This window comes from Prevotella mikamonis, from assembly GCF_055381405.1.
This window is the reverse complement of the sequence record NZ_AP035785.1, coordinates 2,662,747-2,770,000: the sequence shown is the minus strand read 5'-3', so window position 1 is coordinate 2,770,000 and position 107,254 is coordinate 2,662,747. Positions and strand designations below refer to the sequence as shown.

Here is a 107,254-nt window from a genome sequence, read left to right as displayed (position 1 = left end):
GGTCCGTGAGCATTCGGAGTTCGTCAGGTCGCGATAGGCGGTGAAGCCCTCTTGACCTATCGGTCGCTCTACCTCTCACGGAGAACACTGTACGCGGCACCTAAATGCCTTTCGGGGAGTACGAGCTATCTCCAAGTTTGATTGGCCTTTCACTCCTACACTCAACTCATCCAGAAGCTTTTCAACGCTTATTGGTGCGGTCCTCCATCCCGTGTTACCGGGACTTCAACCTGGTCAAGTGTAGATCACTTGGTTTCGCGTCTACCACCACCGACTATACGCCCTGTTCAGGCTCGCTTTCACTGCGGCTCGGGTGCTGAACACCTTAACCTTGCCGGTGACGGTAACTCGTAGGTTCATTATGCAAAAGGCACGCCGTCACTCATTACTGAGCTCCGACCGCTTGTAGGCGTATGGTTTCAGGAACTGTTTCACTCTTCTCATCGAAGTGCTTTTCACCTTTCCCTCACGGTACTGGTTCACTATCGGTCTCATGGGAGTATTTAGCCTTACCGGATGGTCCCGGCGGATTCGCGCAGAATTCCTCGTGTTCCGCGTTACTCAGGATACCACTATGCCCCATTGTGCTTCGAGTACGGGACTGTCACCCGCTACGGTCCGGCTTTCCAGACGGTTCCTCTCACACGCAAGGTACAACGGCGTGGTCCTACAACCCCCCGGATGCGTTGCCACAACCGGGGTTTGGGCTGTTCCCCGTTCGCTCGCCACTACTGGGGGAATCATTCATTTATTTTCTTTTCCTCGAGGTACTAAGATGTTTCAGTTCCCTCGGTTAGCCTCCCCGCACAGCGGGGATGACCGTCCTTCAGACGGCCGGGTTGTCCCATTCGGAAATCCGCGGATCAAAGATTATTTGCATCTACCCGCAGCTTATCGCAGCTTATCACGTCCTTCATCGCCTCCATGAGCCTAGGCATCCGCCATACGCCCTTACTTACTTTCACGGCACCAAAATAAATTTGGATGCTCATACTTTGTACTGTTGTTATATTCTACAGTCTTGCTTGTGTCAATATGTCAAAGATCGGATGTGAGTCTGTAAGTACGTAAGTCTGTAAGTTCATGAGTTGTTGACCCATGGATTCATCACTTACTACCTATACCCACTGTTGTGGAGAATAACGGATTCGAACCGTTGACCCCCTGCTTGCAAAGCAGGTGCTCTAGCCAGCTGAGCTAATCCCCCGCAAGGGTTTACACTACAGAGTAGTCCCAGGCAGACTTGAACTGCCGACCTCCACATTATCAGTGTGGCGCTCTGACCAACTGAGCTATAGGACTCTGTCCGGCGGTGTTCAGGCCTCTGGGCTGGACCGCCCGGCTTCCCTTTTCTCTTATTTTTAAACAGATCAAGAAGTACAAGAAAAAAAACGAACCATACAGGTATCCAACATACCATGCTAAAACCCACGGCTCCAGAAAGGAGGTGTTCCAGCCGCACCTTCCGGTACGGCTACCTTGTTACGACTTAGCCCCAATCACCGGTTTCGCCCTAGGCCGGTCCTCGCGGTCGCGGACTTCAGGCGCCCCCGGCTTTCATGGCTTGACGGGCGGTGTGTACAAGGCCCGGGAACGTATTCACCGCGCCATGGCTGATGCGCGATTACTAGCGAATCCAGCTTCGTGGGGTCGGGTTGCAGACCCCAGTCCGAACTGAGACCGGTTTTAAGGATTGGATCGCATTTGCATACGACCGACGCTCTGTACCGGCCATTGTAACACGTGTGTAGCCCCGGACGTAAGGGCCGTGCTGATTTGACGTCATCCCCACCTTCCTCACACCTTGCGGCGGCAGTATCCCCGGAGTGCCCGGCATTACCCGATGGCAACTGGGAAAAGGGGTTGCGCTCGTTATGGCACTTAAGCCGACACCTCACGGCACGAGCTGACGACAACCATGCAGCACCTTCACAGAGGCCCCGAAGGGCATCACCATCTCTGGATCTTTCCTCTGCAATTCAAGCCCGGGTAAGGTTCCTCGCGTATCATCGAATTAAACCACATGTTCCTCCGCTTGTGCGGGCCCCCGTCAATTCCTTTGAGTTTCACCGTTGCCGGCGTACTCCCCAGGTGGGATGCTTAATGCTTTCGCTTGGTCACATGGTCCGAAGACCATACAACGGGCATCCATCGTTTACCGTGCGGACTACCAGGGTATCTAATCCTGTTCGATACCCGCACTTTCGAGCTTCAGCGTCAGTAATGCTCCCGTAAGCTGCCTTCGCAATCGGAGTTCTTCGTCATATCTAAGCATTTCACCGCTACACGACGAATTCCGCCTACGTTGTGCATACTCAAGCTCGCCAGTTCGCGCTGCAATTCAGATGTTGAGCATCTACATTTCACAACACGCTTGACAAGCGGCCTACGCTCCCTTTAAACCCAATAAATCCGGATAACGCCCGGACCTTCCGTATTACCGCGGCTGCTGGCACGGAATTAGCCGGTCCTTATTCATACGGTACCTGCAAAAGGCCACACGTGGCCCACTTTATCCCCGTATAAAAGCAGTTTACAACCCATAGGGCCGTCATCCTGCACGCTACTTGGCTGGTTCAGGCTTCCGCCCATTGACCAATATTCCTCACTGCTGCCTCCCGTAGGAGTTTGGACCGTGTCTCAGTTCCAATGTGGGGGACCTTCCTCTCAGAACCCCTACTGATCGTCGGTTTGGTGGGCCGTTACCCCGCCAACTGCCTAATCAGACGCATCCCCATTCCTTACCGCTGAACCTTTAATCCGAGTTAGATGCCTGCGTCGGATGCTATACGGTATTAGTCCGACTTTCGCCGGGTTATCCCGTTGTAAGGAGAAGGTTGGATACGTGTTACTCACCCGTGCGCCGGTCGCCATCAGGAATTGCAAGCAACTCCCATGCTGCCCCGCGACTTGCATGTGTTAAGCCTGTAGCTAGCGTTCATCCTGAGCCAGGATCAAACTCTACATTGTAAAATCTGTCTGTGTTCCATAATAAGGAACTTATATACCTTTGCTCGTAGGATTAGCATTCATGGTCTAAAGAATACCTGTCTCAATATCATATTGACGGTTCGTTTCTTTTACCCGACTCTCACCGTATCAAAAATACGGCAGAGTCGCTTCTTGTACTACTTCTCTGTCTATGTAAATCTTTTCAAAGAACTCTTTCTTCAGTGCTACGACGAACGCGCTGTAGGCGTTGTTCTCGTAAGCGGATGCAAAAGTAATAAGAAATAAAACAACCACCAAACGTTTTCAAAAGAAAATTCAAATTTCAGCTTCACATTTTCAACAAACATTACAAACAAACATCCCTTTCCTCCTTTACACCATAATATATTATATATAGCAGTTGCAGGAAATCCCCAGATTTTAATTTTTGTAGAGTTAACGCAAAATAAAATAAATATGAGTTTTTTTAATTTGAAAATTGATTTCATCAGAAAATATATTTGTTTCTTTACCGGCAGTTTTTAATCAAAGACAAGGGAAACGCCCTAAACTCGTATGACAGTCTATCGCCAATTACCTTGCTTTATATGTTTAACCAAAAAACTCGAGATTTATGAAAAAGTTCTTATTTATGGCATTAGCCATCTTTGCAACACTGACTGCCTGCAACAACCAACAGGCTAACATGGCCAGCAACGAACGCATCGACTCCCTGCAAGCCATCATCGCAGAGCGGGACACCGAAATCAACGGCATGATGGAAAATTTCAACGACATTCAAGAGGGATTCCAAGCCATCAACGCAGCCCAGAACCGCGTAACGGTGGCCAGACTAGGAGAAAGAGCTAATCGCACGCAGGTAATCAGGGAAAACATCAAGCTCATTTCCGAGACCATGCAGCAAAACCGCGAACGCATCAAAGAGTTGCAAGCCCAGCTGGCTAAAAGTTCGTTCAAAGGCACTGCCCTGCAAAAGACCATTGAAAACCTACAAGGTCAATTAGAAGAGAAGAACAAGGAACTGGAATCTTTGAGAGCCGAGCTAGCTCAGAAGAACATCCACATTGCCCAACTGGACTCTACAATTACCGACTTGCACACCAACGTAAACAACCTCACTACCGAAACTCAACAAAAGAGCGAGACCATCAGTCAGCAAGACAAGCAGCTGCATACCGGTTACGTGCTCTTCGGAACAAAGCAAGAATTGAAGCAGAAGCGCATCTGGGTTGATGGCAAGATTCTCAGAAACACCTTCAACCACAGCTACTTCGAGAGAATCGACATTCGCGAAAGATTGGAATTCAAACTGTCTTCTACTTACGCCAAATTGCTGACCACGCATCCTTCCAGCAGCTACACTCTTGTACGCGATGCCAACAAGCAATACACTCTGCGCATCACCAATCCGGATGAATTCTGGAGTACAAGCAAATTCCTCGTTGTGAGAACGAAGAATTGAGGTTGGTGAGTTTGTGAGTTTGTGAGTTGTAGGGACGCGGCATGCCGCGTCCGCATGCGAGAAAGCCTATTGCCGTCTGTAGGGGCGAATTGCATTCGCCCTTATAGGCAGGGATGTCCACCGTTTCCGGACGCGGCATGCCGCGTCCCTACAAGCTTTCCAACTTTTATCTAATAATCATCAAATTTCAACTCGTCTACTTGTCTCTTATCTACTCGTCAACTTCAAAAAACTGCAAGGTCGCGGCAGCATCGCTGCAAAGGCCTAACAGCAACACTGCCAAGTCCTTGCAGTTTTTTGAGTTCAATTGTTATCCCTGACCAAACGATACGTCCCGCTGCCAGGCGGAGAAAAAAATCTCCTGAAAGTCATTCAAAACTTTCAGGAGACTTTTTTTGTTTAGCTTTCGCCTCACAATAACGAGCAACGATTACTTCTCGCTTTCAACTTCCGATTTTCTTGTCAAGAAGGCAGAAAGCATCCAGACCAACTTCTCTTGACCGCGCAAGAAGTCACCTATCAAAGCCACCGTCACTTCATCATTTGCCTCGGCAGCCTTAGCCGACACCTCACGCTCCTCGCCTATCAGCACCGAAAGCATGTCAAGCACCTTCTGGATTCCGGCACGTCCCAATGGTTCAAAACCATCTTCCTGCAAGCGCGATACCTTCAGATATTCGCTGTAACGGTTCTCAGGTCTGCTACCTAGCTGCAAGATACGCTCCGCAACCTCATCCACCTGATTGGCTACACTGTTATAAAGCTCTTCATATTTAGCATGCAAAGCGAAGAATCCACGTCCTCTTACATTCCAGTGCAATCCGCGCAAGTTGCTATAAAATATCTGCAAGTCGGCCAACAGACCATTCAAAGATTCTACTACTACGTTTACTTTGTTCTCGTTCAACTGTAAATAATCTAAAGTTCTCATATCGTTTTCCTTTCTTTAATTAATCATTTTGTTTTTTGTTTACGATGCAAAGATAGCCCTTCTATCACGACACCACAACAGATAAAAACTATACGCATATTGATGCTATCTATAAAGCTCCGCAAAAGCCCATTACAACAGGGCCTCAACACCTGTCAAACCGACTGTCACTGACGAAAAAAAACATACGACCGCAACAGATGGTCCAAGACATTTACTCCCCCAAAAACTAGAGACCAGCTTACCATACGAAATAATTTCACACTTTACACAATATCTGTGTTTTCTTCAACAGAGAGAAAACATTTACCGGCTGGATGAATGCCTCTTACTCTTCTCCACAGAATTTGGCCACGACAGACACAAAAGCCACCTACAATTTCAACTTGGGAGCGCAATATGCCTTGCTTGACAGGAAGCTGAAAATTGCTTTAAGCCTGAACAGCATCCTGTCTTCCCATATAAGAGGAAACGTCAACTCGCCCGACTTTAAGATGTCATTCGACAACACATACAGCTACCCTACCCTCAATCTTTCCATCACCTATATCCTCGGAGCTAAACTGTCTGGGAAGAGATATTCCAATACCGAGATTCAGGAGCGTATGTAAAGAGAAATCAGTTCCGTCCCCAACAAAAAACTGCAAAGCCTCGGCAGCATCGCTGCAAGGGCCAAACAGCATTGTTGCAAAGGCCGAACAGCAATGCTGCCGAGACCTTGCAGTTTTTCCAAGTAGATGAGTTCGTCTGTTTCAAAGATATTGAGGGGATGAATAAACAGAACTGCCTGACACGACATTGTACCACAGAGGGCGGACAGGCCACCCCCTGCCCGAAGCGTGAAGTGGGCAAAAAGGCAAAAACATTTTGGCACTATCTTTGTATATTCATACTTATATTGTATTTTTGCAATCACATGATTATCAACCATTATAAATAGAAAGAATATGGACGTAAAAGAACTTGAAAGAATGATCAGACAGCAAGAGAGTGGTATGGATATGGCCGTATCGGCAGCATTCCCTGCTCTCATGCGCAAAGTATATGTATGGATGACGCTGGCTCTGGTGCTCAGTGGCGTTACGGCCTACGGTGTTGCCACCTCGCCCAACCTGCTTGCGCTCATCGCCAACAACAGTTTCATCATGTGGGGCTTGCTCCTGGGCGAGCTGGGACTGGTGCTGGCCATCAATGCCGGCATCAATAAGATGTCGCTCACCACGGCAACTCTGCTCTTTGCCCTGTTCTCGGTGCTCAATGGTGCCACTTTGTCATTCATCTTCCTGGCCTACACCATGACCATCATCGCAAAGGTATTTTTCATCACGGCCGGTACTTTCGCCGCCACGGCCCTCTATGGCTACTCTACCAAACGCGACCTGAGCAAACTGGGTAGTCTGCTGACAATGGGCCTCATCGGTCTCATCATCGCTTCACTGGTGAATGTATTTCTGGTGAAGAGCAGCGGTTTCGACCTCATCGTGAGCTATATCGGTGTACTCATCTTCGTGGGACTGACAGCGTGGGACAGCCAGCGCATCAAGGTAATGATGGCACAAGCCGAAGACCTGAGCGAGAGTTCGCAGAAGTTGGCCGTACTGGGTGCGATGTCGCTGTATCTGGATTTCATCAACCTGTTCCTCTATCTGCTCAGGATATTCGGCAACAGAGACTAAAGTTCCATCCCTGTCCCACCCCAAGGGGGGCTGGGACAAGCAGCACAAGACAAGAACATAACACATAAGAACCAAACACAAGAAACTGAACATGCAACATATAACGACATTACCCTCGGAATGTACGACGATACTCGTGGGTAAGAAGATGACGACCGACGGCAGCATGATCGTGGCGCGGTCGGAAGACTGGGACGGCATGGTGGCCAAGAACCTACAGATATTCGAAGATACCGACAACGGCCCGGAAGAGTTTGTGGCGCGAGACAGCAAGTTCCGCTGCCCTCTGCCGAAGAAGGCGTTCGGCTATTCGGCTCTGTCGCCCTACCATCTGCACGGCCACTGGGGCAGCGCCGGATTCAATACGGTGGGCGTAGGCATGAGTGCCACGGAGACGATATTCACCAACGACAAGGCATTGGCCGCCGACCCACTGGTAGAGACGGGCGTGGCCGAGAACTGTATATATAATATTGTATTGCCATACGTAAGTACTGCACGCGAAGGCGTGGCACGCATCGGACGGCTGATAGAGGAATATGGCTCGGCCGAAGGGTTTGCCATCGGACTCGTAGACAGCCGGGAATCATGGTATCTAGAGAATGCCGGCGGCCATCGCTGGCTGGCTACACGCATTCCAGACGACCGATATTTCGTGACGGGAAACCAGAGTCGCTTCCGTACCTACGATCCACAGGACACAGACAACTACATGGCATCGGCCGACTTGATAGAGCATGCGGCGGCCAACGGGCTATACGACCCAGCCAAGGGTGCAGCGTTCGACTTCCACGAAGCATACGCCCGCGACGCAGAACTGGACACTACCTACAACTATCCGCGTGTATGGGGATTGCAAGGTATGCTGAGTCCCGATATCAAGAACGATGTAACCCGGAACACATTCCCCGTCTTTGCCAAGGCCGACCATCCGCTATCGCTCGACGACATGCGCCGCGCATTCCGTTTCCACTACAATGGGACGGAACACGATCCTTACCTGAACAATAATCCCAAGGAGCGTTTCCGTCCCGTATCTATCTTCCGCACCACGCAGACCCACATTCTGCACGTGCGTCCGGAGTTGCCTACAGCCATCGGTCGCGTAGACTACATGGCCGAAGGAATGGCCGCACTCGGCGTATTCGTTCCCCTGTATCAGGGTGTGAAGAGCTATCCGAAGGCATATACCATAGGTGACGGACGGGCAGACAAGGACTCGGCCTACTGGAAATTCCGCAAGGTGATGACATTGGGCATGGTAAACTACAACCGCTATGCACCCATCATACAAGAGCGGTATGCACGGTTCGAGGCAGAAACTGCACAATACCAGCACGAGATGGAAGAGCAGTATCTGGCCATCTACAAGACTCAGCCCATGCACGCACAGGAACTATTACAGGCTTTCTCGGACAAAGTGCTGACCGAGGCGCTGGCCGTAGCCGACGAATTGCAGGACGAACTCTTCACGAGATTGACCCAAGACATACAGGCAGAATATCTGTTCCACGGTGCATAAGGCTGAAACAGCTACACACCGAAGTAAATTACAATAACATAAATGAAGAAAATTACGATTTTAAGCATGGCTCTTGCAGCCATGACACTGACAGCATCGGCTGCCACCCCACAGTTCGACAAGATTTTAAGCAAGGTAAAGAGCGCTGCCGGAAGCAGTACGACCGGCGATGCGGCCGGCAACATCCTGTCGAGCGTGTTGGGTACTGACAAGCCCAGCGAGAACGATTTGGCTGGTACATGGAAGTACAATCAGCCCGGAGTGGCATTCACCAGCAAGAACGTATTGGCCAAGGCCGGTGGTCAGGTGGCTGCCAGCACGGTCAAGACAAAACTGAAGAGCAGTTTCAGCAAGGTAGGTCTTCAGGGCAGCAACACCCAGTTTACCTTTAATCAGGACAAAACTTTCAGTGGAAAGCTGCGCGGTAAAAGTCTCAAAGGTACCTATACCTACGACCCGTCTACAGCAAAACTGACGCTGAAAACAGCACTGGTAAGCATTCCCTGCTACGTACAGAAGTCGACATCGGGCCTGAGTCTGCTTTTCGAGTCGACCAAATTGCTGAAATTATTCCAGACAGGCGCACAGCTTAGCGGTAACAGCAGCCTGAAGACCATCAGCGCATTGAGCAAGAACTACGACGGCATGCGCATGGGATTCGACCTGAAGAAATAATGCAGACTGCATCTTAATAATACCAACTTATTATGATTATTGATTTCGACAAGCTCAAAGAAGAGCATATAGAAGGTTTCAAGGGCGGAGAGGGCAAGCTGGATATGCGTGCAGTCGTAGACGACAAAGCACGTATTATGTATTCCACGCTGCGCCCTGGTGCCCGCAGTGGCGAACACGAACACAGCGGGTCGTTCGAAGTGATGTACGTGGTCAGTGGCGAACTGACGGTACACTACGACGGACATATGGAGGTAGCCCGTGTCGGACAGGTACACTATTGCCAGGAAGGCCACAAGCACTGGTTTGAGAACTGCACCGACCACGATGTCGTTTATCTGGCCGTCGTGCCTAACTTGGGCTGACCGTGCAAGATAGATAAGACTGCAAACCAAACAAGAATTCCCATTCAGTAGCTCACGCACTGAATGGGAATTTTTATATCAAAACCATGCTAACGGACCAAACATGAAGAGAGATAGGCATGGAAATATATTTCTGGCGATATTTATCTGCTTTTAAATTGCGATGTATCGTATTTTTACTAACTTTGCGACATACAGGAATCAACCACTTGTATGTAGTAGAACAAACAACCAAAAACCTAAAAATGAAAATCAAAAAAACTATCGTCATGGCACTGGCCTTGCTCGCAACGCTGGGCAGCCATGCCCAAATCCCGGTTTACCTGAACGAGACAAAGCCCATCGAACAGCGCGTAGAAGACGCACTGAGCAGAATGACGCTGCGAGAAAAAATCAGAGTGCTGCATGCACAGAGCAAGTTCTCGTCGGCCGGAGTACCCCGACTGGGATTCCCCGACTTCTGGACCGACGACGGTCCTCACGGTATTCGTGCCGAAACTTTATGGGACCAGTGGGACCAGGCAGGACAGTCCAACGACTCTTGCACGGCATTCCCAGCCCTCACCTGTCTTGCTGCATCGTGGAATCCGCAGATGGCCATGCTCTACGGAAAGAATCTTGGCGAGGAAGCACTATACAGACGCAAGGACATGGTGCTCGGTCCGGGCGTGAATATATACCGCACACCGCTCAATGGACGTAACTTCGAATACATGGGCGAAGACCCTTATCTGGCCTCAAGAATGGTAGTACCCTACGTTCAAGGCCTGCAAAGCAATGGCGTGGCAGCATGTGTGAAGCACTATGCCATGAACAACGACGAAGAAAATCGCAGTGAGGACAATGTCATTATCAGCGACCGAGCCATGCGCGAAATCTATCTGCCGGCATTCGAAGCAGCTGTGAAGAAAGGACATGCGTGGGGTATCATGGGAGCATACAACCTCTACAAGAACCAGCACAGCAGTCACAACGACATCCTTATCAACAAGATTTTGAAAGGTGAATGGGGATTTGACGGTGTCGTGGTATCTGACTGGGGAGCTGCCCACAACACAGACGAAGCCGTCAAGAACGGCCTTGACCTGGAGTTTGGTACTTGGACAGACGGTTTACACAGCGGAAAAGGCAACGCTTACGACCAGTATTATCTGGCAGGGCCCTACCTGAAAGGCATCCAAGAAGGGAAATATACTACCAAGGAATTAGATGACAAAGTGCGCCGAATACTCCGGCTATATTACCGCACGACCATGACCGACAGGAAGAAAGGCAGCATGTGCTCGGAAGCCCACTACGATGCTGCTCGCCAGATAGCGACCGAAGGTATCGTGCTGTTGCAGAACCAACGCAACATACTGCCTCTCGACCTTGGCAAGGCACGCCGGATATTGGTTGTAGGAGAGAATGCCATCAAGATGATGACAGTGGGTGGAGGCAGCTCTTCGCTGAAAGCACAGCGCGAGACATTACCTTTCGACGGTCTGAAGAGCCTGCTAAAGCAACGCGCTCCCGGCATCAGTGTGGAGTTTGAGCGTGGCTATGTAGGCGACACCACAGGTGCTTACAATGGTGTTACCACCGGACAAAATCTGACAGAAAAGCGCAGCCAGGCCCAGCTCATAGCCGACGCCGTGGAGAAAGCACGCAAGGCCGACTATGTAATCTTCTTCGGTGGACTCAACAAGAGCAGCTATCAAGATGCCGAGGGGCACGACCGCAAGAGCTATGAACTGCCCTATCAGCAGGATAAGGTGGTAGAAGCATTGGCCAAGGCCAACCCGAATCTTGTATATGTCAACATATCCGGCAACGCAGTAGCCATGCCTTGGAAAAACAAGGTGCCTGCCATCGTACAGGGATGGTACATCGGAAGCGTGGCCGGAGAGGCGTTGGCAGCGGTACTCACTGGCGACACCAATCCATCGGGCAAGCTGCCATTTACATGGCATGCAAGCCTGAAAGATGTCGGCGCACATGCACTTGATGCTTATCCCGGCACATGGAGACCCAAGAAAGACATCATCGATATAGAATATAAAGAGGGCATCTACGTGGGTTATCGGTGGACAGACCTTAAAAAAATTAAACCTACCTTCGCCTTCGGACACGGACTCAGCTATACGACGTTCGCGATTTCCGACCTCAGAACTTCGGCCAAAAGTATGCAATCTGACGGTACTTTGACCTTCACCGTAAATGTCAAGAACACAGGAAAACGCGAAGGCAGCGAGGTAGTACAGCTCTATATCCACGACGTGAAGTCATCGGTAGACCGTCCTTACAAAGAGCTGAAGGGATTTGCAAAAGTAAATCTGAAGCCGGGCGAGAGTCGCGATGTGGAAATTACCATCGACAAACGGGCATTATCTTTCTACGATGAACTGTCGCACGACTGGAAAGCTGAACCAGGTAAGTTTGAGGCACTCGTAGGAAATGCCTCCGACAACCTGTCACTGAAAGCAGCATTCGAACTGAAATAACCACATCGACAGATACAAAAAAAAGCCAAGACAGCTTGCTACTGTCTTGGCTTTTTATCTTGATAGCTATAAGTTATACGGCATTGAAACCCTTTGTGCTGTTGTGGGCCAACAGGTCTTTCAGGTTCAACTCCCTGAAGTTACGGTCTTCCAAAATTTTATGAAGCATCTCAGCTTCTTCACGTTCTTCTTCAGAATGTGTATAGGTACAACTCTTATTTTTCAGTTCGGCAAGGCCCCAGCCTACCAAAGCCACGGCTACGAACAATATAAATGCAATGAGTGCTGACATATAAATGATGTATTTGATTCTGAATGCAAAAGTAATGGAATTAGCGGACAATAGCAAACATTATCTTGTTTTTCGTTAAAAACAAGGCTGCTGCATACCATACACACAAACCTACTTACGCACTTTCTTCTTGCTCAAATCCAGAATTCTCAAGTTTCTGAACTTCACACCCTCACCATGCCCGCAGAAGCTGATGTGTCCTTCCTTGTTGAACAAGCCCGGATGGTTGTTGTGATCAATGGTATAGGGATTGCTCTTGCCACCGTCGGGTGCAATATTGTGCCCTTGACAAGCCTCGCGGATATTGCCATCGAGGATAACTTCGCCATTCACAGTGACGGTGATGCGGTCGCCTACGGCCCTGATTTCTTCGGTATTCCAAGTTCCAAGTTTACCAAACTTCACATGTTTGGGTACGATGATGCCATAGACAGAGCCATGCTGCTGATAGTCGCGAAGCCCTTTGTAGATAGGATCGTCGTGGTCTAGCACCTGAATCTCCATACCCTCGTAAGCTGCATTGGTATTGAGCTTGGTACGAATACCAATGCCATTGTTCACACCCGGACTTACAAAGCAGAACTCAAAACGGTAAACGAAATCGCTATAGGTCTTCTTCGAGTAGAGATTGCCACCTACGCCGAAGTGAGCTTTCACATAGATGCTGCCATCTTCGGGAACATAGTTGTCGAAGTTGCCTTGCCATTTATCAAGTGACCGACCGTCGAACAGCACTTCAAAGCCCTGCGCTTTCTCTTCCTTGGAAAGCGTAAATACAGGCGTCGAAGGCAACTCGTTCACATAGCAGTTACACACATCGATTCCATCCCCATCACTGATAAACTTAATCAGGCCACTGATATTGGCTGCATTCTTACCACCCTTGGGGGCAAAAATTGCATTGTCATTGATGACTACGCCGTTGGAAACCACCATCAAGCGGTCGTTGACCAACTTGACATAAAGCACATTCCACTCAGCAGGAACTACTCCCTGCTTTCCGCTAATAGCTTTCGAGCCAGATGTAAGGATTTCAACCTCACCACTCGGAGCCAATCTGATGGCCGGCATAGACCGCAACCACAACTCAGAAACCTCATTGGCCCGCCACTCGGCATACAATTCGAAGTTCTCATAGCCCTTCTTGGTATTCAGGCTCAGTCCCCGTCTTGCCTTGCCATCATTCATGGCAGGAGCAAAACCATCTGTACCGAATTTGGCCAAAATACCTTTTATCTCATCGACGGCATACCCTGCATCCGCATCATGGGTCTTTGCAGCAAACACCTGCTGCGCTTTTTCCAGCCATCCACGTGTCATAGCACCCTTTTGAAGCCCCTTATTCTTAGCGATAATATTCTTCACCGCCGTGGCAGCAGCAAAAGAAGTGGCCTTATCCGAAAGATAATTGGCTGCCCAAGACAATGCCGGTAACTCGTAGATAGTACCTATAGCGCCGATAAATGAATTTTTGACCGCAGCAGACGGATTCAAAGAGAGCGCCTTTGTGTAGTCAAGAAATCTGCTCATGGCATTCTTCGGCGACGCTTTGAGCAGTGACAACATGCTCATCAAAGCTGCATCTTTACGTTTGTCATCCGTAGCTGCTATGGTATAAAGGGTAGAAACGGCTTCCGGATTCTTCACTTTCAACAAAGCGGCAAAAGCATCGGCCTGTTTTGAAGGCTTGGCATATTCACTCTGTAACAGCTGAAGTGCCTCCTTATTACCTGCTTGTGACAGCAGAGGATAATAAAGCTGAGGGCGCTTACTGCCTGCCATACGCCCACTCACCTGGGCAAACTGCTGTTCAGGAGACAGCGTATGCAAAGCAAAGAGAAGGGCTTTCTGGAGTTTAGGTGCCGCAGCTGCATCGGCTTTCTCAAGCATATCGCACAACTGGGTAAACTCACTAGGCCTTGTAATACCCGCCAACGCGCCATAGGCAGCTTGCTTCACCTCGTCGTTCTGACTGTCCAGCAGGCGCAGTACAGCATCGTAGGCTGAATAGAGATGGCGGTTGGAAACGATACGAAGCGCATGTGTCAACGTAGAAGGATTCGTGTCTGCCAACAAACCTACGACAGCAGCATCTACTTTTCCATTAAATGCGAGTAGAGCATCCATAGTCTCCTTGGCATATTTACCACCCAACAGACCGCAGAGAGAAGCCAATGCACGCTCGCCACCTATCTTTCCAGCAGCCTGGATAGCTGCCTTTGCCAAGGTTTCATCGGCACTGTTCATCGCATTTGCCACTGTTTCGACAGCCGATGACACATGGTTGTTACCCAACCAGCGCACTACATCGCACTGGGCAGCAGGAGACAGTTTACCAAAGTTGCGCAACACAGAGGCATAAATATCGTCGCCGGCACAGCTTTGGGCCAGCTTCAACGCCGTATTACGGTATTGAATATCGTTGTCTTTCAGTGCTTTCAATACTTCAGCAGCTCCTTTTGTACCGGCCGATTGCAGCAACAACTCCAGTCCACCACACCTTACGGCCCTGTCACCCTGGGCAATAAGCTGCTTCGAAGCCTTCATCACAGCCTTAGAATTGCTCGCTACAAGCCGATTCAACAATCTCAGATAAGCATCTGTAGCATGGGTTTCCTCATACTTAAAACCCGCTTTCTGCGCTGCGACAGCCAATACTTTCATCGACTTTTCCGTTCCACAATAGGTCAAAGCATCATAGATACCCTTCAATGTAGCTGCATCTGCGCCTGGAATCCACGCCAACAACATCTCTTCCAAACTATTGTCTGCCATCTTGCGCATGGATATAAGATGGGCTATCCCTACTTTTGATACCCTCATGCCACCCATTTTCAGAATCTGTTGGGCATCGACACCCGGTATCAAAGCAAGCCCTTCCAACGCATACGACTGCAAATAACTGTCGTCCAGATACCCCATAAAGAGCTTGATGTCTGCCGCTGTGGCCACTTTCTGAATCTGTGCCAGCAAGAAAGCCTTGTTCGCATTATCCTTACAAGACGCCAATCCCTTGACAAGTCCTTGCTTTACACCATCACGCAAAGCTACCTTATCGGGATGTGTCACATAATCTGTCACACTACTGATGGCGTATTCGAATGGCGCATTGTTTCCTTTTCCCGATGGAGACAGCATTCCTACTAAAGACGCTATACCCTCCTCACCGGTGCGGGCCATCTCGTCCATCACCTCATTATACACAGCACTGCTCTGTGCAGGTAATTGCGCCAAACCGTCTGCTATGATTGTTGACGTTACGCGATTACGTGCATCCTGCCCACGCATGCTTGTGTGGAAACACAGACAGCACAACAACAATATAATATATGAATATCTCAATGTTTTCATCTGGTATAGTATATTTATATGAAACATTACAATGTCCAACCACCACGCATGGGTTGATTCACCAAAGCATTGGCAGCATCGTCACCAATAAACTGTTCTTTCTCAGGGTCATAATTGAGAATGTCGCGATGCAAGCGCAAGGCAACCGTTGCCATATTCACCAACGTACAACTACGATGCCCATTCTCTTCGTTCAGCGCAAACTTCTGACGGGTGCGAATACAGTCGTAGAAGTCGGTACGCTGCGGTTCTGGGTCGGGGAATTCGGCCAGTCGGTTCATGACATCGGGGATAGTACACTCGAAACCCTTATACACTTTACCTTCCGGTCCTTCGATATAAGGCACATGTCCCTTGCTCTCAAAGCCCTCGCCTTCAAGAATTATCTGGCAACCGTCGGCATATGTATACGTAATCTTACGCCAGATACCCACAGCATCCCAATGCTGCTGCGGAGCATCTACCTCCACCTTCACGGGCGACTCATTGTCCTTGCCCAACAAATACTGCACAGGGTCAAGATAATGCTGCCCCATATCGGTAAGTCCACCGCCATCATAATCCCAATATCCGCGGAAAGTCTGATGTACGCGATGCGCACTGTAGGGTTTGAATGGAGCTGGACCGAGCCACATATCATAATCAAGCTCACGCGGAACAGGCTGCACTTCCAGATGATCTTTGCCCACCCAATAGAATTTCCAAGTAAAACCGGTAGCACCAGACACCCTCACTTTGAGTGGCCAACCCAGCAATTTGCTATCGACCAGTTTCTTCAAAGGTGTCACCGTCGTACCCAAACCGTAGAATGTATCGGTAAACCTGAACCAGGTATTCAGTCTGAACACGCGATTATAGCGCTGCACAGCCTCTACTACTTTCCGCCCTTCACCGATAGTACGTGTCATCGGCTTCTCACACCAAATGTCCTTTCCGGCCTTGGCAGCCTCAACGGCCATCAACGCATGCCAATGGGGAGGCGTTGCGATGTGCACAATGTCTACGTTCGACTGGTGAATCAGTTCACGGAAATCGTGATAAGTCTTCAGGTCTTCACCAAACTTGCTTTTCCCCAGATTCACTGCTTGCTGTAGATGCTTGGCATCTACGTCGCACACAGCTGTCAGCCTGCAAGTCTGATCGCTTGTAAAATGATAAGAGGTCTTACCGATGCCTCCCACTCCGATAATACCCTTGGTGAGTTGATCACTAGGTGCAATGAACCCATTGCCGCCCAAAACCCTACGCGGAACGATGGAAAACAGTCCCAAAGCACCTGCTGTTTTGATAAAATTACGTCTGTCTGTTTTCATGATAATAATAGTTGATGCAGATGATGCAAATATACAAAAGAAATTGGAATGCCCACCCATTATTATGATAATTTATATTTACACACATAAAAATGTAGACAACGAATGATAATGAAGTATTACAACGCCCAGACACAACATATCCTACACCTGCCGACAGCTAAAAAATCATGACCCATCGGCCAGCAAACACGCTCCCATGAAGGGCAGAAACGAATAAAGGTGGAACGCTTCTTACGAAGCGTTCCACCTTTATTTATATATGCCAATGTCGAATTAGTCGAGCTGAGCAAGCTTGTTGTCAGAACCCAACACTTCCTTAATCTTGTGTGAGTAAAGCTCTGTCATCAAGTCACGAGCAGGTCCACAATACTTACGTGGGTCGAATTCACCCGGCTTTTCAGCAAATACCTTGCGAACAGCGGCAGTGAATGCCAAACGAGAGTCAGAGTCGATGTTAATCTTACATACTGCGCTCTTAGAAGCCTTACGGAGCTGTTCTTCAGGAATACCCACTGCATCGGGCAACTTGCCACCGTATTCGTTGATCATGTCAACATACTCCTGTGGTACAGAAGAAGAACCGTGGAGTACGATTGGGAATCCAGGGAGCTTCTCCATGATTGCATCGAGCACGTCGAATGCCAATGGAGGAGGCACGAGCTTACCTGTCTTCGGGTCGCGTGTGCACTGCTCAGGAGTGAACTTGTAAGCACCGTGAGAAGTACCGATAGAGATAGCCAGTGAGTCAACACCGGTCTTTGTAACGAAGTCGATAACTTCTTCAGGCTTTGTATAGTGAGATTCTGTTGCAACAACATCATCCTCTACACCTGCCAATACACCCAGCTCACCTTCTACGGTTACGTCGAACTGATGTGCATATTCTACAACCTTCTTGGTCAAAGCTACGTTCTCATCGTAAGGAAGAGAAGAACCATCAATCATTACAGAAGAGAAACCAGAGTCTACACAGCTCTTACAGGTCTCGAAAGAATCTCCGTGGTCCAGGTGAACAGCAATTTCAGGATGGTTACAACCCAATTCCTTTGCATATTCTACAGCGCCCTGAGACATATAACGAAGCAAAGTAGCGTTAGCATAGTTGCGAGCGCCCTTAGAAACCTGAAGGATTACAGGTGACTTCAAGTCAGAAGAAGCCTTGATGATAGCCTGCAACTGCTCCATGTTGTTAAAGTTGAATGCCGGAATAGCATAACCTCCGTTGATGGCTTTCTTAAACATCTCGCGAGTGTTTACCAAGCCTAGTTTTTTGTAATCTACTGCCATAATTTATTTATGTTTTAATATGATTTGCCTATAACGAGATAGGTGTCAGTCGGCAGCGCCCGCATGGACACGCCTACTGCATGCAAAATTACCATTTTCTTTTGGAATAAGAAAAACATGTACTGCTTTTTTCAAACTCCCACAGGGTTAATTTAGTCTAAATACCCCAATACCGTGGAAGCCTGGCGTAGCAGGAAGCACCAAGCACCCACTAAGCTGCACATTCCCGATGATGTTTCAACAATTTGTAGGCATAGAGCAATACGATAATGAAACCATCGAGCGGAACCAAAAACGGAGCCACTACGCTCACATTGTCAGCTATCAAGCCCATCAACAGGAAGCCGCACCCGCCTATCGGAGTCATCATCAATAACGCCGACGCACTCTTGGTAAGCCGTCCCAAACCCATCAGGGCGAGCGAGAATATCGTCGGGAACATGATGGCTTCGAAGAGGTAGTTGGCTATCAATGCCACCAACGAGACGATACGAATATCGAGCAACACAAGCGACAGACACGACACACTGCCCACCGCACAGATAAACAGCAGGCATTCGGGACGCACATATCGCATAATCCAGCTGCCCAAGAAACGGCCTATCATGAAAAAAGCCAGCGCACAGGTGAGCACCACGGCAGCCACATTGTCGTCCATCCAGCCTTGCCCGGTTACGAAATTGATGAAATAGCTGTTGATGGAAATCTCGGATACCTCATAGGCCAGCAGGGCTATCAAACCGAAGACAAAGACCTTATGCTGCCCCAGTTCGCGTATATCGCTCCACAATCCGCCACCCGACGCAGGCCCTTCGCCATGACTGATTTCGGGCAGTCGCACCTTGGCAAAGACCACCGCTATCATCAGCACCAACACGCCGAGTATGGCATAAGGCACAGCCACGTCGCCACCCTCGATGGAATCACCGAACAGGAACTGCCCTACAACGAATGTAGCGAACAGGCTTCCCAGTCCATTAAACGACTGCGAGAGGTTCAGACGGCTCGTAGCCGTAGACTTGTCGCCCAGTTCCGTGACGTAGGGATTGGCCGAAGTCTCCAGAAAAACGAGTCCACAGCCTATCACAAACAGCGCCCCCAGAAAGGCATTGAACGTGCCCCAAGCCGAGCCGGGGATGAACAGCAACGCGCCGATGCCGAACAGCAACAGCCCGAAGACCACACCTTTGCGATATCCATACTTGTTGATGAAGATACCAGCCGGTATCGCCATCAGGAAATAGCCCAGATAGGTGGTAACCTGAATGAGCGACGACTGGGTAATGGAAATACTGAATTCGTTCTGGAAATGCTTGTTCAGCACATCCAGTATAGCACGGGCAAAGCCCCACAAGAAGAATAGGGTCGTTATCAGAATAAACGGAACGACATACTTCCTGTCTGTCAGCGAGGCACGGGCTGTCGACAACTGCCGGGGCGTTTCCCCACGCTGCTCTTCTAATCGCGGAGTTTTCACAACTTCATAAGATTATTGAATGACACACTATAGAGACGCCACACACAACTTTTTTCGCCTCTGTTCACAGCCTACTTGCCTGCATGGTCGCGGTCGGCAAGCTGATAAAAGGAAATATGGGGTACAGAATACAGATAATAATCATCGCTCTCTGCAATGAATCAGAAAACCATACCCCTGTAGGACACCAACCTCTACACAAGCCGTAGGTCCGAACGAAGTGGAAACCTACGGAAAGGTTGGCTGTAGATAAGCGAGTCTGACACACTCTCCCCGGCAAACAGCTGCCTATATCGGGACAGCCCTGTCAGACTGGCTCATTGGGCCGAATCCAGACCGGAGACAATCGTCGCATACGCCCGGCTGTCTCCGGCTATGAACAGGTAGCCCTCCGGGCTGTCAATCAACTCTTCTGACACGCCCACTAGATTTCATGCCTGCTGCAATTACTTGGTTGCAGGGTCAATCATCTTCCAGATGCCTGCTGCACAAGCTGCACCTACAAACGGACCAACGATGAAAATCCAAAGGTTAGCAAGCGCTGTACCACCCTGGAACAAAGCCGGACCGATAGAGCGTGCAGGGTTCACCGATGTACCGGTATAGCGGATACAAACGAGGTGAACGAGAATGAGTGACAAACCGATAGCCAGACCTGCGAAGTTGTTGGTAGCACCATTGGTCTTAGATGTAGCACCCAATACGACGAGTACGAATACACAGGTGAAGAAAATCTCTGCCAGTACACCGCCCAAGACAGTAACGGTCTGTCCGGCTTCGTTGATAACCTGTAGGTCGTTCGCACCTGTACCTACCAGCCCGGCATTCATGGTCAACACATAGAGGATGGCAGAACCGATGATTGCACCAATGACCTGGAACAGCATATACATACCGCAATCCTTGGCATTCATTCTTCCGCTGAGGTACACACCGAGCGTGATGGCCGGATTGATATGGCAACCGGAAATACCGCCGATGGTGTAAGCCATAGCCACTACAGACAAACCGAATGCCATAGCAGTACCGATAACAGTACCCGCATTAGCTACATCTGCACAGTTTGAAGAACAATTCAGGCTGACAGCAACGCCGCAACCCATCAAGACCAGCACCATCGTGCCAATCATTTCTGCTAAATACTTTTTCATATAACTCTTTTTAAAAATTGGTGATTCTCTTTTTTAGACAACGCAAATATAGGCAAATTATTCTTAGGTCGCAACAAATATTTACACTTTTTGTACATTTTTCCTTAAACATCTCTGTTTTTTCGGTATTTGTTTCACTTCGCCGAAGCCCAAAAGGGCAATGATACGCCAAGCGGTGTTTCGCCTTCCACACTGCGCCTGCCCCCGATTCTTTCCCGATTGTCCACCACCTTAGACGCTCAACTCATCACCTGTATCTTGCCTACCCGCCAACTTGAAAAAACTGCAAGGCCTCCGCAGCAACGCTGCCAAGCCCTTGCAGCATTGCTGTTTGGCCTCTTCAGTTTTGCTGCAAAGGTTTTGCAGGAATTTGAGTTTGAGTTGGTGAGTTTTTGAGTCTATGAGTTTTTAATTAATCAATTGATGATTGACAATTGAGAATGGAGAATGGATGATTGGTAGGCAAGAGTTTATAGGATTGTAGGGACGTGGCATGCTGCGTCCGCAAGAAGGAAGAATAAGTCCCAGCCTTGCGTGTAGGAGCGAATTGCATTTGCCCTTACGACTCCAAAACTTACAAGCTCAAAAATCCACTTATCATGTGGAGTACCTATCGGCACTCATACTTTATTTTCCTCTTTATCCGACAGTTGCCGCTGCGCGACAACACATCGGCTAGTATAAACTGTAGCGGTTTCACCGCTATAATAGTGTTGTCTTTTGTAAACAGCGAGTAGTCCAATCGCAAATAGGGGAGATTGTAGGGACGCGGCATGCCGCGTCCGCAGGGATGAGTTTGCGTTTGTTTAATATAGGAGGATTAAGGTAGAGACGGAGTGTACTCCGTCTCCATGTTTACCTAGGCTGGCAGTTGTCATTTCTTGCTGATAAGATGGTGTACACACCGTCTCTACCCTATCCGCATGTTCGTCTCGCAATGTGCAAGCATGAATAGGATGGTATGTGACTATCTTGCCTACGGACGCGGCATGCCGCGTCCCTACAAATCACAAACTAAATACGTCTCTTATGCTTTTTTGTCTAAAAACATCAGACAGAGCTGGAAATTCTCCCTTACTGGGTCTCCAGGATGCGCCGGAGCAGATAGGTGGCATTCTGATTACGGGCCACACCGGGCGTAATCTTGTACGAATACGTGACGTCAGCACCCAGTTCTATCTCGAAACAATAGTTGTGGAATCGCTCACTCTGCATCTTCGAAAGTTCCAAATCGTGGGTAGCAATGATGCCTGTCACGTCGAGCCGGCTGATGGCTTCCAGGAACATACGCGAGCCATTGAGCTTGTCGAGCGAGTTAGTACCCTTCAGTATCTCGTCGAGGATGATGAGCGTAGGACGGTGGTCGTGACAGAATTGCAGCAACTGTTGCAACCGCAAAAGTTCGGCATTGAAGTAGGAAATGCCGTGAGCAAGGTCATCGGTGGTACGCATGCTGCTGAACAAATGGAATATTGATACGCGATAACCGTCGGCAAACACCGGTATGCCGTTCATGGCCAAGATATAATTGATGCCCACCGCACGCAGGAAGGTACTCTTGCCAGCCATATTGGCTCCCGTGATGATATAATAATGGTGGTCGACGATGCTGAAATCATTGCGCACGGCCTTAGCCCCCAGAAACGGATGGAACAGTCCACGAGCTTCGCAGACCACCTCTCTGCTATCTGTCAACACCTCTGCCGGCCGTGCTTCGGGATGGTTATAGCTGAACGTAGCCATCGAAACACGGACATCCACACGGCTCACCGCATCCAGCCAATCGCCCATCTTGCCGGCATAATCGCGCTGCCACAGGGCGAAACGGCGCAAGAGGAAAAAATCGCTCCACGCCAGTCCGTCGGCAAAGAAAAGACCCAGGATGTTGCCACGACGGTCGAGTCCGCCCAATATCTGTTCCAACTGGGCAAACGAGTCGATGGCTTCGCGTAACGTCCTGCTGTCGTCTGCATTGAGCGCAGAAACGAATGTCTCGTCTGCAATGTGCCTCACCACTTTAATATAGGTAGCCATCTGCTCGTGCAAGCGGTCTACCACGCCCCCTACTCTCTTCAGCGTACCCGAAGTAAAGAGGAATACCAGACCAAATTGCAGAATGACCCACCATATCGGTAGATTCCAATCGGCCATGCCCAATGAGGCTGCGACAAAAGCGCCCAGACATCCCACGATGGCCACCCAAGCCAAGATACGCATGCCACCATTGAGTGCAAAGCCCGGAATACGAGTCTCGCGCATCAGCATCACTGCTCGCATCACCTCCTCGGTGTCCAACCGCCGCTGCTGTCCGAGCGCTATGAAATCGGCTCGCCAAGCATCCTTGGCAGCCAGTTCGGCAAGAGCTTCAGCCCTTCCGACTACATAATCCAACCGAGACAGGCGGTCGGCCAGGCAGTCACTACCACCCGATGTAATCGTTCGATTCATGCGTTGGAACAACGATTCCGCCCCAAAGACATCCAAATCGAAGGTGTATTCGTGGCGCGCATCTGCATAGTGACCACCGGCATCGAATGCGGAGAAGTCGCCGGCAAGAGATGCCAACTCGTGCAAATAGACTTGGCGTAAGTCGGTTTTCCGTTGCAGACGGTCAGAATTCAGTCCGTCTATACGTCTCACGACAGCGTAACCCACCAACGGGAGTGCCGAACAGGCCAGCAAAGGCCAACCCCACGACACCACTGTATATAAAACAATAAAAGCCACAAACAGCACGAAGAGTGCTATTTGGGCTATTACCAATGCGTTTCCTTTCCTTTTCAGTTGTGCTATCTCTAGCGTCAATGCCTCGGCATGGCCACTATAGTATGCTTCTAAATTCATTCGGTCGTATATATATTTCGACTGCAAATATGCGAAAAATATTCAAGACCTAGCCCGATTGAAAGACTTTTTCCGCAATCATCACAACTTTTAGGAGTGTACAGGATAAAACGGGAGAGAAATGAGGATTACCTTATCATGCTATCACGGCATCGTCGACTGTGTATCCTTCCAACGAACCGGCTTTGGTTTGGATACAGACAAAAGTGACAGGGCCGCCTGTCGCTGCACGCAGCTGGCGCTTTACGTCGGGGGAAACGCGCAGCCAATCGCCCTTCTTCAATACAACATCTTCGCCATCGAGCGTCATGACAGCTTCACCGGCAAGCACGCCATAAACTTCTTCATTCTGCTTGTGACTATGCACAAAAGGCACTTGTGCGCCGGCCGGCATGCTGTTTACACTTATTTCGCTGCCTGTCAATCCCAGTTGCTCGTGCAGTTCGGTACGTGGTTCACTCTCGTTTACGCTCAATTTACTAAACTTTTCCATTGTTCTTTGTATTAATATGTATTGTTATGAATTTACAATGCAAAGATAGACATAACAAAATAACCGCACAAGAAGGCACGCCAAGGGGAAATAGTTACCAAAAAGTAGGAATTAAGCAAACAGGTTCTTCAAGGCAATTACACTTAACTTATATTAACCTGGTAACTAATATATACTATCCTGGTAATCACTATTTTTGCATATATGATAACAACTAATGAGACATCGGCAGCCTATCTGAACTGCCCTATACGCAACGTCATCAGCCACTTCGGCGACAAATGGTCGTTGCTCGTGCTATACCATCTGCATGTAGAAGAGTCCGGCGTCATGAGATTCAACGAACTGCGCCGGCGAATGAGCGACTGTTCGCAGAAAATGTTGTCGCAGACATTGAAGAATCTGGAACGCTACCATCTGGTCAATCGCCAGATTTATCCGGAAGTACCGCCTCGCGTGGAATACTCGCTCACCGATATGGGTAAGTCGCTCATGCCCAGTATCGAAGGACTCATAGCCTGGGCGAAGGACAACTTCGACCGGATAGTGACCGACTGACACTACACCTATAATATATATAGGTGGAAATACTGAAATAGGAATTTCCCTATCCCCTTGTAGGGAAACTATCCTGAAAGGATGGACGAAATGCTGTATCTTTGCCACAGAAACAAGAAGAAAAAGCAAAAACCGTCATGAAGAGAGTTACGATATTAGCAATGAGTGCCATCCTATTGGCCAGTAGCTGCGGTACATTTATGGGTACGGGCGCTTATGCGGGTGCCAGCATGGGGTCAATACTGGGTTCGGCCGTCGGCGGAATAAGCAGTGGACCACGCGGTGCAGATTTAGGCACCATCGTAGGTATGGTGGGTGGCGCGGTGATTGGCGGTGCTATAGGCAACGCAGCCGACCAGCGTGCGCAAGAACGTGTCTATCAGGACGAGCCGATGCGCCACGACCGTTACGAGAGAGTGCGCGACAAGATACGCCATCGTGACCGGCAAGGCAACGACGAATACACCTATTCGGACACAATGGACGACAGCGGATTTGACCAGACCAACAGCGGCGACGACCGTATCTACGACTTTGACGGTACAGACTACACAGGAAACTACAGCGCACAGCAGCCTACTACCAACATGCCCCTGTCGTCTAGCGTGGAAGAATTGGCCAACGGCTACAAGTACAGTCCTACGATAGAAATCAGGAATGCCCGATTTGTAGATGCCAACCAAGACAACAAGATAAGCCGTGGAGAGATTTGCAAGGTCATCTTTGAGGTCTACAACCGTGGCAAGGAGACCATCAGCGACGTGCAGCCTATGGTGGTGGAAGCCGAAGGAAACAAGCATCTCTACATTTCGCCAGGCATCCATATCGAGAAGATACTGCCGGAAAAGGGCATCAGATATACGGCTGTGGTGAAAGCAGACAACAAACTGAAAAACGGAACTGCCAAAATCTGTATCTCGGTGGTACAGGGAAACAAGGCCATATCGAAGGTGAGCGAGTTTAATATTCCTACACGGAAATAGTGGCAGCATTGCCTTCAAAACTCCAGAAAGACTACACGAAAGTAGATACCACATATTTGTCGACAGAGACTCAGCTGATTCTTACTGAAGAATCGTAGCCATAAAGGTGAAGGCGGGGGCTCTGTCGACATCTTTTATAGATGTTCCTCACTCTCCGGAAGATTCTTACGGACACAAAAAAGTAGAGCATAGTGGCTCTACTCTAATATTTTATCGAATATATTTTTCCAGCTATTGGTCTTGGGAGTCTGTTTTGCAGGCGGTCGAGCAGTCTTCGACTTCCGCATCATGGGCTTACGTGCAGTAGCTTTCTGCGGCAGTTTCTTGGCTGCACGATCTACGTCTTCAGCCCAGTCTGTCACAAAGCTGGAACTCTGTTCGGCAATACCGAAGTCCAGACTCGGTACAGAGATTTCCTCATCGGGCTTGAAAGGGATGGCAGGAGCTTCAGCATAGACCTCTACCACGACACTGGTTACCCCTTGAGCCAGCATGCCCAATTCTTTAGCTGCCCCCCATGAGAGGTCGATGATACGCCCCCGACCAAACGGTCCGCGGTCGGTGACTCGCACGATGACCGACTTGTCATTGCTAAGGTTTCTCACCTTCAGCAACGTACCGAACGGATAGGTACGGTGGGCGCATGTGAGGCTGTCGTGATGCAACCTCTCCCCACTACTCGTACGCGCTCCCGTAGCTTTCTTGGAGTAGTAGGATGCCTTTCCGGTTTGCTGTGCAAACATCATGGTAAAGGCACATAACCAAATCAATAGTATTACGCTTCTTCGATATTTCACTCGTTATATTGTTAGTTAATAATAAGGAGGTAGCAGGAATCCGTACGCTTGCCGGTAGTCAGACGGACCGAAGTCTCATCAATACCTGCTATCTCCACGTTATATCACACGACACCTTGTGCCATCATTGCCTTGGCCACTTTCATGAATCCTGCAATGTTTGCCCCTTTCACATAGTTCAAATAGTCGTCGGGCTGCTTACCATAGAGCGTACATTGCTCGTGGATGGAGTGCATGATGCGGTGTAGCTGGGCATCGACCTCGTTTTCCGACCACGACAGACGCATGCTGTTCTGTGTCATTTCAAGCCCCGACGTAGCCACACCACCGGCATTCACGGCCTTTCCGGGAGCAAAGAGTTGCCGAGCCTGGATAAACTTTTCTACCGCCTCGGCAGTACATCCCATGTTAGAAACCTCTGCCACACAAAGCGGTCGATGGGCCAATATGCGGTCGGCATCGCCACCATTGAGTTCGTTCTGGGTGGCACAAGGCAGATAGATATCGGCTTTCTGTTCCCAAGGCTTGCGCCCGGCGAAGAACTGTCCGCTTTCAAACTCGTCGGCATAGGGCTGGCACACGTCATTGCCGCTGGCCCTGAGTTCGAGCATGTAGTCTATCTTCTCGTCGCAGATACCATCCGGATCGTAGATATATCCATCCGGTCCGCTAATCGTAATGACCTTTGCGCCGAGCTGGGTAGCCTTCTTGGCAGCTCCCCAAGCCACATTGCCGAAACCCGAAATAGCCACGGTCTTGCCCTTGATATCTATATCGTGGGTCTGTAACATCTGATTGACAAAGTATAAAGCACCAAATCCCGTGGCTTCAGGACGAATACGCGAGCCGCCCCACTCTATGCCTTTGCCTGTCAGCATGCCCTCCCAACGATGCGTCAACTTCTTGTATGTGCCGAAGAGATAGCCTATCTCGCGCGCTCCGACACCTATATCGCCGGCAGGAACATCCTCATCCGGACCTATATAATGGTAGAGTTCCTGCATGAAAGACTGGCAGAACCGCATCACTTCGGCATCGCTCTTACCACGTATGGAAAAGTCGCTTCCACCCTTACCACCACCCATAGGCAGCGTAGTGAGTGCATTCTTGAATGTCTGTTCGAAGCCTAAAAACTTCAATATCGAGAGATTCACCGACGGGTGGAAACGCAGTCCACCCTTGTAAGGACCTATCGCGCTGTTGAATTGTACGCGATATCCAAGATTCACATGCACTTCCCCACGGTCGTCGACCCACGGTACACGGAACGTAATGACGCGTTCCGGCTCTACCAAACGTTCCACAATCTTCACTCTGTCAAACTCCGGATGCTTGTTATACACGTCTTCTATAGACATAAGAACTTCGCTCACGGCCTGCAAGTATTCCTTTTCGCCTGGATGCCTGCGCTCCAAATCATTCAAGATTCCAGTTACTTCCATAGATATTTCCGATTAAAGGGCTGGCGCACCTAATGCCCTGGTTATGTTGCAAATATAGAGTTTTTATGCAGAAGAGCCAAATCATTCTGTCAAAAAAGATTTTAAACAAGAATAAAGTTTATTGCAATTTCTCTTATTTTTTTCTAAATCCTCTTAGTGGTTTTTTACTTTCGACGTGTTATGATAGCAAAACTTGTAAGAAAATGCCTATGACGAAATGACCCGAAAAACATTCCATGCACACCTTAATAATAAAGGCTATGCAACAACTCTCTATTCATGAATTCATTAATTATAAACATAAAACCTATGAATCGTTATCCAGTTAAATGTCGGAAGAGTTCACCTTCATCCTATTTCCATCCGGTGAAACTCCTACTCTTCCTTTTCTTATTATTATCAACGCCACAAGCTTTTGCTCAGAACAAGAGTCTTGAGATTCCTGCCAAAACCCTCCCGGTAAGCAAAGTGTTTGCCGAAATCGAGCGTTCTACAGGTTATCTGCTCGTTTACAGCGACAAAGACATCGACGTGAACACGAAGATTACGTTTGCACAGACCAAGGGTAATCTGAAATACTTCCTCTCCCAGCTGGCTTCAGAGCTTCGCCTCAGCTACGACATTACACAGAACAAGTATGTCGTATTCAGAAAGAAAGCTGCCGAAACACATCCCCAAGCCTACAAGGGTGGTAAACTTTCCGGACACATCACTGACGAAAGCGGAGAACCACTCATCGGTGCTACCATCGTACAGAAGGGTACACAGAACAAAGTCATCACCGATATGGATGGCAACTTCGAGATAGATGCACCTCAGGGAAGCACACTACTCGTATCGTACATCGGTGCAAAGGACAAGGAAATCAAAGCTGCCGAGGGCATGCAGATAACTATGGCCGACGACATCGAGGCTCTCGACGAAGTCGTTGTCATCGGTTACGGTAGCGTGAAGAAAGCCGATTTAGCCGGTTCTATATCCGTTCTCGACAACAAGTCGTACAGAAACCAACCCATTGTCAACGCTACCGATGCCTTGCAAGGTCGCGTGGCCGGTGTTTCCGTCACCAACAGCGGTGCTCCCGGTGGTACTATCAAGGTCAGAGTGCGCGGTGCCAGCTCCATCAACCGCAGCAACGACCCGCTCTATGTAGTCGATGGTATCGTGCGCGAAAGCGGTGTTACCGGTCTCGACCCGGAGGACATACAGTCTATGCAGGTGCTTAAAGATGCTTCAGCCACGGCCATTTACGGTTCAAGAGGTTCTAACGGCGTCATCCTGATTACCACGAAGACCGGTAAAGCCAACCAGCAACTCATCACATTCGATGCCAAACTGGGTATCAGCAGTGTGGCAAAGCGCTACGACACCCTTAGTCCTTACGAGTTTGCCACAGCTTACAACGAAGCTCATCCCAACACGTTTGACAGCAGTCAGCTAACCGCTTTCCAGAACGGAACAGCAGGAACTGACTGGCAGGATGCAGTCTTCAAGACCGGTATCACGCAAGATTACAAGGTGGCACTGTCTAATGGCAACGACAAGACTCAATATTACGTATCTGCCAACTACGTGGGCCAGACCGGTACGGTCATCGAGAACAACTACAACCGTTACCAGTTCAGGGCCAACATGACTTCTGACGTGTCGAAATGGTTGAGCCTTACAACCGACATCAACTTCTCTCACAGTGCCGACAAGAGCCATAACTTCAGCGCATCCAAAAACAATGTGCTTTGGGCCATGCTCAACTATTCGCCCGTGACAGACATCTACGATGCCAACGGAGGCTACAATCCCGACCGTTATTGCGCCATCACAGAGTACAACCCTGTTGCTACACTGAAAGAAAGCCGCTCACAAAACCGTCACGACATCCTCAATGCGCGAGTAGACTTGAAGTTCAACATCTTGCCGAACCTCACCTTCACCTCTACCAATGGTGTGGACTACAGCGACTACAAGTACTACTATTTCAACTCGAAGAAGATTTCCGTCAACATCAACAATGGTATGTCGAACGCCGACACACAGCGTATGGCACTGCAAACTACCAACAACCTGACCTATCAGGGACAGTGGGGACTGCACTCGCTCACCGTTACCGGCGTATTCGAATCTTCATTCTCCAAGACCAGATACATGAAGATTTCGGGCGACAACCTCTTGACCGAGAGCGTGGGCTGGTGGAATTCCACACTCGCCAGAAGCCGCCAAGACAACAACAGCTACTCTTCGTGGTCGCTCCTGTCTTATGTCAGCCGCTTGATGTATAACTACAACGACCGCTATCTCGTCACCGGAACATTCCGTGCCGACGGTTCTTCCAAGTTCGCTAACCAGAAATGGGGCTACTTCCCGTCTCTTGCACTGGCTTGGCAGCTCGGCAATGAGAGCTTCATGCAGCATCAGAATGCCATCCAGAACGCCAAACTGCGTCTCAGCTACGGTATCGTGGGTAGCCAGGCCATCGAGCCTTACGAGACGTTGGGATTGATGTCGCAGACTACCATCGCCTTCGGTGGCGACTCCAAGTACACCGGCTACTGGACAGGAACAAATGTTCCGACACCTGAACTCACTTGGGAGAAGACCCACCAGTTCAACGTAGGTCTCGACTTCGGTATCCTCGACAGCCGCATAAGATTCACATTCGATTACTTCGTGAAGTTTACCAAGGACGGATTGTTGCGCAAGAACATGCCCAACTACGACGGTGGCGGCTCTTACTGGGTCAATGCCTGCGAAGTAACCAACCGCGGTCTGGACTTCACCATTGATGCCGATGTCCTCAAATCGAAGGATTTTTCTTGGAACTCGGCCTTTACGGGCACTTTCCTGAAGAATAAAGTCACTTCGTTAGACAACATTCCATTCATCGCCGGATACTCTCCTGCCAACGGATTGGTAGAAGCTGTATCGCGCGTCAAGGTGGGTTATCCCATCGGTTCGTTCTTCCTCTACGACTGGACAGGTATCGACGCCAAGGGACACGACACCTATGCCGACTACGACAATAGCGGAACACTCTCCGAAGGCGACAAGATTATGACCGGAAAGGCTTCTCCCGACTTCAGTTTCGGCTGGAACAACACCGTCACATGGCGCAACTGGACTCTCAGTGCATTCTTTACCGGTGCTTTGGGTGTACAGCGCCTCAACCTCATTCGCTACACAGCAGCCTCTTTCAACGGCAACTCCAAGTTCATCACACTGCGCGATGCCTACTACAACTCTTTCGGCAAGGTCAGCAATCCGATGTATCCGTCTGTCACCGTAACCGACAACGACTACGAGGCCGCATCTACCAAGTGGCTCGAAGATGCCGACTACTTCAGGCTCGACAACCTGTCGCTGGCATACACCCTGCCCAAGCGTGTGCTCCGCTTTGCCGATGCCACTCTCTCGCTCAGCGTGCAAAACCTCTTCACCATTACCAAATACAAGGGTATGGACCCTGCCGGTATCTCGTTCATGAGTACCGAACTAGGCAGTACCGACCTCAACGACGGTATCGACATGGGTGCTTACCCACTCTCAAGAACCGTAACATTTGGATTGAAAGTTAACTTCTAACAAACACAGACAATATGAAAAAGACTTATATTATAGCCGGATTGACCGCCTGTCTGGCACTGACGACCTCATGCCAGAACTTCCTCGACGAAGACCCCAAGGGCAGACTGACAGCCGATACATTCTTCTCTACCCAGGAAGAACTGGACATGGGCACTTACGCCCTGTACCGACAAGTGATGAATTCGCAGAACAACACCAACCCATTGATTATAGCCTGGCAAGGCGACGACATCACTACACACCCCGGAAGCAACAAGCAGGCGTATGCCGACGTAGACGCCTTCCACCCCACAGACGGCAACAAGGGTGCTGCCGCTGTATGGAATTCGGGGTACAAGGTAATCAAGGCAGCCAACTATCTGATTAACAGTGCCGGGAAAACCCCGACTACCAAGGAAGAGGTGAACATCGCTATCGGACAGGCAAAGTTCTGGCGTGCGGTCAATTATCTCAAACTGGTAAGAGTCTTCGGACCTATCCCCATGAACCTCAACGGCGAAGTAGACTACTCACGCCCGCTGGCATCGGTAGAAGAAGTGTACAATCAGATTGTAGCCGATCTCAAAGACTGCGTCGAGATATTGCCCACCTCGTACTCGAAAGAACCCCGAAAGATGAACGGAGCTAACATCTACATCACCAAGCAGGCAGCACAGTCGGTACTCGCAGCTGCCTATATGGGAATGGCAGGATGGCCTCTCAACAAGACCGAATACTACAAGCAGGCTGCTGCCAGTGCCAAGGCCGTCATCGACGGAGTGAAAGCCGGCAAATACGAATACATGCTTGAACCTAGCTACAACCTGGTTTACGCCCCCAGCCGCAACTATACCAACGAGACGGTCGTAGGCATCAACTACAACGGCGCATACGTTTGGGACGAAGACTCCGAGATGTCTATCAGCGATTTGTTTGAATCTCTCGGCGGATGGGGAGACGGATGGAGCGAATACAAGTTCTGGAAAGACTTCCCCGCAGGCGCTCGCAAAGACGCCACCATCAGCCCCAAGATTGTCAAGAACAACGGACGCAACGGCGAAACCGAACTGATAGACTGGTGGCAGGTGGAAGAGAAGCACCCCATGTACTGCAATCTGCTCACCGGACCGGGCTTCACCGACTATGATTATACCAAGCCGGCAGGCACCAAGAATACCAACAGCCACCGCCATCGTCTGGTGCGTTACTCCGAAGTATTGCTGTGGTATGCCGAATCGCAAGCCCGTTCAGAGGGTACTCCCAACGCCCTGGCCTACGAGTGTATCAACCAGGTAAGACAGAGAGCCGGCCTGACTGCCCTCCCAACAGGCATGTCGGGAGCTGCCTTTGCCGAAGCCTGTGTACAGGAACACGGCTGGGAAGTGGCCGGCTACTGGCCCGCTCTGGTCTGCCGCCGTCAAGATTTGTTCCGCCTCAATCGTCTGGAAGCACTCTTCAACTACCGCAAGAAGAATGCCCCGATTGAGATTACTGCGGGGGTAACGGAGAAAGAAAACGTCCTCATTCCCGACAATGTGACGTGGAATGGAGAAAAGAGTATCTATCTGCCTTACCCAGCTGCCGATGCCTCTTTAAATTCAAACATAAAGCATTAAGGTTGTATTAAGTAGGAGAGACGGCGTGGTGACACGCTGTCTCTTTTTTTTCGGTTTACTGCAAAGGCTCGGCAACATCGCTGCCTAGGCTCGGCAGCATTACTGTCCGGCCTTTGCAGCATCGCTGCGGAGGCCTTGCAGTTTTTTAAAGTTGACGAGTAGACAAGACACAAGTAAACAAGCCGGGGATAAAGAGTTGACGAGTAGACAAGATACAAGTAGACAAGTCGGGGATAAGGAATATGAAGATGCGAAACCACAGGCAGGGATTGGGAGAAAGCTTCTGCCCCAGAGACTTCAGCTTTGCTACGAAATATCCCTGCAAAATATCAAATGTTACAAATTTGTTTCACTTTCTGCCCCCTATGTTTAGTGGTTTTCTTATATTTGCTTGTCTATATCATAAAAACTAGAACAAATGGACGAACGCGTCAATCGATATTTAGAAGGAAGCCTCAACAGCCAAGAAACCGAGCAACTGCTGCTCGATGCACAAGCATCGGCAGAACTAAAGGCCGACCTTATCCGTGCCATCAATATGAAAGCATTGATGACTCTCCACCCACAAGTGGCCAACGAGGCTGAAGGTAGAGAGCGTCTGCAGCAGAGACAGAAATCACAGAAGCGAGTCGCTACGCAGAGACTCATGCGCCAGATGCTCCGCTATGCAGCCATCTTGATACTGGGCATTGTGGGCACTGTGGCCGTATTCAAATACCACACGGCCCACCAGCAACCCACAGCTTACCAAAAGCTGAGCGTACCGGAGGGGCAGCGCGCACAGATAACCCTGCCCGACGGCACATCGGCATGGGTCAACTCCGGGTCTACCATCAGTTTTCCGTCTAGCTTTGGCAACGAGCGCACCGTCCAACTCCACGGCGAGGCCTATTTCGACGTGGCCAAAGATGCAGACCATCCCTTCGTCGTACAGGCCGGAGGGCGGCGGGTGAAGGCACTTGGCACGGAGTTCAATGTACGCAGCTACGCTCCCGATGCCATCGACGTGTCGCTCTACGATGGCTCGGTCAGGGTCTATGAACCTAGCAAAGAGGAACAGGGAACGGTACTCACGCCTCGCCAGCAGCTCGTCATCGTGGGCAATCAACAGCGAATGCTGGCTGTAGACCAGGACGACATATTGTGGCGCGACGGCATCATCTCGTTTAAATCGGCCACCATGCAGGAAGTGGCCGAACGGCTGCACCAGTATTACCATGTCGACATCATCATCAAGAATGCCGATATAGTCAATCAGGAATACACCGGAAAATTCCGCTTGCACGATGGCGTCACATCCATCCTGCAACTCATCTCGAAGGTGCATCCGTTCAATATCAATCACAATACCGAAAAAGACGAAATCATATTATACTGATACACGCACATGAAAAAGATTCTATCAATCCTCCTGACTGCCCTGTTCGTCACGACTCCAGCCCTTGCCACAGACATTCTGGTAGAGGCCGAGAGCTTCGAAACGAAAGGCGGATGGGCTGTTGACCAGCAGTTTATGGACCAGATGGGTTCACCCTATCTCATCGCTCATGGTATGGGCGTGCCTGTGGCCGACGCCACGACGACCATAGCCGTGCCCCACGAGGGGACGTATCGCGTATTCGTGAGAACCTATAACTGGACCTCGCCGTGGCACAAAGGCCGTGGTGCAGGGGCTTTCTCGCTTCTAATCAACGGCCGGAAGCTATCACCCACACTTGGAGATACCGGCACACAGTGGATGTGGCAGGACGCCGGAAAGATAGCTCTGAAAAAGGGAAAGGCCGCTATCAGACTGAAAGACCTGACCGGATTTGACGGCAGATGCGACGCCATCTACCTCACTACGGGCGACAACATGCCGCCCACCGACTTGTCGGCACTGACTGAAATGCGCCAACGGCTGCTCCGACTTCCGGCCGTTGCACCGTCGGCAGGAGTGTTCGATCTCGTCGTTGTGGGCGGCGGCGTGGCGGGTATCAGTGCAGCCGTGACGGCAGCCCGACTCGGCATGCGCGTAGCTCTGGTGCAAGACCGTCCCATCCTGGGCGGCAATAACAGTTCGGAAGTAAGGGTTCATCTGGGCGGAAGAATCGAGACCGGCAAATATCCGCGCCTGGGCGGACTCCAGAAAGAGTTCGCCCCTACGGAAGAAGGCAATGCCATGCCGGCCGAAAACTATGCCGACCACAAGAAGATGGAGATAGTGCAGCGCGAGCCAAACATCTCGCTCTTCACCAATTATCATGTGAACAAGGTACAGACAGAGGGTAAGAAGATTGTCGGTGTCATAGCTCAGAACACACTGACAGCACAACCCCTGCTCTTCAAAGCTCCCCTGTTTGCCGACTGCACAGGCGATGCCACCGTGGGATATCTGGCAGGAGCAGACTACAAAACGGGGCGTGAAGCCTACGACGAATTCGAAGAACAGCTAGCACCCAAGCAGGCCGACAAGATGACTATGGGGGCGTCGGTACAGTGGTATGCCGTGCCTACGAAAAAAGCTACTGCGTTCGGACCTTTCAACTACGGTATCGAGTTTACCGATGAGAGCTGCGAACCTATCAAGAAAGGCGAATGGACATGGGAGACAGGCCTCAACAGAGACCAGATAGGCGACTTCGAACGAATCAGGGACTACGGGCTGATGGTGGTATATTCCAACTGGAGCTACCTGAAAAACCAATATCTCGACAAAAAAGACTTCAGGAACGAGCGGCTGGGATGGGTGGCCTACGTAGCCGGCAAGCGTGAGTCGCGCCGCCTGCTGGGCGACTATGTGCTGAGCGAACAAGACCTCGTGAAGCATGTTTCGCACGAAGACGCGTCGTTTACCACCACGTGGAGCATCGACCTGCACTACCCCGACTCCATCAACGGCATCCACTTTCCCGACAACGAGTTCAAGGCCATCTCGAAGCAGAAGGTAATCTATCCCTACGGCGTGCCTTACCGCTGCCTCTATTCCAGAAATATAGACAACCTGTTTATGGCCGGTCGCGACATCAGCGTGACGCATATAGCCCTTGGCTCGGTCCGCGTGATGCGCACCACGGGCATGATGGGCGAGGTAGTGGGCATGGCTGCATCGCTCTGCAAACAGCATCGGGCAAGTCCACGCGACATCTATACGCGCTATCTGAGCAACCTGAAGCAGCTTATGAAGCAGGGAGTGGGCGGCCAGGGACTTCCCAACAATCAGCAATACAACGAGGGCGGCATCTTGTCGAAGCCACCCACAGTACAATAAATACACTGACATGAAACACTTTTTATTCTATCTAAGCCTGTTCTGCAGCCTTGGCATCCAGGCACAAACGCTACTGCCACTACCCGTACAGCAACAGGCGGGCAACGGAACTTTCGCGCTCGACAGGCGTTACAAGATCATAAGCAATCTCAAAGGCGAGGACTCGAAGTATATCAAGGAACAAGTGGCCATGCTCATGGGCAGTCCCCAATCGACAGCACAGGCACAGCCCAGGGGAGTCATCATGCTTCGGCTAAATCCGGAGGCCTCTGCGGCAGAAGGATACAAGTTGAACGTGACGACCGACACTATCAGAATAGAGGCCTCTACGGCTGCCGGTATCTTCTATGGAATACAGACCTTGCGCCAGTTGGAGCAGCAACAGCGCATTCCCTGTACCAAGATTGCCGACAGCCCACGCTTCGTCCACCGAGGATTCATGCTTGATACATCGCGCCACTTCTGGTCGAAAGAGTTCATCAAAAAACAAATAGATGCCCTCGCCTACTTCAAACTGAACAGCCTGCATCTGCATCTTACCGACAGCGAGGGATGGCGAATGCAAATCAAGAAATACCCACAGCTGACCGACGAGACTGCCTATCGCCCATTGATTAACCACTCCCAATGGATAGACGGTGGACGCAAATACTGCAAGAAAGGTACGCCAGGGGCCTACGGAGGCTATTATACACAGAAAGACCTGAAAGAAATCGTGGCCTATGCACGCAGCCGGTATATCAATGTGATTCCCGAAATCGAGATACCCGGCCATAGCCACGAGGTGATGCAGGTGTTCAAAGACCTATCCTGCACCGGACAGGGCGACGGCTTCGACCTCTGTGTGGGCAACGAGCGCACGTTCAAGTTTCTTACCGACGTACTGAAAGAGGTGATAAGCGTGTTCCCTTCAAAGGTAATCCATATCGGCGGCGACGAAGCCACCATGCTCTATTGGAAAAAATGTCCCAAATGTATAGGTCTGTACAACCGTATGAACATGACCGACACAACACAGATACAGGGCTACATCATCAGCAGAATCGACAGTTTTCTCACTGCCAACGGTCGCAGGATGATAGGCTGGGACGAAATTCTCGACGGAACGACACTCTCGCCACAGGCTCTTGTCATGTCGTGGCGCGGCGAACAGGGAGGTATCAAGGCTTCGCAGATGAAACATCATGTAGTGATGTCGCCGTCCAAATTCTACTATCTGGACCATTATCAGGACAAGCCTGAGACACAGCCGAAGGCTTTCGGTGGTTACTCTCCGTTGGAAAAGGTGTACACCTACGACCCAGTTCCGGCCGAACTGAAGGGTACTGACGCCGAGAAATATATCGACGGAATACAAGGCAACCTATGGACAGAATGCGTAGAGACCTCTTCTCACGCTGAATACATGATGTATCCGCGCCTTCTGGCCATTGCCGAAACGGCCTGGGGAACAAAATCTTCGTATGCCGACTTTAGGAAACGAGTGCTCAGTATGGAGTCGTACTTGAGGAGCAAGGGATATAATTGCTTCGACCTGAACCGCGAAACAGATACTTATAAAACGGAAACTGCAAAATGAGAAAAGCTATATTCACGCTGATGCTGGTGCTGACAAGCCTCTATTGTCAGGCCCGCAAACCCATCGACATCACCGTATTACAATGGAATATATGGCAGGAAGGCACGTTGATACCAGGTGGTTACGAGGCCATCGTCAGCGAACTATGCCGCCTGAAACCCGACTTTGTGACACTAAGCGAAGTCCGCAACTATCATAACGTGGACTTCACGCGACGACTTGTCAACGACTTGAAGTCCAAGGGACTGACCTACTACTCATTCCGTACAGACGATTCGGGACTGCTGAGCCGCTATCCTATCATCGACTCGGTCTATGTATCGACTCTCAACAAGGATCATGGGAGTGTCTACAAGCTCACCGCCGAAGTGCAGGGACATAAAATCAGCGTCTATACGGGCCATCTGGACTACCTGGACTGCGCCTACTACAATGTCTACGGATACGACGGAAACACGTGGAAAGAGTGTGAACGACCGCAGTCGGTAGCCGAACTGCTGAGACTGAACGATCTCTCCTGGCGCGACAACGAGGTACAGGCATTCATCAACGAGGCCCGTCACGACATCGAAGCCGGCCACTGTGTCATCTTCGGAGGCGATTTCAATGAGCCATCCCATTTGGACTGGACCGCCCAGACCAAAGACCTCTACGACCATCAAGGTATGATTGTGCCGTGGACGGTGTCTACCATGCTCTACAAACACGGCTTCAAGGATAGCTATCGTGAACTTTATCCCAACCCAGTGACGCATCCCGGATTCACCTATCCGAGCTACAATCCGGCCGCAAAGATGGATAAACTGACGTGGGCACCAAAGGCCGACGAGCGCGAACGTATCGACTTCATCTATTATAAAGGTAAGAACGTGACGCCCGTAACGGCCCGGATATTCGGTCCGACCATGTCTGTCTGTCGCTCGACAGCCATCAAGGAAAATACAAAAGACCTCTTCACGCTTCCTTTGGGCGTGTGGCCCACCGACCACAAAGGTGTATGGGTGAAACTGAGAATCACGCCGTAACACCATCAAAACAAGAAATGGGGTAAAGAGTCTAAGGAACTATATACAGGAACGCCAATAAAGGAATGCAGTTTTTGAGTCTTTCTCGCAACTTCTTATACGCAATACCCATCTGCACTTCCACCGTATTGACCGACACTCCCAGCTCTCGTGCGATGTCTTTCTGCTTCGTGCCTTTGAGCTTGCTCATGATAAATATCTGCCTGCACTTCTCAGGCAACCGGTTAATGGCATCCTCCAACAATTCTTCTATAGACGCATCAGGGAAGGCCATATCCAGTTGTTCCAACGAATCATACATGAGTTGCATCTCCAATCGCTGGCTTTCGTAATATTTGGAATAGGCCATCGACACCGTCAGGCTTTCGCGTAAATGGTTCAGGCAAGCATGCTTGACCGACGTAAACAAATAACTGGTGATGTTGATGTCTTTACCAAACAAGTCTTCGCGTTCGTATATTTTTGCGAAGACATCCTGCACTACGTCCTCTGCATCGGCTTCCCGCTTCACATAAACCAGCGCGAAGCTCTTCATACGAGCATACCACGTGATATAAAGTCTTTCAAATTCTGTCATTATACCAATGTAGCTGAGAGGTTAAGCACATAGTAATCCGGTCATAATCCGTATCGCATTATTGACAACAAAAGTAAGTAAAAAAACTGAATACCACAAAACTAAACGTGCCTATCATGCACAAAAAAATCATGATACAAACGTAAGGGCATAAAAAAAGGGGCTCCGCTGAGTCCCAACCTTTATTAACCTTAAATCTAATACCATGAAAAACACGATGCAAAGGTAACAGGAAAAGTAATTACTTCCAAATATTTTGTAGCAGAAATGTAATTTATTTAGATTTTTATTTTCTTTAAAAGGCTTATTAACAATTACTTACCTCAACACCACACCTTCTTGTTTCTTACCGTCCATGAGGATGCGAAGCGGATGGTCAAACCGTACATGGCGCACATACGGCGTCTCTTCTACAGCCGGCAGACTATCCAACAACTCTTTCCGAATGAGTCCGCCATCTGCCGTATTCATGTCTATGGTAAAATACCCCACACCGAAACTCGTCAGATTCTGGAAGAAATGAGTGCCCTGGCTTGGGTCTACGCGGTAATCCTTGAGTGCTACTTCCACGATGACACGGGCTGCACTGATATGCGGCCACTTCACCGGTACACCCAGATAGTGGTCGCTCGAACCCCACCGACCAGGCCCTACGAGAATATAGTTATTGCCATCGACCAGGAATTTACGGTTGATGCGCTCTATATCGTCGGCTACATAGTAATTGTTCATGGCCGAGAATGAGTCGTCGTACTTCACATATACCACATCGGTCACGTCTTCCGAGATACCATGCCCCAGCGAATGATGAGAGCGCAACAGGCAGTCGGTATCGGCTATACCGCGTACATCCTCATCCAACATCTGCTTGGCGTCTACTATCGGTCGCACCTGCAACAGATTGAATTCGGCCGTATTGTCTTCCGATATATTGCAGGCAAACTCTATTTCTACCGGTCTTCGCATGGCCTCAGAGCCATACTTCATCGACATCTGCATCACTTCGGCAAACGGAACTACCCCTTGCTGCAACACGCCGGCAAACGAAATAATTTTCCGTCCACCCTCATACAGCCCATCGCGTATCACCTGATCGTAAGGGTCGAAGGTCGATGCTACCAGGTAGAGCGAACCATCTTTGTCGGCATCCTTCACCTTCCGCTTGCTGATATTGAACCCATCGTCCACATTGAAGTTATCGCTCACGTTGGCCACATCGAGCGCATAGAATTGCGTTTGGGTTTCCCGTAGGGCTATTTCCAGCTCACTCATCTGCAACACCTGGTCAGGATGATAGGGCGAGACACGCAATGTCTGTCCGCCATCCACAATGTATTTACCCAGTCCGAGAGCCAACGAGGCTATTCCTTCTTCTGCCGTTTCGTTGCCGATGGGGTAATAGTTGAGCGAACGCAACACTCCACTGATATTCGGATAATAATGTGTACCATATTGTTTTCCCACCACTTCCTGCAATATCACGGCCATCTTCTCCTGGTCTATCACGTTGCTCGTAGCCGTCATGTAAGCCTTCGAATCGCGATAGTACACAGACGCATACACGCTCTTGATAGCTGCGGCCAGCATATGCAACATGGTATATTTGTCGTCCAGATAAGGTATCATGTAAGTGCTGTAGATTCCGGCAAACGGCTGATAGTGGCTGTCTTCCAACAACGAGCTAGACCGAATGGCGATAGGACGCTTCGTGGCCTCAAAGAACGTGAAGAAATCGGCTATCAACGAGTCGGGCAGCTGCGCCCGCAAGAAGTATTGGAGTATCACTTCGTCCGTGGCATCGCTCAAGGCTATCTGGTACAGGTTGTTCTGTTCCATGAACTGATCGAAGATATCGGTACACAGCACCACGGTTTTGGGTATCTGCACCTTCATATTATCATAGGCATTGAACTCCGGATGCAGCTTCACCACATTGTCAAGGAATGCCAGACCACGCCCCTTACCGCCCAACGAACCTTCGCCAATACGTGCGAAATGGGCATAGCGGTCGAACTTCATGCGGTCGAACACGGCCACCACACCGATATTCTTCATGTGCCTGTACTGCACGATGGCGTCGAATATTATCTGTCGGTGGGCAGCTACATCCTGCAACTTGTGCCAGGTGATATGTTTCAGGAACGCCGATACGGGGAAAATGGCACGGGCCGAGAGCCAACGGCTCATGTGGTTGCGGCTCACATGATAGAGCATGGAGTCGTCGGGAATCTTGAAGATGTTGTCTTGCAGCTCCTTGAGCGAGCCTACCCTCATCACTTCCTCGTGTGTCTTGGGATTGCGGAAGATGAAATCGCCGAATCCCATGTGCTCTTCCATCAGATGACGGAGGTCGATACTCATCTTCTTCGAGTTCTTGTCTACGAAATGGAATCCTGCCGCCTCGGCCATCTGCCGATTCTCAGACTCCGCGCTCTCCATGATAAGCGGTACATATTCGTCGCGACTTCTGATTTCGCGCAAGAGCGCAAGACCCGCTTCGGCATCCTTCACTCCCCCACGTGGAAAGCGGACATCGCTGATTACCCCCAGCGTATTGTCCTTATACTTCTCGTACATGGCCAGTGCTTCCTCGTAAGTGCGTGCCAGTACCACTTTCGGACGGCCTCGCATACGCAGCGTGGCGGTATGCCTGTTCAGTGCTTCGGTAGAGAATCGCTGACTCTGTAGCAATATATAATTGTATAGATTGGGCAAGATGGACGAGTAGAACCGGATGCTGTCTTCCACCAGCAGAATCATCTGCACCCCACCCTCGCGTATATCGTGCTCTATATTCATCTTATCTTCTATCAGTTTGATGATAGACAAGATGAGATTGGTGTTGCCCAACCAGCAGAATACATAGTCGAAGATGCTCAAATCTTCGTTCTGCATGCGACGCGTAATACCATGGGAGAAAGGCGTCAATACGATACAATGGATACTCGGAAACTCATCTTTGATGGCATGGGCCACGGTGAAGGCATCGTTGTCGGCATTGCCCGGCATACAGATAACAAGGTCTATGTTCGTCGTATGCAGCACCTTCGACGCCTCTTCTATCGTGCTCACCTGCGTAAACGTGGGCGGATAGCGCAACCCCAACTGCATATACTCGTTGTATATCTTCTCTTCCACTCGCCCGTCATCTTCCAACATGAACGCATCGTAGGGATTAGCCACGATAAGCACATTGTAGATACGACGCATCATCAGATTGACAAACGTCACATCCTTGAGGTAAAACTTATTCAGAAACTTCTGTTGTCCGGTATCGTCGCCCATCATTCTTGATTTTGTTACGGACAAAGATAATGCAAATAGAAGATAATAACGAAACTTACACGGTTTTTATCTATATGCCGGCAGTCTTATGCCATTTGCCCACAAGATAAGGCTACGAACGTTTTGCAGACTTCTCTTTTTATCGTAGCTTTGCACTTCACACTTCAAAACAGTTTCAACATGCAGCGCATCTTATCCCTTATCGTCTGTCTGATGACAGTATGTAGCTTTCCTACTTTCGCACAACAACACGACATCATCACTCAATATGATTTCAAGCAAGAAGCCGACTGGTTCTTACACCAAATGCCCAGTGACTTGCAAGAGAGACAGACGGCGGCCATCCTGAAAGCCATCGAAGGCGATACCATTCCACTGGCGGCCATCAGAAAATCGCGCAATCGGTCTCCGGAAGCATGCCATGAGGTCGTAACATCTTATATCGCCCCTGCACTTTGCCTATATACTCCCCGTCACAAGCACCGAAAGACACTGCCACTCCTTATCTATCTGCACGGTGGCGGATGGACATTCGGCAGTATCAACAGCTGTGCCCGCTTCTGTCAGCAGTTGGCTGCCCAAGGCGAGGTGATGGTTTTGGCACTCAACTACCGACTCGCGCCCGAACATCCTTTCCCTGCCGCACTGCAAGACTGCATCCATGCTGTACGTATGGCCAAAGAAAAAGCTACTGACTGGGGCGCAGACAGTAGCCGAATATCTATAGGGGGCGATAGTGCCGGGGGAAATCTTGCCCTGACCACTACGCTATCTTTCTTGCAAAACGGAACTTCTCCTCTCCATTCCCTGCTGCTGTTCTATCCCGTGGTATCGGCATGGAACGACCATTCCGCTTCGTGGCAGGCCTATCAGCAGGGAACTGCCTTAGACGGGAGCATCATGGAAGCATTCAATCGGGCCTATGCCCAAGGACAGGAACGCCACCCTCTCGTTTCTCCCTCAATGGCTTCAGATACCTTGTTGGCACAACTTCCCAAGCTACTGTTGGTGGCTGCCGAGCGCGACATCCTATGCACGCAGGGCGAAACCTTCATCGGCAGAATCCGACAATTAGGCGTCGATGCCCGTCGCAGGGTGTTACAAGGCAGCGTCCATCTGTTTATTACCGTCAGAGGTCAGGAGTCTGCCTTCCAGGAATCCATCAGATTGGCCAACGATTTTCTACGATAAACATCCAGCGCATACACTTACAACTCGCCACGAAGTATTTTCCCAGCCCATTCCACCTGCTCTTTCGTAGGCGCAGGCACATCTTTCAAGGTGTAAGGTATTCCCAGATTCTCCCACTTATACATGCCCAAGGCATGATAAGGCAGCACCTCTATGCGCTGCACATTGGCCAATGTCTGAATGAAATCGGCCAATCGGCGCAGCGCATCTTCATCATCGGTCAGGCCCGGCACCAGTACATGGCGAATCCATACGGGCTTCCCCATATCCGAGAGACAGCGGGCAGCATCCAGAATATTCTCATTGGGATGGCCCGTAAGCCTATGATGGGCCTCACTGTCTATATGCTTGATATCGAGCAACACCAAATCCGTGTGCTGCATCAGTTGCACGAATTTATCGTAAAAGGGCGCTTGGCGTGAGAAAGGCTGTGCAGAGGTGTCGAGACATGTATTGATTCCGCGCTCATGAGCTTTGGCAAACAGCTCTATCAAGAAATCTATCTGGAGCAGCGCTTCGCCCCCACTCACGGTAATCCCTCCGGTCTTTCCCCAATAACTGCGGTAGCGTTCGGCACGGTCGAGCAACTCGTCTGCCGTGGTCTTCTGTAGCTCTTCCCTTTTCCACGAATCGGGATTATGACAATAACGGCAACGCATGGGACAGCCTTGCAGGAAAATAACGAAACGAATACCCGGTCCGTCGACCGACCCAAACGACTCGGTAGAATGCAGGAAAGCCATCTTAGGACTTTCCATATCAGTCGCTAAATCAGGCAACCCGTCCTCTGCCAGCACATCATATTTCCGTTTCTGCACACTCAACTTATCTGTTTCCATTTTCAGCCCTCACTCTTTTTTAATTGGAAACGGAGCGCCACACCAGCACTCCGTTTCTTTTCTATATCCGAAAATAAGTCTGCTGCCTGCCCCATTCATGCCGAGCAAGCAAGGACCATTTCCACTTCCTACATCTTATTATGTGCCTGACGTGCTATCACATCTTCCTGCTGCTCGCGCGTCAGGTCGATGAATTTCACGGCATAGCCACTCACACGGATGGTGAAATTGGCATATTCCGGCTTCTCAGGATGCTCCATAGCGTCTTTCAACTTGTCTACACCAAACACATTGACATTAAGATGGTGTGCACCACGACTGAAATAGCCATCCATCACACCCACAAGCGTGTTCGCACGCTCCTCATCATCGTGTCCCAATGTGTCGGGGCTGATGGTCTGTGTATTGCTGATTCCGTCGAGTGCATACTCATAAGGCAGCTTAGCCACAGAATTGAGCGATGCCAACAGGCCGTTCTTCTCTGCACCGTACGAGGGGTTAGCACCTGGCGCAAGAGGTGTTCCGGCAGGACGGCCATCGGGCATATTACTGGTAAACTTACCATAGACCACATTCGAGGTAATGGTGAGAATACTCGTGGTAGGCTCGGAATCACGATAAGTATGGTGTTTCTTAATCATGCCGATGAATGTCTTGAGCAGCCACACGGCAATATCGTCAGCACGGTCGTCGTCGTTTCCGTAACGGGGGAACTCGCCTTCGGTCTTGAATTCGAGCGGGAATCCTGTCTCATCACGCAGGATATTGACCTTGGCATACTTGATGGCACTGATGGAATCGACCACATGGCTGAAGCCGGCAATACCGGTTGCGAAAGTACGGCGCACGTCGGTATCAATGAGAGCCATCTCGGCAGCCTCATAGAAGTACTTGTCGTGCATATAGTGAATGAGGTTGAGGGTGTTCACATAGACACCTGCCAACCACTCCATCATATCCATGAAACGGGGCATGAACTCATCGTAAGTCACCACGTCGCCCTCTATCGGGCGCAAGGCCGGACCGCACTGCTCGCGCGTACGGGCATCCACACCACCGCTAATGGCATAAGTGAGACACTTGGCCAAATTGGCACGAGCACCGAAGAACTGCATCTCCTTACCCGTCTGCGTAGCAGATACGCAGCAGCAGATACTGTAATCGTCGCCCCATACCACACGCATCACGTCGTCGTTCTCATACTGTATAGAACTGGTCTTCACCGAAATGGCAGCAGTATATTTCTTGAATCCTTCGGGCAATCGTGGACTATACAGCACAGTGAGGTTAGGTTCGGGCGACGGACCCATATTCTCAAGCGTGTGGAGGAAGCGGAAATCGGTCTTCGTCACCATCGAGCGACCGTCCATTCCCATACCAGCCACTTCCAAGGTGGCCCATACAGGGTCGCCACTGAACAGCTGATTGTATGAAGGAATACGCGCAAACTTCACCATGCGGAACTTCATCACCAGATGGTCTATCAGTTCCTGTGCTTCCTCTTCGGTAAGCGTACCCTCGCGGAAGTCGCGCTCTATATAGATATCGAGGAAAGTAGAGATACGACCCACCGACATGGCAGCACCGTTCTGCGTCTTGATGGCAGCCAGATAGCCGAAGTAAAGCCACTGCACAGCCTCACGGGCATTCCGTGCCGGTTGCGAAATATCGTAGCCATACAGCTCGGCCATAGCCTTCATCTCTTTGAGAGCCTTGATTTGCATAGATATCTCTTCACGCAGACGAATCACATGGTCGGTCATCGTACCGTCCCCACAAAGACGCAAATCTTTCTTCTTGGCTTCTATCAGGAAGTCGACACCGTACAGAGCCACACGTCGGTAGTCGCCCACGATGCGCCCACGACCGTACGTATCGGGCAGTCCTGTCAGAATATGATTATGGCGCACCAGCTTCATCTCGTCGGTATAGGCATCGAACACTCCGTCGTTGTGTGTCTTGCAATACTTCGTAAAGATTTCGTGCAGCTTCTCAGACGGTGTATAGCCATAAGTGGTACATGCCTGCTCGGCCATCTTGATACCGCCATAGGGCATGAAGGCACGCTTCAGGGGCTTGTCGGTCTGGAGTCCCACCACCTTTTCAAGGTCCTTCAACTGCCCGTCTATATAAGCCGCCCCATAGGCCGTCATACTCGAAACCACCTCGGTCTCCATATCAAGTACACCACCCTTGGCACGTTCTTCCTTCTGCAACTGTTGCAATACATCCCAAAGTTTCTCCGTGGCAGCCGTTGGAGCAGCCAAGAAATCTTCGTTACCATCAAAGCCCGTGTAATTGTTCTGAATAAAATCCCGTACATTGACCTCGCTTGTCCACTGGTTTCCTACGAAACTTCTCCATTCATTCTTCATGTTCCTAAATATTTTGAGTAAAAAAAAATAAATCTGGACGCCACTGTTGTTACGTCATGTTATCCGTTCAAAAATCACCTTATATGTAATATAAAGACTTTTATCGGTCAGAATTTTCCGCGTACAAAGGTACTACCATTTCTCCATATCGGGAAGGATATGGCACACATATTGACAGAAATACCCAGTAATGAGGATAAGAAAAACCATTTCTTTGCACATACCAGATAATATGTGCAACAGATTACAAGCAACCTCTTGCCTTGCTCATATCTTACCTTATTAACTCTTACCTCAATAACTCATAAACTTAAAAACTTAAAAACTTAGAAACTTAGAAACTTAAAAAACTGCAAAGGCTCGGCAGCGTTACTGACTGGGCTTTGCAGCACTGCTGTTTGGCCTTTGCAGCGATGCTGCGGAAGCCTTGCAGTTTTTTAAGTTTCTAAGTTTGTGAGTTTTTAAGTTATTAGCCAGCCACCCCATCCCGGCCTATCCATGTCGAGATACGGTTTCAGACACCTTTCCGGTAATACTTTCTCGTGAAACATATTTATCTACATGAAATTTATTATTTTTTCATCCAATTTTGTTTGCATATTGTTTTTTTTCTTATCTTTGTGCCATTATATTAACCTTAGTAATAACGTTCTTTAAATCCATTCCAATGAAAAGAATCCTAAGCTTCATGTTACTGTTGCTGACGGCCACTCTTGCGATGGCCCAACAAGCAGTAAAAGGTGTCGTAACCGACGATACCGGTGAGCCTCTAATCGGTGTAAGTATTCTCGAAGTGGGTACTTCCAACGGCGTCACAACCAATGTCAACGGCGAGTTTACAGTAAATGCCAGCCCCACAGGCTCGCTGCAATTCTCGTATGTAGGCTATGCCACGCAGACTATCAAGGTGGCCCGACAGTCTTATCTGAAAGTAGTCATGAAAAACGAGAGTGCAGCGCTCGACGAAGTAGTGGTGGTAGCGTTCGGTAAGATGAAACGCGAAGCCTTCACAGGTTCGGCCGGTGTGATGAAAGACGAGGACCTGCAGAAGATGCAAGTAACCAATCCGGCACAGGCTCTGGCCGGTCATGTGGCCGGTGTTCAGCTCTCGAACACCTCGTCGCAGATGGGTTCGTCTCCCTCTATCACCATCCGCGGTTTCGGTTCTATCTCTTCCGACACCGAACCTCTGATTGTTGTAGACGGCATGCCCTTCGACGGCAACCTGAATACACTCAATACCAACGACATCGAGTCGATGACCGTATTAAAGGATGCGGCTTCCAATGCCCTGTATGGTGCGCGCGGTGCCAACGGTGTCATCATGATTACCACCCGCAAGGGTGCTTACGGCAAGTCGCGTATCACGCTCGATGCCAAATGGGGTGTCAACTCCAACGGCCTGCAAAACTACAAGGTAATGAACTCCAAGCAGTTCTATGAGACCTACTACCAGATGCTCTACAACCACTATGTGAGCCAGGAAGGCGGCAGCATGAGCGCACAGGCAGCTCACGAACTGGCCAACAAGAACCTGGTCAACGCTTCGGCCGGTGTAGGTCCGGGCTATATGGTCTACGACGTACCGCAAGGCCAAGACTTCATCCAGGCCGGCGGCACGATGAATCCCGCAGCCAAGATGGGTACGAAGTATTCGGCCAACGGACAGGATTTGTGGCTACAGGCCGACGACTGGCAGAAGGAAGGCTTGCAGAACGGTTTCCGCCAGGAATACAATGCCACCATCTCAGGCGCTACAGACCGCGTAAACTACTACACATCGCTGGGCTATCTGAGCCAGGAGGGTATTCAGGAGCGTTCCAACGAAGACCGTATCACCAGCCGTGTGAAGCTCGACTATCAGGCCAACAAATGGCTGAAGGTGGGTACAAACTTCAGCTACACCCGCTATAAATATGCCCAAACCGACGAAGGTACTATCGGAACGGGAACTATCTGGAGCGTCATCAAGACACAGGCGCCCGTCTATCCTATCTATTACCGAAATCCCGACGGCAGCATCATGATTGACCAGTGGGGCGAAAAGATGTTCGACTTTGCCCGTGCATACGACCTGAGCCGTGCCGGAGGAGTCGGTGGCAACCCCATCTTCGAAAACAAGTACAGGGATTCGCGCACTACCTCCAACGTGCTAAGTGCCAGTGGCTATGCCGATGTCAAGCTCACATCTGACCTGACATTCACCATCAATGCCAACATCTACAACAACAATAGCAGATATACCTACATCAGCAGTCCGTTTGCCGACCACTACACGGGGTCTTCCAACAACGGTAACCTGGAGAAAAACTCTACCACGAGCTTCACCTACAACACCCAGCAGTTGCTGAACTACAACAAGGATTTGGGCAAACATACCATCAGTGCATTGCTGGGACACGAATACTACAACGACAAGTACGAGTATCTCTATGCCTCAGGACATAACTTCGGTATTGACGGCACACACGAACTGGCTACCGTACTCAACAAGAACAACAACCCCACATCGTATTCCACACGCTACAACAACGAAGGTTTCTTCTTCCGCGGCATGTACGATTACGACGACAAATACTACGGCTCACTGTCTTTCCGCCGCGATGCTTCATCGCGTTTCGACAAAGCACACAGATGGGGTAACTTCTGGTCGGTCGGCGGTGCATGGGTTATCTCTAAAGAGAAGTTCTTCCATGCCGAGGCTGTCAACTCTCTGAAACTGAAGGTTTCGGTAGGTTCACAGGGTAACGACAATATCGGAAACTACCTCTATACAGACACCTACAACGTAGTGAACAGCGACAATAAGGTGGCTTACCAGTGGAGACAGAAAGGTACTGACAACATCACCTGGGAGACAAACTCCAACTGGAACGTGGGCGTGGAATTCGATTTGTTCAACCATCGACTCAGCGGTAGTCTGGATTACTTCTACCGTAAGACCAGCGACATGCTGTTCGCGCTCACCTCTCCGCCCTCTATTGGCTACACGAGCTACTACGTGAACCTCGGCGACATGCGCAATGCCGGTGTGGAATTGGTATTGAATGCCGTGCCGATGATGAAGAAAAACTTCAGATGGGACGTAAGTTTCAACATCTCCCACATCAAGAACAAGGTGTTGAGCCTGCCCGATGAAATCAAGACCACGATGGTGGAAGGCCATAACGGCTATGTGAACCTGGACCATTCGTTCGTTTCCAAATACCAGTATTTCGTAGCCGAAGGCTTACCACTGTACACATGGTATCTGCCTAAATATGCCGGTGTAGACGCTCAGACGGGCGAGGCACTCTATTACAAGGATGTGGTCGACGGCAACGGAAACGTTACCGGACGCGAGACCACCAAGGATGCAGCCGTCGCAACCGACTATCTGTGCGGCGACGCCCTGCCTTCGTTCTCAGGCGGTTTCGGCACGACGTTCACTTTCTATGGCTTCGACTTGTCTGTCAACTTCAACTATCAGCTCGGCGGCAAGGCCTACGACTACACCTATCAGACCCTGATGCACACTGGCGGCACAACAGCTACCAACTGGCACGAAGACATGCTCAAGGCATGGACCGCCGAAAATACAGGCAGCGACATTCCCCGTCTGCGCTTCTCGGAGAAGTATTCACAGAGCGCACGCAGCGACCGTTTCCTCAAAAGTGCAAGCTATCTGAACCTCCAGAACCTGAACTTGGGCTACAATCTGCCTCAGTCTCTCGTCAGCAAATGGCAGCTACAGAACGTAAGAGTATATTTCTCTGCCGAAAATCTGTTCTACGTTTCGGCCCGCCAAGGTCTGGATCCTCGCTATACCCTGAAGGGTTACACCAATCCGGAATTGTACTCGCCCATGCGAACGCTGTCTGCCGGAGTCTCAGTTACATTCTAATCTTGAAATGAAATTCGCACTATGAAAAAGAATTTAAAATTATATTTGGCAATAGCCGCAGCTGCCCTATGCCTTGGAAGCTGCATAGATGAGACCACATCTACCGAATTCGTGCATGCCGAACAGATTCAGAAATCTACCAGCGCACTGGAAGGAATGGTCAATTCTATCTATACCACGATGGTAGGATACAAGAACGACGACGGCGGTATAGAACTTATATCATACGGATGTCTCGTCTCCATGCTCGAACACGGTACTACCCAACTGGTCTGTACAGGTACGAACGGTTATAATACCATGGGAGCTTACTGCATGGGGTCGGTGAGTGCCAACGGTTCTAATCGTGGTACATACCCCTCGTACACCTATTACGGCTACATCAAGACTGCCAACAACGTCATCGGACTCATCGACTCTACGGAGACAGATGCCACCAAACGTGCCTATCTGGGCATTGCCCATGCCTACCGCGCACTCTTCTATATGGACTTGGTGCAAATCATGGAGTACAAGAAACCGACCGACAGCCGGTACACCTTCACCGCTCCTGAGAACGACCTGACCAATCTCGGCATCCCCATCGTTACCGAGAAAACAACCTCGGAAGAGGCTATCAACAACCCGCGCGCTACAGTCGACGCCGTGTACGACCTGATATTGGGCGACCTAGCCAAGGCCGATAAATACCTGCAAGGATTCACCAGAAGCGACAAGGTACAGCCCGACCAGAGCGTAGTGTATGGTCTCTATGCACGCGCATACACCAACTTGGCATCGAGAGTCAAGACAGCAGCTAAATACAAGGACGAAGCTGCCTACTGGAAGAAAGCAAGCGACTATGCCGACAAGGCTATCACGACTTCCAAATGCACACCGCTGACCGAAGACCAGTGGACTGATCCTGTCAACGGATTCAACAATCGTAACTCTCAGAACTCATGGTTGCTCGCTACATCTATCTCCGAGGGCAACACGTTTGCCGCTACCGGAGGCGACTGGCAGTCGTTCTCTTACTCCATGATATTCTGCACAGAGACCAACTTCAGCGAATATGGCTGGCGTGTAGGGCGTTCGCTCGACCGCAAATGGTACGAACAACTGTCTGACAAAGACTTCCGCAAGAAGTCTTGGCTAGCTCCTAACTTCTTCTACGAGTCAAAGAATCAGGTGCCGGGACAGCCCTATCTGATTGAGAGAGACGCCAAAGGCAACTTCATCAACAACAAATACCAGAAAGGAAATGCCGAATTTACCAGTACCGAGCAGAGCGACTGGACCGACCTCTATACTGGTTACGGCAGCGACAAGTATCAATACAGGCTGAACAGCTCGCCCTCATGGATTCGCTCACGCATCAACAAATCGTATGGTTACCAGTCGTGGCCGTGGCTCTATGTCAACATCAAGTTCCGCCCACACAATGGCAATTACACCAACTTTGAAGTGGGTGGAGCTACCGACTTCCCCGTTATGCGCGTGGAAGAGATGTACTTCCTGAAGGCTGAAGCAGCCCTTCATACATCGGGGTTGGCAGCAGCCAAGAAAGAATTGGAGAACATCGTGAAGACCAGAAACAGCGACTACACCTGCAAGGCTGCCAACGAGAAGGAGTTTATGGATGAATACGTATTCCAAAAAGGTGTGGAGTTCTGGGGCGAAGGCATCAACTATTTCGATGCTAAGCGTCTGGAAGTGGGTATACATCGTGCTTATAAGGGTACTAACTGTGAGCGTTATCAGCACTGTATCAATATCGACGGTGTCTTCCCTGGATGGACGCCGGGATGGAATCAGGCCGAACGCAATGCCAACAACGCGGTATATCACTACAACAACCCATATACCAATCCGTCTACCTATTACTATTATAAGTCGAATGATGAGTTGCGCCCCTACTACGGCACACCTCTGAATTAAGACTGAATCACTAAAAAATGCCACCATGTATCAGGGTTAGTCCCGTTACATGGTGGCATTTCCACTTGTATATGGCCAGGCCTTACCCGTGTAAGAGCTTGGTGGAGTATGAATTTTTCAAGTTTGTGAGTAAAAAAGAAAGGTGTACCCTGCTCGAACACACCTTTCTGCATATGGAATATTAAATCTTATCAAGTGCCTGCTTGATGTCGTCGAGCAGGTCGTCGGCATCTTCTATACCCACAGAGAGACGAATGAGGTCGGGCGCAATGCCTGCCTCGCGCAACTGTTCGTCGGATAATTGGCGGTGGGTGTGGCTGGCCGGATGGAGCACACAGGTGCGGGCGTCGGCCACGTGGGTCACGATGGCGATGAGTTGCAACGAGTCCATGAACTTGATAGCAGTCTCACGGTCGCCTTTCAGGCCGAAGGCCAGAACACCACATGTACCGTTAGGCAGATATTTCTGAGCCTTGGCATGATTGGGGTCGGTGGACAATCCGGCATAGTGTACCCATGCCACGCGGTCGTCGGCAGCCAGAAACTCTGCGATACGCTGCGCGTTGCGACAGTGTTGGGGCATGCGGAGGTGGAGCGTTTCGAGTCCCAGATTGAGCAGGAACGAATTTTGCGGGCCTGGAATAGCACCAAGGTCGCGCATCAGCTGTGCCACGAGCTTGGTGATATAGGCCATCTTGCCGAATGCTTTGGTATAAGTAAGTCCGTGGTATGAATCGTCGGGTGTGCACAGTCCGGGGAACTTATCGGCATGAGCTTCCCAATCGAAGTTGCCGCTGTCGACCACTACGCCGCCCACTTGGGTGGCATGGCCGTCCATGTATTTGGTCGTAGAGTGGGTGACGATGTCGCATCCCCATTCGAATGGACGGCAGTTGACGGGTGTGGCAAAGGTGTTGTCGATGACGAGAGGTACACCATGAGCGTGCGCAACCTTGGCAAATTTCTCAATGTCAAGCACACTACAGCCGGGATTGGAGATGGTTTCACCGAACACGAGCTTGGTATTGGGGCGGAAAGCTGCACTCAATTCCTCTTCGCTGGCGTCTTGATTGACAAACGTGCAGTCTATCCCCAGCTTCTTCAGCGTTACGCCGAAGAGGTTGTAAGTGCCTCCATAGATTTCATTGGAGACCACAATATGACCGCCGGCCTCACAGATATTGAAGATGGCGAAGAAATTGGCAGCCTGTCCGCTCGATGTGAGTACAGCGCCGATACCGCCCTCAAGTGTAGCAATCTTCTTGGCTACGGCGTCGTTGGTGGGGTTCTGTAGTCGGCTATAGAAATATCCCTCTTTCTTCAGGTCGAAAAGCTGGGCCATTTCCTCGGTGTTATCGTACTTGAAAGTGGTGCTCTGTACAATCGGCAACACACGTGGTTCGCCGTTCTTAGGTTCCCATCCTGCCTGTACGCAGAGGGTGGATGTCTTCAAATTTTTCTTCATAAATATAATGGTTTATAATCGTCTCTACCTATGTATGCTGCAAAGTTACAAAACATATTTACTCGCGCAACTAAATAGCTGTGAATTGTTTGGTGTTGCGACGGACTTATATTATTTTTGCAAACACAATCTATATCAATCTAAAACAATGAGAATCATGGCTCAACCCATCCGGAACTTGATATTAACCTCTATTTTCTTACTGGGGGCAGTCAGCCTACAGGCCGGCGATGTGTTACTGACAGAGAACTTCGACGGTGTGAACCGGCAGCCCGACACGACCGTGTGGATGCCTTGCCGGTATTCCAATACGGTGTGGGGGCGCTATTTCGACGCTTCGCCTAACTATGATAATGTGAGCGTGGAGGGCGGTTATCTGAAGCTGCGAGCCGATAAGCGCAATGGCATTTACCGCACTGGGGGCATCCGTACCATCAAAGGATTTCCGTGTAACACACGTGTGGAGGTGAAAGCGCGGTTCACCCATCGGGTCGGGGGTGGTTTTCCAGCCATCTGGCAGATGCCTGTCGGGGGGAAGAGCTGGCCTCAAAGCGGCGAGATAGACATCATGGAATGGGTGCAGAGTACGCCCGGTGAAATCTATCAGACGGTACACACATCGTACAATGAAGCACAGCTGGGGTGTACCGGAGAGAGCAATGCCCAGCCCAATCGGACTGTAGACATTACACAAGACCATGTATATGCCGTGGACAGGACTGCAAACGCACTCGTCTTCTATATCGACGGGCACGAGACATGGCGCTATGAAAACCAGCAAAAGACCGACGACAAGGGTAACATACAGTATCCGTTTGCCGACTACGACTTTGATATTATCCTGAATTTCTCGCTCGGCGGAGAGTTCAAGGGAGGGAAAACGTGGGCCGGCAGCATCAATGATGCCGACCTGCCGGGCGAAATGTGGATAGACTGGGTGAAGGTTTCGAAACTCTGATGAGGTTTCGTACCGATTTTAAAGACAGATTCTGAAGACTGTAAGGCCGTTGCTTTCGGTCTTCAGCGAGAAGGTGAAGCCGTGGCGCGTGAGCACCTCGCGCACGAAGATGAGGCCGATGCCCTGGCCATTGGGCTTCGACGAGTAGAAAGGCGTAAAGAGATGCGACTCGGTCTCGGCGCTGATGGGGTCGCCGTCGTCGCTGATTTCGATGCTGTGGGGAGTGGTAGTGAGGGTGACAGTACCCTCGCCGTGTATGCTCTCGATGGCATTTTTGATGATATTCACGAACACCTGTTCCATCAAGACGGGGTCGGCCTGGATGGTGAGCGGTTCGTATTGTCGGCGTATGGTAATGCCTTGGCAGAGATTTTCCATCGACCTGAGACAGGTATCCAGATGCTCGCACACATCCATAGGCTGTAGTGTGGGGTCGGGAATCTTCACCACGTCGGCAAAACGGGTGATGAAGCGACTCATGGCATAGCTGCGGTCAATGCACACCCGCATCAGTTCGGCCATGTCGGCATCTTCCTTTAATTCCTCAGAAATGCTCTCAAGGCTTGACGTGATGCCTGCCACAGTGTTATTGACTTCGTGGGCTATCATGCGTACCACCTGTTTGTAGGCCTTGTTCTCGGCTTTTCTTACTTCTTCGGTCATGGATTCTATGAGTACGAAGGGGTGTTGGAAACCGTGGTCGATGAACGAGAGACGGGCCAGACGGTAGATGTGGCTGTCGCTGAGATGGAGGGTTACGGTCTCCCCCTCTTGCAGTGTAGAGACGTGTTGGGCCAGTTCTTGATTGGCAAGAAAACGCTGTGCAGCGGGGTTCAGCGACGTGGGACGGCCCTCGAAGTCCATCCGTACCACACCCATAGGAGAAGCCTCGACGAGCAAATCGAGAAAATGATTCTGCTCGCGGACGCGTAATCGGTTCTCTTTCAGTTGGCTCATCATGCGGTTGAAGATGTCTATGATGCGGTCGGCATCCTTTTGTCCCACATGTCGGAGGCGCGAGTTGAAGTCCTGAGCCGACAGTAGGTCCATGCCACTCTCGATGATTCGTCGTGGCTTGACGACATAACGGTAGTAGAGACCGGTCAGTATAAGAAAGGCTATAAGGGCTGCTACGACGTATATCATGGCTTGCTGTATTTCTCTAACCTACGGTATAGGGCCTGGCGTGTGATGCCCAGATGGGCTGCCGCACGTGTGATGTTGCCACCGAATAGTTGCATGGCCTGTTCGATGCGTGCACGCTCGGCATCGGCCAACGTACCAGTAGAGGGCGATGAGGTTATTCTGTCGCCGTGTTTCAGGGCCAGCAGGAAGTCGTCGGCGTCTAAATGGTCCTTTCCACTGATGAGGATGGTGCGCTCCACGAGGTTTTTCAGTTCTCGGATGTTGCCAGAATAATCTTGCTCGGACAGCATGTTCATGGCCTCCGGGGCTATGTCTACAGGGCGTAGTCGGGCTGCGAAGTGGGCTACCAACAACGGTATGTCTTCGCGACGCTCGCTGAGTGAGGGCAGATGAATGGTGATAAGATTGATGCGATAGAACAGGTCTTCGCGGAATCTACGCTCACTGATGCGACTGGGCAGGTCGGCATTGGTAGCCGATACCACACGGATGTCGACCTTACGGGGACGACTGTCGCCCAACGGTTCGAAGGTCTGGTCTTGCAACACACGCAACAGCTTCACCTGCGAAGCTATGTCCAAATCGCCTATCTCGTCGAGAAAGATAGTGCCCTTGTCTGCCATTTCGAATCGACCGATGCGATCTGACTGTGCATCAGTGAACGCTCCTTTGCGATGACCGAACATCTCACTCTCGAAAAGCGACTGCGATATGCCACCCAAATTGACCTTGACAAACGGCTTCCCGGCACGGGTGCTGTTACTGTGAATGGCTTCGGCGATGAGTTCCTTGCCTGTTCCGCTCTCGCCGGTAATCAAGACGGAAGCCTGCGTGCGGGCCACTCGTGCCACGATGTCGAGACATTCCCTGAGCGCACGGCTCTTTCCGATGATTTGTGGAAAGCTGTTTGGTGCTTCCGGCTGTGGCGGCTCACTCATCTGGAGAGCTGTCTCGATGCGCTGTAATAGGGTCGCATTGTTCCAAGGTTTGGTGATGAAGTCGAATGCTCCGGCCCTCATGCCCTTCACCGCAAGGTCTATGCTGCCCCACGCTGTCATGAGTATGACCGGAACATGGGGCAGAAAGAGCTTCACCTGTCGCAATAATGTGAGTCCTTCTTCGCCCGATGTGGAGAGCGAGAAGTTCATATCCATGAGTATCAGTTGCACTTCTGCGGTCTGGGTACGCACTGTATTCATGGCTTCCGTGGCATTGCTGACGGCCAGCGGAATCTGTCCGGCCCGCTTCAGCATGAAGGTCAGCGATGAACGTATGGTGATGTCGTCGTCGATAATGAGTATCATAACACAAAGCTATATATTTTCATGGCTTCTCGCAAATTATTGCTTCGAAATCAGCATCAATGCCGTTGTTTGTTGAGAAATCCCATAACGTGAGGCTGCGAAGTTGATAATAATAGTGCCAAAAGAGGTAGGTCTCGTTGATAAGTTTCTGCCGTGCCTCGTCTTTTCTGACTTGCGCGTCGTTCAGGTCGAGTGTGTTGATTTTTCCCATGACAAATGTTTCGATGCTTGTATGGTAGCGTCGTCGGGCTATGCTGTCGGCTTCGGTGGCAATGGAGAGCTGACGTCGCTGGTTGTTGAAGTTCTCTACGAGCAGGAATATGTTCTGGTTGAAGGCCTGTTGCTGCTGTCGTAGTCGGCTCTCAGTCACCTTTCTGTTGCTCTCGGCCATCCGTAGCGTACCGCGACGTTTCCCCCAATCCACCAAGGGAATGGCTACCCCGACCCTTATGATGGCATTGTCGCGCAGCTGTTGATAGGCATGCTGCATCCTGTCGTTGGCCGTTCCGCTCCATCCCATCGTCACGTTGAGCGATATATCCCGCAGCTTTCCCTTGGCTTGAGCCACTGCATAGTCGGCTTCCAGTTGGCTTCTTCGGATGCTCTGCACGAAAGAATTGCGAGTAAGAGCTTTATCCAAGACATCTGTATAATGCAGTTGTGGGGTGTCATCGGCCACTTGTTGGGTGGGTGGAACTACTTGTAAATCAGTGGAATCGGCTATATCAAGGAAGGCTCGCAGTTGGAACAAACTGCTGTTACGGCTGCTCTCGGCACGCGCCAGTGCAGCTTCGGCATTGAGCAGGGATAGCCGTAGCTGCATGACATCGCTCTCGCTGACATGTCCCATACGCCTTCTTTCGCGGGCAATGTCGTATAGGCGCTGCGCATTCTTCATATTCTGTTGGGCTATATTCACGTTTTCGCCAGCCAGAAGAAGGTCGAAGAAATACTGAATCGTCTTCATCGTCACCTCTTCGGTGGCCGATATGAAGGCGGCTTTTGCCTCATTGTACTTCACGGGTTCGATGCGTCGACGCCATTTGTGGTGGTTCACGCCGAAGAGCGGTTGCTCCAGTGTAAGGCTCAAAGGTACTGCCATGAAGTTTTTGTTGTCTGTGTCGCGGATGTAGTCGAGCGACGACGTGAGCGACAATCGTCCACCGGTGAGCCATATATTCTGCCTGACGTTGAGCGCACCGGATAGGGATGTGACCTCATTTCTCACATATTTATATGTCCCGTCGACCTGTTGATAGGCACTGTAGCTTTGGTTGAACTGCGGCAGTGTGCCTACAAGCGACAGCTCCGGAAGCATATCGGCCTGATAGGCACGGTACTCCCAATAGGCAGCGAGCAGAGAGTTGCGTGCCACGGCGGCGTCCAGACTCTGCCGACGGGCCATGACGATGGCATCGGTGAGCGATAGTTGCAGAGGTTCGGCCACTGCAAAACAGGGAAAGAGGGCTGCCATGAGCAGCAGGGATAGTCGTCTCATAGTTCTCGTAGGGCTTCGGATGGCAGCTCACTGGCGGCCTGTTTCGCCGGAATCAGGGTGGCCAGACAGCTGATAAGTATCAAAACGGCGTAGGTAATGAGGGCCGATAGGCAGAACAGTCGCACGGGATGATACATCAAGTATGAGTAGTGAGCGCCTAAACTCTCTTGGTTTGGGCTTATATGGAACATGCCCATCGGTTGCAAGATGCTGGCAGCTAACACCAAAGCCATGAGGAACGAGAGTGTAGTGAGCATGCCCGACTCCAGCAGGTATTGCTTAATGATGCTGCGTGTGTCGGCTCCCATTGCCTTTTGTACGCCTATCTGGTCTCGTCGATCGGCCATTCTCAGCCAGAAAGTACCCAATGTTCCAAGGAATATACAGGCCAACAGGAAGAGTGTAAAGATGCCCGCTATGCGCACAGCCCCCATCAGTCCGTAGGTCTCCAACTGCTCTTTCTGCAGGTCGACGATGCTCTTGAGCGAGACGGCATAGATGTTGCCGGTGCGTAACTGGGGCACTACGGTCGTATCAAACCACTGTCGGAACGCGCCCACATCGGCATCTTCGCGTAATCGCAGCATGATTCTGACACCCTCCCATCGCTCTTTCATGTCGAGATTGGGATTGTGAAACACCATCAGACTGCCATCATTGACAGACATGGTCTGGAAATGGACATCGTCGAACACGCCTGCCACGGTGAAGGTCGACCCTCTTTCGTCGTCAAAGCGTATCTGCCTGCCGATGGGATTCTGGCCGGGGAATGTCGTCTCGGCTATGTATTTGGATATATAGACGGTGTGTGGAGCGGTGATGCCTCGCTCTCCCGGTCGCAGCAAATGGATGGGCTGTCCCGTATACGCATCGCGAAAACGATAGAGATGGAGCAGGTCTCCGCCTACCATCGGGAGGAGTTCGAAAAACTGTGCCGATATTTTTCTCGCCGAATCGGCGTGTACTGCAAACCGGGTAGCGGTAATATTGTTGCCATACAGGCCCGATTCGGCTGTGCCGGCCACGCATTCTTCTACCGCCTCATGGCCTCGGACGAGCTGCAAGGCATGGCGCACTTCCTGCTCGTAGACAGAATCATTGGCACTTGCCGGCTTCCATCCTTCATCCTGATTGGTATGCCGACTGAACTCCACCATGTATAAATGGTGATTGTCATAGCCCTTTCCGCTTTGGAACATGGGCCACTGAAACAAGGCAAAATAGACAATAAAGAACAGGAAGAAGCCCACGAGTGTCAGCTCTACTGCCAGCCAACCATTCTTGCTGCGCTCGTTCCAAAGGGTCTTGAAGATTATTTTGAGCATGTGGTTTTATTTTTTTAGGTTCAACGAATCTACGATGTTGCGACGCAGAGATAGATAGCCTGGCACTACGGCAGCCAATACGTTGACCGCCAGACACACCAGAACGGTGCATAAGATAATCCAGGGACTGAACAGCATCTCGCCTGTAATGATGGGGTCGTCGCCCGTCTGGGTAAGCATAGATTTCAAAGCCGATGCGTTGAGTACCACAACTGCATAGGCCAGCAAGAGTCCCACGGCCGACCCTATGGCCGTGAGCAGGATGTTCTCTACCATTACCTGCCACAGCAGTGTGGAACGGCGGGCGCCGAAAGCCTTGCGTATGCCCATTTCGGGAAGTCGTTTTTCCATGCGGCTGGAGATGAGACTGCTCAAGTTGAGCGATGGGACTACGAGCAGCCCCACTACCAGTATGGCCAGCAGAATGAGCGTCGTATAGTTGAAATCGCCGTTGCCCAGGTCGAATCCTCCCGTGTTTGGCTGCGTACCCAAGTCGATGTGGTACTCTTTCTGCGAGGCATTCACCCGTTTGAAATAGCCGATGATTGCCCGTCGGGCTTCCTGCCTGTCGGCTGTCGAGAGGTATATATGCCACGAACCCAGCCATTTTTCGCCGTCCGTGGTGGCACTGCTCTGCCGCATCTGGGGCGAGGCCGGAATCCATACCTCTGCATACGGCTCGCTCACGACGGACGACACGTCGGCCACCACTCCTGCCACACGGCGCAGAGTGCCGTTGAAGAGTATCTCTCGGCCGGCAGCTTGGCTTGTGTCGAACATGCGTTTGGCCAGCGATTCGCTGATGACGATATCGCCCGCACCGCGAAGTATTTCAGCCTCTCCATAGCCTTTGCCTTTCAGAAATCTGAAGTTGAACACTTTCCAGAAGTCAGCATTGGTATAGCTATAGCTGGCCGTGGTGGCTTGCAGATTGTTGGGGAGGCTCATCTGGGCCTTCGCCGATGGTGTCTTGGCAGCCACATGGCGTATGCCCTTGAGGCCTTTCAGTTCGTCGGCCAGTCGATAGTTGAGTCTTCCCATCCTGACATCCTGGTCGGCATCTTTCGCTTTGCCAGGTTTCACTATGCGCAGTGTCGTTATTTCCAGCATCTGCCTGCGCTCATTGTAAGGATAGAGAGAGGCCGATTTGATGTAGGCCAGGATAATGACCGACATGGTCAACATCACCGAAAGAGCCGTTCCGACGATATAGATAGTGGAAAACAGCCTGTGTTGCCTGATCATTGTATAGGCTTGACGGAGGTAGATATTCATTGTCTTTTGATTTTTAATACATTGTTCTTATATTGGCTCAGGTCGCTCGTCACCACGCTTTCGCCCAGTTGCAGCCCACTTTTTACTTCAACAAAGTCAAAGTTTCCATCGCCCAGTCTTACCTGCCGGGCCACGAGCCTGTCTTCGTCTTCTTTTACATATAATATATACTCGCCGGCGCCATGATAGTAGTTGCCGTTGGGCAGCCGCAGTGTGGCGGGGTGAGTGGCCGTCATCACGAACACGTCGGCCACCAGTCCGGGACGCAGTCTGAGTTTTCTCGGCGGCGTGTTGAGTTCAATGGTAAACTGTACGATGCCGTTCTGTGCCTGTGGCGCGATACTGCTGATAATCCCCGTACATACACTTGAACCTATCTTGATGTTGGCCTTGCCGCCTATAGTCAGCTGGTCGGCATAGTCGGCTGCTATCTCTGCATTGATTTTAAAGTGGTCCATGTCGGCAATGACGGCCACTTGCTGCCCTTGGCCTATCTGCGTTCCCACCTGTGTCTGTATGTAGGTGAGCGTGGCCCGACGCGGCGAGTGGATACGGGCATCCTCCAGTGTGCGCCTGTTTTCGGCCATCGACCTGTGCTGCATGGCCACGTCGAGTTGCTGGGCACGCATCTCTGCTCGCTGTATGCGATGGGTATTGGCCAGTTGGCGTTCCTGCTGTTGCAGTTGCAGTCGGGCCACATGGTATTCCATGCGTTTGCGCTCTACGTTGTCGCGTGTACTCGACCCTATGCTGTCAAGATGTTGCTCGGCCCGCAGTTCAGCCTCCAGTCGGTTCATCTTCATGCGTGCCACGCGTATTTCCATCTCCTGATTGGAGAGTGCGGTCTGCTGGTTCACCCGTAACTGGCTAAGCCTTGCCTGGCGCATCTGGGCGTCGTCTTGTGCACGCTGATATTCGGTTTCGGCCACATGCAGGTCGAGCAGCATCAAGGGTGTGCCTGCCTCCACCTGGTCGCCTGCGCGCTTGTAGACCTTCAGGATGCGCGACGAGATGGGCGAATTGATGATTTCTTCGAACATCGGTACTACTTTGCCACTGGCACTGACGCTCGCTGCGACGTCGCCACGGTCTACGCGGGCCAATACGAGTGTGTGCCCAGCCACGTGAGGTGTGAGTCTGGAGCGCACGATGAGCAGTGCGACGACGAGGCATCCTACCGCTCCGCCCACCTTGGCAAGCCTCATGAGCAGCCGGCGGCGTTTCTGCTGTGTGGTAATTTCTCTGTCCATGCGCTATAGTCTTATTCCACTTGCCGACCGTCGAAGAAGCGAATGGTGCGCGATGTGTCGCGGGCTTGTTGCTCGTTGTGCGTCACCATGACGATGGTTGTGCCGTCTTCGCGGTTCAGACGGTGGAGCAGTTCCATGATGTCGGCCCCCATCTTTGAATCAAGGTTACCGGTAGGCTCGTCGGCCAGTATGATTTCGGGGTGTCCGATGATGGCACGGGCTATGGCCACGCGCTGGCACTGACCGCCGGAGAGCTGTGCCGGCAGATGGTGCATGCGGTGGGTCAGCCCTACTTTGGCCAGCACTTCCTCGGCACGGCGCTTGCGCTCCTTGGCACTCACGCCGCGGTAGAGCAACGGCATGGATACATTGTCGAGTACGTCGAGCGAATTGATGAGGTGGAACGACTGGAAGACGAAGCCCAATTTGCGGTTGCGGAAATCGGCCATCGCACTGTCTCGCATGCCCTCGGTGGCCGTCCTGTCGATGACGACGCTGCCCGTGGTGGGCGTGTCGAGCAGCCCCATGATGTTGAGCAGGGTCGACTTGCCACATCCAGAGGGTCCCATGATGCTGAGAAACTCTCCTTTCTCTACTTCAATATTGACGTTTTCCAGTGCCACGGTCTCTATGTCGCCTGCACTGTACACTTTACTGATGTTGGATAGTGATATCATATAGCTTACATTGTTTTTGCTCTTAACAAGACAGACAAGGTGCGTGCCAAAATCATAAATCGCTGATAATCAGCACAGAATGATTTTCATAACTGTCCGAAAACGGACAATGCGTACACTACAAGGGCATTCCCAGAGAGGAATTACACTCGCTCCTACGAATGAACACCTATCCCCAACCCTTGCCCTAGGAGAGGGAGTCGTTCGGAATGTAGGCTATCATTCCCTGCAATCTCCTAAACTCTCACCTACCCTATCATCAATTCTCAACTATCAAAATTATCAATGAAATTCCTGCAAGGCCGCGGCACAATCGCTGCAAAGCCCAAACAGCAATGCTGCAAAGGCCGGACAGCAACGCTGCTAAGCCCTTGCAGTTTTTTGAAGTAGACGAGTAGACGAGATACAAGTAAACGAGTTGAGTTTTTAAGTAGGCGGGTAAGTGATAAGAGGCAGGTTACACCCAAGGGGCAATAGCCACAACAACCAGAAAAAGGGCAGGAAGTTTCTGTAGCGTTATAGAAACTTCCTGCCCTTAACAGATATCAGCCACGGAGGCTGAGAAATATGTTCTAGCTTACAATCCGAAGCCTGTCTTCAGCGCATTCACGATACGCTGCTCGTACCACTCTTTCGTATCGCGCTTGTAGAGTCCCATCCACCAGAGTCCGGTGGTGTTGTACGACTTCATCTTCTGAGCCACATAGGTAGCGTATTTCACGCGCTCGTCCATGTTCTTGTTCTCATCGATAGCACCGAACTCACCATAGATATAAGGTATACCCAGGTCGGCAAAACGTGCATTCACCTGTGCAAAGATTCTGTCTATCTCGGCCTTGCAATCGTCGTTGAACGTAGTAATGTTGTAATCGAACGTAGAACCATCTGCATTCTTTCCGGCATTGTTGTTACAGAAATTGTAGGGGTCGTAGCTGTGGATAGTACCATAGATGTGGTTGGCATGCTTGTCGGTCGGTACTTTCAGTGCGTTGAGCGCATTGGCACTGTTGCCCGTAGCGGCATAAGTGGTCACTGCCAGATTGCGGTATTCATTGTTGCCGCCCGTAGCACGCACGGTATTTACGAAATCCTGCTGTAGCTTGTTGATGGCTTCATAGGCTGCTGACCCGGCTGCGGGTGTCGTCCAACTGGAGTTCTTATCCAGAATCTCGTTGAAAGACTCGAAGATGAGACGCTGGTCGTATTTCTTGAAACGCTCGGCTATCTGCTTCCAGATGGCCTGATACTTCTTCGTCTGTTCGGGATAGGCGTCCAGGTCGGCATACAGCCAACTATTTGTACCGGTATCGTGCATCACATTGATGATGCAGTAGACATCCTTGCGGTTCATGACATAGTTCACGACTTCTTCCACACGCTTCATCCAAGCCTCATCTATCTTGTTGTCGGCACTCATGTGGTTGCCCCATGTCACCGGCACACGAATGATATTGAAGCCCTGGTCGCAGATGGCATCAATGATAGCCTGCGTAGTGACGGGCTGTCCCCACGATGTTTCGAAGTCGGCAGGGGTCTTCCCTACAGGATTCCACCAGTCGCCCGACGGTTCAGACTCCAATGTGTTACCCAGGTTATAGCCCATCTTGAGCTTGGCTATCATGTCCCATGCACTCTCTATAGGCTCGTTGCCAGCAGAGCCTCGACCCGACTGTGTCACGGTAATGACCTTGGAGAAAGCTCCGGCCGTGATAGTGATGGTCGATTTGCGTTCAGCCCCACTGTTCGTCATGGCGTCTACGCGGATATAGGCATTGGTGTTGACAGCGCCGGAGTCGGCATAGTTCCAGCCATAACCGGCATGGGGAGTAATCTTCAGCCATGTGGTATCGGCATCGGGTACACTCGCTGTCCAGTTGCCATCGGTTGCAATACCCAGCATCTGATAGGCTGCCGTGGTATTGAAGTTTAGGGTTTCGATTGCCACACCATTGCGCAGCACGCTCAGTCCGGTTGCCTCCTTACCCTGACCATCGGCATCGTCTCCACAGCTCTGCACGAACAGAGCTGTAAAGAGGATAACCATTAAACCAAATATATTTCTTAATTTCATTGTCATCTAGTTTTTCGGTTTACTTACTGGGAATATAAATCACACGTACATTGTCAATCTTGACATCGACATGTCCCTTGTTTGCTCCACCATTGAACTCCATGAAACGGAACTGGTTGATACCCGTCTTCACGATATTGGCATAGTCCATGCCCTTGAAGCAAGCAAAGTTGTCGAGTGGAATCACCACGCGATACCACTTGCCCTTATGGGCTTCACCATTGACATCGGCCAAGACAGGAGGTGTGAACTCCCAACTTTCGTTGTAAACTATCCACTTGAAGCCGCCGTCTTCAGGTCCGCCCCAATAGCTTTCGCCACCACCTATCTTCTCAATCATATAACGTATCATACCGGAGAACGTAGTGCTGTTGAACGCAGAGTTGTTGTCGAAGACGTTATAAGCCAGATATACATCCTTGGCACTGGCCGTACTGGGGATATTGGTAGACAATGTGAACGGTCCGCTCCAGTCTTTGCGGAAGAAGACCATCGTTCCCCAGAAGTTGCTGCCGTTGTCGTCGACATTGATATGGGCAAACTTACCGTCCTCATTGCCTGCATCGGGATACAAGGCATTGGGTCCCCAGCCGTTATCGGTGGCGTCGCCGTCGAATGTAGTGAGGATGGTAGAGTAGTCGTAGAAACGTTCTACAGAGGTCGCACCGCCCGGAGTCTTCACCGTCAGCTTCATTTCGCTGCCCTTAGCAGGCTTCTTCTTGAACGGAACGATGATGGAATCTTCCGACGCAGACACGCGGAAATCACTCGAAGTGAGCTTCACATCGCCGTAGCTGACACTCTCTACCTGTACGAAGTCGCGTCCCAGGATGACCAAATCCTCCCCTATCTGCGGCATGTCTGACGACACGCTGGTGATGACGGGCTTGCTTGGAATCACCGAGAAACCTACGTAAGCGATTCCACCGGCACACTCTATGACTACAGAACCGGAATCGGGGAACTGCGCCGGGAGCGTAGCTGCCAATACAGATGTCGTCTCGTAGCCCTGTGTAGACTCGTTGAGGTGGTGGTCCTGGGTGATGCTCTTATACGTAGAAATAGCATAATGCTTACCGGGCACTTCTTCCCAAGTGGTCGTATCGAGTACACCTGACATGGTATCGGTGATATACATTTTCTGAATATCGACCAGATTGAGACCGTAGAGTTTCACTACATTGCCTGCCTTACGCGGATAAGCAGCCTCCAAACGCTGAAGCTGCGGACCGGGAGCTGTGATTTTGAAACTGTAGGTAGCCGTTCCGTGACTGGTCTCCACGCGTATCTCGTCGGGGATAGAGCTGTCGAAAGCCGACAACTTGAATCCATCGGCCTCCGACGGAACTGTAATGATGATGCTGTGGTCGGTGTTCATCGTCGGGTTGAAGTACACTTCCTGATTGTTGACGTACACTTTTCTCGCATCGTTCAGACTCACACCCATCAGCGCAAGCATCGTTCCAGGGCTTGCCTTGGTGTAGGTTTGCTCGTAACTATAGTTCAGGGTGTCTGAACTCAGTATCTTGACCGAGGTTATCTCCGGCTGTCCGCCCCCCGACTTGTCGTCGCCACAGGCTGCCAGCACGAACGAGAACATCGCCATGAGCATCACAATTAAAAAGCTCGTATGTTGCTTTATCTTTTTCATCTCTGTTCTGCTTTTGATTATTGTTTATTCTCCGAAATTATAAGGCTGCGGTGCCTCGTTGAGATAATGATTCTGAATGACATCGCTTTCGGGATAAGGCATGAAGATATTGGCCTCGCTCAAGACGATAGGCTGGTATCCTGTTACATGCTTGCTCACCAAGTCGGCATAGTCATATTTATAAGGCACCTTCGTTCCCCTGCCTGCTACAGGCGTGTTGTCGGTCTCAGAGGTAGCCACAAAGTCATTCCAATACACATGGCCTGTCTCTGCATCGCTGATGTACCAAGTGTTTACTCCGGGGGGAACACAGCGATAGCTCAGTGTTCCATCAGCATTCTGAATCACGTCGCCTTCCCTGTATTCGTTGGCACGATGCTGCTTGGTATTGAAGAATTCAAGCATAGTCTGCGGTTTCCAACGGTAGTAGGTGACCATATCCCACCAGTTGAAGTATTCCATACAGAACTCTATACGGCGCTCACGAATGATTTTGGCCAAGGTAAGTTCAGCATACGGCTTCACATTGGCACGTGCCCTGACGGCATTGATGGCTGCCAACGCCTCGGCATTGGTGGTCTTCTCGTTGTTGCCCAAGAGCGCTTCGGCCTTCATCAGATACACATCGGCCAGACGCTGAATATAGGTATTGAGCGGAGAAGCGGCCTGTGCAAGATGTCCACCGGCATCGGCTTTCGTTCCAAGCACGCCTTTCTTCAGCTGCATCCAGTTATGCTTATAGGTGTAGCCACCCTCGCTCTGGAGGATATAGCTGTACCGACGGTTCGGTGTGAAGAACGTTCCACGGATTCGGAGCGAGTCAGTGGGATCTTCATTGTAGAGGTCTATCATGTCGGTAGAGGCAATCAGCGAACCTCCCCATACGTTGACATCGGTCACTTCGGCAAATGCCAGGTCGGAATACAAGCCGTTGACAGCTCCCCATCCGCCGGAATTTCCGAGATTGGCATCGGCCCAACGCATGGCCAGAATGGTCTCACTATTATCGTTGTTCTGCGCTTTGAAGAGTTCTTCGTAGCTAGACATCAGCGAATACTGGCCACTGTTGATTACCTCATTGCACAGAGCTACCACCTCGTTCAACGTAGCTTGATTTCTATTATGGTCGCCCTTGGCCGTAGCATCCCATCCACTCTGTGCCAACAGAGCCTTGGCCAGTGCGGCTTTGGCAGCATAACGCGACGGATGATGGTTACTTCCGGTCTCCGGAAGAAGCTCGGCTGCCTTGCGGAAGTCGCGGATGATGAACTTCAGTACGTCCGACTCTGGATTCAACGGACGTATAGGATTGTCTACTGCATCCTGATTATCTTCGAACAAGATGTTGTCACCCCAACCGCGAAGCAGGTAGAAGTAAGCCCAACCACGCATCAGATAGCACTCACCCTGGGCAGCATTCTTCACCTTCTCGGTCACATTCGGACCGCAATAGTCCTGTACGTTCTTCAATACGGCATTGGCTGTAGTCACCACAGTGTACAAGGCCGACCACGCCAAACCCATGTCCTGGGTCTGAGCCGTTACCTGAAAGCGCGCAAACTCGGCACTTACGTAAGGATTCCACGCGTCGTTGGCACGATAAGAACCCATACCCACGATGGCACGGCGGTTGAAATCGAACCAAGCACGGTTGTATAAAGGCTCTATGCCCTTCATCACCGCATCGTCAGATGCGTAAAAAGTCTCTGCCGTGTAGTTGCCCCTGGGCTTCTGGTCGAGGAAGTCGCTACCGCAACTGGTAGTCAGTAACGACGCTCCGGCAATGGCTGAGAGTATGTATATATTTATTTTTTTCATCTTAATAGCTTGTTGAATTAGAACTTAACCTTTAATCCTACGGTGTAGATACGCTGTGATGGATAGCGATAGTTGTCTATTCCTTGCAGTATCACACTCTGGCCCTGTGCACCGATTTCAGGATCATAACCATCGTAACCGCAGATGGTGAACAGGTTCTGGATGTTGCCATACACCTGTACCCAGTCGAGCTTCAACGGAGAAAGCCATCGCTTCGGCAGATTCCAAGCCAGCGAAACCGTCTTCAGACGCAAGTAAGAGCCATCCTCTACAAATCGGTTGCTCACGCGGTTATTGTCGTTCAGCGATGTTCCGGCAGCACTGATACGCTGTACAGAAGCATCGGGATTGGCCACATAAGCGTTTGTGATGTCGGTAGCCGAGCCACTGGCGTCGCGCATCTCTACCCGTGCGTAGTTGGCCACCTGGCTCATCTTATTGCCATAGCCCTGTGTATTGGTGTGCTCCATAGCCACGAGATTGTAGATGTCTCCACCCACCGAACCGTTCAGGAAGAAGCTGAACTCGAAGTCTTTCCATGTAATCGTGTTGTTCAGACCAAAGGTGAAGTCGGGATTCGGATTGCCGATATAAGTACGGTCGGCCTCGGTTATCTTGCCATCCTTGTTCACATCTTCGTAGATAAAGTCACCCACCCAGATAGAGTTCTGCGCAATAGGCTGCAAATTGCCGTTGGTATCTACCGGACGAGCAACGGGAACACGTGCGCCCGAAGCGTTGAGCAGGAATTCGCCCTGTGCATTTTTCTGGTAGAAATCGCTTTCGTCCTTGAACATGCCGATGACATTGTAACCGTAGAAACGCCCTACAGGACCGCCAACCTCCGACAATGTGTAGGTATTCGTGCCGATAGTGCCCGTAATGGTAGACGCATCGCTGTTCAGCTTGGTCAACTTATTGCGGTTGAAAGAGAGGGTTGCACCCGTGCGCCACATCAGATTGGGGCGCGAAATGTTCACACTGTTCAGCGTAAACTCAATACCCGTGTTGCGGATAGCACCTGTGTTCACCCAAGGAGCGGTCATACCCATCCAGTCGTTATTGATGACATACGATGGCAATGCAGCCTGCATCAACAGGTTCTTGGTATTCTTATAATACCAGTCTACGATGAATTCCAGTCTGTTTTGGAATGCAGAGAAGTCCAGACCCACGTTCCATGAATTCGTGCTCTCCCACTTCAGGTTGGCATTGGGGAAGTTTCCGGGATAATAACCCGTACCCCAGGCCGTAGGCGTATTGGCCATTACAGCACCATAAGCATACGACTGAGAGCTTTGGTTACCTACAAGACCCCATCCCAGACGCAGTTTCAGATTGCTCAACCACTTCACGTCTTTCAGGAAGTCTTCATTGTTCACACGCCATGCAAGTGCAGCCGAGGGGAACCAACCCCAACGATAGTTCTCGCCGAAGCTCGAAGAGCCGTCGGCACGCACCGTTGCTGTCAGCAGATAGCGGTCGAGCAGATTGTAGTTCAAGCGGCCGAAGACCGACTCGATGCTCCACTGCGTACCGTCGTCACCACTGTTGGTAGAGCTAGACGTGTCGCCCACATTCAGCGAATGCAGCACATCGGAGATATAGCCCTTGCGAGTGCCTGAGAGACTCTCCCAGTTACCCCACTGCGCTTCGTGTCCCATCATCACCTGGAAACGGTGACTCTTCAACGGTTCGAAGTCGTAGGTAGCATACTGCTTGAACGAGTTGTACTTGCTCAGATTCTTCGAACGCGTACTCTGACTCTCATTCCTGATGCTGCCATATTGGTATTGAGGCGTAAAGTAGTAGGTGTTATACCATCCACGGTTGCCACCATACTCTACTCGGATATTCAATCCCTTCAGCGGCATGATATTGGCGAACACGTTATAGTCGAGCTGATAATTGTTCGTACGGTTCTCCTTCATCTGCGCTTCGAAGATAGGATTGCTGTAATAAGTATTCGCATCGTTGGTCTGCGGGAATCCGTAAGTGCCGTCAGGATTGCGTGGCGCCACGTCGGGGAACTGGCTCAGAGCAGTCGAAATCACGTTACCCTCGGTAAAGGTAATCAGCTGCTTAGTGTTAGAATAAGCCATATTCATACCCACCTGCAACCAATTCGTGATATTGGTATCGAAGTTGGTACGGAAGCTGGCACGCTTGAAGCCCGAGCCGATACCCACACCGTCCTGGTCGAGGAATCCTCCGCTGAGCGAATAGTGCATATCCTTCGTACCACCATTGATGTTTACGTTGTGATTATGCATAAAAGCTGTCTGGAACAACTCGTCCTGCCAGTTAGTTCCCTCTGTCAACAATTCGGGATGAGCATAGTCCTGGCGAGTGCCCCAACCCTGTATCTTCGCGCGTACATTATAAAACTCTGCATATTGTGGCAGATTCATCACGTCGAGATACTTCGGCATCTTCTGCCAGCCCGCATATCCTTCGTACTGTATTTTGGCCTTGCCCTCGTCGCCACGCTTGGTGGTAATCAATACCACACCATTGCTGGCGCGCGAACCGTAGATAGCCGTTGCCGACGCATCCTTCAACACCTCGATACGCGTAATGTCCGAAGGGTTGATGCTGGCCAGCACTGATGTATTACTGCTCGTACTGCCGCTCATGGCAATACCGTCGATAACGTAGAGCGGCTCGTTGCCACTCAGAGAGTTGATACCACGAATCTGCACAGAGATACCGCCACCCGGAGCACCGGAGTTCTGCATCACCTGCACACCAGCTATACGTCCCTGCATAGCCTGTTCGAGCGAGGTATTCACACCTTCCTTGATAGCTTTCTCGTCGATGGAGGCCACCGAACCCGTCAAGTCCGACCGTTTCATCGTACCGTAACCCACAACCACCACTTCGTCGAGGCTGTTCTCATCGGGCTGCAGAGCCACCGTGATACGAGTCTTTCCCTCAATATTCACCGTCTGGCTGCGATAGCCGATGTACGATACAGTTACACTTTTCTTACCGGCAGGAACTTGAATGCTGAAACGGCCGTCCAAATCGGTCACTCCACCAGAGCCCGTACCAGTAACAACAACACTTGCTCCAATAATAGGCTCACCATTGGCCGTACCGTCGGTAACGACGCCCGTCAATGTCTTTTGCGCATAGAGCTGGCACGTCATTACGACTGCCATGAACAGAAACATTATTCTTCTCATTGATACTGTAATAAAAGTATTAATTAATCCTAATCGCTTAAACACGTAATATACGTGCATACAATGAACGCCAAAGCGTCCATCCTCACTTTTCCTAATTGATGCTTGTTTTTAATTTGTTTTTAGTTGATGATAGTTTTTTGACGCATTTCCCTGCGCATCCATGCCCCTCGCCCAGCCTGTTTTACAGACCTTTACATCCGTAAACGCATTTACGGTTTTCCGACGAGTGCTTCTTGTACCCTGCAAATATAACATAAAAATAAATAATAAAACACTTTCTATGCACTTTTTTTATTTTTTGCCATGTTAATTGTATCAGCGTCTACCACTACTAACATTTTGATTGCATAGCACCCCCATCCACTGACAACACCAATGCTGTCTGCCTGCACACCAATTCCTCAACCCATAAACTTAAAACCCTACCAACTCAAAATACTGCAAAGTCGCGGCACAATCGCTGCAAGGGCCAAACAGCAATGCTGCAAAGGCCCAACAGCATCGCTGCCACGGCCTTGCAGTTTTTTAGTTGATAATTGATAAATTGGCAATTGAGAGTTTAAAGAGAATATTGATAATATGACAATTCATTGACAAAACTAGATTCTTCCCAGAGATTCTTATAGCCTTTCAAACATTTTTTGTACTTTTGCTTCACTTCTTGATATGCCTAGAGTGAATATTCCATACGAAACGGACGACGAAACGCTATTGCAGGAGCTGAGCAAGGATAGCATGCCAGCGTTTGACAGGCTTTTCCTGAAATACCACGGAAAGGTGCTGCGCTTCGTAACCATGTTTATAGGTGACGAAGACGAAGCTAAAGACGTGGCGCAAGATATTTTTGCGCGTCTATGGCTGAAGAGGCAAAGCATGGGAAACATTCAGAATCTAGATAACTATTTCTATATTACTGCACGAAATGCAGCCTTGCGCAACATCAGACACCATATTATAGAGAGACTCGACAGGCAGCATACGGAAATAGCCGATGTGCCTGAGCTTGACACTCCGGAATTTACCAGCCGACTGGAAGCCTGTATTCAAGAAGCCGTTGCCCAGATGCCGGAACAACGCAGACGCATCTTCATGATGAGCAGATATGAAAATATGAGCCACCAAGAAATCGCGGACGAGCTGAATATCAGCAAGCGAACCGTGGACAAACATATTTCCTTGGCACTTGCAGACATCAGAAAGATAACCATCGCATTGGTTTTGGCATTTATTAACGCTTTGTGATTACGCATTTTGCAAAATCCTGTACTCTTACCATTGTAAGATACATTCTTCATAACTTAACAAAATGACAAAAGAGAAGTTAATTCACATTCTCAACAGCTATACATGCGGATTGCTTCCCGGAAATTTCAGACTCAAGGTCATGGTGTGGCTCAGCGACGAAGCACATCAGGAAGAGGCCGACGAGGCACTAAGATATTTTTGGGACCGCACTCCGGCAGATATTGATATAGACACTATAGAACAGCTAAACCTATGTAAACAAAACATAGGTTTAGGTATAGATAATGGGCAGAAAGTCTCGAAACGTCGGCCGGCATGGCTGCAATATGCTGCCATGCTGTTGCTGCCGCTGCTCTCGGCCTTTGCCATGTGGGCTTACATGAACTATCGACAGACCGACGATTTGGCCTTGGTGGAAATCCATGTACCCAGCGGTGAGACCCGCACGATAACCCTGTCCGACAGTACCCACGTGCAACTCAATGCCGGAAGCACACTTATCTATCCCAGCACCTTTGCACATCAGCAGTCTCGCCAGGTACACGTGAGCGGCGAAGCCTACTTTGATGTGCAGCGAGATACGGAACATCCATTCATCGTTAAAGCTGGAGGTGTAGACGTGCGCGTGCTGGGCACACACTTCAATGTGAAGGCCTACCCCGAAGAAGAACTCATCACCACGACGCTGATAGAGGGCTCTGTCAATGTGAGCGAGACAGGCAATCAGACCAATCAAGTGAGCATAGCACCCCACGACCAGGCCGTATTCAATCGTAAGAGCAAACAGCTCTGCATAGTACACACCAACACGGCCAACGAAACGGCATGGCGCAAGGGATATTTAGTATTCAGCGACCAGTCGCTCGGTGAGATTACACGTGCAATGGAACGTCGCTATGGAATAGACATCAACATTGACCAAAACATTAATACAGCATATACTTATACGATGAAATTTACAAACCAAGAATCGCTCACAGAGGTTCTTGATGTGTTATGCAGGGCACTGGGCGGGGCATCATACCAACGCCGAGGCAACAACATTCGCATTTATAAGAAAGGAGGTGGCACATGATGATGTGCGCTCAAGCATATCACCCACGAATACACATCCTCTCCTAACACCTTATATGATTACGTAATCACATTTATTTAATAAAACTATCAAAACCTAAAATCTATGTTCCATCACAAGACAAGAAAGTTTGGTTTGCTGGCATTGTCTCTGGCAACTACACTCATGGCATTTGGACAAGACGAAACCATCAGGTTGCAAAGCAACAGACTAACCTGTAAACAGACTATCCAACTGATTGAAGAGCAAACTGATTATTCGGTGGTCTACTCCAATAGCAAATTAAATCTGAACACTCCAGTAAGAGTAAAAGGACACGAAATGCGCATGGGCGACCTGTTGACCGCAGCTCTGAAAGGACAGAAAATGCGTTACGAAATACGCAACAAACACATTATCATCAGCGACGCTACTGCCGACGCTGCAACAAACGGACAAACACACAGCACTAACAGCACACAGCAAACTAAAAAGGTATCGGGCCGGGTGGTAGACTCTAAAGGAGAACCGCTCATCGGCGCGGCCGTTAAAGTGAAAGGCAGTTCGGCAGCCACCGTTACCGACCTCGAAGGTAACTTCACTCTGAATAATGTAGCTGCCAATGCCACGTTGGAAGTGACCTATATCGGATATACAGCACAGGCTGTGGAGGCAAAGGGTGGCGCCCCCCTCAACATCGTCATGAACGAAGACGCACAATCGCTCGACGAATTGGTGGTCGTGGGTTACGGTACGCAGAAGAAATCAAGTCTCACAGCATCTATCTCAACAGTTAAATCTTCTGATTTAGCTAAGCAGGTAACAACAAATGTAGCATCTGCACTGCAAGGGCGTGCACCTGGTGTTGAAATTCTTCAGAACGGTGGTGAAGCAGGAGGTGATGTAAGCATCCTGATACGCGGAGCAGGTTCGTTTGGCTCGACAGAACCACTCTATGTTATTGACGGTGCTTTCAGCAACAATGGTTTGAACTCTTTGAATTCAAAGGATATTGAATCTATCGAGATTCTTAAAGATGGCTCAGCAGCTGCAATCTACGGTTCACGCGCAGCTAACGGTGTGGTACTAATTACGACAAAATCAGGACGAGCTGGTAAAACAAAGGTAGAACTAAGTTCTGACTTCTCTTACCAGACTCCCATGCACATGCTGGATTTCATGAATTCCAGCCAGTGGAGACAATTCGCCACCACCGTGGCAAACAACAGTCCCGCATACGAAGTAGCTAAGGAAAATGCAAGTCCTACAAATCCCAATGCCGATATAGACTGGCAAGACCTGTACTATCGTAATGCGTCCATGTATTCGTTTGGGGCTTCTGTATCTGGTGGAGGAGAACATTCTACATTCAGCACCAGCTTAGGATATCAAGACCAAACTGGAATCATCATCCAATCAGACTATAAGAAATATAACGGACGTATCAATGGTACATATCAGAAAGGCCGTTTCACGGTAGCAGAGAATCTTGCCGTTGCATTTACAAAGAAACAAACTCCCCCTACTTCGCGCCCTATCGAAATACCTACAGTCCCCGTAACAGACAGTTATGGACGGTATATTTCTACACCGGCAGAACTTGGTTATGCAACTACAAACATTGACATTGATAATAGCTTAGCACAAATATATAACAGAAATCAGTGGACGAAAAAAACTGATATAACAGGAAGTGTAAGTGTAAAGTATGATATTCTTAAAGGACTCGCTTATAAGATAGGATTTGCCGGAAGCTACCTTAACGCGCATGGTTATACCCACACTCCGGCATACGCATCATACTGGGATGTTAATGGCGTTGCCGATTCAAGGTTCAGTCAACCATATACTTCATTGGCAGAATCGCGTAATGAGCAGTTCAATTACACCATTGATAACTTGTTGACCTATAACAAAGAATTGGGCGGACACACCTTCGATGCCCTGCTAGGTACAAGCTGGATGCAAGAATGGAATAGGACAATGTCGATTAATTCGGGTACTAACGACCTTGGGGCTGCAAGTGTTACCACTTATAATGGAGTAGGTGTAGTAGGGTCCGACGAATATGATGCAGCACTGCTTTCTTTCTTCGCACGACTGAACTATGACTATATGAATCGCTACATGCTGTCGTTAAGTGTGCGCAGTGATAAGAGTTCTAAATTCGCGAAAAACCACCGTACAGGCTGGTTTCCCTCAGTATCTGCCGGATGGAATGTCAGTGAAGAGAAGTTCTTTAACATCCCATGGATTTCGAAAATGAAATTACGTGCAAGTTATGGGATTCTTGGCGCTAATTTTATCACTCCTTACTCTTTCGTGTCTACAGCCTATGGCCCTGTTCCCACCATACTCAACAACAAGCGTCAATTCGGCTATGTAACAAGATTCGCACAATCAGATTTAAAGTGGGAGAAGGCTATCTCTTCGAATATGGGTATTGAAATGGGATTCTTGAACAACACCTTGACATTCACAGGAGAGTACTATTACAAGCGCAACAATGACTTACTTGCCCCATTAGAGGCATTACCGTCATCCGGACAAACGATTGTAATAAACAATCCTGACGTGCCTTACTATAATTCAGCTTCGGTTGAAAATAAAGGATGGGAATTTACCTTAGGCTACAGAAACCACTGGAAAGACTGGTCGTTTGACATACTAGGGAATATTACATTCATGAAGAACAAGGTTATCAAACTTGGCGAAGGAGTACAACCTATCCGAGGCTCTTTGATGAGTTCCAAATTCAATGACCGTCCGACTATAACAAAAGAAGGATTACCCATCGGTTCGTTTTGGGGATACAAGGTTGCAGGCATCAATGAAAATGGCGATTTCTTATATGAATCCGTAGATGGAACGTCTAAAACTGCAAAAGATATTGCTGAAACCGACAAACAAGTTATTGGTAATCCTACTCCAGACTTCACTTATGGCTTGAATATCAATTTAGGGTACAAGAACTGGGACTTGACAATGTTTCTCCAAGGTTCACATGGCAATGATATCTTCGCAGCAGCGAAATATAATTTTTACTTCAACTATGATAGTAACTGCCTGGTCGATGCACTAAACTCCTGGACCACCACAAATAGTGGCAGCACTCTACCTATTGCTAAAACAGATAATTACTATGGTGGCAATTCCCTACCCAGCAGCTTCTATGTAGAAAACGGTTCGTATCTCCGTTGTAAGAATATCCAATTAGGATATAACTTCAATGAGAAACTTCTTCAAAAAACGAACTTTATTTCTGCATGCCGAATATATGTGGGGGTACAAAACCTCTTTACCATAACATCATATCCTCTTTATGACCCAGAAGTAAGCAGCAATACTCTCTTCGACAGAGGTATTGATGGATTGTACAGAAATGCACCGCGCATCAATGCCAGGACATGGAACTTCGGTATTAACATAACCCTTTAATGACTACATGATTATGAAACATATAACATCATATATTATAACGGTAGTTGTAAGCATCGCACTCATAAGCTGCGAATCAACATTTGATAAATTAGCTGTAAATCCCAACCAGCAAGATGTTACCTCGTACTATACATCTCCAGAAAGTGTGAATAAAGGCGTATTAGGAATATACTCCTATATCACCACTCCACGATGTATGGGAGCAGCGGGTACAAGAATTTTAGCAAATCGCAGCGACGAGAGTAGTGACAGGTCTGACTACGGATTACCAGGCCAGTACAATGCCAGTCTGACATCTTCATACTATACCATCGTCCAGCCATATAGCCTTTTCTATACGGCAGCATCGCAGGCATGCCAGATAATAGAGACAGTAGACAAGGTGACTTTTACTAATCAGGAACTTAAAAAGGCTTATCTGGGTGAAGCGTATTTTCTGAGAGCCTTTGCTCATTGGTTTCTATTTCTAGAATACCGTAATATTTCATTAATGGACCGCTTCCCATCTTCAACAAAAGACTACAGACCACAGGCTAAGCCTGAGGAAACTTGGGATTTTATTATCAGTGACCTGAAAAAGGCAAAAGAATTATTACCTAAAAAAGGTTACTGGACTGGCGACAATATTGGCAGAGTAACCAGTGGTTCTGCTACATCGCTGTTGGGCAAGGCATACCTATATAGGAGTGGTATTGAAAAATACTATGGGCATTCAGAGAAAACATATTATAATGAAGCCGCTGAATGTTTCAATGAAATAATTAGTGGTAAGCATGGGACATATAAATTAATGGATGATTATAATGACAACTTCAAAATTGCCACAGAAAACAACGATGAATCCATCTTCGAACTCCAATTTATGGGGGATGCTGTAAATACAGGATTCAATCCAGGAACAACAAGCTCCGGTGTATGGAGAGATCCTAGAGGATGGAATCCACCATCAAACAAGACAACAGCAGACCATGTAATACATGATTGGGTTTATAATACGTTCGTTGCATCCAAGGATGCAAATGGCAAGACTGATTCGCGAATGTTCGGCACTTTAATATTTGATGATACAAATAGTGCCATCAATGCTAAATCCGGAGATACAGTCCGCATATTTGACGGTAAGAAGTTTAAGGATTTCTATGGAGACAACGGCTTCGCATCTGTCAATACCCAAGCAGGGAAATATAAAAGCGCATGTCGCAAGGGTATCGACTGGACTCTACCTACCGTAAATCCCGGTAATAACATGTATCTGTGGAATCTCCGGGCAAATGGTCTGAATTATGTATATATCCGTTATGCAGACGTGCTTCTCATGTATGCCGAAGCCGTACTCTCTGGAGGAAAACAAGGGTCTATAAGCGCATTAGAAGCTGTTAATCGGGTACGCGCAAGGAAAAGTGTAAATCTTCCTGCTCGCACAAGTCTGAAAATGGATGATATCGAGAATGAGCGCATACTAGAGTTGACAGGAGAAGGCCATAGGTTCTTTGATTTGCTCCGTTGGGGAAAAGTCGTATCACGTTTCCGCTATTTAGAGGCCAATGACCCTAACTTCAAACAATATACAACATCAAAGTATCTAGGCTTCCAAGAGAACAAGAATGAGTGGTTGCCTATACCTGTTGATGAAGTAGAAGGCAATCCACACATCACTTCAAATAATCCTGGCTGGAATTAAATATAAATCTAGAGAGGAAATTCCATAGAAATTTCCTCTCTGTTAAATTTTGAGAAATGAAAAGAGTATTCATAAGTATCCTATTATTCTCAATGCTTACGAGTGCGCATGCACAAACCTTAAGCAACGGAATTGAATTGCCTGCACAATGGCCTCCGAGACTCGAAATCCCAACAAAAAGAGCAGAAATGCCCGTTCCATATCTGCAAACAAAGCCGCGAGTCATACCTATTAATGTCGGTCGGCAATTATTTGTCGATGATTTTCTCATTAGTTCCACTAACTTAAAAAGGATTTTCCATACTCCTCACTTTTATGAGGGAAATCCGGTTTTAGAACCAGATAAGGAATGGGAAAAAACAAGAAATGGAGTACCATATGCAGCGCCTTTCAGCGATGGTATCTGGTATGACGAGCTTGATAATAAATACAAAATGTGGTATTTGGCCGGAGCAAATAACGAATACGATAATGGACGCCAGACTTTCCATACATGTTATGCTGAATCAAACGACGGAAAAAAATGGATAAAACCTAATCTAGGGCTGTACGGCAATACAAATATTGTGGATACTTGCAATCGAGACGCTGCAACAATATGGTTAGATAGAAATGAAAAAGATTTCAATAAACGTTGGAAGTTCTTTAACATCGAAAGAAGGGCTACTGACGGGCGATGGCAAATGGTCTTAAAGTATTCATCCGATGGTATTCATTGGAGTAAAGGAGTGGCCCAAAGTGGAGACCTTTTTGATAGGACGACGGCCTTCTATAATCCATTTACAAACAAATGGGGATTGAGTATGCGTTATAGCACCGACATATCATCACGCTCACGGGCTTACGTAGAACATTCTGACCCGGAAATGCTGGTCAGTATCGCTCATAGAACCCGAAAAGATGTACAAGACAAAAATATAGTTTTCTGGTTTACTCCAGACGATAAGGAATTACATCATGAAAAGTATACAGAGACCAAACCCGGTATATATAATTTTGACTGTATCCCTTATGAAAGTATTATGTTAGGATTCTACTCTGCTTGGCAAGGACCAGAAAATAATATATGCGCCAAAGACAACATACAAAAGAGAAATGTCATATCTTTAGGATATAGCCGAGACGGATTCCATTTTTCACGTCCTACCCACACTCCTTTTATGAACGTAAATGAGACAGAAGGGGCTTGGAACTGGGGAAATATGCAAAGTATCAATGGCGTCCCTTTAATCGTTGGAGACTCGCTCTATTTTTATTCAAGTGGCAGAAGACTGAACAATATATTCTGGGATGGATACAGTTCTACAGGACTTGCCACTCTACGTAGGGATGGATTTGTCTCTATGCAATCAGGAAAGCAAGAAGGATTTCTTGAGACAGAAACTATTACATTCAACGGAGAATATCTTTTTGTAAATGCAGATATGAGAAAAGGAGTACTTAAAATTGAAATTCTCGACGAAGAAGGCAATATTATTCCAGGATTCTCTTATAAAGATTGCATTGCTATGAAAGGACGTAATAGTACAAAATGGCTCATCACTTGGAAGAACAAGAAGAATCTAGCATCAATTAATAAAAAGAATGTTCATTTTAAGTTTTATCTTAAACAAGGAGAATTATACTCATTTTGGATTTCTCCCTGGATAACGGGCGAAAGCTGTGGATATACAGCTGGAGGAGGACCAGATTTAAGTCCAAAAGGTATAGATATAAAATAAAAACTCAGAACTGTTAAGTTGTATAATTCTATAAGTAATTCTGTGGAAGACAGAAGAACAAGGCTGTGGACCGTGAGGTTCGCAGCCTTCTTCATTTCCCCACTCAGCAAGGAATCAACAAATAGCTCTAATCTTTCGAAATAATGACCTTCTGCCCTTGCTTCACTACCCGTAAATGATAAGTTTTGCGAATAACATCCAAGATATCATTGATGTTACGATTGGACACCACGCCCGTCAACACATCATCGGCATAATCGGGGACTTTAGTTATTACCTCAACGGAGAAGACCTCTTCTACCTTGTCTAGCACTTCGCTTAACGGAGCATTACGGAAGACAATGACTCCTTGTCTCCACAAACCCGCATCCACAACATCTGTTTTAAGATTATAGGTCTTCATACTTCCTGAAAGATTATCCATCGTCACTTTCTGCCCGGCTTTCAAACTGACATAGGTATTGGTCTGCAAAGACGTGAAGTTCACACTACCTTCTTCCAAAGACAATTCTGTGATATCAGACTGCGGATAGGCAGCCAGATTGAAGGTAGTTCCTAAAACGACGACCTGTGCCTTCTCTGTCGTGAGTTTAAAAGGATGGGTAGCGTCTTTCGCCACCTTGACATAGGCCTCGCCTACCAAAGAGACATGACGCCGACCCTGATTAAAGTCCTGTGGCGCATAGCTGACACGTGAATTGCCATTCAGTTCCAGCAGCGTACCATCGGGTAGGGCTACATGGGCATGTTCGCCACCACCGGTTGCCACTACCACCGACTGAGACAGCGCTGCAGAACCTAACTGATAGAAATACCAAGTTGTACCTGCCAATAGCAGGATAAGGGCAATGGCAGCAACAGCCCAGATATGTGTACGCCAACTGCTGCGTTGCAAGCCGATGTCGTGATGTAATTGAGACATTAAGGTATGTTTCACATCAGCCATCAAGCCATCTGATGCTTCGAAGCGATCTTCAAAATGAGCACCAAGCCAACGACGTTGCATGACATCGCCTACCTCCCTATCAGTCTGTAAAGCTACATCTTTACGCAACTGCTGAAGTTCTTCGGGGGTCAGCTGGTCTGCCAAATATTTATCTTCCAAATCTGCCATAATAGTTATTTCATTTCATTACGATACTATCGACTACTCTCTAGGAATACGTTTTCAACAGCAAAAGGTAACTAGCATCGACACCTTAATTAATAATTGATAACAAATAGAACACTAGTTTCAATATCCCAAAACGTTTTCTCAACTGCTTCATACCCAACGAAAGTTGATTTTTTACAGTCTGTTCACTCAACTTTAGTTGTTCTGAGATGTCTCGAACTTTCAAGCCTTCAAACTTTGACAACCTCACAACCTCCCGTTGCGTAGCAGGAAGCTTATCTATCATCCGATTTAACAGATGTTCGAATTCTTCAAATTCCATATATGCCAGACCTTCATTCTGAGTTCTCTCATTACAGTAATATACATACTGTTCATAACCAGCCGAGTTCAACTGCATTCGATAGGCATTGACCAACTCGTTTTTTGCCATAACAAACAATAGCGAATAGATACTGTCAGTACCCTCTCTTATTTCCCGTCGCTTGTTCCATAAAGCCAGAAATACATCTTGAACAATATCCTGGCTTTGTTCTCGATGCTTACAATAGAGCATACAAAATGCAAACAAGCGTTTCCCGTAAAGATCGAACAACGCTGAAAAAGCCTTGTCAGACCCATTTCTCAGATCTGCTATCAATGCACTTTCATCTTGCCGTGTTGTATTTACCATATTGTATTCCATGATTTCCGATACAAAATTTGACCGGACAAAGATATTAAACATTTTCTTGTTAACAAAATATGATTTACAAAATACGAAGGTATCTGGCAATATCTACCTCCCGACGAGGTACCAGTCTCACATTGATGAGCCGCGGAATAGCATCTTATTTAAGAAAAAACAAAATTTTCATGGTACTTTTATCGCCCTTCTCTGTACTACTACATAAAGAATAATTTTCTCACATGAACAAACATTTTTAAAACAACAAAACATGAAGACACCTCCTAAGTTTAAAAGATGGGCTGCGCTACTGTTGGTACTACTGTACAGTGTAGCAATAAGCGCACAGGAACAAAAGGTCACACTCCGCCTGAGGAATGTCACCCTCAAACAAGTGTTTAAATCTATTGAAAAACAAACTGCCTGTCGTTTCAGTTACCGCGATGTGATAGTAGATAACACCCACGTAACAGTAAACTATACAAATACAAGCGTAAAGCAGATTCTCAATGAACTGCTTGCCCCTCGTAATCTGACTTATATCATGTCAGAAAAGTCCATTGTTATCTATGACAAGAAGACTCCGCAAACACCACAGAGGAAAGACGGAGTCACAAAAAAGAAAGTTACTGGTACGATAGTCGATGCAAACGGTGAACCAATCATCGGAGCTACGGTATCTGTCAAAAACAATCCGGGGAAAGTGGCCATTACCGACATTAACGGGCGATATACTCTGGAAGATGTCTATACAGACGATGTTTTGGAAACCAATTATCTAGGGTTTGCACCGAAGAGAGTAGAAGTAGGAAACCAGGCTATTATCAACATGTCGCTTCTCACAACTGCCGAGGAACTCAATGAGGTGGTGGTCGTGGGATACGGAGTAACCAAGAAAAGAGATTTGGCAGGCGCTATCTCATCACTGAAACCTGGAGATGTCAATGCAGGCGTAGTCAGTGACATGTCTCAGTTCCTGAAAGGAAGAGCTTCCGGTGTTCAGGTACGCCAGAACTCGCTGGAGCCCGGTGGCAGTGTGTCTATACGCGTCAGAGGAGCATCGTCTGTGAGTGCGGACAACGAACCCTTATACGTAGTAGATGGTTTCCAGACAGATAATATGACTCATATTAATGTAGACGATATTGAGTCTATCGAAGTCCTGAAAGATGCTTCGACAACAGCAATATATGGTGCCAGGGGTGCTAACGGAGTTGTACTGATTACAACCAAAAAGGGAAAAGCAGGCGAATTTAAAATAGAATACAATACCCGGAATGCCCTTAAAATGACATATAACCCCTGGTCTTTGCTGGATGCAGGAGAAACTATTGCCCTATCGCGCCGTCTATTCGAACAGAATCCGACTTCCACGAGTTCGGACTGGACTGCAGAACAGGCCCAATACCGAGGCAAGGGTACAGACTGGATCAAGGAGACTACCAGAGATATTATAACGACCACGCATGAACTGGCCGTATCTGGTGGCAATGAAAAGCTGACGGCTTTTGTTTCGGCCAACATCTTATCAGAGCCAGGCGTACTGCTGAATACGGACTATAGCCGGTTTGGCGGAAGAACCAATCTTGCTTACCAAATTAACAAGAGACTCAGATTCGGAGCTAATTTAAGTTTTTCACGCTCCAGGAAGAAATACCTGGATATGGGAACAATATCATCAGATAAGAATGTAATGTATCGTATCTTTAACCTCGAACCCTGGAAAGATAAAGAAGGCTACGACGTGTTTGGCATCAAGAGCCGGCGTCCCGGTGTCTTCGAAGAGATGAACGGTGCTCAGTTATACCGTACATTCAACACTATGTATGGTACGGTCTATACCGACTTTGACCTCCTACCCACATTGACTTTGACCGGACGTTATACATACGGTTACGACCATTTGAAAACCGAAAAGTACTATGACCGTTCCACGACAATAGGGCAATCTTACAACGGACAAGCTTTTCTAGGGCATGAAGAGATATGGAAACATCAGATAGAAGGAATCGCCACATGGACACCTCGCCTTGGTGAAAACCATAGTCTAAAACTTACTGGAGGTACATCGTATATATTCCAGAAAGGACCAGCCGACGAAATGCAAGCCTACGGTTTTGCATCGGATGTATTCTCATTTAAGAATATAGCAGCGGCGGCACATATCGACTGGATTGGCTCAGGCGAGTCCAATCTTAAGAAAGAGTCTTTCTTTGGAAGAGTAGAATATATACTCAATAACAAGTATATCATCAATGCTTCGGTACGCGCTGACGGCTCTTCGGTATTTGGAGCTAACCACCGATGGGGTACATTCCCTGCCGGCTCGTTCGCATGGCACATTGGTGATGAAAAGTTCATGGATTTTGCCAAACCCTTCTTCTCACGTATCAAACTTCGCACCAGCTATGGACTCAGCGGAAATGACGGAATACGGTTCGGCCTATCCCAATATCAATATTCGGTCAGAGATGTACACATTGGAGGGAACGAAGCACAAAAGGGTATGTATCCTTCTAACCCCTATAATCCGGAACTACGCTGGGAAACAACTTCACAATGGAATGTCGGCCTAGACCTGACCATGCTAGACGGCCGTATAGAGGCCAGCTTGGATTATTACATCAAACGCACCAAGAACCTGCTGAACCCGACACCGATTAATCCTTCTGGAGGATTTCCTAACTTCACAGACTCTGATGGCCGCCGATATGAGTATACAGCCATGATGACCAATGATGGAAAAATACAGAACAAGGGATTTGAGCTGTCTATCAAGTCGACGAATATCCGAACCAAGGACTTTCTATGGAGTTCGACTTTCAACTTTTCTACTAATAAAAGCCGTGTATTGGAACTGAACAATGGCAAGGCTCGTTTTCAATACATCCGCCCTCATGGACTTTATGACGAGAAAGAATACCTGATTCTGAAAGAAGGAGAGCCACTGAGTGCCATCTATGGCTATGTGTTTGACGGTATCATTCAAACCGGGGAAACCTACAAGGCCCAACCTAACGCTGTGCCGGGAGACCCTAAATTCAAAGACCTGAATGGAGACGGTATCATCGACCAGCAAGACCGCAAGGTCTTAGGCTCAGGTATACCTACAACCTTCCTTGGACTGCAAAACACCTTCACATATAAGAATTTGGATTTGTCTATATTCATAGATTCATCGCTAGGAGGCAAAATGCTGAATCTGACACGAATCTATCTGGAAGACAACAACAGACTCAGCGAATCTCAACAGCGCTGGACGCAAGGCGGTCGTATCATAACCGATGCCGAGGGGAAAAGTATAACTACAGAGGGCTACGCTTCTACGACTGTTCCACGTAAAGGCTATCAGCGCAATGCCGAAATACAATATGGCTCATACATTAATTCCAGGTTCGTAGAGGAAACGGACTATCTGAAATTGAGAAATATAGAATTGGGATATACTCTTGTAGGAAAACAATGGAATATCAACTTTGTAAAGGCTATAAGATTATTCGTGGGAGCACAAAATCTATTGACCTTGACAAAATATAAAGGCTTTGATCCAGATATCAGTACGAATGGGAGCAGCGCTATTGCACAAGGACTGGATCTCAACTCTTATCCTGCATACCGTACCTTAAATTTCGGAGCAAAGATAACTTTTTAATACCATCAATATGAGAAAAATCAGAAAACCAAACATCCCTGTGCTTCTGGGATGTATATTTACCAGTCTGTCACTGGTATCATGCAACTTAAACGAAGAGCTAACCTCGGTATATAATGCCGACAACGCGTATACTACAGAACAAAATGCCCAAGAGGGAGTAAATGGCATCTATAGATACTTAAAGGCAGGCACCCATCCCGGAATATTTTATTTTAACGACATGTCTACCGACGCAGCCTATAAATCCGGTCTGGACTTTGAGATCATGAATGACAACAACCTGGCCGGTAACGTGGATGTGGCACGCGTTTATAATGGTAATTGGCAAATGGTAGGATGTGCCAATTCTGCCATAGATAATATAACACTCATGGATAATGAGAAATTCAGCGATATTGCCAAGAAGAATGAGCTACTGGCTGAAGCACACTTCATGAGAGCTTTCGCCTATTACCAATTAACCAATGATTTCTATCGTGTGCCCCTCATCACCAATGGCTTCTATGACTCAGAAACTCATCCGACGTTGGCAACGCCCGACGAGCTGGACAAGCAGATAGAGCATGACTTGCTGATAGCTGCCGGGGCATTACCAGAAACATGGGAAGGCAAAAATGTGGGTGGAGGTTCAGGACGACCTACTGTAGGAGCTGCCTACGGTTATCTCATGCGCCTGTATATGAGAAAAGCCGGACGTGAACGCGAATTGAAACAGAATGCGGAACATAGTTGGCAGCAAGCCCTTACCTATGCAAATAACGTAATTGCTACAGGCCGATATGCTCTGCAACCTACTGTGTGGGATATTTTTGATCCCAGCAGTGAGCAAAAGCTGAATAACAATGAAATTATCTTTGCCGTACGCTCTAGCGAAAGTATCCCATCGGGCAGTTCGGATTTGGCTCTGTACTTCACTCCTTGGGCTTATAATTATGGCTGGGACATCATCAACGTTCCATTGGCACTATATTGGAAGTTTGATTCTCAGGACGAGCGATTCTCTAAATTGATGGTCGGAGAATATCCTGATGTGTATAATGCTGATAAGAAATATAAAGTACCATCATTGACAGAAGTCGGCACACTGAACAATGAAGCAAGCTCGCCTATCGTTATAGAACTGGCACAGGCCTATACCAACAAGTATTGGTATGAGAAAGCAGGTACTTATAATTATAATACCCCCAATAATCTACCTCTACTACGCTATGCAGACGTACTCTTGTGCAAGGCTGAGATTCTGAACGAAATAAAAGGACTGAATGAGGAATCGGTTAATCTATTGAATATGATTCGTCATCGCGCCTTTGGCAATGACAGCCACAATTATGCAATAAGCGATTTCGCTTCGGCAGAAGAATTCAGAAATATACTATGCGAAGAACGCTTGCTTGAACTGAATAACGAGGGTGTACGGCGTATAGATCTTATCAGAATGGGATTGTGGAAAAAATGTATGGATGCCTATATGAATACCATACAGAAAACAACACAACAGAAGGAGCAGAATATGGGATTAACCCCAGGTTCGTTAAGTGCAGAATGGAGTATTTATCCTAAATTCTCGAATGAACCATTAAAACAATATGACAAACGGCGATATTATCCTATTCCTAAAGTCTACAGCACAAAATATCCAAGTCTGCTAGACAATAGAGATTTTAAAGAAGAGTAAGTTTTTTATTTTAGTTTTGTACCCTTATGAATATACAAAAAATGAATATATTGTTTATCACTGGTATGATGATATTGGCAGCTTGCAGTTCTCAAGATGCCGATAGTAGATTCAGCAATAATCCAATAAGTGAGATTACAACACCTGCCAATGACAGTCTCGTAGAGTCCAAGAAGCAAACATGGCAATTTGATACGTTCGGTAAGGATTGGCAAATAGCCAATCAGGGCAACGATGCTGTAAACCACGCCTCCGTTATCGCTAATGACGAGTGCAAAGACGGAAAAGCCCTTAAAATATACACAGAAGCCAATTCGCAACAGCGTAAGAAGATAAGAACTGTAAAACAATATGGAGCCGGCCTATATACATGGCGAACCTATATCTCGGATTTAGGCGAGACCGAACGTACCAGTATCGGCTCATGGCTTTGGCATGATGATAAACACGAACTCGATTTTGAAGTAGGATCGGGTACTGGCAAAGAACGAAAGGCTTTGAATCTGGCCGATGACGAAGTAATTGCCTATATGACTTCGCAAGCTAACCCATGGTTACACCAGAAAGTGCGTATTAAAAAGAATAGTTGGCATATCTTCCAAATAGATTTGAAACTTGTGAACGACAAATATCTCGCTACATGGTTGATAGATGGTACTCCATATGCTATACAACAACTGGCATTCGGAGAAGAAAATCCGTTCTATATCTTCTGTAGCGTTGAGAATCTGAAGTTTGTCGGAGACACATGGCCTTATCAGACCAACTACGGCCTGTGGGATTATGTCACCTATACTCCATATTCCTATTCCATGGAACCCACAGCTCCAACTGAAGCCTCTGACCCTGTTGATCCAGCTCCGGAACCCGACGAAGGAACTATATTGAAATGGGATATGAATGAAATACCTCAGAACTGGAACGTATGGACCAACGTAGGGGGCGACGGTATTGGATATTACAGCGCATCAAACGGGGCATTAATCCTATCTAATGATGGCTATTGTACTACTTCTAAATTTACATACGGTTCACCGGTTGGTTATGGCAAGTATACGTGGCGGGTACGATTCCCAGAACTTGCAGGTGCAGAGAAATTTATGGCCGGTGGAACTCTCTATACCGCCGACGAGACCAAGGGATACCACACACTAACCATCACAGGATGGTATGGAAATGACGCTGACAGAAAAAGATTGGGAGCTAAGCCCGGGCAATTACTACTTCGACTCTACTCGGAGATTCCCGGATTAGATAAAGCAGCAGCCGTTCTTGATCCGAACGTCGACTACAAACTTACCATTGAACTAAAGAAAGTAAGTGAGAAATATGTTATCATATATTCGCTCAATGATGAAGTATTACAGGTATTACAAACAAACTATGGTACTGATGCCGTGAAATTCATGTTTATCTCATCAGCAGAATCAGACCGAGGATGGATGCCAGGTAACAATATCTCAAAGAAGTATTCCGCTGCATTCGACTATATAGAATATGTAGCTTATTAAACATCTATTAAATGAAATTCAAAAGTCATTTAGCTATTTTCATATCGGTGTTCTCGCTCCTCTGCTCATGTGGGAACACCGATGAAAATACCAATCATAACAGCGCAACACTCATAGATTTTCAGGTACAATTAACTGAGAATAATACTTTGCGTGCAGAGGTAAAAGCCAAGTTTTCCAAATCTGTTTCCTATTACATAGAATACTGGGAAACATCCAAGGAAGATACGCGACACCATACACTCACTTATGAGACCTATGGAGCAACGCAAGATACCCTTGTACTTCTGAAACCCCACACAGAATATGCGTGCCGCATAGTGTATAATGATGCAAAGGACACTTCGCCTGTAAAGCACTTCAACACCAAAGAAGTCCCAAGCATCGTTCCAACTTCAACACTAATCACAGACAATCTGAAAGAAACTCTAGACGGATATTTACTGAGCTATAGCCGTAAGTCGCCTGGTGTACTCTATCTTATGGATACAAAAGGTATCCCCGTCTGGTATGAGAAGATGCCCGAAGGTGTACTTGTTGCGAACTTCAATAAAACCAATAATTGTTTTTACGTACTCTCTGTAGCCCCAAACTCTGCCAATCCAGATATTTCCGGTGGATATTATACGGGCGATAAACTGAAAGTAATAGATTTGTTTGGCCATATACGATTCCAGAAACTGCTCACTACACTACCAGAAATGAAAAACCGTCATGCACATCATGAGTGTCGGCCTCTTCCTAATGGCAATGTAATGATAGTAACTAGCGTGACCCAATCGTTCGACTTAACGGCGCAAGGAGGCACAAAAGATGAAGAAGTGACTGGTGATGGCTTTATTGTACTAAATCCTCAAGGCAAGGTCGTATATCAATGGGATTGCTTCGGCACACTCAATCCTGCTGATGATTCTGGTATCATGCAGAGCAAAAAAGATTGGCTACATGCAAATTCTATCAATACTGATATGGATGGGAATTATTATATGACATTTAATACTATCAGTCAACTTTGGAAAATTGATGCTCAAACAGGCAAAACTCTCTATAGAATAGGTAAAAACGGTACTATAAAAACTCCAGAAGAGGGATGGGCTAATGGACTACATTGCGCAAATCCAATAGCTCCGGATGAGATATTAGCACTAGATAACGGCAGACTAGGCACAAAAGGCAGCCGGGCTTTACTCTATAAAATCAATACAGAAAATAACACGGTACAATTAGCTATTGACAGTGAAATATCTAAAGAATACAGTACGCCTAATCGTGGCAATGTACAACTAGTAACTCCGAACATGCTACTCTTCGGCTCAAGCGTTAAAAACCTAATTTTATTCACCGATATTAATACCAAAGCTAATGTGCTGAGAGCTATCAGTGTTACCAATTTATTCTACCGCACAGAATATATTCCTCCAATCTCTTATTAACGATTGTACCTCTCAAGAATAGGGGCATGTAACGAGCCGATATAAAAAGCGCTTCCACTCTCTCGAATGGAAGCGCTTTATTGTTGTACTAATCAGTAACTGATTATTCTTCTGTCTTGGTTTCTTCTGCTGTGGGTTCTACCTTAACCTCTTCAGCTGCGGGAGCAGCCTCTGTAGCTGTAGCAGTAGACTTACGACTACGACGTGTCTTCTTAGCTGCTGCAGGAGCTTTTGCCATGTTCTCATCGAAGTCAACAAGCTCAATGAAAGCCATCTCAGCTGCATCACCCTGACGAGTACCCAACTTGATTACACGTGTATAACCACCGGGACGTTCAGCCACTTTTTCAGCTACCTCACCAAACAATGCCTTAACAGCTTCCTTATTCTGTAGATAGCGGAATACTACACGGCGAGAGTTTGTGCTATCATCCTTTGAACGGGTGATAAGAGGTTCTACATACTTCTTCAAGGCCTTAGCCTTTGCGAGGGTCGTAGTGATTCTTTTGTGCATAATCAAAGAGATTGCCATATTCGCAAGCATGGCATCACGATGAGATGCAGTACGACCTAAGTGGTTGAATTTTTTATTATGTCTCATTTTTGTTTTTTTCTTTGATGGACGGAATCAAGAAACTGAGTTCTCTTACTCCTTATCCAGTTTATACTTTGTGATGTCGGTTCCAAATGACAGATTCAGACCTTCGAGCAAATCATCAAGCTCAGAAAGCGATTTCTTACCAAAGTTGCGGAACTTCAAGAGGTCGGTCTTGTTGTATTGTACCAAGTCGCCGAGCGTTTCAACATCTGCTGCCTTCAAGCAGTTGAGAGCACGAACACTGAGGTTCATATCTATCAACTTGGTCTTGAGGAGTTGGCGCATGTGAAGCACTTCTTCGTCGAACTCTTGGTTACCATCCTGATCTGGATTTTCCAAAGTAATCTTCTCATCAGAGAAGAGCATAAAATGGTAAATCAAAATCTTTGCTGCCTCTTTCAGCGCATCCTTAGGAGATATGGAACCATCTGTTGTAACTTCGATAACCAGTTTGTCATAGTCGGTCTTCTGTTCAACACGATATGGCTCAACTGAATATTTCACGTTACGAATTGGGGTGTAGATAGAATCTATAGGGAGGACGTTGACGTCTGTACAGAACTCACGATTCTCATCAGCCGGCACATAGCCACGGCCCTTGTTAACAGTAAGATCTATCTGCATTGAAGCTTTGACATCTAAATGACAAATCACCAAATCAGGGTTTAACACTTCAAATCCAGTCAGATACTTGCCTATATCTCCTGCTTTGAACTCAGTGGAATTCTCTACAGTGATACTAACTTTCTCGTTCTCGAATTCTTCTACTACTTGCTTGAATCTTACTTGTTTCAAATTCAAGATAATGTTGGTAACATCTTCCTTTACACCCGGAACCGAAGAGAACTCATGCTCAACACCACCGATACGGATGGTATTGATAGCAAAGCCTTCGAGGGATGAAAGAAGAATGCGGCGCAAAGAATTACCGATGGTAACTCCGAAGCCAGGCTCCAAAGGACGGAATTCGAATTTTCCGAACTTATCATCAGCCTCCAGCATTACAACTTTATCAGGTTTTTGAAATGCTAATATCGCCATTAATTTAATGATTTATTTAGAGTACAACTCAACGATTAACTGTTCCTTAATGTTCTCTGGAATGTCAGCACGCTCCGGCTTGTGCAGGAACTTACCACTCTTTGAATTATCATCCCATTCCATCCAAGGATATTTGCTATGGTTGAAACCTGCAAGAGCAGCTTCGATAACTTCGAGTGACTTTGACTTCTCACGAACACCAACAACTTGACCTGGTGCTACAGAGTAAGAGGGAATGTTTACAACCTGACCGTCAACAACGATATGCTTGTGACCTACCAACTGACGTGCAGCTGCACGAGTAGGAGCTATGCCCAAACGGAATACAACGTTGTCAAGACGGCTTTCCAAATTCTGAAGCAAAACCTCACCGGTAATACCTTCAGCCTTTGCAGCCTTGTCAAACATATTACGGAACTGACGCTCAAGTACTCCATAGGTGTACTTGGCCTTTTGCTTCTCTGCCAACATGACACCGTACTCAGAAACTTTTCTGCGACGGTTGTTGCCATGCTGTCCAGGAGGGAAGTTTCTCTTGGACAAAACTTTGTCGGCGCCGAAAATGGGTTCACCAAATCGGCGTGCAATCTTAGATTTCGGACCTATGTATCTAGCCATAAAATAAAAATATGCTTATAATTTTAATTGTATCTGTGATAATGCAATCTTCTCAAGATGGATTAGACCTTACGACGCTTGGGAGGACGGCATCCGTTGTGTGGTAATGGAGTAACATCGACAATCTCTGTCACTTCAATACCTGCGCCATGAACGGCACGGATAGCTGATTCACGACCATTACCTGGACCCTTAACGTATGCCTTCACTTTGCGGAGACCCAACTCGAAAGCTACTTTTGCACAATCCTCACCTGCCATCTGAGCAGCATAGGGAGTATTCTTTTTGGAGCCACGGAATCCCATCTTACCAGCAGAAGACCAAGAGATAATCTGACCCTCGCTATTTGCCAAAGACACAATGATATTATTGAAAGAGCTGTGCACATGGAGCTGGCCGATAGCGTCAACTCTTACATTTCTTTTCTTAGATGTTGCTTTTGTTTTTGCCATAATCTTTTTTAGTTTTGAGTTTTAAGTTTTTGAGTTTTTGAGTTTAGCTTACGAAGCAATCAACCAAAAAACTAAAGAACCGAAAACTAAATTTTACTTAGTAGCCTTCTTCTTGTTAGCAACAGTCTTCTTCTTGCCCTTACGGGTACGTGCATTATTCTTGGTGCTCTGACCACGAACAGGAAGACCATTACGATGACGAACTCCACGATAGCAACCAATATCCATCAGTCGCTTGATATTCATCTGGATCTCAGAACGGAGATCACCTTCTACTTTGAACTCAGCGCCGATAATTTCACGGATACTAGCTGCCTGATCGTCAGTCCATTCGCTGACCTTCAGGTCGCGGCTTACGCCGGCTTTATCCAATATCTTTGCTGAACTACTTCGACCAATACCATAGATATAGGTCAATGCGATTTCGCCACGCTTATTCTGGGGCAAATCTACTCCAACAATTCTTATTGCCATTCTTAATTGAATAAAAATAAATTAATAAAATCTGATTTCTTGCTAAAGAGCTTGCAAAGTTAAAGATAATATTGTATATCTTTTTACTTTTACAATACTTTAACATTAACCCTGACGCAACTTGTACTTAGGGTTTTTCTTGTTGATAACGAACAAACGACCCTTACGACGAACGATTTTGCAGTCGGGTGTACGCTTCTTTAATGATGCTCTTGTCTTCATATCTTGAAATATTACTTGTATCTGAAAACTATTCTGCCCTTTGTCAGGTCGTAGGGACTCATCTCTACTTTAACCTTGTCTCCGGGAAGGATTTTAATGTAATGCATTCTCATCTTACCAGAGATATGCGCTATAATCTGAACCCCGTTTTCAAGTTCCACACGGAACATTGCATTGGAAAGACTTTCCAAGATGGTTCCGTCCTGTTCGATAGCGGATTGTTTTGCCATAACTAATTTAATTCTCTTTCAAAATGTTCAATATCTTCGAACGTTGATAAAATCTCGGCTTTGCCTTTTGATATTGCAATGGTATGCTCGAAATGAGCTGCCGGCTTCCGGTCGAGTGTCATAATACTCCATCGGTCTGGCAACAGCCCTATCTGCCGATTACCCAGCGTAATCATAGGTTCTATTGCAATGCACATTCCTGCCTTCAGTAGAATCCCGGAACCACGCGAACCATAATTAGGAATGGAGGGTTGCTCGTGCATCTCCTTTCCTATACCATGTCCGGTCAGCTCTCGGACAACACCGTAACCCGATGTCTCACAATAATGCTGAACGGCATATCCTATGTCCCCAACTCTATTCCCTGCAACTGCCTGTTCAATACCTAGATAAAGAGACTCTTTCGTAATCTTTAGCAATTGTCTGGTCTCTTCGGCAACCTCACCTACACAAAAAGTATAAGCAGAATCACCATTGTATCCATCAAGCAATGTACCGCAGTCTATTGATATAATATCACCATCTTTTAGAATGGTCTGCTCGCTGGGAATACCATGAACAACAACTTCATTCACAGAGGTGCAGATAGAGGCGGGAAAAGGCTCTCCATAAGGATTAGGAAAGTTCTTGAACGTGGGGACAGCCCCATGATCTCTGATGAACTCTTCTGCGATTGTATCCAAATGGAGAGTCGTTACACCTGGCTTAATATGCTTTGCTAATTCTGCAAGAGTCGCCCCGACTAATCGGTTTGCCTTGCGCATCAGCTCTATTTCATCATCCGTTTTCAGAGATATCTTCATCTTACAGCTTAGTATGCTGAGACACCTCCGTTATTACGTGTATGCCCGGAATTCAGTAAGCCATCATAGTGACGCATCATCAAGTGGCTCTCAATTTGCTGTAGCGTATCAATAACCACACCGACAAGAATCAACAATGATGTTCCTCCGAAGAACTGGGAAAACGCATTCTGAACATTCAACAGTCCAGCAAGAGCTGGCATGACGGCAATGAACGCAATGAATAATGAACCCGGCAAAGTAATACGAGACATTATGGTGTCTATATAATCAGCTGTCTCCTTTCCTGGGCGAATACCAGGAATGAAACCATTATTACGCTTCATATCTTCAGCCATCTGGGTTGGATTCAAAGTAATAGCCGTGTAGAAATACGTAAATGCGATAATCAATGTCACATAAATAACATTATACAACAAGCTATGGTTATTCATCAAAGAACTGATAACCCAAGAAGTACTTTCAGACTGATACTGAACAATAGCCAAAGGAATGAACATCAATGCCTGAGCAAAGATGATAGGCATCACATTAGCTGCGAAAAGTTTCAGAGGGATGTACTGGCGAGCACCACCATATTGTTTGTTTCCTACAAGACGCTTTGCATACTGAACTGGAATCTTGCGAGTTCCTTGTACCAACAGTAGAGATGCACATACCACGAAATAAAGGATTAGAAGCTCTACGATGAACATCACCAAACCACCACCGGAAATAGCAGTGAACCTAGAGCCGATTTCCTGAACGAATGCCTGAGGCAGACGTGCAATGATACCAAGCATAATAATCAACGAGATACCATTTCCAACACCCTTATCAGTGATACGCTCACCCAACCAGAGGATGAACATACTGCCAGCTGCCAAAATAATGGTGGCAGGAATCATGAAGACTGTCCAAGAGATGCCGGAAGCCAAAGCCTGGCTTGCCTGCATCTTGAGGTTCAACAGGTAAGACGGTGCTTGGAACAGCAGGATTGCTACTGTAAGCACACGTGTATACCAGTTAATCTTTTTATGACCACTTTCACCTTCACGCTGCATCTTCTGGAAATAAGGCACAGCGACAGCAAGCAGCTGCATAACAATAGAAGCTGAGATGTAGGGCATGATTCCAAGTGCAAAGATTGATGCATTGGAAAATGCTCCACCAGAGAACATGTCCAAAAGTGACATAAGGCCACCAGAGGTTTGCGACTGAAGTTTGTCCAACATGGCCGGATTGATACCGGGAAGTACAACGAACGACCCAAAACGGTAGATAGCCGTAAACAGAAGAGTAATGAGGAGTCGCTGGCGCAAATCCTCCACCTTCCAACAGTTCTTTAGTGTCTCAATAAACTTTTTCATTTGTTAGATTATAGTTGCGTTACCACCAACTGCCTTGATTGCTTCTTCGGCAGTCTTAGAGAAAGCATTTGCTTCAACTTCAATTTTAGCCTTCAACTCGCCATTACCCAAAATTTTAACAAGCTCTTTACCATTGGTAAGTCCTGCTTCTTTGAGTTCTGCGATTCCAATCTTTGCCAGGTTCTTGCTTTCAGCAATCTGCTGGAGCGTAGACAGGTTCACAGCCAAATATTCCTTGTGGTTGATATTCTTGAAACCAGCCTTCGGAACACGACGTTGCAGTGGCATCTGACCACCTTCGAAACCAATCTTTCTCTTATAACCAGAACGAGCCTTGGCACCCTTGTGACCACGGGTAGAAGTTCCACCAAGTCCAGAACCGGTACCACGACCGATTCGACGACGAGAATGAGTAGAACCTTCTGCTGGTTTCAAATTATTTAATTTCATAATCGATTCGATATTAAAGATTCATTTATTCAACTACAGTTACCAAGTGATGCACCTTGCGGATCATACCACGGATGCTAGGAGTATCTTCAACCTCTACTACCTGAGAGATTTTGTGAAATCCTAAAGCCAAGAGGGTACGCTTCTGGTCAACCGGATAACCAATCTTACTTTTAATCTGCTTGATTTTAATTGTTGCCATTGTCTTTCCTATTAACCATTAAACACCTTTTGCATACTGATACCACGTACACCTGCTATTGTATAGGCATCACGCATCTGACTCAAAGCGAGAATTGTTGCTTTTACAAGGTTATGAGGATTTGATGAACCCTTAGACTTTGCAAGAACATCTGTAACACCTGCTGATTCCAGTACGGCACGCATAGCACCACCTGCAACCATTCCTGTACCGGCAGCAGCCGGACGCAAGAACACTTGAGCTCCACCAAACGAAACCTCAATCTCATGAGGTACAGTTCCATTGAGTACGGGAACCTTAACGAGGTTCTTCTTTGCAGACTCTACACCTTTAGCGATAGCAGTAGTTACTTCACCGGCTTTGCCGAGGCCCCAACCGATAACACCCTTGCCATCACCAACAACGACGATAGCAGCGAATGTGAATGTACGACCACCCTTGGTAACCTTGGTTACACGGTTGATAGCAACCAGACGGTCCTTCAGTTCTACGTCACTATTTACTTTTACTTTATTCATTGCCATAATCGTTTAAAATTTAAGACCACCCTTACGTGCACCATCTGCCAATTCCTTGACACGGCCATGATAAAGATAGCCATTACGGTCGAACACTACAGACTCTATACCCGCAGCCTTAGCCTTCTCAGCGAGCAACTCGCCAACTTTGGCAGCCTGCTCACACTTAGCCATTTTCTCAAGACCTAAAGAAGATGCAGCAGCAAGAGTTGTACCTGTCAAATCGTTAATAACCTGAGCGTAGATTTGCTTGTTAGAGCGGAATACACTAAGACGGGGACGCTCAGCTGTTCCGTTCACTCTTTTACGAACACGGAACTTTATCTTAATTCGTCTTTCAACTTTCTTTGTTGTCATAATCGTAAATAATTAAAATTACTTAGCTGAAGCTGTCTTACCAGACTTTCTGCGGATAACCTCGCCCTGGAAGAGAACACCCTTACCCTTATAAGGCTCAGGCATACGGAAAGAACGAATCTTTGCACAGATGAGTCCTAACAACTGCTTGTCACAAGTTTCCAAAATAAGAATTGGATTCTGGTTTCTCTCAGACTTTGTCTCAACCTTCACTTCAGAAGGCAACTCAATGAAGATAGGGTGTGTATAGCCCAATGACAACTCTATCAAGTTGCCCTGGTTAGAAACACGATAACCTACACCTACCAACTCCAGAACTTTCTTGTAACCTTCACTTACACCAACAATCATGTTGTTTACCAACGAACGGTATAGGCCATGGAAAGCCTGCTTCTGCTTAACATCTACAGAGCTATTCTCATCAATATCGAAAGTTATCTGACCATTCTCGTTTGTAAACTTGATAGAAGAATCAATTTCCTGAGAAAGTTCACCCTTAGGTCCTTTAACAGATACTACATTTGTTTTCTCGTCGAAGTTAACAGTAACTCCGGCAGGAACACTAATTGGCAATTTTCCTATTCTTGACATATAAAATCCTCCAATTAATAAATGTAACAAAGAACTTCGCCACCAATCTTCAAGCTGGCAGCTTCCTTGTCTGTCATGACACCTTTGGATGTAGATAAGATAGCAATACCTAATCCGTTAATTACTCTCGGCATGTCCTTGTATCCGGTATACTTACGGAGACCAGGTGTTGATACGCGCTTCAAACTCTTGATAGCGCTCTCTTTTGTTGTGGGGTTGTACTTAAGGGCAACCTTAATAGAACCCTGAGGACCATCCTCAACGAACTTGTAGTTCAGGATGTAACCCTTCTCGAAGAGAATCTTAGTGATTTCTTTCTTCAAGTTAGACGCAGGTACCTCAACCACACGGTGGTGAGCCATAATGGCATTTCTGAGTCTAGTCAGATAATCTGCTATTGGATCTGTCATATTATATAAAAGTTTAATTGATCGGGACTTTCCCGACAATATTAAAAAAATCTTGTTTCGAACGAACTAAACCTCATAAGGATTACCAGCTCGCCTTCTTCACTCCGGGAATCAAACCAGCTGATGCCATCTCACGGAACTGAATACGAGAGAGACCGAACTGACGGATATATCCTTTAGGACGTCCGGTCACCTTGCAACGGTTGTGAAGGCGAATTGGGTTTGCATTCTTAGGAATAGACTGAAGCTTGCGAGCAGCCTCGTAAGCCTCTGCATAATCCTCGGAAGTAGCTATAATCTTTTTCAGAGCTGCGCGCTTTTCAGCATAACGAGCAACAAGTTTTGCACGCTTTACCTCGCGAGCTTTCATTGATTCTTTTGCCATATTGCTTAATCCTTTTTAGCGTTCTTGAATGGAAGACCAAATGCCTTAAGAAGAGCATAGCCCTCCTCGTCGGTTTGAGCTGAAGTCACGAAAGTGATGTTCATACCCTGGATACGATCAATCTCATCGAGGTTGATTTCCGGGAAGATAATCTGCTCTGTGATACCCAATGTATAGTTACCACGGCCATCGAACTTGCTCTCAATACCCTTGAAGTCGCGGATACGAGGAAGAGCAACACGCACGAGTTTCTCAAGGAACTCATACATACGCTCGCGGCGGAGAGTTACCATAACACCGATAGGCATCTTCTTACGAAGCTTGAAGTTGGCAATATCCTTCTTAGAATAAGTTGCCACAGCCTTCTGACCGGTGATAGCGGTAATCTCGTTGACAGCTACATCAACAATCTTCTTGTCCTGTGTAGCATCGCCAAGTCCCTGGTTGATAACAATCTTCTTCAGTACAGGAATCTGCATTGCCGAAGAATAGTTGAACTGCTTCTGTAGTTCAGGAGCAATAGTCTCTTTATAGACTTTCTTTAACTGTGCTGTATCCATTACTTAATTTCCTCCCCTGACTTTTTAGCGATGCGAACTTTCTTTCCATCCTCTGTAGTCTTGATAGCCACACGAGTAGGTTTACCACTCTTCGGGTCAATCAGACTCAGATTAGAAATATGGATAGGAGCTTCTTGCTTAATGATACCTCCCTGAGGATTTTTTGCTGAAGGCTTCGCACTCTTAGATACGAGGTTACGGCCTTCAACAATGGCACGATTCTTGTCTACCAAGACTTTGAGAACCTTCCCTGATTTACCCTTATCCTTGCGATCTCCAGCAAGTACGATAACGGTATCACCTTTCTTTATATGTAATTTACTCATTACTCTACTAAATTAAAAATTAAAGAACTTCAGGTGCCAAAGAAACCACTTTCATATTCACTGCACGTAACTCACGAGCTACCGGACCAAAGATACGGCTACCGCGGAGTTCACCGGCGTTGTTCAACAGTACGCATGCGTTATCGTCGAAACGAATATAAGAACCGTCAGCGCGACGAATCTCCTTCTTTGTGCGTACGATCAAAGCCTTAGATACTGCACCCTTTTTCAAATCACTTGATGGGATAACGTTCTTGACAGCAACGACAATCACGTCACCAACACTTGCATAACGACGGCCGGTACCACCGAGAACACGGATGCAAAGAGCCTCACGTGCACCGCTGTTATCACATACTGTAAGTCTTGATTCTGCTTGTATCATAATTACTTAGCTTTTTCAACAATTTGTACTAATCTCCATCTCTTTGTTTTTGACAAAGGACGAGTTTCCATGATGAGTACGGTATCGCCTACATTGGCCTCGTTCTTTTCATCATGAGCATGGTATTTCTTTGTCTTCTGGACAAACTTACCATATATGGGGTGCTTCTCCTTGAACTTAGCAGCGATAACAATGGTTTTATCCATTTTGTTGCTGACAACGACACCCTGTCTTACTTTTCTTAAATTTCTTGTTTCCATCTGGACCATTGTTATTTATTAAGTTCTCTCTGATGAAGTTCGGTCTCAATACGCGCGATATCACGACGAGCAACCTTAATCTGTGATGGATTTTCAAGAGGAGCAATCGCATGATTCAACTTCATCTGCTGAAGCTTAGCACGTGTAGCCTCCAATTTCTCAACCAAGTCCTTGGTTTCGATTTCTCTTACTTCTTTAATCTTCATAGCTTAAGCGTTTTTATCGTAATCACGTCTAACAATAAACTTAGTCTTCACGGGAAGTTTCTGTGCAGCAAGACGAAGAGCCTCCTTGGCAATGTCAAAACTTACACCTTCTACTTCGAAGAGGATGCGACCGGGAGTTACCGGTGCTACCCATCCTGCTGGATCACCTTTACCTTTACCCATACGGACATCAGCAGGCTTACGAGTAATAGGTTTGTCCGGGAAAATACGAATCCAAACCTGTCCCTGACGGTTCATGTAGCGGTTCAAAGCTACACGAGCAGCTTCTATCTGACGGCTATCTATCCATTTTGGCTCAAGAGTCTTGATACCAAAAGAACCGAAAGCCAGTTGTGTACCTCTGTGGGCGTTGCCTTTGTTGCCACGTCCATCTTGAGGCCTTCTATATTTTACTCTTTTTGGCTGTAACATGATAGCTTCTACTTTTAACGGTTATTGTTTCTCTTACGATTACCGCGACCACCCTGACGAGTACCACCGTTCTGACGGCCGGTATTCTGCTTCTCCTGAGTGAAGTTAGGTGTCAAATCTTTCTTTCCGTAAATTTCTCCACGGCAAATCCACACCTTGATACCTAGCAGACCCACCTTTGTGAGCGCCTCGGTCTGACAATAATCGATGTCTGCACGGAATGTATGTAAGGGAGTACGTCCTTCCTTAAACATTTCCTTACGAGCCATTTCAGCTCCGTTCAGACGACCAGTAATTTGAACTTTAATACCTTCTGCACCTGCGCGCATTGTATTTTGAACTGCCATCTTAATGGCACGACGATAAGAAATCTTGCCTTCTACCTGGCGAGCGATGTTGTAACCAACGATGTTAGCGTCCAACTCAGGCTTCTTAACCTCAAAGATGTTGATTTGAATATCTTTCTTGTAAAGTTTCTTCAACTCTTCCTTGAGCTTGTCTACATCCTGTCCACCCTTACCGATGACGATACCTGGACGAGCAGTACAAATAGTGATGGTGACGAGCTTCAAAGTACGCTCAATGACAATACGAGAAAGACTGGCTTTTGCCAAACGCTCATTCAGATACTTACGGATTTTCATATCCTCTACGAGGCTGTCTCCGAAGTCCTTGCCACCAAACCAATTTGATTCCCAACCACGGATAATACCAAGACGGTTGCTTATTGGATTAACTTTCTGTCCCATTCTATTTATTATTTTTCGTCGTTAGTTTTGGCATCAACAAACAATGTCACATGATTAGAGCGCTTGCGGATTCTATAGCCACGACCCTGAGGTGCGGGACGCATACGCTTCATTGTAACACCTTCGTCTACGAAGATTTTGCTGATATAGAGTTCACCGTCTTCAGCCTTGCGGTCATTCTTCGTCTCCCAGTTAGCGATAGCTGAACGCAGCAGTTTCTCAACGTCTGCAGCAGCCTGCTTTTTGGAGAACTTCAGTACTCCGAGGGCGCGATTCACTTCCATACCACGAACCATGTCTACCACGTAGCGCATCTTTCGAGGAGATGAGGGGACGCCATTGAGCTTAGCGAAGTACAGATTTTTGCGAGCTTCTTTATTTCTTTCAGCTGCGATATGTTTTCTTGCTCCCATTATTATTTCTAATTTTTAAATGGATTAAACCCGCTTACTTCTTGTTGTTACCAGAGTGACCACCGAAGCGACGTGTCGGAGAGAATTCGCCGAGCTTGTGTCCTACCATGTTCTCAGTAATGTAAACAGGGATAAATTTGTTTCCGTTATGAACTGCAACAGTGTGTCCCACGAAATCGGGGGAAATCATTGATGCTCTGGCCCATGTCTTTACGACATTCTTTTTACCACTCTCATTCATGGCGAGAATCTTCTTCTCGAGTGATACGTTGATATATGGACCTTTTTTTAATGAACGACTCATAATTTACTCTTAGTTAACTTTGTTATTTTTTAGCTCTTTCAATAATATACTTGTTGGAGAGCTTCTTAGGTGCACGAGTCTTAAGACCCTTAGCGTACAAGCCCTTGCGTGAACGTGGGTGACCACCACTCTGGCGACCTTCACCACCACCCATTGGGTGATCAACAGGGTTCATAACAACACCACGGTTGTGAGGACGACGACCCAACCAGCGTGAGCGTCCAGCCTTACCAGACTGCTCCAATGCGTGATCAGAGTTACCTACACTACCTACAGTAGCCTTACAAGCAGAGAGAATCTTACGAGTCTCGCCAGAAGGGAGCTTAATTACACAATAACTACCCTCACGAGAAGTCAACTGAGCAAAATTACCAGCCGAACGAACGAGCAGAGCACCCTGACCCGGACGCAACTCAATATTATGAATTACCGTACCTACGGGGATGTTTGCCAAAGGCAGAGAGTTTCCTACTTCAGGAGCAGCTTCTGCACCTGACATCAGGGTTGTACCCACCTGCAGTCCATTGGGAGCAATAATGTAACGTTTTTCACCATCAGCATAGTACAACAAAGCGATACGAGCCGAACGGTTCGGATCGTATTCGATTGTCTTTACTACAGCTGGAACACCATCTTTCTCTCGCTTGAAATCGATGAAACGAATCTTACGCTTATGGCCACCGCCAATGTAGCGTACGGTCATCTTACCGGTGTTGTTTCGACCACCGGTAGAATGCTTACCGTAAACGAGAGACTTCTCTGGCACGGATGCAGTAATATCCTCGAACGTGCCAATAACCTTGTGTCTTTGACCCGGAGTAACGGGCTTTAATTTACGTACTGCCATTTTTTATTTAAATATTGCTGTAAAAATCAATTGTGTCGCCATCTTTCAGCGTAACGACTGCCTTCTTGAATGCGTTCTTCTGTCCTTTCACAAGACCTGCCTTGGTATAGCGGCTTTGACGCTTACCGGCATAACGAACTGTATTCACGTCCACTACTTTCACATTGTACTGACCTTCGACCTCGTTCTTGATTTGGAGCTTGTTTGCCTCAGGGCGCACGATGAAACCGAAACGGTTCGGACGCTTCTCTGTAATTTTGGTCATCTTCTCAGTGACCAGAGGTTTTACAATAAATGCCATAATTTACTTCTCCTTAATTACTTTGTTAAGATCTCGTCAATAGCCTTCAGTGAATTTTCAGTAATGACAACAACATCCGCATTCAAAACTTTATACGCATTGAGTGCAGAAGCGAGCATAACTTCAGAACGCTGCAAGTTACGAGCTGACAAATATACGTTTTTATCTACTTCTGGCAAAAGAACGAGTGTCTTCTTACCGTCAACTTTGATATTTTTAGCAAAGTTTACGAAATCTTTTGTCTTTGGAGCATCAAAACTGAAGTCCTCAACAACAACAATCGCATTATCTTGAGCCTTGTACGACAAAGCAGATTTACGAGCAAGTGTCTTTACCTGCTTGTTCAATTTGAAACGATAGTCACGTGGCTTAGGACCGAATACACGACCACCACCTACGAGTACAGGTGAGTTGATATCACCGCGACGAGCACCGCCACCACCTTTCTGACGTCCCAACTTACGAGTAGAACCACTAACTTCACTTCTCTCTTTCGACTTAGCTGTACCCTGACGCTGATTAGCGAGATACTGCTTTACATCAAGATAAAGCACGTGATCGTTAGGCTCAATTCCGAAGATAGATTCGTTTAACGTAACCTTTCTCCCGGTCTCCTGACCATTGATATTTAATACGCTAACTTCCATTATTTCTCTATTAATACGGTTGAACCTTTGCATCCAGCGAACGAACCTTTCACGATGATCAGATTCTGTTCTGGAATTACCTTTAACACTTTGAGGTTCTGAGTAGTCACTCTGTCGCCTCCCATTTGGCCTGCCATGCGCATACCCTTAAATACCTTTGCAGGGTAAGAACAAGCACCGATAGAACCCGGCTTACGTGCGCGGTCGTCCTGACCGTGAGTACTCTGGCCTACACCGCCAAATCCATGACGTTTAACAACTCCCTGGAAACCCTTACCTTTAGATGTACCAACCACGTCAACGAATTCTGCTCCGTTGAACAGTTCAACCGTAATGGTGTCGCCGAGGTTATACTCCTCGTCAAACTTGAACTCGGCCAAGTGCTTCTTCGGTGTTGTGCCGGCTTTCTTAAAGACTCCCATCATAGGCTGAGTAGTACGAGACTCCTTAGCTTCTGCGAAACCCAACTGAACAGCCTTGTAACCATCTTTCTCTACAGTCTTAACCTGGGTTACAACACAAGGACCAGCTTCGATAACAGTGCACGGTACATTCTTACCGTCGGCACTGAAAACGGATGTCATTCCGATTTTTCTTCCAATTAATCCTGGCATTTCAATTTTTTATTTTAAAATGATTTATGAGTTTATGAATATCGAGAGAGCTACTGACCTGTCTCATCATCGAGCTGCCAACCAGCCCCTCTCCATTCGTCAACTTTCTTATACCTTAATCTCTACTTCCACACCACTAGGCAACTCCAGCTTCATCAATGCGTCAACAGTCTTAGCTGTAGAGCTATAGATATCGATAAGACGCTTGAAATCCTGCAACTGGAACTGTTCACGAGCTTTCTTGTTAACGAAAGTACTGCGGTTTACAGTATAGATACGCTTACGTGTTGGCAATGGAATCGGTCCACTCACGATAGCACCGGTGGCCTTAACGGCTTTCACAATCTTCTCTGCTGACTTGTCTACCAACATGTGGTCGTAAGACTTCAGCTTAATTCTGATTTTCTGACTCATTTCTTTTAAATGATGATTATTGTTATTATTAGGAAGAGAGATACATGGCTTAAGAGTCATTCGCTAAGCCATGTCTCCCCTCACCTATTTTTTTCTCTGAATTACAACAGGTCTG

Annotated in this window: 88 protein-coding genes, 2 tRNA genes and 2 rRNA genes (2 of these 92 running past the window's edge); 28 read left to right on the top strand and 64 right to left on the bottom strand. The window is 48.1% G+C overall.

Annotated features, from left to right (window positions below; all coding sequences use genetic code 11):
* The 4 genes from ACZ42L_RS11535 to ACZ42L_RS11520 all read right to left on the bottom strand — a co-directional run.
* A 23S ribosomal RNA gene (locus tag ACZ42L_RS11535) occupies positions 1-966 on the bottom strand; it reaches 1,932 nt to the left of the window's first position.
* A 167-nt stretch (positions 967-1,133) separates the two neighbouring features.
* Positions 1,134-1,207: transfer RNA gene (locus tag ACZ42L_RS11530), tRNA-Ala, on the bottom strand.
* A gap of 21 nt (positions 1,208-1,228) precedes the next feature.
* Positions 1,229-1,302: transfer RNA gene (locus tag ACZ42L_RS11525), tRNA-Ile, on the bottom strand.
* A 138-nt stretch (positions 1,303-1,440) separates the two neighbouring features.
* Positions 1,441-2,970 (bottom strand): 16S ribosomal RNA (locus ACZ42L_RS11520).
* The 16S and 23S rRNA genes sit together here with 2 tRNA genes alongside, the layout of an rRNA operon.
* A 595-nt stretch (positions 2,971-3,565) precedes the next feature.
* Between ACZ42L_RS11520 and ACZ42L_RS11515 the strand changes: the two genes are divergently transcribed.
* Positions 3,566-4,414, top strand: coding sequence for a Cbp1 family collagen-binding glycoprotein adhesin (locus ACZ42L_RS11515; protein ID WP_464699390.1), 849 nt, complete (start codon positions 3,566-3,568; stop codon positions 4,412-4,414).
* A gap of 430 nt (positions 4,415-4,844) precedes the next feature.
* On the opposite strand, the gene ACZ42L_RS11510 is transcribed toward ACZ42L_RS11515, so the two are convergent.
* Entirely contained in the window at positions 4,845-5,345 is a 501-nt protein-coding gene (locus tag ACZ42L_RS11510; RefSeq protein ID WP_464706187.1) for a Dps family protein, read from the bottom strand.
* 275 nt (positions 5,346-5,620) lie between these two features.
* Here ACZ42L_RS11510 and ACZ42L_RS11505 point away from each other — a divergent pair, with 275 nt between their 5' ends.
* The 6 genes from ACZ42L_RS11505 to ACZ42L_RS11480 all read left to right on the top strand — a co-directional run bounded on the left by ACZ42L_RS11505 (position 5,621) and on the right by ACZ42L_RS11480 (position 12,066).
* On the top strand, positions 5,621-5,956 hold the full coding sequence (locus tag ACZ42L_RS11505; RefSeq protein WP_464717008.1) for an outer membrane beta-barrel protein: 336 nt from the start codon (positions 5,621-5,623) through the stop codon (positions 5,954-5,956).
* A 336-nt stretch (positions 5,957-6,292) separates the two neighbouring features.
* Positions 6,293-7,021 (top strand): Bax inhibitor-1/YccA family protein, encoded by a 729-nt coding sequence (locus ACZ42L_RS11500; RefSeq protein ID WP_464699387.1) that lies wholly within the window; start codon positions 6,293-6,295, stop codon positions 7,019-7,021.
* 91 nt (positions 7,022-7,112) lie between these two features.
* Positions 7,113-8,543, top strand: coding sequence for a C69 family dipeptidase (locus tag ACZ42L_RS11495; RefSeq protein ID WP_464716166.1), 1,431 nt, complete (start codon positions 7,113-7,115; stop codon positions 8,541-8,543).
* 42 nt (positions 8,544-8,585) lie between these two features.
* The gene (locus ACZ42L_RS11490) at positions 8,586-9,218 is read left to right on the top strand and encodes a DUF4923 family protein (RefSeq protein WP_464702849.1); all 633 of its coding nucleotides are present in this window, start codon (positions 8,586-8,588) and stop codon (positions 9,216-9,218) included.
* A 32-nt stretch (positions 9,219-9,250) separates the two neighbouring features.
* Positions 9,251-9,583 carry a cupin domain-containing protein gene (locus ACZ42L_RS11485; RefSeq protein ID WP_464699384.1) on the top strand — a complete coding sequence of 111 codons (333 nt, stop codon included), beginning with the start codon at positions 9,251-9,253 and terminating at the stop codon, positions 9,581-9,583.
* Positions 9,584-9,828: 245 nt separating this feature from the next.
* On the top strand, positions 9,829-12,066 hold the full coding sequence (locus tag ACZ42L_RS11480; protein ID WP_464716165.1) for a glycoside hydrolase family 3 C-terminal domain-containing protein: 2,238 nt from the start codon (positions 9,829-9,831) through the stop codon (positions 12,064-12,066).
* A gap of 73 nt (positions 12,067-12,139) precedes the next feature.
* Here ACZ42L_RS11480 and ACZ42L_RS11475 read toward each other — a convergent pair whose 3' ends face one another.
* The 8 genes from ACZ42L_RS11475 to ACZ42L_RS11440 form a co-directional block, all read right to left on the bottom strand.
* Positions 12,140-12,358, bottom strand: a complete 219-nt coding sequence (locus tag ACZ42L_RS11475; protein WP_464716164.1) for a hypothetical protein — start codon at positions 12,356-12,358, stop codon at positions 12,140-12,142.
* Positions 12,359-12,469: 111 nt separating this feature from the next.
* Positions 12,470-15,709, bottom strand: coding sequence for a 3-keto-alpha-glucoside-1,2-lyase-like domain-containing protein (locus ACZ42L_RS11470; RefSeq protein WP_464716163.1), 3,240 nt, complete (start codon positions 15,707-15,709; stop codon positions 12,470-12,472).
* A gap of 26 nt (positions 15,710-15,735) precedes the next feature.
* Positions 15,736-17,022: a Gfo/Idh/MocA family oxidoreductase gene (locus ACZ42L_RS11465; RefSeq protein WP_464702845.1), complete on the bottom strand. Its 1,287-nt coding sequence runs from the start codon at positions 17,020-17,022 to the stop codon at positions 15,736-15,738.
* A gap of 276 nt (positions 17,023-17,298) precedes the next feature.
* Entirely contained in the window at positions 17,299-18,312 is a 1,014-nt protein-coding gene (locus ACZ42L_RS11460) for a class II fructose-bisphosphate aldolase (RefSeq protein ID WP_464699378.1), read from the bottom strand.
* 211 nt (positions 18,313-18,523) lie between these two features.
* Positions 18,524-19,741, bottom strand: coding sequence for a sugar MFS transporter (locus ACZ42L_RS11455; protein ID WP_464717007.1), 1,218 nt, complete (start codon positions 19,739-19,741; stop codon positions 18,524-18,526).
* A gap of 494 nt (positions 19,742-20,235) precedes the next feature.
* Entirely contained in the window at positions 20,236-20,940 is a 705-nt protein-coding gene (locus ACZ42L_RS11450) for an MIP/aquaporin family protein (RefSeq protein WP_464699377.1), read from the bottom strand.
* A 1,074-nt stretch (positions 20,941-22,014) separates the two neighbouring features.
* Positions 22,015-23,784: a MutS-related protein gene (locus ACZ42L_RS11445; protein WP_464716162.1), complete on the bottom strand. Its 1,770-nt coding sequence runs from the start codon at positions 23,782-23,784 to the stop codon at positions 22,015-22,017.
* 136 nt (positions 23,785-23,920) lie between these two features.
* Complete coding sequence (locus ACZ42L_RS11440) at positions 23,921-24,277, bottom strand: cupin domain-containing protein (RefSeq protein WP_464699373.1); 357 nt, start codon at positions 24,275-24,277, stop codon at positions 23,921-23,923.
* 204 nt (positions 24,278-24,481) lie between these two features.
* Between ACZ42L_RS11440 and ACZ42L_RS11435 the strand changes: the two genes are divergently transcribed.
* The gene (locus tag ACZ42L_RS11435) at positions 24,482-24,835 is read left to right on the top strand and encodes a winged helix-turn-helix transcriptional regulator (protein ID WP_464702838.1); all 354 of its coding nucleotides are present in this window, start codon (positions 24,482-24,484) and stop codon (positions 24,833-24,835) included.
* A gap of 137 nt (positions 24,836-24,972) precedes the next feature.
* The gene (locus tag ACZ42L_RS11430; protein ID WP_464702837.1) at positions 24,973-25,818 is read left to right on the top strand and encodes a hypothetical protein; all 846 of its coding nucleotides are present in this window, start codon (positions 24,973-24,975) and stop codon (positions 25,816-25,818) included.
* Between the two features lie 197 nt (positions 25,819-26,015).
* Here ACZ42L_RS11430 and ACZ42L_RS11425 read toward each other — a convergent pair whose 3' ends face one another.
* Together ACZ42L_RS11425 and gdhA are read right to left on the bottom strand one after the other, a co-directional pair.
* Positions 26,016-26,615 carry a septal ring lytic transglycosylase RlpA family protein gene (locus tag ACZ42L_RS11425; RefSeq protein ID WP_464716161.1) on the bottom strand — a complete coding sequence of 200 codons (600 nt, stop codon included), beginning with the start codon at positions 26,613-26,615 and terminating at the stop codon, positions 26,016-26,018.
* A 104-nt stretch (positions 26,616-26,719) separates the two neighbouring features.
* Positions 26,720-28,057: an NADP-specific glutamate dehydrogenase gene (gene gdhA / locus ACZ42L_RS11420; protein WP_464716160.1), complete on the bottom strand. Its 1,338-nt coding sequence runs from the start codon at positions 28,055-28,057 to the stop codon at positions 26,720-26,722.
* Between the two features lie 309 nt (positions 28,058-28,366).
* Here gdhA and ACZ42L_RS11415 point away from each other — a divergent pair, with 309 nt between their 5' ends.
* The 6 genes from ACZ42L_RS11415 (at position 28,367) to ACZ42L_RS11390 (ending at position 39,085) form a co-directional block, all read left to right on the top strand.
* Positions 28,367-31,633: a SusC/RagA family TonB-linked outer membrane protein gene (locus ACZ42L_RS11415; RefSeq protein WP_464716159.1), complete on the top strand. Its 3,267-nt coding sequence runs from the start codon at positions 28,367-28,369 to the stop codon at positions 31,631-31,633.
* A 14-nt stretch (positions 31,634-31,647) separates the two neighbouring features.
* The gene (locus tag ACZ42L_RS11410; RefSeq protein WP_464702834.1) at positions 31,648-33,231 is read left to right on the top strand and encodes a RagB/SusD family nutrient uptake outer membrane protein; all 1,584 of its coding nucleotides are present in this window, start codon (positions 31,648-31,650) and stop codon (positions 33,229-33,231) included.
* Between the two features lie 418 nt (positions 33,232-33,649).
* Positions 33,650-34,609, top strand: a complete 960-nt coding sequence (locus tag ACZ42L_RS11405; RefSeq protein ID WP_464716158.1) for a FecR family protein — start codon at positions 33,650-33,652, stop codon at positions 34,607-34,609.
* Positions 34,610-34,618: 9 nt separating this feature from the next.
* Positions 34,619-36,481 (top strand): FAD-dependent oxidoreductase, encoded by a 1,863-nt coding sequence (locus ACZ42L_RS11400; RefSeq protein WP_464716157.1) that lies wholly within the window; start codon positions 34,619-34,621, stop codon positions 36,479-36,481.
* Between the two features lie 10 nt (positions 36,482-36,491).
* Complete coding sequence (locus ACZ42L_RS11395; RefSeq protein ID WP_464716156.1) at positions 36,492-38,060, top strand: beta-N-acetylhexosaminidase; 1,569 nt, start codon at positions 36,492-36,494, stop codon at positions 38,058-38,060.
* Complete coding sequence (locus tag ACZ42L_RS11390; protein WP_464716155.1) at positions 38,057-39,085, top strand: endonuclease/exonuclease/phosphatase family protein; 1,029 nt, start codon at positions 38,057-38,059, stop codon at positions 39,083-39,085. The genes ACZ42L_RS11395 and ACZ42L_RS11390 overlap by 4 nt, the downstream gene beginning before the upstream one ends.
* Before the next feature lie 31 nt (positions 39,086-39,116).
* On the opposite strand, the gene ACZ42L_RS11385 is transcribed toward ACZ42L_RS11390, so the two are convergent.
* Both ACZ42L_RS11385 and ACZ42L_RS11380 read right to left on the bottom strand, forming a co-directional pair.
* Positions 39,117-39,662, bottom strand: a complete 546-nt coding sequence (locus ACZ42L_RS11385) for an RNA polymerase sigma-70 factor (protein WP_464699355.1) — start codon at positions 39,660-39,662, stop codon at positions 39,117-39,119.
* Between the two features lie 318 nt (positions 39,663-39,980).
* The gene (locus tag ACZ42L_RS11380; protein ID WP_464716154.1) at positions 39,981-42,950 is read right to left on the bottom strand and encodes a PEP/pyruvate-binding domain-containing protein; all 2,970 of its coding nucleotides are present in this window, start codon (positions 42,948-42,950) and stop codon (positions 39,981-39,983) included.
* Positions 42,951-43,127: 177 nt separating this feature from the next.
* Here ACZ42L_RS11380 and ACZ42L_RS11375 point away from each other — a divergent pair, with 177 nt between their 5' ends.
* Positions 43,128-44,138 carry an alpha/beta hydrolase gene (locus ACZ42L_RS11375; protein ID WP_464716153.1) on the top strand — a complete coding sequence of 337 codons (1,011 nt, stop codon included), beginning with the start codon at positions 43,128-43,130 and terminating at the stop codon, positions 44,136-44,138.
* Between the two features lie 17 nt (positions 44,139-44,155).
* On the opposite strand, the gene pflA is transcribed toward ACZ42L_RS11375, so the two are convergent.
* Together pflA and pflB are read right to left on the bottom strand one after the other, a co-directional pair.
* Positions 44,156-44,896 (bottom strand): pyruvate formate-lyase-activating protein, encoded by a 741-nt coding sequence (pflA, locus tag ACZ42L_RS11370; protein ID WP_464717006.1) that lies wholly within the window; start codon positions 44,894-44,896, stop codon positions 44,156-44,158.
* A 209-nt stretch (positions 44,897-45,105) separates the two neighbouring features.
* Positions 45,106-47,352, bottom strand: coding sequence for a formate C-acetyltransferase (pflB, locus tag ACZ42L_RS11365; protein ID WP_464716152.1), 2,247 nt, complete (start codon positions 47,350-47,352; stop codon positions 45,106-45,108).
* Between the two features lie 667 nt (positions 47,353-48,019).
* Here pflB and ACZ42L_RS11360 point away from each other — a divergent pair.
* Positions 48,020-51,235, top strand: a complete 3,216-nt coding sequence (locus tag ACZ42L_RS11360; protein WP_464699349.1) for a SusC/RagA family TonB-linked outer membrane protein — start codon at positions 48,020-48,022, stop codon at positions 51,233-51,235.
* Between the two features lie 21 nt (positions 51,236-51,256).
* A complete protein-coding gene (locus ACZ42L_RS11355; RefSeq protein WP_464716151.1) occupies positions 51,257-53,155 on the top strand; it encodes a RagB/SusD family nutrient uptake outer membrane protein in 1,899 nt (632 codons plus the stop codon).
* 181 nt (positions 53,156-53,336) lie between these two features.
* On the opposite strand, the gene ACZ42L_RS11350 is transcribed toward ACZ42L_RS11355, so the two are convergent.
* Complete coding sequence (locus tag ACZ42L_RS11350) at positions 53,337-54,620, bottom strand: O-acetylhomoserine aminocarboxypropyltransferase/cysteine synthase family protein (RefSeq protein WP_464716150.1); 1,284 nt, start codon at positions 54,618-54,620, stop codon at positions 53,337-53,339.
* Positions 54,621-54,777: 157 nt separating this feature from the next.
* Between ACZ42L_RS11350 and ACZ42L_RS11345 the strand changes: the two genes are divergently transcribed.
* Positions 54,778-55,578 carry a glycoside hydrolase family 16 protein gene (locus tag ACZ42L_RS11345; protein WP_464716149.1) on the top strand — a complete coding sequence of 267 codons (801 nt, stop codon included), beginning with the start codon at positions 54,778-54,780 and terminating at the stop codon, positions 55,576-55,578.
* Between the two features lie 18 nt (positions 55,579-55,596).
* Here the strand turns inward: ACZ42L_RS11345 and ACZ42L_RS11340 are convergent, their stop codons facing one another.
* The 11 genes from ACZ42L_RS11340 to ACZ42L_RS11290 form a co-directional block, all read right to left on the bottom strand.
* A complete protein-coding gene (locus ACZ42L_RS11340; RefSeq protein ID WP_464716148.1) occupies positions 55,597-56,724 on the bottom strand; it encodes a sensor histidine kinase in 1,128 nt (375 codons plus the stop codon).
* Positions 56,721-58,028, bottom strand: coding sequence for a sigma-54-dependent transcriptional regulator (locus ACZ42L_RS11335; RefSeq protein ID WP_464716147.1), 1,308 nt, complete (start codon positions 58,026-58,028; stop codon positions 56,721-56,723). Before ACZ42L_RS11335 ends, ACZ42L_RS11340 begins: the two co-directional genes overlap by 4 nt.
* 19 nt (positions 58,029-58,047) lie before the next feature.
* A complete protein-coding gene (locus ACZ42L_RS11330) occupies positions 58,048-59,526 on the bottom strand; it encodes a TolC family protein (protein WP_464716146.1) in 1,479 nt (492 codons plus the stop codon).
* Positions 59,523-60,851 carry an ABC transporter permease gene (locus ACZ42L_RS11325; RefSeq protein WP_464716145.1) on the bottom strand — a complete coding sequence of 443 codons (1,329 nt, stop codon included), beginning with the start codon at positions 60,849-60,851 and terminating at the stop codon, positions 59,523-59,525. The genes ACZ42L_RS11330 and ACZ42L_RS11325 overlap by 4 nt, the downstream gene beginning before the upstream one ends.
* Positions 60,852-60,857: 6 nt before the next feature.
* The gene (locus ACZ42L_RS11320; protein ID WP_464716144.1) at positions 60,858-62,126 is read right to left on the bottom strand and encodes an ABC transporter permease; all 1,269 of its coding nucleotides are present in this window, start codon (positions 62,124-62,126) and stop codon (positions 60,858-60,860) included.
* Positions 62,123-63,376 (bottom strand): efflux RND transporter periplasmic adaptor subunit, encoded by a 1,254-nt coding sequence (locus ACZ42L_RS11315; RefSeq protein WP_464716143.1) that lies wholly within the window; start codon positions 63,374-63,376, stop codon positions 62,123-62,125. The genes ACZ42L_RS11320 and ACZ42L_RS11315 overlap by 4 nt, the downstream gene beginning before the upstream one ends.
* An 11-nt stretch (positions 63,377-63,387) precedes the next feature.
* Positions 63,388-64,053: an ABC transporter ATP-binding protein gene (locus ACZ42L_RS11310; RefSeq protein WP_464699332.1), complete on the bottom strand. Its 666-nt coding sequence runs from the start codon at positions 64,051-64,053 to the stop codon at positions 63,388-63,390.
* A gap of 577 nt (positions 64,054-64,630) precedes the next feature.
* Positions 64,631-66,124, bottom strand: a complete 1,494-nt coding sequence (locus tag ACZ42L_RS11305; RefSeq protein WP_464716142.1) for a cellulase family glycosylhydrolase — start codon at positions 66,122-66,124, stop codon at positions 64,631-64,633.
* 19 nt (positions 66,125-66,143) lie between these two features.
* Positions 66,144-67,775, bottom strand: a complete 1,632-nt coding sequence (locus ACZ42L_RS11300; RefSeq protein WP_464716141.1) for a glycan-binding surface protein — start codon at positions 67,773-67,775, stop codon at positions 66,144-66,146.
* A gap of 24 nt (positions 67,776-67,799) precedes the next feature.
* The gene (locus ACZ42L_RS11295) at positions 67,800-69,599 is read right to left on the bottom strand and encodes a RagB/SusD family nutrient uptake outer membrane protein (RefSeq protein ID WP_464707191.1); all 1,800 of its coding nucleotides are present in this window, start codon (positions 69,597-69,599) and stop codon (positions 67,800-67,802) included.
* An 11-nt stretch (positions 69,600-69,610) separates the two neighbouring features.
* The gene (locus tag ACZ42L_RS11290) at positions 69,611-72,781 is read right to left on the bottom strand and encodes a SusC/RagA family TonB-linked outer membrane protein (RefSeq protein ID WP_464716140.1); all 3,171 of its coding nucleotides are present in this window, start codon (positions 72,779-72,781) and stop codon (positions 69,611-69,613) included.
* A 669-nt stretch (positions 72,782-73,450) separates the two neighbouring features.
* On the opposite strand from ACZ42L_RS11290, the gene ACZ42L_RS11285 reads away from it, so the two are divergent.
* The 5 genes from ACZ42L_RS11285 (at position 73,451) to ACZ42L_RS11265 (ending at position 81,926) form a co-directional block, all read left to right on the top strand.
* Positions 73,451-74,026, top strand: coding sequence for an RNA polymerase sigma-70 factor (locus ACZ42L_RS11285; protein ID WP_464716139.1), 576 nt, complete (start codon positions 73,451-73,453; stop codon positions 74,024-74,026).
* A gap of 64 nt (positions 74,027-74,090) precedes the next feature.
* Positions 74,091-75,104 carry a FecR family protein gene (locus ACZ42L_RS11280; protein ID WP_464699325.1) on the top strand — a complete coding sequence of 338 codons (1,014 nt, stop codon included), beginning with the start codon at positions 74,091-74,093 and terminating at the stop codon, positions 75,102-75,104.
* Positions 75,105-75,209: 105 nt separating this feature from the next.
* The gene (locus tag ACZ42L_RS11275) at positions 75,210-78,521 is read left to right on the top strand and encodes a SusC/RagA family TonB-linked outer membrane protein (protein ID WP_464716138.1); all 3,312 of its coding nucleotides are present in this window, start codon (positions 75,210-75,212) and stop codon (positions 78,519-78,521) included.
* 13 nt (positions 78,522-78,534) lie between these two features.
* Positions 78,535-80,205, top strand: a complete 1,671-nt coding sequence (locus tag ACZ42L_RS11270; protein WP_464702810.1) for a RagB/SusD family nutrient uptake outer membrane protein — start codon at positions 78,535-78,537, stop codon at positions 80,203-80,205.
* Positions 80,206-80,261: 56 nt separating this feature from the next.
* Positions 80,262-81,926, top strand: a complete 1,665-nt coding sequence (locus ACZ42L_RS11265) for a hypothetical protein (RefSeq protein ID WP_464702809.1) — start codon at positions 80,262-80,264, stop codon at positions 81,924-81,926.
* Between the two features lie 127 nt (positions 81,927-82,053).
* Here the strand turns inward: ACZ42L_RS11265 and ACZ42L_RS11260 are convergent, their stop codons facing one another.
* Complete coding sequence (locus tag ACZ42L_RS11260) at positions 82,054-83,040, bottom strand: FecR family protein (protein ID WP_464702808.1); 987 nt, start codon at positions 83,038-83,040, stop codon at positions 82,054-82,056.
* 85 nt (positions 83,041-83,125) lie between these two features.
* Positions 83,126-83,713: an RNA polymerase sigma factor gene (locus ACZ42L_RS11255; protein WP_464699316.1), complete on the bottom strand. Its 588-nt coding sequence runs from the start codon at positions 83,711-83,713 to the stop codon at positions 83,126-83,128.
* A gap of 265 nt (positions 83,714-83,978) precedes the next feature.
* Here ACZ42L_RS11255 and ACZ42L_RS11250 point away from each other — a divergent pair, with 265 nt between their 5' ends.
* Genes ACZ42L_RS11250 through ACZ42L_RS11235 form a run of 4 tightly spaced genes read left to right on the top strand, consistent with a single transcriptional unit; the run spans position 83,979 to position 91,981 of the window.
* Entirely contained in the window at positions 83,979-87,359 is a 3,381-nt protein-coding gene (locus ACZ42L_RS11250; RefSeq protein ID WP_464716137.1) for a TonB-dependent receptor, read from the top strand.
* Between the two features lie 10 nt (positions 87,360-87,369).
* Positions 87,370-89,037 (top strand): RagB/SusD family nutrient uptake outer membrane protein, encoded by a 1,668-nt coding sequence (locus ACZ42L_RS11245; protein WP_464716136.1) that lies wholly within the window; start codon positions 87,370-87,372, stop codon positions 89,035-89,037.
* Between the two features lie 41 nt (positions 89,038-89,078).
* A complete protein-coding gene (locus ACZ42L_RS11240; protein ID WP_464702804.1) occupies positions 89,079-90,548 on the top strand; it encodes a toxin-antitoxin system protein in 1,470 nt (489 codons plus the stop codon).
* Between the two features lie 11 nt (positions 90,549-90,559).
* Positions 90,560-91,981 (top strand): aryl-sulfate sulfotransferase, encoded by a 1,422-nt coding sequence (locus ACZ42L_RS11235; RefSeq protein ID WP_464716135.1) that lies wholly within the window; start codon positions 90,560-90,562, stop codon positions 91,979-91,981.
* Positions 91,982-92,084: 103 nt separating this feature from the next.
* On the opposite strand, the gene rplQ is transcribed toward ACZ42L_RS11235, so the two are convergent.
* From rplQ to fusA, 31 genes are all read right to left on the bottom strand, one after another.
* Positions 92,085-92,582, bottom strand: a complete 498-nt coding sequence (rplQ, locus tag ACZ42L_RS11230; protein ID WP_464716134.1) for a 50S ribosomal protein L17 — start codon at positions 92,580-92,582, stop codon at positions 92,085-92,087.
* A gap of 45 nt (positions 92,583-92,627) precedes the next feature.
* Positions 92,628-93,620 carry a DNA-directed RNA polymerase subunit alpha gene (locus ACZ42L_RS11225; protein WP_464699310.1) on the bottom strand — a complete coding sequence of 331 codons (993 nt, stop codon included), beginning with the start codon at positions 93,618-93,620 and terminating at the stop codon, positions 92,628-92,630.
* A 12-nt stretch (positions 93,621-93,632) separates the two neighbouring features.
* The gene (rpsD, locus tag ACZ42L_RS11220; RefSeq protein ID WP_464699308.1) at positions 93,633-94,238 is read right to left on the bottom strand and encodes a 30S ribosomal protein S4; all 606 of its coding nucleotides are present in this window, start codon (positions 94,236-94,238) and stop codon (positions 93,633-93,635) included.
* Positions 94,239-94,300: 62 nt separating this feature from the next.
* Positions 94,301-94,690, bottom strand: a complete 390-nt coding sequence (gene rpsK, locus ACZ42L_RS11215) for a 30S ribosomal protein S11 (RefSeq protein ID WP_464699306.1) — start codon at positions 94,688-94,690, stop codon at positions 94,301-94,303.
* A gap of 93 nt (positions 94,691-94,783) precedes the next feature.
* Positions 94,784-95,164, bottom strand: a complete 381-nt coding sequence (gene rpsM / locus ACZ42L_RS11210; RefSeq protein WP_036896568.1) for a 30S ribosomal protein S13 — start codon at positions 95,162-95,164, stop codon at positions 94,784-94,786.
* Between the two features lie 105 nt (positions 95,165-95,269).
* On the bottom strand, positions 95,270-95,386 hold the full coding sequence (gene rpmJ / locus ACZ42L_RS11205; protein ID WP_006950529.1) for a 50S ribosomal protein L36: 117 nt from the start codon (positions 95,384-95,386) through the stop codon (positions 95,270-95,272).
* An 11-nt stretch (positions 95,387-95,397) separates the two neighbouring features.
* Complete coding sequence (infA, locus tag ACZ42L_RS11200; RefSeq protein WP_036896567.1) at positions 95,398-95,616, bottom strand: translation initiation factor IF-1; 219 nt, start codon at positions 95,614-95,616, stop codon at positions 95,398-95,400.
* Positions 95,617-95,618: 2 nt separating this feature from the next.
* Positions 95,619-96,419, bottom strand: coding sequence for a type I methionyl aminopeptidase (gene map / locus ACZ42L_RS11195; RefSeq protein WP_464716133.1), 801 nt, complete (start codon positions 96,417-96,419; stop codon positions 95,619-95,621).
* Between the two features lie 8 nt (positions 96,420-96,427).
* A complete protein-coding gene (secY, locus tag ACZ42L_RS11190; RefSeq protein WP_464699302.1) occupies positions 96,428-97,768 on the bottom strand; it encodes a preprotein translocase subunit SecY in 1,341 nt (446 codons plus the stop codon).
* 3 nt (positions 97,769-97,771) lie between these two features.
* On the bottom strand, positions 97,772-98,218 hold the full coding sequence (rplO, locus tag ACZ42L_RS11185; RefSeq protein WP_464716132.1) for a 50S ribosomal protein L15: 447 nt from the start codon (positions 98,216-98,218) through the stop codon (positions 97,772-97,774).
* 25 nt (positions 98,219-98,243) lie between these two features.
* Positions 98,244-98,420, bottom strand: a complete 177-nt coding sequence (gene rpmD, locus ACZ42L_RS11180; RefSeq protein WP_464699298.1) for a 50S ribosomal protein L30 — start codon at positions 98,418-98,420, stop codon at positions 98,244-98,246.
* Positions 98,421-98,431: 11 nt separating this feature from the next.
* The gene (gene rpsE, locus ACZ42L_RS11175) at positions 98,432-98,944 is read right to left on the bottom strand and encodes a 30S ribosomal protein S5 (RefSeq protein WP_464699296.1); all 513 of its coding nucleotides are present in this window, start codon (positions 98,942-98,944) and stop codon (positions 98,432-98,434) included.
* Positions 98,945-98,950: 6 nt separating this feature from the next.
* A complete protein-coding gene (rplR, locus tag ACZ42L_RS11170) occupies positions 98,951-99,295 on the bottom strand; it encodes a 50S ribosomal protein L18 (RefSeq protein WP_464699294.1) in 345 nt (114 codons plus the stop codon).
* A gap of 18 nt (positions 99,296-99,313) precedes the next feature.
* Positions 99,314-99,886 carry a 50S ribosomal protein L6 gene (gene rplF / locus ACZ42L_RS11165; RefSeq protein WP_464699292.1) on the bottom strand — a complete coding sequence of 191 codons (573 nt, stop codon included), beginning with the start codon at positions 99,884-99,886 and terminating at the stop codon, positions 99,314-99,316.
* A 14-nt stretch (positions 99,887-99,900) separates the two neighbouring features.
* On the bottom strand, positions 99,901-100,296 hold the full coding sequence (gene rpsH / locus ACZ42L_RS11160) for a 30S ribosomal protein S8 (protein ID WP_464702798.1): 396 nt from the start codon (positions 100,294-100,296) through the stop codon (positions 99,901-99,903).
* An 82-nt stretch (positions 100,297-100,378) separates the two neighbouring features.
* Complete coding sequence (gene rpsN / locus ACZ42L_RS11155) at positions 100,379-100,681, bottom strand: 30S ribosomal protein S14 (protein ID WP_464699288.1); 303 nt, start codon at positions 100,679-100,681, stop codon at positions 100,379-100,381.
* A 5-nt stretch (positions 100,682-100,686) separates the two neighbouring features.
* The gene (gene rplE, locus ACZ42L_RS11150) at positions 100,687-101,241 is read right to left on the bottom strand and encodes a 50S ribosomal protein L5 (protein WP_464699286.1); all 555 of its coding nucleotides are present in this window, start codon (positions 101,239-101,241) and stop codon (positions 100,687-100,689) included.
* Complete coding sequence (gene rplX / locus ACZ42L_RS11145; RefSeq protein ID WP_464699284.1) at positions 101,241-101,567, bottom strand: 50S ribosomal protein L24; 327 nt, start codon at positions 101,565-101,567, stop codon at positions 101,241-101,243. Before rplX ends, rplE begins: the two co-directional genes overlap by 1 nt.
* Before the next feature lie 19 nt (positions 101,568-101,586).
* Complete coding sequence (rplN, locus tag ACZ42L_RS11140) at positions 101,587-101,952, bottom strand: 50S ribosomal protein L14 (protein WP_089543923.1); 366 nt, start codon at positions 101,950-101,952, stop codon at positions 101,587-101,589.
* 2 nt (positions 101,953-101,954) lie between these two features.
* Positions 101,955-102,221, bottom strand: coding sequence for a 30S ribosomal protein S17 (gene rpsQ / locus ACZ42L_RS11135; protein ID WP_464699282.1), 267 nt, complete (start codon positions 102,219-102,221; stop codon positions 101,955-101,957).
* A gap of 2 nt (positions 102,222-102,223) precedes the next feature.
* Positions 102,224-102,418, bottom strand: coding sequence for a 50S ribosomal protein L29 (gene rpmC, locus ACZ42L_RS11130; protein ID WP_464699280.1), 195 nt, complete (start codon positions 102,416-102,418; stop codon positions 102,224-102,226).
* Positions 102,419-102,421: 3 nt separating this feature from the next.
* Entirely contained in the window at positions 102,422-102,850 is a 429-nt protein-coding gene (gene rplP / locus ACZ42L_RS11125) for a 50S ribosomal protein L16 (protein ID WP_036896554.1), read from the bottom strand.
* A gap of 14 nt (positions 102,851-102,864) precedes the next feature.
* The gene (gene rpsC, locus ACZ42L_RS11120; protein ID WP_464699278.1) at positions 102,865-103,599 is read right to left on the bottom strand and encodes a 30S ribosomal protein S3; all 735 of its coding nucleotides are present in this window, start codon (positions 103,597-103,599) and stop codon (positions 102,865-102,867) included.
* 8 nt (positions 103,600-103,607) lie between these two features.
* The gene (gene rplV / locus ACZ42L_RS11115; protein ID WP_464699276.1) at positions 103,608-104,012 is read right to left on the bottom strand and encodes a 50S ribosomal protein L22; all 405 of its coding nucleotides are present in this window, start codon (positions 104,010-104,012) and stop codon (positions 103,608-103,610) included.
* A 34-nt stretch (positions 104,013-104,046) separates the two neighbouring features.
* Positions 104,047-104,316, bottom strand: coding sequence for a 30S ribosomal protein S19 (rpsS, locus tag ACZ42L_RS11110; RefSeq protein ID WP_036893606.1), 270 nt, complete (start codon positions 104,314-104,316; stop codon positions 104,047-104,049).
* A 22-nt stretch (positions 104,317-104,338) separates the two neighbouring features.
* A complete protein-coding gene (gene rplB, locus ACZ42L_RS11105; RefSeq protein ID WP_464699274.1) occupies positions 104,339-105,163 on the bottom strand; it encodes a 50S ribosomal protein L2 in 825 nt (274 codons plus the stop codon).
* A 7-nt stretch (positions 105,164-105,170) separates the two neighbouring features.
* Positions 105,171-105,464, bottom strand: coding sequence for a 50S ribosomal protein L23 (rplW, locus tag ACZ42L_RS11100; protein WP_464699272.1), 294 nt, complete (start codon positions 105,462-105,464; stop codon positions 105,171-105,173).
* 17 nt (positions 105,465-105,481) lie between these two features.
* Entirely contained in the window at positions 105,482-106,111 is a 630-nt protein-coding gene (gene rplD, locus ACZ42L_RS11095; protein ID WP_464702795.1) for a 50S ribosomal protein L4, read from the bottom strand.
* Complete coding sequence (gene rplC / locus ACZ42L_RS11090; RefSeq protein WP_464699268.1) at positions 106,111-106,725, bottom strand: 50S ribosomal protein L3; 615 nt, start codon at positions 106,723-106,725, stop codon at positions 106,111-106,113. The genes rplD and rplC overlap by 1 nt, the downstream gene beginning before the upstream one ends.
* Before the next feature lie 108 nt (positions 106,726-106,833).
* On the bottom strand, positions 106,834-107,139 hold the full coding sequence (rpsJ, locus tag ACZ42L_RS11085) for a 30S ribosomal protein S10 (RefSeq protein ID WP_036896546.1): 306 nt from the start codon (positions 107,137-107,139) through the stop codon (positions 106,834-106,836).
* Positions 107,140-107,240: 101 nt separating this feature from the next.
* Positions 107,241-107,254, bottom strand: partial view of an elongation factor G gene (gene fusA, locus ACZ42L_RS11080; RefSeq protein ID WP_464699266.1) — the 3' end only. It continues 2,101 nt past the right edge of the window; only the last 14 of its 2,115 coding nucleotides appear in the window; its start codon lies beyond the right edge, outside the window; the stop codon is at positions 107,241-107,243.

Coding starts and splice junctions, on each gene's coding strand:
- ACZ42L_RS11515 (WP_464699390.1), top strand. CDS start 3,566: ATGAAAAAGTTCTTATTTATGGCATTAGCCATCTTTGCAACACTGACT.
- ACZ42L_RS11510 (WP_464706187.1), bottom strand. CDS start 5,345: ATGAGAACTTTAGATTATTTACAGTTGAACGAGAACAAAGTAAACGTA.
- ACZ42L_RS11500 (WP_464699387.1), top strand. CDS start 6,293: ATGGACGTAAAAGAACTTGAAAGAATGATCAGACAGCAAGAGAGTGGT.
- ACZ42L_RS11495 (WP_464716166.1), top strand. CDS start 7,113: ATGCAACATATAACGACATTACCCTCGGAATGTACGACGATACTCGTG.
- ACZ42L_RS11490 (WP_464702849.1), top strand. CDS start 8,586: ATGAAGAAAATTACGATTTTAAGCATGGCTCTTGCAGCCATGACACTG.
- ACZ42L_RS11485 (WP_464699384.1), top strand. CDS start 9,251: ATGATTATTGATTTCGACAAGCTCAAAGAAGAGCATATAGAAGGTTTC.
- ACZ42L_RS11480 (WP_464716165.1), top strand. CDS start 9,829: ATGAAAATCAAAAAAACTATCGTCATGGCACTGGCCTTGCTCGCAACG.
- ACZ42L_RS11475 (WP_464716164.1), bottom strand. CDS start 12,358: ATGTCAGCACTCATTGCATTTATATTGTTCGTAGCCGTGGCTTTGGTA.
- ACZ42L_RS11470 (WP_464716163.1), bottom strand. CDS start 15,709: ATGAAAACATTGAGATATTCATATATTATATTGTTGTTGTGCTGTCTG.
- ACZ42L_RS11465 (WP_464702845.1), bottom strand. CDS start 17,022: ATGAAAACAGACAGACGTAATTTTATCAAAACAGCAGGTGCTTTGGGA.
- ACZ42L_RS11460 (WP_464699378.1), bottom strand. CDS start 18,312: ATGGCAGTAGATTACAAAAAACTAGGCTTGGTAAACACTCGCGAGATG.
- ACZ42L_RS11450 (WP_464699377.1), bottom strand. CDS start 20,940: ATGAAAAAGTATTTAGCAGAAATGATTGGCACGATGGTGCTGGTCTTG.
- ACZ42L_RS11445 (WP_464716162.1), bottom strand. CDS start 23,784: ATGAATTTAGAAGCATACTATAGTGGCCATGCCGAGGCATTGACGCTA.
- ACZ42L_RS11440 (WP_464699373.1), bottom strand. CDS start 24,277: ATGGAAAAGTTTAGTAAATTGAGCGTAAACGAGAGTGAACCACGTACC.
- ACZ42L_RS11435 (WP_464702838.1), top strand. CDS start 24,482: ATGATAACAACTAATGAGACATCGGCAGCCTATCTGAACTGCCCTATA.
- ACZ42L_RS11430 (WP_464702837.1), top strand. CDS start 24,973: ATGAAGAGAGTTACGATATTAGCAATGAGTGCCATCCTATTGGCCAGT.
- gdhA (WP_464716160.1), bottom strand. CDS start 28,057: ATGGAAGTAACTGGAATCTTGAATGATTTGGAGCGCAGGCATCCAGGC.
- ACZ42L_RS11415 (WP_464716159.1), top strand. CDS start 28,367: ATGAATCGTTATCCAGTTAAATGTCGGAAGAGTTCACCTTCATCCTAT.
- ACZ42L_RS11410 (WP_464702834.1), top strand. CDS start 31,648: ATGAAAAAGACTTATATTATAGCCGGATTGACCGCCTGTCTGGCACTG.
- ACZ42L_RS11405 (WP_464716158.1), top strand. CDS start 33,650: ATGGACGAACGCGTCAATCGATATTTAGAAGGAAGCCTCAACAGCCAA.
- ACZ42L_RS11400 (WP_464716157.1), top strand. CDS start 34,619: ATGAAAAAGATTCTATCAATCCTCCTGACTGCCCTGTTCGTCACGACT.
- ACZ42L_RS11395 (WP_464716156.1), top strand. CDS start 36,492: ATGAAACACTTTTTATTCTATCTAAGCCTGTTCTGCAGCCTTGGCATC.
- ACZ42L_RS11390 (WP_464716155.1), top strand. CDS start 38,057: ATGAGAAAAGCTATATTCACGCTGATGCTGGTGCTGACAAGCCTCTAT.
- ACZ42L_RS11385 (WP_464699355.1), bottom strand. CDS start 39,662: ATGACAGAATTTGAAAGACTTTATATCACGTGGTATGCTCGTATGAAG.
- ACZ42L_RS11380 (WP_464716154.1), bottom strand. CDS start 42,950: ATGATGGGCGACGATACCGGACAACAGAAGTTTCTGAATAAGTTTTAC.
- ACZ42L_RS11375 (WP_464716153.1), top strand. CDS start 43,128: ATGCAGCGCATCTTATCCCTTATCGTCTGTCTGATGACAGTATGTAGC.
- pflA (WP_464717006.1), bottom strand. CDS start 44,896: ATGGAAAGTCCTAAGATGGCTTTCCTGCATTCTACCGAGTCGTTTGGG.
- pflB (WP_464716152.1), bottom strand. CDS start 47,352: ATGAAGAATGAATGGAGAAGTTTCGTAGGAAACCAGTGGACAAGCGAG.
- ACZ42L_RS11360 (WP_464699349.1), top strand. CDS start 48,020: ATGAAAAGAATCCTAAGCTTCATGTTACTGTTGCTGACGGCCACTCTT.
- ACZ42L_RS11355 (WP_464716151.1), top strand. CDS start 51,257: ATGAAAAAGAATTTAAAATTATATTTGGCAATAGCCGCAGCTGCCCTA.
- ACZ42L_RS11350 (WP_464716150.1), bottom strand. CDS start 54,620: ATGAAGAAAAATTTGAAGACATCCACCCTCTGCGTACAGGCAGGATGG.
- ACZ42L_RS11345 (WP_464716149.1), top strand. CDS start 54,778: ATGGCTCAACCCATCCGGAACTTGATATTAACCTCTATTTTCTTACTG.
- ACZ42L_RS11340 (WP_464716148.1), bottom strand. CDS start 56,724: ATGATATACGTCGTAGCAGCCCTTATAGCCTTTCTTATACTGACCGGT.
- ACZ42L_RS11335 (WP_464716147.1), bottom strand. CDS start 58,028: ATGATACTCATTATCGACGACGACATCACCATACGTTCATCGCTGACC.
- ACZ42L_RS11330 (WP_464716146.1), bottom strand. CDS start 59,526: ATGAGACGACTATCCCTGCTGCTCATGGCAGCCCTCTTTCCCTGTTTT.
- ACZ42L_RS11325 (WP_464716145.1), bottom strand. CDS start 60,851: ATGCTCAAAATAATCTTCAAGACCCTTTGGAACGAGCGCAGCAAGAAT.
- ACZ42L_RS11320 (WP_464716144.1), bottom strand. CDS start 62,126: ATGAATATCTACCTCCGTCAAGCCTATACAATGATCAGGCAACACAGG.
- ACZ42L_RS11315 (WP_464716143.1), bottom strand. CDS start 63,376: ATGGACAGAGAAATTACCACACAGCAGAAACGCCGCCGGCTGCTCATG.
- ACZ42L_RS11310 (WP_464699332.1), bottom strand. CDS start 64,053: ATGATATCACTATCCAACATCAGTAAAGTGTACAGTGCAGGCGACATA.
- ACZ42L_RS11305 (WP_464716142.1), bottom strand. CDS start 66,124: ATGAAATTAAGAAATATATTTGGTTTAATGGTTATCCTCTTTACAGCT.
- ACZ42L_RS11300 (WP_464716141.1), bottom strand. CDS start 67,775: ATGAAAAAGATAAAGCAACATACGAGCTTTTTAATTGTGATGCTCATG.
- ACZ42L_RS11290 (WP_464716140.1), bottom strand. CDS start 72,781: ATGAGAAGAATAATGTTTCTGTTCATGGCAGTCGTAATGACGTGCCAG.
- ACZ42L_RS11285 (WP_464716139.1), top strand. CDS start 73,451: ATGCCTAGAGTGAATATTCCATACGAAACGGACGACGAAACGCTATTG.
- ACZ42L_RS11280 (WP_464699325.1), top strand. CDS start 74,091: ATGACAAAAGAGAAGTTAATTCACATTCTCAACAGCTATACATGCGGA.
- ACZ42L_RS11275 (WP_464716138.1), top strand. CDS start 75,210: ATGTTCCATCACAAGACAAGAAAGTTTGGTTTGCTGGCATTGTCTCTG.
- ACZ42L_RS11270 (WP_464702810.1), top strand. CDS start 78,535: ATGAAACATATAACATCATATATTATAACGGTAGTTGTAAGCATCGCA.
- ACZ42L_RS11265 (WP_464702809.1), top strand. CDS start 80,262: ATGAAAAGAGTATTCATAAGTATCCTATTATTCTCAATGCTTACGAGT.
- ACZ42L_RS11260 (WP_464702808.1), bottom strand. CDS start 83,040: ATGGCAGATTTGGAAGATAAATATTTGGCAGACCAGCTGACCCCCGAA.
- ACZ42L_RS11255 (WP_464699316.1), bottom strand. CDS start 83,713: ATGGTAAATACAACACGGCAAGATGAAAGTGCATTGATAGCAGATCTG.
- ACZ42L_RS11250 (WP_464716137.1), top strand. CDS start 83,979: ATGAAGACACCTCCTAAGTTTAAAAGATGGGCTGCGCTACTGTTGGTA.
- ACZ42L_RS11245 (WP_464716136.1), top strand. CDS start 87,370: ATGAGAAAAATCAGAAAACCAAACATCCCTGTGCTTCTGGGATGTATA.
- ACZ42L_RS11240 (WP_464702804.1), top strand. CDS start 89,079: ATGAATATATTGTTTATCACTGGTATGATGATATTGGCAGCTTGCAGT.
- ACZ42L_RS11235 (WP_464716135.1), top strand. CDS start 90,560: ATGAAATTCAAAAGTCATTTAGCTATTTTCATATCGGTGTTCTCGCTC.
- rplQ (WP_464716134.1), bottom strand. CDS start 92,582: ATGAGACATAATAAAAAATTCAACCACTTAGGTCGTACTGCATCTCAT.
- ACZ42L_RS11225 (WP_464699310.1), bottom strand. CDS start 93,620: ATGGCGATATTAGCATTTCAAAAACCTGATAAAGTTGTAATGCTGGAG.
- rpsD (WP_464699308.1), bottom strand. CDS start 94,238: ATGGCTAGATACATAGGTCCGAAATCTAAGATTGCACGCCGATTTGGT.
- rpsK (WP_464699306.1), bottom strand. CDS start 94,690: ATGGCAAAAACAAAAGCAACATCTAAGAAAAGAAATGTAAGAGTTGAC.
- rpsM (WP_036896568.1), bottom strand. CDS start 95,164: ATGGCAATAAGAATTGTTGGAGTAGATTTGCCCCAGAATAAGCGTGGC.
- rpmJ (WP_006950529.1), bottom strand. CDS start 95,386: ATGAAGACAAGAGCATCATTAAAGAAGCGTACACCCGACTGCAAAATC.
- infA (WP_036896567.1), bottom strand. CDS start 95,616: ATGGCAAAACAATCCGCTATCGAACAGGACGGAACCATCTTGGAAAGT.
- map (WP_464716133.1), bottom strand. CDS start 96,419: ATGAAGATATCTCTGAAAACGGATGATGAAATAGAGCTGATGCGCAAG.
- secY (WP_464699302.1), bottom strand. CDS start 97,768: ATGAAAAAGTTTATTGAGACACTAAAGAACTGTTGGAAGGTGGAGGAT.
- rplO (WP_464716132.1), bottom strand. CDS start 98,218: ATGAAATTAAATAATTTGAAACCAGCAGAAGGTTCTACTCATTCTCGT.
- rpmD (WP_464699298.1), bottom strand. CDS start 98,420: ATGGCAACAATTAAAATCAAGCAGATTAAAAGTAAGATTGGTTATCCG.
- rpsE (WP_464699296.1), bottom strand. CDS start 98,944: ATGGCAATGAATAAAGTAAAAGTAAATAGTGACGTAGAACTGAAGGAC.
- rplR (WP_464699294.1), bottom strand. CDS start 99,295: ATGACAACAAAGAAAGTTGAAAGACGAATTAAGATAAAGTTCCGTGTT.
- rplF (WP_464699292.1), bottom strand. CDS start 99,886: ATGTCAAGAATAGGAAAATTGCCAATTAGTGTTCCTGCCGGAGTTACT.
- rpsH (WP_464702798.1), bottom strand. CDS start 100,296: ATGACAGATCCAATAGCAGATTATCTGACTAGACTCAGAAATGCCATT.
- rpsN (WP_464699288.1), bottom strand. CDS start 100,681: ATGGCAAAAGAATCAATGAAAGCTCGCGAGGTAAAGCGTGCAAAACTT.
- rplE (WP_464699286.1), bottom strand. CDS start 101,241: ATGGATACAGCACAGTTAAAGAAAGTCTATAAAGAGACTATTGCTCCT.
- rplX (WP_464699284.1), bottom strand. CDS start 101,567: ATGAGTAAATTACATATAAAGAAAGGTGATACCGTTATCGTACTTGCT.
- rplN (WP_089543923.1), bottom strand. CDS start 101,952: ATGATACAAGCAGAATCAAGACTTACAGTATGTGATAACAGCGGTGCA.
- rpsQ (WP_464699282.1), bottom strand. CDS start 102,221: ATGGTCCAGATGGAAACAAGAAATTTAAGAAAAGTAAGACAGGGTGTC.
- rpmC (WP_464699280.1), bottom strand. CDS start 102,418: ATGAAGATTAAAGAAGTAAGAGAAATCGAAACCAAGGACTTGGTTGAG.
- rplP (WP_036896554.1), bottom strand. CDS start 102,850: ATGTTACAGCCAAAAAGAGTAAAATATAGAAGGCCTCAAGATGGACGT.
- rpsC (WP_464699278.1), bottom strand. CDS start 103,599: ATGGGACAGAAAGTTAATCCAATAAGCAACCGTCTTGGTATTATCCGT.
- rplV (WP_464699276.1), bottom strand. CDS start 104,012: ATGGGAGCAAGAAAACATATCGCAGCTGAAAGAAATAAAGAAGCTCGC.
- rpsS (WP_036893606.1), bottom strand. CDS start 104,316: ATGAGTCGTTCATTAAAAAAAGGTCCATATATCAACGTATCACTCGAG.
- rplB (WP_464699274.1), bottom strand. CDS start 105,163: ATGGCAGTACGTAAATTAAAGCCCGTTACTCCGGGTCAAAGACACAAG.
- rplW (WP_464699272.1), bottom strand. CDS start 105,464: ATGGCATTTATTGTAAAACCTCTGGTCACTGAGAAGATGACCAAAATT.
- rplD (WP_464702795.1), bottom strand. CDS start 106,111: ATGGAAGTTAGCGTATTAAATATCAATGGTCAGGAGACCGGGAGAAAG.
- rplC (WP_464699268.1), bottom strand. CDS start 106,725: ATGCCAGGATTAATTGGAAGAAAAATCGGAATGACATCCGTTTTCAGT.
- rpsJ (WP_036896546.1), bottom strand. CDS start 107,139: ATGAGTCAGAAAATCAGAATTAAGCTGAAGTCTTACGACCACATGTTG.